Origin of the sequence: Burkholderia sp. BCC0097 (assembly GCF_902832985.1) — a bacterium.
GTDB lineage: Bacteria > Pseudomonadota > Gammaproteobacteria > Burkholderiales > Burkholderiaceae > Burkholderia > Burkholderia orbicola.
Map to the genome: position 1 here is coordinate 455458 of NZ_CADFDM010000002.1, position 114909 is coordinate 570366.

Here is a 114909-nt window from a genome sequence, read left to right on the forward strand (position 1 = left end):
GCGACGCGCTGCTGCACGCGCATCACGGCGCGCTGGCATTCAACTATCGCGACAGCGAGGACATGCTGCGCGCGAACTGGACCCGTGACGCGGCCTGAGCGGTCACGGGTCCGGCGCACAGCCTCGACGTGATGAAAAAAGCATTCGACTACTCCGGGTTGATGATCCCGATCGCGTTCGCGGTCCTGGTCGCCTATCAATTGCTGTCGGCCCAGCCGGCGACGACATCGATTTCGTACAGCGATTTTCATCGGCTGGTCGACGCGCGGCTCGTCGACGAGCTCGACATCGGTCAGTCGTCGATCTCGGGCGCGCTGCGCATGCCGGGAGCCGGCGCGATGCTGCCGGCCTCAGACGCGGTCGCCGTCAAGAAGGCGGGACCGCCGTGGCGCTTCACGACGAACCGCGTCGGCGACGATCATCTGGTCGCCGCGCTGACGGCCGCCGGCATCCGCTATCGCGGCGTGCCGGATTCGGGCTGGATCGCGATGCTCGCGACGTGGCTGCTGCCGATGATCGTCCTCGTGCTGGCCTGGAACTTCATGATGCGTCGGCCGGGCGGGATGAGGGACCTGAGCGGCATGGGCAAGAGCCAGGCGCGTGTGTATGTGCAGCAGGAAACCGGCATCACGTTCGACGACATCGCGGGGATCGACGAGGCGAAGGCCGAGTTGCAGCAGATCGTCGCGTTCCTGCGCAGCCCCGAACGCTATCAGCGGCTCGGCGGCAAGATCCCGAAGGGCGTGCTGATCGTCGGCGCGCCGGGCACCGGCAAGACGCTGCTGGCACGCGCCGTCGCCGGCGAGGCCGGCGTGCCGTTCTTCACGATCAGCGGGTCGGCATTCGTCGAGATGTTCGTCGGCGTGGGTGCGGCCCGCGTGCGTGACCTGTTCGAGCAGGCGCAGCAGAAGGCGCCCTGCATCGTGTTCATCGACGAACTCGATGCGCTCGGCAAGGCGCGCGGCGTCGGGTTGATGTCCGGCAACGACGAGCGCGAACAGACGCTCAATCAGCTGCTGGTCGAGATGGACGGCTTCCAGGCGAATTCGGGTGTCATCATCATGGCCGCGACCAACCGGCCGGAAATCCTGGATCCCGCGCTGCTGCGCCCCGGACGGTTCGACCGGCACATCGCGATCGACCGGCCGGACCTGACCGGCCGCAAGCAGATCCTGGCCGTCCATACGAAGCGCGTGAAGCTCGCGCCGGAAGTCGACCTCGCGGAACTGGCGCAACGCACGCCGGGCTTCGTCGGCGCCGATCTCGCGAACGTCGTCAACGAAGCCGCGCTGCATGCGGCCGAACTCGGCAAGCCGGCGATCGCGATGGCCGATTTCGACGAGGCGATCGATCGCGCGCTGACGGGCATGGAGCGCAAGAGCCGCGTGATGAACGAGCAGGAGAAGCGGACCATCGCTTACCACGAAGCGGGCCATGCGCTCGTCGCGCAGAGTCGTACGCACTGCGATCCGGTGAAGAAGGTGTCGATCATCCCGCGCGGGATCGCGGCGCTCGGCTATACGCAGCAGGTGCCGACCGAGGATCGCTACGTGTTGCGCCGGAGCGAACTGCTCGACCGGCTCGATGTGCTGCTCGGCGGGCGGGTGGCCGAGGAAATCGCGTTCGGCGACGTATCGACCGGGGCGCAGAACGATCTCGAACGCGCGACCGCGCTCGCGCGGCACATGGTCATGCAGTACGGGATGAGCGACCGGATCGGGCTGATGACGCTCGACGATGCGGTCTCGCAGGGCGGCGTGCCGGCCGTGTGGACGCCGGGCGACGGCCATTGCAGCGAGCACACCGCGCAGCTGATCGACGAAGAGGTGCGCGCGCTGCTCGACGATGCGCACGCGCGGGTCGCGGCCACGCTCGGCGGGCATCGCGATGCGCTGGAGCGGATCGCGCGCAGCCTGCTGCAGCACGAATCGATCGATCACGACGGGCTGATGGCGCTCATCACGCCGGCGGGCAATATCGACGATACCGGCGATACCGGCGATGCGTGCCGGCCCGCGCGGGCCGACACGGAAACGACCACGGGCGCCTCCGCCTGAACGAACGAGCGCCGGGCCGGGCCTCGCATAGCGTTCGGCGAACACGGCGGTGCAAGGCGGCTGCTCGCCCATGGCGGGGCTCGGCAACGATGAATGACTCACTGTAGGCGTCCGCCCGGACGCGTCGTCGATCGAGCGCAAGCGGACGCGTCCGCGGCGAGGCTTGACGGCGGTCAACGCGGTGGCCGGCATCGAACGTAAGGTGGAGCCACGGCCGGCATGCATCGGTTGTCGGGCATCGCCGCGCCTGCGTCCGTCGCGAGAAGCCGGCGGGGCGTCCAGCCATCGACCGAGAGCCACGAACCATGACCGACATCGTTACCGTCACATTGAATCCCGCCGTCGATGTTTCTACGTCGGTCGAGCGCATCGTCGACACGCACAAGCTGCGCTGCGCGCGGCCGCGGCGCGACCCCGGCGGCGGCGGGATCAACGTCGCCCGGGCCGTTCACCGGCTCGGCGGCGATTGCGTCGCGCTGTACCTGGCCGGCGGCCCGACCGGCGACGTCCTGACGCGGCTGCTCGAATCCGAGCATCTGCCGAGCGAGCGCATCCGGATCGCCGGCGAGACCCGCGAGAATGTGTGCGTGACCGAGACCGCGACCGGGCGTGAATACCGTTTCCTGATGCCGGGGCCGCCGGTCACGGGGGCGGAGTGGCGCGCCTGCGCGGCGCGCATCGATGCGATGCAACCGGCGCCGCGCTATCTCGTCCTGAGCGGAAGCCTGCCGCCCGGCGCGCCCGACGATCTCTACGCGACGCTCGCGCGCGCGGCGAAGGCAACGGGCAGCCGAGTGGTCGTCGACGCGGCGGGCCGGGCGCTACAGGCGGCGCTCGAGGCCGGCGTCCATCTCGTCAAGCCCAGTATCGGCGAACTGAGCGCGCTGGCCGGCGAGCCGCTCGACGACACGTCGGCATGCCGGAAGGCGAGCGAACTCGTGGCGCGCGGCCACGCCGACATCGTCGCGTTGACGCTCGGCGCCCGCGGCGCATGGGTCGTCACGCGCGATTGCACGCTGCGCCTGCCCGGCAGGCCGGCAGCGGTATGCAGCACGGTCGGCGCCGGCGACAGCTTCGTCGGCGGCATGGTGTGGGCACTGGCGCGCGGCGTGCCGTTCGACGATGCGTGCCGCTATGCGCTGGCGGCATCGGCGGCGTCGGTCGAACGACCCGGAACGGCGCTGTGCACGCGCGACGACGTCGAGCGGATTCATGCCGAACTGGTTGCGCAGGCAAGTTGAATAGCAGGCGCGCAGCAGATGCGCGCTTGCCTGAATCTGCACGACGAAAGCCGGATCACGCGGCGACGGTCGATGCCGGCGCGGCCGCCGGTATCGACGCCGCCCGCCTACCCGCCCGCGCTATGCGTGAACCGCGACCCGATACCGCGTGGTCTGCCGATAGACGTCGCCCGGCCGCACGATCACGTCGTCGCGCAGGCCGTCCATGTTCACCTGATCCGGAAACCCGCCCGCCTCGACGCACAGCGCCGCGTGTGGCACGCAGCGCGTGCCGCCGCTCACGCGCAGGCCGTCGAGATAGTTGCCCGTATAGAGCTGCAGGCCGCGCTGATCGGTCGACACGATCAACTCGCGGCCGCTCTCCGGATCGTAGATCCGCGCGACGGGCCGGACTTCCCGCGCGCCGTTGCCGACGACGTAGCAGTGATCGAAGCCGCGCGCCCGCGCCAGTTGCGCATGCGGCCAGTCGAGACGCGCGCCGAGCGGCGCGCTCTGCCGGAAATCGAAGGCCGTGCCCGTCACGTCGGCCGTGCCGGTCGGGATCAGCGCGTCGTCCACCTCGAGGAACGCGTCGGCGTCGATGTGCAGCAGATGGCCGCGCACGTCGCTGCCCGCGCGCCCGTTCAGGTTGAAGTAGCTGTGATTCGTCAGGTTCAGCGGCGTCGGCGCGTCGGTCCACCCCGAATAGTCGATCGTCAGCGTGCCGTCGTCGTCGAGCGTGTAACGCACCTGCACGCGCACGTTGCCGGGGAATCCCGCGTCGCCTTCCGGCGAATCGAGCCGCAGCGTCAGCCCGCCGCCATCGTCGACCACGTCCCACCGCGCGCGATGAAAACCGTTCGCGCCGCCATGCAGCAGGTTGCCGTTCTCGTTGCGATCGAGCAGGTAGTCGACGCCGTCGAGGGTGAAGCGCGCGCCGGCGATCCGGTTTGCCCAGCGGCCGACCGTCGCGCCGAGATAGGCGCCGGATTCGAGGTACTCGGCCGGCGTGTCGTGCGCGAGCACGATATCGGCGAAGCGCCCGGTGCGATCGGGTGCGAGCCACGACACGACGGTCGCGCCGAGGTCGCTGACGACGACGCGCATCCCGTGCGCGTTGCGCAGCGTATAGCGCCGCACGGGCTCGCCGTCGGGCAGCGTGCCCCACGGCTCCGAAAGCACGCGTGCCACGCCGGGTGTCAGATGGGAGGAATCGGTATCGATGTGCATGAGTGGAGGTCGAATGGGGCGGCGGCGTCAGTTCGTGGCGGCCGCGCGTTCCTGGTATTCGCGCGGCGTGCAGCCGAGTTCGCGCCGGAACACGGCGTACATGTATTGAAGCGACGTGAACCCGCAACGGATCGCGACTTCCGCGCTGGATGCCTGGCGGCTGGCGAGCAACGCCTGCGCGGCTTCGAGTTTGTGACGCAGGATCTCCTGGTGCACGGTGCGCTGCAGTTCGCGCCGGAAGTGTTCCTCGAGCAGCGAGCGCGACACGCCGACATAGTCGGCGACCTGTTCGGTCTTGATGCCCTGGCACGCGTACTGGCGGATGAAATGCCGGGCGCGCATCACGTGCGGGCTCGCCAGCGGCTGGTGGCGCGTCGATTCGAGCACGTTGATGCCGACCGGCGGCACGAGAATGCGCTGCCCGGGAAAGCGCGCCCCCAGCAGCATCCGGTGCAGCAGGTGCGCGGCGGTGCGGCCCATTTCCTCGGTGCCCTGGATCACCGACGACAGCGGAATGCGCGTCAGCGTGCGCGTGAGCGGATCGTTGTCGATGCCGATGATCGCGACCTGTTCCGGCACCGCGATGCCGGCGATCAGGCACGCCTGCAGCAGATGCCGCGCACGCGCATCGGTCACCGCGATCACGCCGACCGGCTTCGGCAGCGCATGCAGCCAGTCGATCAGTTGCTCGATCGCGTGATTCCAGCCCGACGCGCTCGTCGACAGCCCGCGGTAGATCGGCGCGTCGAGGCCGTCCGCGCGCGCGAGCCGGTCGAACGCCAGCTCGCGCTGCTGCGCCCAGCGGTTCTCCTGCGCGACCGGCAGGCTGTACATCGCGAAGTGCGCGAGGCCGGCGCCGATCAGGTGCGTATACGCGAGCGACACGAGCTTCGGGTTGTCCGTCGCAATATATGGGACATCGTCCGGGTACTGGGCCGGATCCTCGTACGACGATCCGATCGCCACGATCGGCAGCGGCGAACCGGCGAGCGCGTCGGCCACGGCCGGGTCGTCGAAGTCCGCGATGATGCCGTCGCCGTCGAAACGCTCGATCCCGGTGAGCCGGCAGCGGAAATCGTCTTCGAGGAACAGGTCCCACACGACGCGCGTCGTGTGCAGGTACTGGCCGATGCCGCTGATGATCTCGCGGTCGTAGACCTTGTTCGCGTTGAACAGCAGCGCGATGCGGTGCGGTGTCTGGGCGGAAGGGGCGCGTGTCATCTCGGTGTGGGGGCGTGCGCCTGGCGGGCGCGATGCCGTTGTCTCCGGGGCGCGCTCGACGGCGGCGCGCGGTGTCTGGTGTACGGCGATTGTAGGACGGAACGCAGGCCGCACGCATACGACTGGCAAGAAACATCAAGCACGCTGCGCAATTTCGCAATTGCCGGGCGGCAGGCGCGCGGGCACGATCCAGCCAACGAATTCAGCCGCGTGCGTCGTCGTGATGCGCGTTGCGCTGCAACAAAGAACCTGCCCGGAGACGCCATGTCGTATTTCGAACACATTCCCGCAATTCGCTACGAAGGCCCGCAGTCGGACAACCCGCTTGCGTATCACCATTACGACCCCGAGAAGCGCGTGCTCGGCAAGACGCTCGCCGAGCATCTGCGGATCGCGGTGTGCTACTGGCACACGTTCGTGTGGCCGGGCAACGACATCTTCGGGCAGGCCGCATTCGAGCGGCCGTGGCACCAGCCGGGCGACGCGCTCGAACGCGCGCGGATGAAGGCCGATGCCGCATTCGAATTCTTCACGAAGCTCGGCACGCCGTTCTATACGTTCCATGACACCGACGTCGCGCCGGAAGGCGACAGCCTGCGCGAATACGCGGCCAATTTCGCGCGGATGGTCGACTATCTCGGCGAGCGTCAGCAGGCAAGCGGCGTGCGGCTCCTGTGGGGCACGGCGAACCTGTTCTCGCACCCGCGCTTCGCGGCCGGCGCCGCGACGAACCCGAACCCCGACGTGTTCGCGTGGGCCGCGACCCAGGTGCGCCATGCGCTCGACGCGACCCATCGGCTCGGCGGCGAGAACTACGTGCTGTGGGGCGGCCGCGAAGGCTACGAGACGCTGCTCAATACCGACCTGAAGCGCGAGCGCGACCAGTTCGCCCGCTTCCTGTCGATGGTGGTCGAGCACAAGCACCGGATCGGTTTCAACGGCGCGCTGCTGATCGAGCCGAAGCCGCAGGAGCCCACCAAGCATCAGTACGACTACGACGTCGCGACCGTGCACGGTTTCCTCGTGCAGTACGGGCTGCAGAACGAGATCCGCGTGAACATCGAGGCGAATCACGCGACGCTCGCCGGCCATTCGTTCCATCACGAGATCGCGAACGCGTTCGCGCTCGGCGTGTTCGGCAGCGTCGACGCGAACCGCGGCGATCCGCAGAACGGTTGGGACACCGACCAGTTTCCGAACAGCGTCGAGGAGCTGACGCTCGCGTTCTACGAGATCCTGCGCCACGGCGGCTTCACGACCGGCGGGATGAACTTCGACGCGAAGGTGCGCCGTCAGAGCATCGATCCGGAGGATCTGTTCTACGGCCACGTCGGCGCGATCGACGTGCTCGCGCTCGCGCTCGAACGCGCGGCGGTGCTGGTCGAGAACGACCGGCTCGACGCGCTGCGCCGGCAGCGTTATGCGCAATGGGACGATGAATTCGGCCGCAAGATCCTGTCGGGCGGCTATACGCTCGAGTCGCTGGCGGCCGACGCGCTCGCGCGGGGCGTGAACCCGCGGCATGCGAGCGGCGCGCAGGAGCGGCTGGAGAACATCGTGAACCAGGCGATCTACGGTCTGCGCTGACGCCATGTACATCGGACTCGATCTCGGCACGTCGGGCGTGAAGGCGGTGCTGCTCGACCGCGACGGCGCGGTGCGCGCGAGCGCGACCCGCCCGCTCGCGGTGAGCCGGCCGCAGCCGCGCTGGTCCGAACAGGCACCGCGCGACTGGTGGGAGGCCGCGTGCGGCGCGCTCGCCGCGCTCGTGTCGGAGGCACGCGCGGCCGGCATCGATCCACGAGACATCGACGCACTCGGATTGACCGGCCAGATGCACGGCGCGACGCTGCTCGATGCGCATGGCGACGTGCTGCGTCCCGCGATCCTGTGGAACGACGGCCGCGCGGACGCGGAGTGCACCGAACTCGAACATCTCGCGCCGTCGCTGCGCACGGTGGCCGGCAACGTCGCGATGCCGGGCTTCACCGCGCCGAAGCTGCTGTGGGTGCGCCGTCACGAGCCCGACGTGTTCGCGCGCATCGCTTACATACTGCTGCCGAAGGATTATCTGCGCTACCGGCTGACCGGCGCGTTCGCGACCGATCCGTCGGATGCCGCGGGCACGCTGTGGCTCGACGTCGCGAAGCGCGATTACGACGACACGTTGCTCGCCGCGTGCGGGCTGTCGCGCACGCAAATGCCGGCCGTTTTCGAGGGCAACCGCATCACCGGCACGCTGCTGCCGGCCGTCGCACGGGCGCTCGGCCTGCGCGAGATCCCGGTGGTGGCCGGCGGCGGCGACAACGCGGCCGGCGCGGTCGGCGTCGGGATCGTGCGGCCCGGCGACGCGCTGCTGTCGCTCGGCACGTCGGGTGTGTATTTCGCGGTGTCGGACGGGTTTCGCGCGAATCCCGAATCGGCGGTGCACAGCTTCTGTCATGCGCTGCCCGATACATGGCACCTGATGTCGGTGATGCTGAACGCGGCCGGCTGCCTCGACTTCACCGCGCAACTGGCCGGCTACGACGGCGTCGCGGCGCTGCTAGACGATGCGCAAACGCACGCACGCGCGAGCCGCCCGTGGTTCCTGCCGTATCTGAGCGGCGAGCGCACGCCGCACAACGACGTGAACGCGAAGGGCGTGTTCTACGGGCTCACGCCCGACACGCGGCGCGCCGATCTCGCGAACGCGACGCTCGAAGGCGTCGGCTTCGCGCTGCTCGACGGCATCGACGCGCTGCATGCGGCCGGGCTCGCCCCCGACAGCATCACGGTGATCGGCGGCGGCTCGCGCAGTGCGTATTGGACGCAGATGCTCGCCGACCTGAGCGGCCGCGCGCTGACGCTGCGCGAGGGCGGCGAAGTGGGGCCGGCGCTCGGCGCCGCGCGCCTCGCGCATCTCGCGGTCGAACCGCATGCGCGGCTCGCCGACGTGTGCCCGCAGCCGCCCGTCGTCGCGGTGCGCGAGCCCGATCCCGAGCGCCACGCGTGGTATCGCGACGTGCGCCGGCCGACGTTTCGCGCGCTGTACCGTGCGCTCGAACCGGTGTTCGCGACGGGCGCTTGACGCGCATTGCAGTGACTCGATGCGGGCGGTGCATTCCGGCGGCCGTCCGCGGTTCGTGAGGTGGTTCCATAACAAGGAGTTTGGAGACATGAAAACCGTGACGCGTCGTACCGTATTGAGTTCGCTTGCCGGCGCCGCCGCGCTGGCGATCCTCGCGCTGGGCTCGCCGCTCGCCCATGCGAGCAAGGACAAGCCCGAGATCGGCTTCTGCATCGACGACCTGCGCGTCGAGCGCTGGTCGCGCGATCGCGACTATTTCGTCGCGGCCGCGACGAAGCTCGGCGCGAAGGTGTCGGTGCAGTCGGCCGACGCGAGCGAGGAGCGGCAGATTTCCCAGATCGAGAACCTGATCTCGCGCGGCGTCGACGTGATCGTGATCGTGCCGTTCAACTCGAAGACGCTCGGCAACGTCGTCGCCGAGGCGAAGAAGGCCGGCATCAAGGTCGTGTCGTACGACCGCCTGATTCTCGACGCGGACGTCGACGCGTACATCTCGTTCGACAACGAGAAGGTCGGCGAGCTGCAGGCGCAGGGCGTGTTCGACGCGAAGCCGAAGGGCAACTATTTCCTGCTGGGCGGCGCGCCGACCGACAACAACGCGAAGATGCTGCGCGAAGGACAACTGAAGGTGCTCAAGCCGGCGATCGACCGCGGTGACATCAAGGTCGTCGGTCAGCAGTGGGTGCCGGAATGGAGCGCGTCGACCGCGCTGCGGATCGTCGAGGACGCGCTGACCGCGAACAACAACAAGATCGACGCGATCGTCGCGTCGAACGACGGCACGGCCGGCGGCGCGATCCAGGCGCTCGCCGCGCAGCATCTGGCCGGCAAGGTGCCGGTGTCCGGGCAGGACGCGGATCTCGCGGCGGTCAAGCGCGTGATCGCCGGCACGCAGACGATGACCGTCTACAAGCCGCTGAAGCTGATCGCGAGCGAAGCCGCGAAGCTCGCGGTCGATCTCGCGAAGGGCACGAAGCCCGCGTTCAACGCGCAGTACGACAACGGCAAGAAGAAGGTCGACACGGTGCTGCTGCAGCCGACGCTGCTGACCAAGCGCAACGTCGACGTCGTCGTGAAGGACGGCTTCTATACTCAGGCCCAACTGGCAAGCCAGTAAGCGTACGACGGACGCGACGCGCGGCCGCCGCGATGGCGGCCGCGCTTACTGCGAGGCATGAACGAATGACGGAACCCTTGCTGACGATGCGCGGCATCGTCAAGGCATTCGACGGCGTGAAGGCGCTCGACGGCATCGACCTGACCGTGCGCCCCGGCGAATGCGTCGGGCTGTGCGGCGAGAACGGCGCCGGCAAGTCGACGCTGATGAAGGTGCTGTCGGGTGTGTACCCGCACGGCACGTGGGACGGCGAAATCCGCTGGGAAGGCGCGCCGCTCGTGGCGTCCGGCGTGCGCGACACCGAGCGCGCGGGCATCGCGATCATCCATCAGGAGCTGATGCTCGTGCCCGAACTGTCGGTGGCCGAGAACATTTTCCTCGGCAACGAGATCACGCTGCCGGGCGGGCGCATGCACTTCGCGGCAATGGTCCAGCGCGCGGAGGAACTGCTGCACGAACTGCGGATCGACACGATCAACGTCGCGCAGCCGGTGATGAACTACGGCGGCGGCCACCAGCAGTTGATCGAGATCGCGAAGGCGCTGAACAAGCAGGCGAAGCTGCTGATCCTCGACGAGCCGTCGTCGTCGCTGAGCGCGTCGGAAACGCGGATCCTGCTCGACATCGTGCGCGACCTGAAGCGGCGCGGTGTGGCCTGCGTGTACATCTCGCACAAGCTCGACGAGGTGGCGGCCGTGTGCGACACGGTCACCGTGATCCGCGACGGACGCCACGTCGCGACCGAGCCGATGGCCGCGCTGACCACCGACCGGATCATCGCAATGATGGTGGGCCGCGAGATCCACGACCTGTATCCGCGCGAGCCGCACGAGATCGGCGACGTCGTGCTCGACGTGCGCCACGTGACGTGCCGCGACGTGACGAACGCGCGCCGCAAGCGCGTCGACGACGTGTCGTTCAGCGTGCGGCGCGGCGAGATCGTCGGCGTCGCCGGGCTGGTGGGCGCGGGCCGAACCGAGTTGATGCAGGCGATCTTCGGCGCGTATCCGGGCGCGTGCACGGCGAGTGTGACGATGAACGGCCGGCCGCTCGCGATCCGCTCGCCCGCCGATGCGATCCGCGCCGGCATCGCTATGGTGCCGGAGGACCGCAAGCGCCACGGCATCGTGCCGCAGCTCGGCGTGGGCCACAACATCACGCTTGCGGTGCTGCGGCGCTTCGCGGCGCGCGGGCGGATCGACGCGGCCGCCGAGCTCGATACGATCCGCACCGAGATGCAGCGGCTGTCGGTGCGCGCGGCTCACCCGTTCCTCTCGATCGCGAGCCTGTCGGGCGGCAATCAGCAGAAGGCGGTGCTCGCGAAGATGCTGCTGACCGAGCCGCAGGTGCTGATCCTCGACGAACCGACGCGCGGCGTCGACGTGGGCGCGAAGGCGGAGATCTACCGGCTGATCTTCGCGCTGGCCAGGCGCGGCGTCGCGCTGATCGTCGTGTCGTCGGAACTGCCGGAGGTGCTCGGCCTGGCCGATCGCGTGCTGGTGATCGGCGAGGGTGAGCTGCGCGGCGATTTCGTCAACGAGGGCCTTACGCAGGAACAGATTCTCGGCGCCGCGCTGAAGCCCGCGCGGCTGCCCGCCGAACCCACCGCAGCGAGTGCAATATGAATTCCGAACTTTCTTCCTCGACCCCGGCGACGCCGGATGCAGGCTCCGGCCGCGCGCCGCGGCTGCCATTGCGCCACGTCTTCACGCGCTACAAGGTGCTTGCGCTGCTGTTCGCGGTCGTCGCGATCTGGGCGTTCTTCTCGGTGCTGACGGACGGCGCGTTCGTCACGCCGCGCAACGTATCGAACCTGCTGCGGCAGATGTCGATCACCGGCATGCTCGCGTGCGGGATGGTGTTCGTCATCATCGCGGGCGAGATCGACCTGTCGGTCGGCTCGCTGCTCGGGCTGCTCGGCGGCGTCGCCGCGATCCTCGACGTCAACCGCCACTGGCCAGTCGCCGCGACGGTCCCGGCCGTGCTCGCGCTCGGCGTGCTGATCGGGCTCTTCAACGGCTGGTGGTCGACCTATCGGCGCGTGCCGTCGTTCATCGTCGGGCTCGGCGGGATGCTCGCGTTTCGCGGCATTCTGCTCGGCGTGACGGGCGGCTCGACGATCGCGCCCGTGTCGGACGGCTTCGTGTTCATCGGGCAGGGCTATCTGCCGCGCGTGGCCGGCGACGGCCTCGCGGTGCTGCTGTTCGCGGTTGCGACGCTGCTGGTGGTGCGGCAGCGCGGCACGCGGCGGCGCTACCGGCTCGCGGTCGCGCCGCTGTGGCAGGACGTCGCGAAGATCGTCGGCGCGGGCGCGGTGCTGTTCGCGTTCGTCGCGACGCTCGACCGTTACGGCGGTATCCCGGTGCCCGTGCTGCTGCTGCTCGTGCTGCTCGGCGTGTTCTCGTGGATCGCGACGCAGACGGTATTCGGCCGGCGCATCTATGCGGTGGGGTCGAACCTGGAGGCGACGCGGCTGTCGGGCGTGGACACCGATCGCGTGAAGCTCGCGATCTTCGCGCTGATGGGGCTGATGTGCGCGTTCGCCGGCCTCGTCAACACGGCGCGGCTCGCGGCCGGGTCGCCGTCCGCCGGCTCGATGGGCGAGCTCGACGCGATCGCCGCGTGTTTCATCGGCGGCACGTCGATGCGCGGCGGGTCGGGCACCGTCTACGGCGCGCTGATCGGCGCGCTCGTGATGGCAAGCCTCGACAACGGGATGTCGATGCTCGACGTCGACGCGTACTGGCAGATGATCGTCAAGGGCGCGGTGCTGGTGCTCGCGGTGTGGATCGACGTGGTGTCGCGCTCGAACCGGCGCTGACGTGCCGGTCGGTCGCGCGTCGACAAAGAGGAAGACCATGGAACGAAACACGATGCGCGTGCCGGATGTTGCCGTGCGGGCGGCCGGGCCGTTCGCGATGCCGGCTGCCGGTTCCGTGCTGGGCCTGGATGACCCGCGCGACCGGCAGGTGATCGCGGATGCATTGCGCGCGCTGCTGCGCGAGCGTTCCGAAGCGCTCGCGTTCGCGATGCGCATGGCCGACCAGTGCGGCCGGCCCCGGCCCGACGCGGCCGATTTCGCGCTGACCGACATCATTCGGCTGGCGCGCATCGTCGAGCGAGTTGAGCGGGACGGCGCGTCGAAGCGCGTGGCCGTTGCCGCGGAGGCACGCTGAAAGGGGAGGCGGCCGATCCTGCCTCCGACGGCCTCGTGAGTGATTTCCGCGAGTGCCAGGTGCGCTGACGGCGGAAGTCGCTGCGCTTGCGCGTTAGGTGCGCCGTACACCGTAATTGGCCGAAACGCCCGACGCCGGAATTCCGGCGTCGGGCGTTTTTGCTTCGTGGGAGCGCGCGCATCAGCGTATTGCCGACCCAAGGGTTAACCCATATTCGACATTATTTCTGGCGTCGTATAGTGCAGCCGTAGATACAAATATCCACTATTACTAATGCCTTTCAATCGAGATAGAACGCAAGTCCACGAGCCTGCCACCCGCGTCCGGCGGGCGGGCGCTTCGCGGCGATGCCCAGGGCTCGCGAAAGAGGTCATTGCATGAACATGGACACACGTACGCCGCCGCTGCATCCGCAATTTCCCGCCACGGCCGAGGAAGAGGCCTACGCACACGTGCTCTACCGCATCCGGATGGGCACGTACAAGGCCGGCGATCGCCTGATTCCCGAGGACATCGCCGCCGAGATCAATACGAGCCGCATGCCGGTGAGGGAGGCGTTCCGTCGGCTCGCCAGCGAAGGGCTGGTCGCGATCCGTCCGAATCGCGGCGCGATCGTGCGGGGGCTCGACGTCGACGAGATGGAGGTGGTGTTCGGCATGCGCGGCGTGCTGGAAGGGCTGGCCGCGCGCATGGCGCTGCCGAACATCACGCCGCGGCATCTCGACGAACTGACGCGCCTGATCGACGTGATGGAGCGCGCCGAGCCGGACGGCCAGCAGTGGGTGACCGCGCATCGCAGCTTTCACGAGTATCTGTGCCAGCTGTGCGGCCGTCAGCGCCTGATTACGCAGGTTGCCGGGCTGCATACGGTGGTGGAGCCGCACATGCGCTTGTGGCTCGAGCGGGCCTACAAGCCGAAGACGTCGCGCGACGACCACATGGGGCTGATCGATGCGATCCGGGGCGGCGATCCTGCCGCGCTCGAGGCAGCGGTACGGGAGCACATCGAAGCGACCGTCCCGGCGGTGCGCGACTGGATGACGGGCGGCAACTGACGGAATAGGTCGGGGCGGTGGCGACCGCCTCGTACATATCGATAAGTCATCCAAATCAATTGTCGGACAAGAACGCTGCAACACGATCACGCAGTCATTTCCAACGAACCACGTTACGGAGTATCGAAATGAAGCGACCCATGATGAGATTCCTGCTGCTCGTCACCGTCCTGCTGGCGGCCGCGCAGGCCCACGCGAAAGAGTGGAAGGACATCCGGATCGGCTATGAAGGCGCGTACCCGCCGTTCTCGTCGATGCAGCCCGACGGTACGCCGGTGGGCTTCGACATCGACGTAATCCATGCACTGTGCGCCCAGATGCACGCGAACTGCACGCTGGTGCAGATCGGCTGGGACGGCTTGCTGCCCGCGCTGATGGCCGACAAGGTCGACGCGATCGTCGCGTCGGTCGCGATCACCGCCGAGCGCAAGCACAAGGTCGCGTTCACCGACAAGTACTACAACACGCCGCGCCGGCTGGTCGTCGCCAAAAACAGTCCGATCAAGGACGCGACGCCGTCGGAACTCAAGGGCAAGCGGGTCGGCGTTCAGCGCGGCACGCTGGCCGACAAGTACGCGAGTGCGTACTGGGTGCCGAACGGCGTGCAGCTGGTGCGCTACCCGACCCAGGATGAGGTCTACCTCGACCTGCGCTCGGGACGCATCGATGCCGCGTTGCAGGACGCGACGGCCGCGTATTCGGCGTTCCTGACGAAACCGGAAGGCGCGAACTTCAAGTTCGTCGGCACGCCGATCGTCGGTACGACGCCTGAGCAGAAGACACTGCTCGGCGAGGGTTACGGCATTCCGGTGCGCAAGACCGACGACGATCTCCGCCAGCAGCTGAACCAGGCGATCACGGCCATTCGCGCCAACGGCGTGTATCAGTCCATCGAGAAGAAGTACTTCGATTTCGACATCTACTGATCGTTTGTCGATCGGCATCGCACCGGCGCGCAGGCAGGCGTCGGCGCAGCCGGAACGAATCCCGAGCGTGCTGGAAAGGAGCGTCATGTCCGAATTGCAGCAATACCTGCCGGCGCTGTTGCGCGGCGCCGAGGTGACGATCGTGCTCGCCGTGCTGTCCGTCGCGCTCGCCGTATGCATCGGCATGGCGGGCGCGATGGCCAAGCTGTCGGGCTCGCGCGTGCTGGTGTCCGCCGCCACCGCCTATACCACGCTGATTCGCGGCGTACCGGAGTTCGTGATGATGCTGCTGGTGTTCTACGGCGGCCAGATTCTGCTGAACGGGCTGTCGGCCGTGTTCGGCCTGCATGCGCCCGACGTCGACGCGTTCGCGACCGCGGTGCTGACGATCGGCTTCATATTCGGCGCGTACTACACGGAGACGTTCCGTGGCGCGATCCTCGGCGTGCCGCGCGGCCAGATGGAGGCGGCGCGCGCATACGGATTCTCGGGCTGGCTCGCGTTTCGCCGCATCCTGTTTCCGCAGATGGCGCGGCTCGCGTTGCCCGCCGCCGTGAACAACTGGCTGGTGCTGCTCAAGACCACGGCGATCGCGTCGCTGATCGGCCTGCACGACGTGATGTTCATCTCCGATCAGGCCGGCCGAACGACCCAGGCGCCGATGACGTTCTATCTGGCCGCCTGCGCGGTGTATCTGCTGGTGACGTCGGGATCGACCGCGTGCCTGGCGCGCGCCCGCGTCCGCCTGAACCGCGGCATGCGCGAAGGGAGGCTGCACGGATGAGCCACGAACAATGGATCTCGCTGCTCGGCGCATACGCCGGCGGGCTGTGGGTGACGGTGCAGCTCACTGTGGGCTCGCTGGCCCTCGGATTGCTGCTCGCGATTCCGCTGGCCGTGCTGCGCGTGTCGCCGAGCCGCTTCGTGCACGGCCCGGTGGCGGCGTACACTTGGTTCATGCGCGGCACGCCGTTGCTCGCGCAACTGATGATCGTGTATTACGGCTTCGGCCAGTTCCAGTGGGTGCAGGACGCGTGGCAGCGCGGCAATCCGCTGTTGCTGGTGCTGCGCGATCCGTTCGGGTGCGCGATGATCGCGCTGACCGCGAACACCTGTGCATATACCGTCGAAATCCTGGCCGGCGCGATCCGTGCCACCGCATACGGCGAGATCGAAGCGGCGCAGGCGTACGGGATGTCGCGCGCGACCGCCTGGCGCCGCATCGTGTTGCCGTCGGCGCTGCGCCGGTTCCTGCCCGCGTACAGCAACGAAATCATCCTGATGCTGCACGGCACGTCGCTCGTCAGCGCGATCACGCTGATCGACCTGACAGGCGCCGCGCGGGATTTCTACGCGAACTACTACGCACCGTTCGAGGCGTTCATTTCCGTCGGCACCGTCTATTTCGCGTTGACGGGGCTCGTCGCGCTGTCGATCCGGGCAACCGAGCGGCGCTTGCTCGTCCACTTGAGGCCGTTGCCGCTCTCCACGCTCGTTCAATCGCGGAGCCACGCCACATGAGTGCACTGTCCGTCGAAAATCTTCACAAGCGCTACGGCGACAACGAGGTGCTGAAAGGTGTCTCGCTGGCGGCCAACCCGGGCGACGTGATCAGCGTGATCGGTTCGTCGGGGTCGGGCAAGAGCACGCTGCTTCGTTGCATCAATTTCCTGGAATCGCCTTCGTCGGGCCGCGTGTCGCTCGGTGGCGGCGAGGTGAGAACGTCGGTCGACCGCAACGGCCGGATCAGGATTTCGGATCCCGTCCAGTTGCGCCGGATGCGCACGCGGCTTGCGATGGTGTTTCAGCATTTCAATCTGTGGGCACACATGACGGTGCGGCAGAACGTCGTCGAGGCGCCGCTGCACGTGCTGAAGCTCGGCCGCGCGGAGGCGCGCGAGCGGGCGGAGCGCTATCTCGAGCAGGTCGGCATGACGCGCTTCGCCGACGCGTATCCGGCGCACCTGTCCGGCGGCCAGCAGCAGCGTGTCGCGATCGCACGGGCGCTCGCGATGGAGCCCGACGCGCTACTGTTCGACGAGCCGACGTCGGCGCTCGATCCGGAGCTGGTCGGGGACGTGCTCAAGGTGATGCGCGATCTCGCGCGCGAAGGCCGGACGATGATCGTCGTCACGCACGAGATGGGCTTCGCGCGCGAGGTGTCGAACCACGTGATGTTCCTGCATCAAGGCGTGGTGGAGGAGGAGGGCCACCCGCGCGACATATTGAAAACGCCGAAAAGCGGACGGTTGCAGAAGTTCCTGTCCGGCGGGCTCAAATAGCCGGAACCGGCGGCCTGTTCGGGCCGGTGCCGCGCAGGCAAGACACGATCATGGAAGAGACGAAACCGGGAAGGTACCCATGCATACTCTGAAGCAGAATGACATCGATCACGTCCTTCATCCGTATACGAACCTGAGCCGCCATCGCGAAGTCGGGCCGATGGTGATCGAGCGCGGCGAGGGCGTCTACGTATACGACACGGAAGGCAACCGCTACATCGAGGCGCTGAGCGGCCTGTTCTGCGCGTCGCTGGGGTTCAGCGAATCGCGGCTGGCCGACGCGGCGGACCGGCAGATGCGCAAGCTGCCGTTTTATCACGCGTTCGGTCATAAGTCGTCCGAACCGTCTATCCTGCTGGCCGAGAAGCTGATTTCGATGGCGCCCGTGCCGATGTCGAAAGTGTTCTTCGCGAACTCCGGCTCAGAAGCCAACGACACCGCAGTGAAGCTGATCTGGTATCACAACAACGCGCTCGGGCGGCCGTTGAAGAAGAAGATCATCGCACGCACGCGGGCATACCACGGCGTGACGATCGCCTCCGCGAGCCTGACCGGCCTGCCGAACAACCATCGCGACTTCGACCTCCCGATCGACCGCATCCTGCATACGGATTGCCCGCACTACTATCGTCATGGGCTGCCGGGCGAATCGGAGGAGCAGTTCGCGACCCGCTGCGCCGAGTCGCTCGAGCAACTGATTCTTCGCGAAGGGCCCGACACGATCGCCGCGTTCTTTGCCGAGCCGATCATGGCGTCGGGCGGCGTGATCGTGCCGCCCGCCACCTATATGGACAAGATCCAGCGCGTGCTGAAGCGGCACGACATCCTGCTCGTGGCCGACGAGGTCATCTGCAGTTTTGGCCGCACCGGCAACATGTTCGGCTCGGAAACCTTCGGCATGCAACCCGACATGATCGTCGTCGCGAAGCAGTTGTCGGCCGGCTACCTGCCGATCTCGGCGCTGATGGTCAACGATGCGATCTATCGCACGCTCGTGGCCGAAAGCGAGAAGATCGGCACCTTCGGCCACGGCTTCACGTACAGCGGCCATCCGGTTTGCGCGGCCGTCGCGCTCGAGACGCTTCGCATCTACGACGAAGACGGCGTGCTCGACCACGTGCGCAGCGTGATCCCGCATTTCCAGCAGCGCGTGGCCGATCTCGCCGCGCATCCGCTCGTGGGCGAGGCGCGCGGGGCCGGGCTGCTCGCGGCCGTCGAACTGGTGGCCGACAAGGCGACGAAAACGCCGTTTCCGCCGTCCGAAGGCGTGGCCGCCCATGCCGGCGAGCGCGCGCTGACGTACGGCGTGATCACCCGCGCGCTGGGCGATGCGTTCAATTTCTGCCCGCCGCTGATCATCACGCACGACGAAATCGACCAGTTGTTCGATGCGTCGAAACGGGCGCTCGACGACACGCTCGCGTGGCGCCGGTCGCTGTCCGCACGCTGAATCGGGAGAACACCATGAGGAATTTCGAACAACCGGGTCGCTCGCTCGTGATGTCGACCGGCGCAATGGCCGCGACGTCGCATCCCGCGTCGACGCTGGCGGCCATCCGCATCCTGGAAGCCGGCGGCAACGCGATGGACGCCGCGATTGCCGCGTGCGCGGTGCAATGCGTCGTCGAGCCCGGCTCGACAGGCATCGGCGGCGACTGCTTCGCGCTCTATTCGCGCGGCGGCGGCGACGACATCGTCGGCTTCAACGGCTCGGGGTGGGCGCCGGCCGCCGCCAGCGTCGAGCGGCTGAGCGCACTCGGCGTCACGTCGATCGAGCGCCACTCGCCGCACGCGGTGACGGTGCCCGGCGCGGTCGACGCATGGGCGACGCTCGCGCGCGACCACGGCTCGCTGCCGCTTTCCGCGTTGCTTGCGCCGGCGATCCGGCTCGCGCGCGACGGCTATGCGGTCGCGCCGCGCGCGGCGGCGGACTGGGCGCATCAGGCGCAACTGCTGTCGCTGGACGCCACGAGCCGCGCGCAGATGCTGGTGGCCGGCCACGCGCCGCGGGCGGGCACCGTGCATCGGCAGCCGCTGCTCGCGCACACTCTCGAGACGATCGCGCAAGCGGGCCCGCGCGTGTTCTACGAAGGCGCGGTCGCGGAGGACATCGTCGCGCGCCTGCGCAGCATGGGCGGCCTGCATACGATGGACGACTTCGCGGCGTTCCATGGCGAATACGTGACGCCGATCACCGCGCGCTTTCGCGGCTACGACGTGCACGAGTGCCCGCCGAACGGGCAGGGCGTCATCGCGCTGCTGTTGCTGAAGCTGCTCGAAGGATGCGACGCGAACGACGATCCGCTCGGTGCCGAGCGCCTGCACCGGGAGATCGATGCCGCACGCGTCGCGTATGCGCTTCGCGACGTGCTGCTCGCGGACCCGCGCCTTCGGCCGATGGATGTCGAGACGCTGTTGTCGGAGGCGTCCGTCGAATCGCTGCGCACGCGCATCGCGGCGCTGCACGCGATCGGCGCGCCGGTCGCGGCCCCGGTGGAGCACAAGGACACGGTCTATATCTGCGTGGTGGACAAGGATCGCAACTGCGCGAGCTTCATCAATTCGCTGTTTCATCCGTTCGGCAGCGGCATCATGTCCGCGCAAACGGGCGTGATGCTGCACAACCGCGGCCAGAGCTTCACGCTCGAAGCCGGCCACCCGAATGCGATCGTGTCGCACGCAAGGCCGATGCACACGATCATTCCCGGCATGGTGACGCGCGACGGCAAGGTGCAGATCACGTTCGGCGTGATGGGCGGTCATTATCAGGCGATGGGGCATGCGCACTTCCTGTCGAAGGTGCTCGACTACGACCTCGACCTGCAGACGGCGATCGACCTGCCGCGCATCTTTCCGCGGCCGGGCACCGATCAGGTGGAGGTCGAATGCACGATGCCCGCGGCGGTGCGCGAAGCGCTCGCGCGACGCGGCTTCAATCTCGTCGCCCCGAACTCGGCGATCGGCGGCGCGCAGGCGATCCGGATCGACTGGGAGGCCGGCACGCTGATGGGCGCGTCCGACCACCGCAAGGACGGCTGCGCGCTGGGTATCTGACACGGGCGTTCGCGTTATCGGCAGACAAAAGAGGGGTGACGCATCATGCAGAAGCAGTCGATCGTGCGCGGCGACGGTGCGATCCGCCGCGAATCGCCATATGGTTCGTCGAAGGAGAACACCTATGCGGGCGTGGTGTCGTTCATGCGGCGCCTGTATACGAAGGAGCTGGCCGGCGTCGATCTCGCGGTGACCGGCGTGCCGCTCGATATCGCGACGACCAACCGCCCGGGCGCGCGGCTCGGCCCGCGCGCGATTCGCGCGGCGAGCAGCCAGCTCGGCGTGCTGCTGCCGTATCCGTGGGGGATCAATCCGTTCGACGACTACGCGGTGATCGACTACGGCGACTGCTGGCTCGACGTGCACAATCCGTCGACCGTCAAGGAGACGATCGTCGCGCATGCGCGAACGATCCTCGATGCCGGTGCAAGGATGCTGACGCTCGGCGGCGATCACTACATCAGTTACCCGCTGCTCGTGGCCCATGCGGAAAAGTACGGCAGGCCGCTGTCGCTGATCCATTTCGATGCGCACTGCGACACCTGGCCCGACGATCAACCGGACAGCCTCAATCACGGATCGATGTTCTACAAGGCGATCAAGGACGGGCTGATCGACCCTGCCCACTCGGTGCAGGTGGGCATCCGGACGTGGAACGACGATTTCATGGGTGTGTCGGTGCTCGATGCGGCATGGGTGCATGAGCACGGCGTGAACGCGACCATTGCGCGCATCGTCGAGATCGTCGGCGCGCGGCCGACTTATTTCACCTTCGACGTCGACGGGCTCGATCCGGCGTTCGCGCCGGGCACCGGCACGCCCGTGCCGGGCGGCCTGTCGAGCGCGCAGGCGCTGTCGATCATTCGCGGGCTCACGTCGGTCGACCTGGTCGGCGCGGACGTGGTCGAGGTCGCGCCCGCCTACGATCACGCGGACATTACCGCGCTTGCCGCCGCGCACGTAGCGAGCGAGCTGGTCTGCCTGTTCAGGCATCGCGCTCGCGCGGCGCGGTAAGCCCGGGGCCCGCCGGCGATTCGCGTCGCCGGCGGGCCCCGGTAAAAGGTCGAATCGATATCGTTCATATCGATTCGTTATACGAATGAAAAGAAGAATGAAGCCGCAAGTGCATCAAACAGATGGATCAACCCGCAACGACAGGAGAGCACGGCAATGAAATGGATCGCATCGACCACCCTTGCGTGCGCGGCCGGCATGTGCGGAAACGCATTCGCGCAAAGCTCGGTCACGCTTTACGGCGTCATCGACGAATCGATTCAGTACACGCACAACACCGGCGGCGCCAGCAACCAGGTCAAGCTGCAGTCGGGGCAGATGTCCGTGAGCCAGTGGGGACTGAAAGGCACGGAGGATCTCGGCGGCGGCCTCAGCGCGCTATTCAACCTGCAGAACGGTTTCAACGTGAACAGCGGCAAGATGAGCGGCGGCCTGCTGTTCGGACGCAAGGCGTTCGTCGGGCTGTCGGGCGGCTTCGGCACGGTGACGGCCGGCCGTCAGCAGGACACGTTGCAGGACCTGGTGCTGCCGGTGCAGGGGAACAATTTCCTCGAGTATTTCACGGCGCCCGGGGACATCGACAACGCCGACGGCTCGGTCCGCAACAGCAATGCGGTCAAATGGGTGAGCCCGTCGTGGGGCGGCCTGCAGGTGGCCGCGATGTACGGGTTCGGCGGCGTGGCCGGCTCGGTCGGCTCGGGTCAGGCGTACAACGCGGCGATGTCGTACACGGCCGGGCCGTTGACCGTCGCGGCTGGTTACGCGCATCTGGACAACGGTAACGCGGTGCTGTCGACGCGCGGTGCAAGCAGCGCCGATACGATCTTCCTGTCGCCGGTCAACAATGCCTACGCGACCGCGAGTGCGGTGAATATCGCGCGCGCCGGCGTCAGCTACGTACTCGGTGCATTCACGCTGGGTGGCCACTACAGCTATGCCGAGTACCTGCGCGACGGCAATTCGACGTTCGGCGCGACCGAGCGCTACAACAACGGCTCGGTGTTTGTCGCGTGGCAGGCTTCGCCGGCGCTGCTGTTCGAGACGGGTTACAACTACCTGAAATCGCACGGCGATTCGTCGGCCACGTACCAGCAGGTCACGCTCGCGGCCGACTATGCGCTCAGCAAGCGCACCGATCTCTACGCGACGATGAGCTACGGGCACGCGTCGGGCAGCAACGGCGCGGGCCCCGCGCAGGCAGTGATTGCGGACGCGTATGTCGACGGCGGCAAGGCGACCCAGGAACTCGCGATCGTCGGCATTCGCCACCGCTTCTGATCGCGAGCGCCGCGCATCATGGCAGCGGCGCGCCCCACGCCGCCGTCACGTCGCCGCCGAGCCGCCATTCGCTGAACGGGCGGCGCGGCGCGATGATCGCCGGCAGGCGGCGATCGTGAAAGCGTGCGTAGTACGGCTCGACCCAGCTCAGTTCGTCGCGGAACGTCCACGGAAACAGGTCCTGCCTGATCGGCGTGATCTTCCTGAAACTCGCGGGATCTTCCACCGCGTCGATCACGAGATTCGCGAGGCGGCCGATCGCACCGTCGTTCTCGCGGTAGAGATCGATGTTGCGCCGCTGAACGAGTTCGGCCGCGAACACGAGCGGCAGCAGCGCGAAGGTGTGATAGTGGAGCGCGCGGTCGCCGCGCTTCACCTCGCGCGCGAGCGAACCGTCCGGGCCGATGTCGCGAATGCCTTCGCGTACCCGCAGCAAGCCGGAATCGATCAGGCTTGCATTGTCGATGACGACGCCGATCGCGATCAGGTCGAGTCCGGCCCAGTACACGAGATTGTTGTGCAGATGGTTGATTGCTTCCGCATTGCGGGTCGCGATCGCGATGCGTTCGAGCCACGGGTCGATCGCATTGAATTTCCCGCGGTTCGCGTCGCGCAACCCGCGCGGCATGCGCAGGATCACCATCGCGAAATCGGTGCCGGCCCACGAGCGTTCGTAGTAGCCCTGATAACCGGATAGGCGGCCCATCAACGCGTCCGATTGCGCCCAGTTGTCGAGCAGTGTCAATGCGCACGACCAGTCGCCGCGATCCGCCGCCGCGTTCAGCTTCGCGACGAAGTCGCGCATCGGCTTCACGTCGCGCGCATAACCGGTGGGGTCGTCGTAGTAGCCGGGCGGATCGATCGTCCGCACGGGGGCAGGGACTTCGCACGCGCGGCTGGCGGTGGCCGTGCCGACGAGCGTGCCGACGGTGAAGAGGACAGCGAACAAGGTTCGAACGGAGACGGTGCGCATGGGGGCTCGACGGGGAAGTTTCGGGCTGAACGCTGGAGCGAAGGCAGTCTAGCGCCCGGGACTTTCGCCAGGCTTTCCACGGCGAGCCGTTGCCGTTCCGATCCGCCGGCCGCCGGTGCGACGCATGGCGGTCGTGACGGCCTCGCATGGCATGCAATGCGCTATTCTGTCGTCCTCAACCGCCAGCCCGATCCGATGAAGCGTCCGTCGTTCTCCACCCAACTCGTCATGCTCTGGGCACTCGTCGCGGCGCTGTGCGCGACGCTGGTCGCGGTCGTCTGGGTCACGGCGAGTTCCGCCGAAAGTCAGCAAGTGGCCAGCGCGAAGGCCGCCGGCGCGTCGGCCTGCGAAGCGGTCGCGTCGCGTTACGGCGCGTCTTCCGCGTCGGCGGGCGCCGGGCCTGCCCCGGATCTGATGCACGCGATCCTCGACATCGTGCTCTCGCGTGCGCCGGACATGGAAGGCGGGTTCTGGATGCCCGGCGCCGCGCCCGAGGCGAGCGGCTTTCTCGCGTATTCGTTTCCCACTTATCAGGGCAGCGGCGTCAAACGCGACGTTCCGGAAGCGGAAACGCCGCTGATCCTCCGCACGCTGCATGCCGCGGCCGCGACGCATGCGGCGACGGCGAACGTCGTCGAAGGCGCGCAGGATGCCGTGATCGCGGCGGCCTGTCCGGTACGCGGCGGCGCGGGGCTGTACGTGTGGATGCTGACGCGGGCGCGCCCGCCGCTGGGCCGGCACGGGGAATTGCTGGCCACAGGGCTCGCGGCCGTGCTCGCGGTGATTCTGGCGATCGCGGCGGCGCTGGCCGTGGCGCTGCGCCGCTGGAAGCGCAATCTCGCCCGGATCGAGAGCGGGCTGGGGCCCGACGGTCGCGAGCATCACCTGCCGTACGTCGGCGAACCCGATCTCGACCGCGTCATCGATGCGTTCAACGAGCGGGCGCGCCGCGCCGACCGGCTGCAACAGCAGGCCGACGAGCTCCGTACGCGGCTCGCGCAGGCCGAACGCTTCGGCATGCTGGGCAAGCTTGCCGCGCAGGTCGCGCACGAGATTCGCAATCCGATGGGCGCGATGCGGCTGAAGGCGGAAAACGCGCTGGCCGGCGACGGCCGGCGGCAGCAGGACGCATTGCGTGTGATCCTCGCGCAGATCGAGCGCATCGATGCGCAATTGTCGAGCCTGCTCGCGCTGACGCAGCCGGTGCGCCCGCATGCGACACGGGTCGACGTCGACGCGTGGCTCGCGCAGGTCGTCGACGCGCACCGCGAGCTGGCGCAGCGGCAAGCGATCGACCTGACGGTGTCGCTCGCGGGGCAGGGCGAACGGCTCGCGTGGCCGTCGGATCGTCCCGCCTTCGATCCCGACCAGATGCGGCGGGCGCTCGACAACCTGCTGCTCAACGCGCTGCACCACGCGGGCGACGGCGGCGCGGTCACGCTCACCGCCGAGCGGCGCGCGTTCGCCGGGCGCGACTGGTTGTGCATCACCGTGTCGGACAGCGGCCCCGGGGTGCCGGCCGCGCAGCGCGAGCGGATCTTCGAGCCGTTCGTGACGGGGCGTGCGGACGGCACGGGCCTCGGTCTTGCCGTGGTCCGCGAAGTGGCGGCGGCGCACGGCGGGCAGGCGCGCCTCGACGGGGGCGCCGCATTCGTGATTGAAATTCCATGGCAAACATCCTCATAGTCGACGACGACGCGGCCTTTCGCGACGGCCTCGCCGAAACGCTGGCCGATCTCGGTCATCGGGCCGTCGAGGCCGCATCCGGCCGGGCCGCGCTGAGCGCGCTGCGCGACGGCGGCGGCATCGAATGCATCTTTCTGGATTTCCGCCTGCCGGATCTGGACGGGCTGGCCGTGCTGGCGCAACTGCGTGACGATCCCGCGCTGGCCGCGATTCCGGTCGTCATGCTGACGGCCCATGCGACCAGCGACAACACGATCGAAGCGATGCGGCTCGGCGCATTCGATCACCTGACGAAGCCGATCGGGCGTCGGGACATCGCGCAACTGCTCGAACGCATCGTGTCGGCGAATCAGCCGCCCGCGCCGGCGCCCTCCGACAGCGGTTTCGCGGGCGAACCTTCGGCGGACCGACCGCGATTGCTGGGCGTGAGCGCCGCGATGCGCGACGTGCAAAAGCAGATCGGCCGGGCCGCGATGAGCGATGCGACCGTGCTCCTGACCGGCGAGACGGGCACGGGCAAGGAGGTCGCGGCCCGCGTGCTGCATGCCGCATCGGCCCGCCACGCGGGGCCGTTCGTCGCCGTCAACTGCGCGGCCATCCCGGCCGATCTGCTCGAAAGCGAGTTGTTCGGGCATCGTCGCGGTGCGTTCACCGGGGCGCATGCCGATCGCGCGGGGCGCCTCGTCGAGGCCGACGGCGGGACGCTCTTTCTCGACGAGATCGGCGACATGCCCGCCGCGATGCAGGCCAAGCTGCTGCGCGCGCTGCAGGAGCGCCAGGTGATGCCGCTCGGCGCGGACCGCGCGACGGCGATCGACATTCGCGTCGTGGCCGCGACGCACCGCGACCTCGCCGCGGCCGTCGCGGACGGCACGTTCCGCGAAGATCTCTTCTATCGGCTGAACGTCATTCCGCTGCACCTGCCGCCGCTCGCGGAGCGTGTGGCCGACATCCTGCCGCTGGCCGCGCATTTCCTGGGCAACGCCGCAGGCATGCGCGCGCTGCATCTGACGAACGACGCTCAGCGCGCGCTGCTCGATCACCGCTGGCCGGGCAACGTCCGCGAACTGCGCAACGTGATGGAGCGGGCGGCCGCGCTCGCCCCCGGGCCGGCCGTCAGCGCGGCGGACCTCGGCCTGGCCGCCGTGCCCGCGCGCGAATCGGACGCCGATGCGGTGCCGGCGCACCTGCTCGACATGCCGCTGCCCGATGCGCTGGCGACGGTCGAGCGCGCGGCAATCCTGCACGCGCTCGAGCGCGCGAACGGCAATCGTGCGGAAGCCGCGAGGCAGCTCGGGATCGGCCGCCAGTCGCTCTATGCGCGCATGGCGAATCTCGGGATCGAGCGGGACGACTAACCACCCCGCTGCAACTGTCGGGATCGACGACATTCGTTGAAGCAACGTGTCGGGAAATCCGACAGGTTTGGCGCGCGTCGTCGTTCGGCGCACGGCCACGCGGGGCGTCGCGGGTTGGCACGGGTATTGCGGATATCGGTGCATCGCAACCCGTCGCCGGAGTCCGTCATGAAGTCGTACCTGCCTGTCGTTCGATCGCGGCCGCGGCGCCGTGTCGCCGTTCACCGGTCGTATCGCATGCTCTTCGCTGCCGCACTCGTTGCCGTCGCAACGGTCAGCGTGGCGCAGGTGCCGCCGCCACCGCGCGCGGAAGACCCGGCCGGCGCCGTGCCGCCTCCGCCGCCTCCTCCTCCTCGGCCTCGTGCGCTTGTGCCTGCCATGCCCGGAAACGACACCGCCTCCGACGCGCTGGTGTCCGGCACGCTGTCGCGCCTGACGATCAATCCGGAAGGCGCGGTCGACGGCTTCCTGCTCACCGACGGCACGCTCGTCCGCCTGCCGCCGCATCTTGGTTCGCAACTGACGGCGCTCGTGCGGTCGGGTCAGCGTGTCACGGTAGCCGGCGAGCGACGCGGCGACGATGAAATCCATGCACGCGTGGTCCGCAACGACGGCACCGGTGCGTCGTTGTCCGATCAGCCGCCCGCGCCCGCCGCACCCGTGCCGCCGATGCTGCGCGGCGTCAACCTCGCCCGCCTGAGCGTATCCGGCGTCGTGCGCCGCGTGACGCGTGCCCCGCGCGGCGAGCCGGACGGCGTGATGCTCGACAGCGGTGCGATCGTCAAGCTGACCGTGCCGGCCGCCCAGCAATTCGGCGCGCTGCTCGCCCCTGGCGAGCGCGTGGCCGCGATCGGCTACGGCACGCGCAACGCCTACGGCGAAGCGCTGCAGGCGACGGCGTTCGGCGCGCCGGGCCATGTCGTGAATCTTTACGACGACGCCGCGCGCTGATCGCGCGACGCTATTCCTCCATCCATCGAAAGGAGTTCTGCCATGCATTGGATCGATCCCGCCTGCCTGCCCGAAACGCGCGGCCGCGTCACGCAATTCCTGCTCAATCCGCACGGAGAAATCGACGGCCTGATCCTGAACGGCGACCTGCAAGTTCACGTACCGCCGCATCTGGGCCGCGAACTGATGCGCCGTGTCGCGGTCGGCGACCGCATCCGCGTGCGGGGCGTCAAGCCGCGTCGCGCGGCAATGATCTCGGCCGTGCAACTGACCGGCCGCGACGGCGTCGACATCGTCGACGACGGGCCCGCGCACGCTGCACCGCCGAAGCCGACGCACGCTGCTCGACAGCCGATGGAATCGAGCGGCGAAGTCGCGTTCGGGCTGCATGGGCCGAAAGGCGAGTTGAACGGCGCGTTGCTGACGAGCGGCGTCGCGCTGCGGGTGCCGCCGCATGCGGCTGAAGCCCTCCACGATTATCTGCGTCCCGGCGTTCATGTGCAGGCGTGGGGACACGGCGTCGCCACGCCGCACGGCACGACGCTCGACGTGAGCGAGATCGCCGAGCTGGTCGATGCGGACGCCGAATGATCGTGCGACGGTGAGACGACCATGAGGCCGGCACGCGCGCTCGAAGCGCTCAACTTCTTCCTGGCCGACGTGCAGGCCGGCATCGGCCCGTTCATCGGCGTCATCCTGCTGTCGCGCGGCTGGGGCGCCGATGCGATCGGCTCGGTCATGACGCTGGCCGGGCTCGCCGCGATGGCCGCGACGCCGTTGGCCGGCGCGCTCGTCGACGCGGTGCGCGCGAAGCGGGCGCTGATCGTCGTGGCGGCCGCCGCGACGGCACTCGCGTCGCTCGCGCTGATGTTCGTCCACGGTTATCCGGCGGTGGCGGCGTCGCAGATCCTGGCGGCGGTCAGCGGCGCGGCGCTCGCGCCGGCCGTCGCGGGCGTGACGCTCGGCATCGTGCGCCGGCAGGGTTTCGACCGGCAGTTCGGGCGCAACCAGATGGCGAACCACGCCGGCAACGTCGCCGGGGCGGCGCTCGCCGGGTGGCTCGGCTGGCATGTCGGATTCGATGCGGTGTTCGCGCTCGTCGGCGTGTTTACGGCCCTCGCCATCGTGAGCACGCTGGCGATTCCCGGGCAGGCGATCGACCATGCGTCCGCCCGTGGTCTCGATCCTGCCAGTACCGCACCGGGAACGGATGCTGCGCATCCCGATGCGGTCGGCGCGGTGTCGACGTCGCACGTCGACGGTCTGCGCACGCTCGCCGAAAACCGGCCGCTGGTGCTGCTCGGGGCGTCGCTCGCGCTGTTTCATCTCGGCAACGCCGCGATGCTGCCGCTCTACGGGATGGGCGTCGTCGTCACGCATCGCAGCGACCCGAGCGCGTTCACCGCACAGACCATCGTCATCGCGCAGTGCGTGATGGTCGCGGCGGCGTGGCTCGCGCCCCGGCTGATTCGCTCGCACGGTTACTGGCGCGTGCTGCTGTTCTCGTACCTCGTGCTGCCGGTGCGCGGGGTGGTCGCCGCGGCGTGGATGAGCGAGGCGGGCGTGTGGCCGGTGCAGGTGCTCGACGGCATCGGCGCAGGCCTGCAAAGCGTGGTCGTGCCCGCGCTCGTGGTTCGTTTGCTGCATGGCTCCGGCCGCGTGAATGCCGGGCAGGGCGCCGTCGCGACCGCGCAGGGCATCGGCGCGGCGCTCAGCCCCGTGCTGGGCGGCGTGCTCGCGCAGCACTTCGGTTATCCGGCCGCGTTCGTCGTGCTGGGCGCCGTGTCCACGGGCTCGCTCGCGCTATGGCTCGGTCATGCGCGCTCGCTGAGCAGCGTGTGCGGCAAGCCCGCCGATCTATCGGCGACATCGTCGTGAAAGCGATATCGATTCCCCATGCCTCCATCCACCTGCCCATGAATCCTGTTTCGCTTGCCTGGCTGATTTCCGCACTCGCCACCGCGGGCGTCATCACGCGCCCGTTCGGCTGGCCCGAGGCCATCTGGGCCGTGAGCGGCGCGCTGCTGCTGGTCGTGTTGAACCTGTTGCCCGTCGCGCAGGCGCTGGACGCCGTCGCGAAAGGCGGCGACGTGTACCTCTTTCTGACGGGCATGATGCTGCTGTCCGAGGCGGCTCGTCGCGAGGGGCTCTTCGACTGGGTCGCGACGCACGTCGTCAATCTCGCACAGGGCTCGCCGCGGCGGTTGTTCGCGCTGATCTACGCGGTCGGTGTCGTTACCACGGTGTTCCTGTCGAACGATGCGACCGCCGTCGTGCTGACGCCCGCGGTTCTTGCCGCCGCGCGGCGCGCGAAGGCCGATCCGATGCCGCTGCTGTACAGCTGCGCGCTCGTCGCCAATGCCGCGAGTTTCGTGCTGCCGATTTCGAATCCGGCGAACCTGGTGCTGTACGGCGCGCACATGCCGGCGCTCGGCGCATGGCTTGCGCACTTCGCGGCGCCGTCCGTCGCGTCGATCGCATGCACGTTCGTCATGCTGAGGATCGTGCAGCGACGGGCGCTTGCCGGCCGTTGCGAGTCGGGGCTGCCGGTGCAGCCGCTGACGAGCGGCGGACGCATCGCGCTCGCGGGCATCGCCGCAACGGCCGTCGCACTGATGGCGGTGTCCGTGTTCGATCGCCCGCTCGGGTTGCCGACCGCGCTGGCGGGTGTCGTCACGGTCGCATGCGTGGTGATGCGGGATCGCGCGGCCGGCGTGCCGATCGTTCGCGCGATTTCATGGAGCGTGCTGCCGCTCGTCGCGGGATTATTCGTCGTCGTCGAGACGCTCGACCGGACCGGCGCGGTGCGCGTACTCGCGGGGCTGCTGCATACGCTGATGCAAAGCGGTGAGCACATCGCGGCGGCGGCGGCCGGCGTCGCGGTCGCACTGGTGTCGAACGCGGTCAACAACCTGCCTGCCGGGCTGATCGCAAGCTCGACGATCCAGGCCGCGCACAGTCCGCAAACGGTGGTCGACGCGATTCTGATCGGCGTCGATCTGGGCCCGAACCTGTCCGTCACCGGTTCGCTCGCGACGATTCTGTGGCTCGCGGCGATCCGGCGCGAAGGGCTGCAGGTCGGTTTCCGCGCATTCCTCGCGGTCGGGGCGTGCGTGATGCCGCCCGCGTTGCTGCTCGCGCTGGGCGCGCGGTTCGTGGTCGGCGGATGACGCGCGATGCGTGTCGCGTCAGCCGTCCCGGCCGACCTAGAACGAGTAGGCGAGCGACGCGAACAGGCTGCGCGGCGCGCCTGGCGTGACCCACAGGCTGTTGTACGAACTGACGTAGGTGGTGCGGTTGAACAGGTTGTTCAGCACGACCGATGCACGCAGGTGCTTGTTGACCTGAAGGTAGCCGTTGAGCTGCACGGTCGCGTAGGCCGGCAACTCGAAGCCGTCCTGCGTGTTGGCCGTGTTGCCGGCGCGGCGGCCGACATAGATCACGCCGGCTCCCGCGCCGGCCTTGTCCGCGAACGGCAGGGTCGTCTCGTACATCAGCAGCGCGCTGCCGCTCAACCGCGGTACGTCGACGAGGCGTGAGCCCGGCGCCAGCACCGAATCGCGCGTGACCTCGGCGTCGACGTACGCGAAGTTTGCGATGCCGCGAAGGCCGTGACCGAGGTCGCCGCTCCATTCGAATTCGACGCCGCGGCTGCGCACTTCGCCGGCCGCGCGCGAGAAGCCGGCATTCGCCGGATCGGCGGTGAGCACGTTGCGCTTGGTCACGTAGAACGCCGAGACGGTCGTGAGCGAGCGCGCGCCCGCCCATTTCGCACCGGCTTCGTAGCCGTGGCCCTTTTCGGGATCGAACGCGCGGCCGTTGATGTCGGCACCGTTGTTCGGCCGGAACGAATACGCGGTGTTCGCATAGAACGACCACGCGGGGCTCATTTCATACACGACGCCGATACGCGGGCTCAGCGCGGTCTGCAACTGGCTCGTCGTCACGCCCTTCAGGCGGTTGTCGATCGACTGGTGGAAGCGATCCCAGCGCAGCCCCGCCAGGATCTTCCAGTGCGGCCCGAACGCGAGCGTGTCCTGCGCGTAGATGCCTTGTCCGTCGTCGCGTTCGAGCAGGTTGGTCGCGGTGCGCGGCGTCGGCGCGGGCTGGCCGTAGACCGGATCGAAGATGTCGATCGCGTACGGCGCCGCGGCGCTCGGCGTGGAGCGCGTGACGAACTGGTCGTAGTTGAAGCGGTACGCATCGACGCCCATCACGAGCGTATGGCCGATGCTGCCCGTGCGGAACGCGCCGGTGGTTTCGAGGCGGCCTTGCAGGTCGTTCGAGTGAAACGCGACTTGCCGGTAGCGGCGCCAAAGCGTGCGGCCGTCCGGTTGCAACGAGAAGGCTTCGGACGAGCGCCCCGACAGGTCGGTGTTGCGTTGCGCGACGCCGGCGTTGATCGACCAGCTGGAATCGATGCGATGCTCGAGCGTGAACTGGTGGCCCGTGTTGCGCACGTCGTAGTCGCCGTCGCGCGGCTCGCCGAGAAAGCGCGACGCGGGGATCACGCCGAGCTGCCCGTTGACCGCCAGCACGCCGCGATCGAGCGGCGCGCGCTGACGCGCGCTCTCGAACTCGTAGTGGAGCGTCGTGTCCGCGCCGATGTCCCACGTGAACGACGGCGAGAACAGGTAGCGTTTGCTCGACACCGTGTCGCGAAAGCTGCCGTTGTTCTCGTTCATCGCGACGAAGCGGTACGCCAGCGATTTCGTGACGGGGCCGGTCGAATCGAGTGTCTGGCGCAACGCGCCGTAGCTGCCGGCCGATACGCCGATGGTGTTCGCGCGGGCGAACTGCGGCTGCTTCGTCGTATAGCTGATGATCCCGCCCGGATCGCCGCGGCCATACAGCGCGGACGCCGGCCCCTTGAGCACTTCCATGCGCTCGAGGTTGACGGTGTCGCGCGGCACGCTCATGCCGCGATTCCACGAGAAGCCATTGACCAGGTAGTCGGTGCCGGACGTGTTGCCGTCGCCGGCGAAGCCGCGCACCGCGTAGTTGTCCCACAGGCCGCCGAAGTTGTTCTGGCGCGAGACGCCCGCGACCCAGTCGTAAAGATCGTCGCCGCGCGTGGCGGCCACGGTCTGGATCAGCTTCGTACCGACGCTGCTGACCGCGAACGGAATCTCCATCACGTCCGCCTCGCTGCGCGTCGCACTCGTCGATTCGCGCGTGCGAAACGGCGCCGTCGCGCGTTGCGCGGACACCTCGATGGTGGGCAGCGCCGTTTCCTGCGCGTCGGCGGCGCCCATGCCGGTCGTGCCGACGACGATGGCCATCGGTGCGGCCGCCCAGTTCCTCCTGCTCATACCTCTCCCTTTCGTGTCGCTCGCGTTCGGGCACGGCGGGCGGCCTCGCGCCGACATCTGTGTTCCAAACAGTACATTTGCGCGGCAATTTAATGCAAATGAGAGGCATTTGCAATCGTAATTTTGAGAATTGATGGGGAGGGGAACGGTGCACGGCACGGAGGCGGTCGATCTGGTGTGCGGGTTTTGCAAAATACCGAATTGTGGGAAATTAATCGTTTCATGGAGAGGGTCGGATAGTGCCTCCATCTCGTTCGTACGGTGAAATTGCGAGAAATGTCGGGTAAACGTGATCCGTTGTGGATCGGAAAAACGGAGTGGGTTGTTTGACAAATCCCGTAATTCGGGATTACAGTAAAACCACTTCAGCCAAACCCGTCGAGCAGCCGCATGAACATCCCACAGTTGGACAGCGATACCGAAGCAAGAAGCGGGGCGAGCGTCGTGCTCGCCACCGCGCGAGACGCCGGCGTCGACGTCTGTTTCGCCAATCCCGGCACGACCGAAATGCCGTTCGTCGGTGCGCTCGACACCGTGGCCGGCGTGCGGTCGATCCTCGGGCTGTTCGAGGGCGTGTGCACGGGCGCCGCCGACGGCTATGGCCGCATGACCGGCAAGCCGGCGATGACGCTGCTGCACCTCGGGCCCGGCCATGCGAACGGCATTGCCAACCTGCACAATGCGCGCCGCGCCCGCACGCCGATCCTGAACATCGTCGGCGACCACACGCGTGAGCATCTGAAGTACGACGCACCGCTGACGTCCGACATCGAGTCGCTCGCCCGTCCAGTGTCGGTGTGGTATCGCAGCGTGGCGCGCGACACGGATCTCGCGACCGATACGGCCGATGCGATTTCCGCCGCGATGGGCGCGCAGCGCGGCGTCGCGACGCTCGTGCTGCCGGTGGATCTGCAGTCGGCCACGGTGCGCGGTGCGGCGTCGCCCGCCGTCGTGCGCCCGGCCGCGGTGTCGTTCGATGCCGCTCGCGTCGAACGGGTGGCCGATCTGCTGCTCAGCGGCCATCGCGCCGTCCTGCTGATGGGCGCGCGCGCGCTGTCGGCCCGCGGGCAGCGGGCGGCGGCGCGCATCGCCGCGGCAACCGGCGCGACCTGCTTCAGCGAGACTTTTCCGGCGCGGGCGGAGCGCGGCGGCGGCCTGCCCGACATCGACCGCCTGCCTTATTTCCCCGAGCCGGCGCTCGCGGCGCTGGCCGGCCGGCGCGTGGTGCTGGCCGGCGCGCTCGCGCCCGTCACCTACTTCGGCTACGAAGGTATTCCGGGCGAACTCGCGCGGCCCGAGGACATCGTGACGCTGGCTGAGCCGGGCGACGCAGCGGACGACGCGTTGGAAGCGCTGGCCGAGCGCGTCGGTGCGCCGGAGGGCGCCGCTGGCTTGCCCGTCGAGCGCTGGCAGGTGGACGGCGGGCCGCTGACGCCGCAGGCCGTCGGCCGCGTGCTGGCGAATGCGTTGCCCGACGATGCGATCGTGTCGATCGAAGGCGGCACGTGTGGTTACCCGTTCGTGACCGCATCGGCGCGTGCACGCCGCCACACCATTCTCACGAACACGGGCGGCGCGATCGGCCAGGGGTTGCCGGTGGCGCTCGGTGCGGCCGTCGCGTGCCCGGACCGCCGCGTGTTCGCGCTGCAGTCCGACGGCAGTGCGCAGTACACGATCCAGTCGCTGTGGACGATGGCGCGCGAGCGTTTGCCGATCGTGATGCTGATCGCCTCGAACCGGCGCTACGGCATCCTGCAGACCGAACTCGCGCGCAGCGGCCTGCCGGCGGATACGCCGCATGCCAGCCGCCTCACCCAACTGGACGACCCGCCGATCGACTGGCTCGCGCTGTCACACGGCTACGGCGTGCCGGCTCAACGCGCGAGCGACACCCGTGCACTGGTGCAAGCGCTCGACGATGCGCTTGCGCGCACCGACGGGCCGACGCTCATCGAAATGCAGTTGTCCTGATCGCGCAACCCGCTCCTTTCCTCAATCCCGACTCTCACCTTTCATCGACATGGATCTGCAACTGCACGGAAAAGCCGCGTTCATCACCGGCGGCAGCATGGGCATCGGCAAGGCGGTCGCGCTCGAACTGGCGCGCGAAGGCGTCAACGTCGCGATCGCCGCGCGACGCATCGAACATCTGGAAGCGGCGGCCGCCGAGATTCGCACGGCGCTCGCGCCGCTCGGCGACGCGGCCGGCGAGATCCTGCCCGTCACGGTGGACACGACCGACATGGTGTCGATCGAAGCGGCGATGGCCGCGAGCGTCGAGCGTTTCGGCCGGCTCGACGTCCTGCTGAACGGCGCCGCGCATCCGGGCGGGCTCGTACGGGCGGAGTTGGAGCACGCCGATCCGCAGGGGCTGCTGCAGGACATCGACATCAAGGTGGTCGGCTACCTGCGTTGCGCGAAGGCGGCCGCGCCGTATATGCGGCGCAACGGCTTCGGCCGGATCGTCAATATCGGTGGCCTGACCGGCCGCGGCAGCAAACAGCTGTCCGGCATGCGCAACGTGGCGATCGTGCACCTGACCAAGACGCTGTCCGACCAGCTCGGTCCGTTCGGCATCACGGTCAACACGATTCACCCGGGCGTCGTCGAGACGCCGCACATCCACGAGCTCTACGAGAAGGAAGCGCAGAAGCAGGGGCTCACGGCCGCGGAGGTCGAGGCCAACTACGTGAAGGTCACGCCGATCCGTCGCGTGCTGCAGCCGGAAGAAATGGGGTGGATCGTCGCGTTTCTCGCGTCGCCGAAGTCCGGCTCGATCACCGGCGAGTCGATCGGCTGCGACGGCGGGCTCACGCGCGGCATTTTTCTCTGACACAAGGAGCATTTCATGACCGCAACCGTACTGGTCGCCACCGCCGGGCAAGGCATCCTGCGCTCGAACGACGACGGCAAGACCTGGCATCGCCTCGGGCTCGCCGAACCGATCGAGTTCGACGGCATCGTGCGCGCGCTCGCGGTGTGCCCCGCGACGCCGTCGCGCGTCTATGCCGGCGCCGATTCGGGCCTGTGCATCAGCGAGGATGGCGGCGCGCACTGGTTCCGGCCCGACAACCTGCTGAACGGGCAGACGGTCTGGTCGATCGCGATCGATCCGGCGAACCCGGCGGTGCTCTACGCGGGCACCGGCGCGCCGTCGCGCGCCGCGCTTTACAAGTCGAGCGACGCGGGCGTGACCTGGGAGAGAGCGGCGCCCGAGTTTCCGGAGTTTTGCTCGGGCGTCAATCGTCCGCGGCTGCTGACGATCTGCGTGGATCCGGACGACAGCCGCAACGTCTGGTACGGCGTGGAGGAGGGCGGCGCGTGGCGCAGCCGCGATGCCGGTGCGAGCTGGACGCGCGTGGACGGCCCCGGCACCGCGATCCGCAACAGCGACATTCACGCGATCGCCATCCTGCCCGCCATGCAAGGCCGCCCGAAGACCACGGTGCTGCTGACGGTCAACGCGGTGTACGTGAGCGAGGACGACGGCCTGACGTGGGACGGCAAGCTGTCGCGCGACCGCTTCGACGGGCTGTACTACACGCGCACCGTCGTGCAACTGCCGGAACCGGAAGGCGACCTGCTGATGGCGATCGGTGACGGTACGCCCGGCACCCGCAGCCGCATCTATCGCTCGACCGACCGCGGCCGTGCGTGGCACGAGACGGATCTGCACACGCCGCCGAACTCCACGTTCTGGGCGTTCGGCGCGCATGCGGCCCGGCCGGCGCTCGTTTATGCGGGCACCAAGTACGGGCACCTGTTCCGCTCGCGCGACGGCGGCCGGAACTGGACCAAGGAATGGCGCGAGTTCAGCGAGATCACGGCGGTCGCGTGGACGCCGTTCGAGGCGCCGCTGGCCGCCCACGCGCAGTCGACCCACTGAGCGGAGCGAACGATGACACCGTCCGATATCCGGCAATGCGCCGAGCGTGCGAACGCGAGCGGCCTGCCGCTGCCGACGCCGCGCGTGCAGCGCACCCACCTGTCGCTGTTCGTGCGCGACCCCGTCCGCTCGAGCATCTGGTACGCCGACGTGCTCGGCATGACGGAAACCGCGCGCGACGCGCAGTGGGTGTTCATGTCGTTCGGCCAGAAGCACCACGACATCGCGCTGATTCGCGCGGCGTCCGATGCGGAGCTCGGCACGATCGGCCTGCAGCACTACGGCCTCGAAATCGCCGGCGGGCTGACCGAATTGCGCCGCCTGTACGGGATGCTGATTCGCCGCGACGTGCCGATCGTCAAGATCACCGACCACAAGGTCGGGATCGGCGTGTATTTCACGGACCCTGACGGCAACCGGCTCGAATTCTTCTGCGAAATGGTCACGGACGATGAAGAGGGCAAGCGCGTGCTGCATCGATACAACGCGCCGAGCGATCCCGTCCAGCTCGAACCGCTGTTCGACTGAAACGCCGCCTTTCAATCCGCATCATCGACGTCTTATATAGGAATGCAAATGAGCAAGACCGCCAATTTCGAAGGCTTTCACATCCGCAAGTGGTACACGCAGATCGAGGATTCGCTCGCGAACGAAACCGGCCAGCTCGCGGATGGCGAGCCGCTGCGCAAGATCGTGATCGCCGCGGCCGTTCACAACCCGTATGCAGGGCGATTCAGCGAAAACCTCGACGATCTCGTGCGCCCGTCGCCCGCGCTCGGCAAGGAGTTTGCGCGACGCATCGAGTCGCTCGCGGACGGCCGCGCGATCGAGAGCTACGGCAAGGCGTGCCTGGTCGGCTCGGCCGGCGAATACGAACACGGCAACGCGTTCCTCACGTCGATCTTCGCGGAGCCGATCCGCGCGGCGCTGGGCGGCGGCAAATCGTGGGTGCCGTCGAGCGGCAAGCGCGGCCCGATCAATACCGTGATCGACGTGCCGCTCGCGCACAAGGATGCACTCTACGTGCGCTCGCACTACGACACGGTGACGTGCCTGTTTCCCGACGCGCCGAACGACGACGAAGTGCTGGTGATCTTCGCGTTCGCGACCCGCGGGCGGCTGCATGCACGGCTCGGCGGCCTGAAGGCGAGCGAGATCGTCGGTCGCGACGGTCTGGTCTGAGCGCGCATGCCGATCGGGGAGCACATCATGAACACGGTATCCGTCAAGGATGGATGGGTCGACAGCGATGGACTGCGGCTGCACTACGTGAGCTGGGGGCGCGACGATGCGCCGGCCGTGGTGATGCTGCACGGCTTGCGCAGTTACGCGCATACCTGGGCGCCCGTCGCCGATGCGCTGGTCGACCGCTACCGGGTCGTCGCGCTCGATCAGCGCGGGCGCGGGCTGAGTGACTGGGATCCGCGGCGGGACTACTACGCGGCAGCCTACGTGCGCGATCTCGACGCATTGGTGCGCGCACTGGGCCTGCGACGATTCGTGCTGGTCGGGCACTCGATGGGCGGCGCCAATGCGTTCGTCTACGCAGCGTCGCAACCGGAACGGCACGCAGAAAGGCTCGCCGGCCTCGTGATCGAGGACATGGGCCCCGGTGCGTCGGCCGGCTCGCCGGGTTCCGAGCGCATCAAGCGCGAGCTGCAGGAAACTCCGGACGCGTTCGCGTCGTGGGACGACGCGCGCGCGTTCTGGCGACGCCAGCGGCCGAACATCACGGAATCCGCGCTCGATTCGCGCCTCGCGCATTCGCTGAAAGAGGGCGAGCAAGGCCGGATCGTCTGGCGTCACGATGCGCAAGGGATCGCGGCGGCACGGCTGGCCGCGACGCCGGAGCAGCTCGTCCATCTGTGGCCGCTGATCCTCAACCTGCACGTGCCCACGCTGTTGTTGCGCGGCGGCGACTCGGATTTCCTGTCCGCGGACGTGGCGGCCGAAATGGCGGCCGCCCATGCGGAAATCGAGCGGATCGACATTCCCGGCGCGACGCATTACGTGCACGACGATCAGCCCGATGCGTTCAATCGCGCGCTGCGCACCTGGCTCGATCGTCTCGAAGACCCTGCATGGCGCGGGGGAGGCGTGGGCGAATGAAAGCGAATAACCGGAACCGGACCTCGGTCGCCATCGTCGGCGCGGGGCCGAACGGCGCGGCCATGGCGAACCTGCTCGGCCTGTATGGCGTCGATACGATCGTCGTCGAACGGGCGCCGCGGATCGTCGAATTCCCGCGCGCGGTCGGCATCGACGACGAGGCGCTGCGGCTGTTTCAGACGGCCGGCCTGGCCGACGAACTGAGCCGCGACATCATCCAGAACGTGCCGCTGCGCATGTTCAAGGCGAACGGCGAATGTTTCGCCGACATCCGTCCGTCGATGCGCGAGTTCGGCTGGTGGCGCCGCAACATCTTCATGCAGCACCTGGCCGAACGCACGCTGCGCGATGCACTGGCACGCTATCCGCACGTGTCGCTGCGTACGGGCGAAGAGGTCGTCGGTCTGGAGCAGGACGACGAATGCGTGACGCTTCAGGTACGCGCCGCCGACGGGCAGCAATACGAACTCGATGCCGACTACGTGGTGGCGGCCGACGGCGGGCGCAGCCCCGTCCGCGAGATGCTCGGCATCAGGCTGGCCGGTACGACGCATCCGATGAAGTGGGTCGTGGTCGACGTGAAGAACGCGCGGCTCGACCAGCCGTGTACCGCGCTGAACTGCGATCCGCGCCGCCCGAACGTCTGCATTTATCTGCCGTTCAACTATCGACGCTGGGAATTTCTCGTGTTTCCGCACGAGGACGAGGAGGCGATCGCGCAACCGGAGTCGATCCGCGCGCTGATCGCGCCGTACGTCGACGACGTCGATCGCATCGAGATCGTGCGTGCGCGGACCTACACGCATCACTCTCGTGTGGCCGAACGTTTCGTCGCCTGCCGGGTGGCGCTCATCGGCGATGCCGCGCACCTGAGTCCGCCGTGGATCGGCCAGGGGCTGAACGCGGGACTGCGCGACGTGGGCAATCTGGCCTGGAAGCTGGCGGGGGTCGTGAACGGCACGTTGCACCGGAGCGTGATCTCGACGTACGAATCGGAGCGGCGCGACCATGCGAAAGCGATGATCGATCTCGCGGACACGTTCGGCGCGATGCTGATGCCGACCAGCCGTCTGGTCGCGTTCCTGCGCGACCGGTTCCTCGGGCTCGCGCGGTATGCGCCGGGTCTGAAGGACTACGTGCTGCAGATGCGCTTCAAGCCGATGCCCAGCTATACGCACGGGGTCGTGGTCACGGGCACGTCGGACGCCGTCGGGCGCATGATCGTCCAACCCGACGTCGAAACGGCCGACGGTGCACGTCGCAAGCTCGACGACGTGCTCGGCCCGTGGTTTGCGATCATCGGCTGGCGATGCGATCCACAGGCATGCCTGAGCGACGACGATCGCGCGTTCTGGACCGCGCTGGGCGCGAAATTCGTGCAGATCGTACGGTCGCGCAGCGGAACGTGCCGTGAGCAGCGCATCGCGAGCGCGCACGACAGCGTGTGCGTCGAGGACGTCGACAACGCGATGGCCGAATGGTTCGACCGGCACGCGGCGCCGCTCGTCGTCGTCCGTCCGGACCGCTATGTGGCGGCGCAGACGGACACCGCCGGCATGGCCGGCGTGACCGCGGCGTTCCAGGCGTTTGCAGCGCGACAACGGGAGACCGCGGATGTTTGTTGAGCAACGCACCTACACGCTGGTGCCGGGCGGCGTCGCCGAGTATCTGCGGCTGTATGCGGAATGCGGTCGCGCGCCGCAGGAGCACGCACTCGGCACGATGGTCGGCTGTTTTGCGACGGAGATCGGGCCGCTGAACCAGCTCGTCTATCTGTGGGCGTTCGAGTCGCTGGACGATCGCGCCCGGCGTCGCGCGGTGCTGATGGCCGATCCCGAATTCAGGACGTTTCGCGGCAAGGTCCGGCATCTGCTCGTCCGGCAAAACAACCAGATCCTCCGACAGGAAATCGGCGGCCTGCTGCGTGCACCGCCATCGGTCGCGTGATGCGACCGTCACCCTGTCCATCACGCATCGCGCCGTCTCTACCGAGGTATCCGTCTTGATCCCGTTTACGCCCCTGACTTCCCGCATGACGCCCGACGCGCAACGCGATTACGCGTCGCTCCATCTATATATCGACGGCCGGTTCCTTCAGGCCGACGGCCGGCGCACGCAGCCCGTGCTCGATCCGGGCACCGGCGGCGTGCTCGGCGACCTGCCGCATGCGACATCGGACGATATCGATGCAGCGGTGCGCGCCGCGCATCGCGCGTTCGCGACGTGGCGCCGCGAGTCGCCGCTCGCGCGCTCGGACATCCTGCGTCGCGCGGCCGCACTGGTGCGCGAGCGGGCCGAGGCGATCGGCCGCCACATCACGATGGACCAGGGCAAGCCGCTTCGCGAGGCGATCGCCGAGGTCGTGTCGTCCGCCGAACAGCTCGAATGGCATGCGGAGGAAGGGCGTCGCACGTACGGCCGCGTCGTGCCGTCGCGCTCCCCGGATGTTACCCAGACGGTGCTGCGGGAACCGATCGGCGTGTGCGCGGCGTTCTCGCCATGGAATTTTCCGTTCAGCCAGGCGATGCACAAGATCGCGGCCGCGCTTGCGTCGGGGTGCACGCTGGTGCTGAAAGGGCCGGAGGAATCGCCGAGCGCGATCGTCGCGCTCGCGCGCATCTTTCACGATGCCGGCTTGCCCGCGGGCTGCCTGAACATCGTCTGGGGCGTGCCTGCCGACGTGTCCAGGCAACTGATCGAGTCGCCGCTGGTGCGCAAGATCTCGTTCACGGGTTCGGTGCCGGTCGGCAAGCAACTGGCGGCGCTTGCCGCGTCGCACATGAAGCGCATGACCATGGAGCTCGGCGGGCATGCGCCGGTGCTGGTCTGCGCGGACGCGGAAATCGAACGCGCGGCGACGATGCTGGCCGCGTACAAGTTTCGCAACGCCGGGCAGGTTTGCGTATCGCCGACGCGTTTCTTCGTGCAACGCCCGGTGTTCGACCGGTTCGTCGCCGCGTATCTCGACGCGGTCGGCAAGATTCGCGTCGGCTACGGGCTGGAGGCGACGACCACGATGGGGCCGCTCGCGCATGCACGACGCGTATCCGAGATCGACGCGTTCGTCGCCGACGCGAAGGCAAAAGGGGCAGAGATTGCCGCGGGTGGGGCGCGCTTGGCGGGCGCGGGGCCGGGGCACTACTTCGCGCCGACGGTCGTGCTGGGCCCGGCGCGCGACACGCGGCTGATGAACGAGGAGCCGTTCGGCCCGATCGTCGGGATCGTGCCGTTCGATGCGCTCGACGATGCGCTCGACGAAGCCAACCGCTTGCCGTTCGGCCTCGCGTCGTACGCGTTCACGACGTCGTCGCGCCATGCGCACCGGATCGGCCGTGCGCTCGAGGCCGGCATGGTCAACATCAATCACTTCGGCATGGGGCCGGCGGAGATCCCGTTCGGCGGCGTGAAGGACAGCGGTTTCGGCAGCGAGGGCGGCACGGAGACGTTCGACGGCTATCTGGTCACCAAATTCATCACGCAGATGAACTGACCGGGCGCCGGTAGACGATCGGGCGCGGCATCGTTCGCGACGCCGCGCGAATGCTCAGGTGGCGTTGCCGATCTGGGCGGTGGCGTCGATCAGGAGCTTGCCGAGTACGTGTTCGTCGAACAGTGCGAAGTGTTCGGCGCGAAAGATCAGCGACAGGCTGCTGTTGACATCGCCGCTGCTGGCGGTGCGAATCGGTGCGGCGATGCCGACGAACCCGGCGTCGAGCTCGCCGCGCGAGATCCAGTAGCCCGCGTCGACGATCTGCTGGCAGGCGCGCCAGAACTGCGTCCAGTCGGCGGCGAATTCGCCCAGGTCGGCGTTGTGCCGCTCATGCAGGCGTTTCAGCCGCGCGCGCGACATCGCGGCCACGATCACTTTCGACGAAGCGCCCTGGAACAGCGGCATGATGCGGCCGCGGCCGAAACCCAGTTGCAGGTTCTCGGCGCCGGTTTCGTGCATCACGTTGATGATCTGCTCGTCGAACAGCGTCGAGACGAGCGCATCGCCGCCGGTGACCTGAACCAGCTTCTGGATCACGGGCTTCGCGGCGGTGAGCGTCGGGTCCGACTGCCGCATGTTGTAGTCGAGATGGATGATGCGCGGGCCCAGCGTATAGCGGCCGTTGGTGCCGACGAGCAGGCCGACGGAAGCCAGTTCCTTCACGTAGCGATAGCACGTGGTGCGCGAAAAGCCCATGTGTTCGGCGATTTCCTCGGCGGTCATCGACGTCGCGGACGAAGAGAAGACGTCGAGGATGGACAGCATTTTGGTGAGGCTCGACATGACGTGATCCGGGATCAGGCGGCTTACGGCTATGGAACGGGAAGGACGAACGCGGCTCGGCCCGCCGGGCTGCGGCACGGCATGCGCCGCCGCGGGCGACAGGCCGTAGTCTAACGTAAGTCGTGCGGGCGGCAACCGGAACCGCATTGGCGAATGGGCGGGAAGCGGGCCGGCCGTGTCGGGTTGGATCACTTCACTGTAAATCATACGGATTCCTATTTTAAGCGATGAAATCAAGCTGGATCGATGTTGCTGCCGCGCCGGTCGGTTCACGGACGCATCGGCCGGGAAAATTCGATGAGGAGAAGCAGATGAAAGGGTGGTTCCGGATGGTGGCATGGTGCGGCTGCAGTGCCGTCGCACCGGCGTTCGCGCAATCGAGCGTGACGCTCTATGGGTCGCTGGACACGGGCGTGACCTATACGAGCGGCGTGGCGTCCGCTCCGCGTGGCGGGCGTCAGCTCGCGTTGCAGGCCGGCGTGTCGCGCAACGACGTGTGGGGCCTGACGGGCAGGGAGGATCTCGGCGGCGCCAACTTCGCGGTGTTCCGGCTGGAGAGCCAGTTCCAGACGTCGGACGGCGCGCTGACCGTACCGGGCTCCGCGTTCAGTTCACAAGCGTACGTCGGGCTCGGCGGTGACTGGGGGACCGTGACGCTCGGGCGCCAGTTCGATTTCGTCGGCGATCTGCTGCCGGCCTTCGCGATTGGCGCAAACACGCCGGCCGGCCTGCTCGCGTGGGGCTTGCCGACGAACGTGTCGGCGGGCGGTGCGCTCGACAACCGCGTGTGGGGCGTCCAGGTGAACAATGCGGTGAAGTACGTGAGCCCGACATTCGGCGGGGTCGCGTTCGGCGGCATGTGGGGATTCGGCAACGTGCCCGGCACGGTCGCACGCAGCAGCGTGCAAAGCGCGATGCTGTCCTACACGCAAGGCGCGTTCAGCGCCGCGCTCGCGTATTTCGGCCAGCATGACGTGACCGCCGGCGGCAATCTGCGCAACTTTTCGGGCGGCGCCGGCTACAACGTCGGGCCGTTTCGTGTCTTCGGCATGGTGTCGGACGTCCGGATCAGCGCCGCCGCGCCGTTGCGGGCCACCACCTATGACACCGGGTTGACCTATGCCGTCACGCCGTCGTTGCAGCTGGGCGGCGGTTTCCAGTACCAGCAGCGCGGCGGCGATATCGGCTCCGCCAACCAGGTCACGTTGAGCGCCGACTATTCGCTGTCGAAACGTACCGGCCTTTACGCGGTATTCGCACGCGGGCACGACAGCGCGTATGGCGCGCAGGTCGAAGCGGCGCTCGGCGGGGCGGCGTCCGGCTCGACGCAGACCGCCGTTCGGCTCGGGCTGCGGCATCAGTTCTGACGACGCGGGAACACACGGGCTCGCGCGTGCGCCACGCGCGAGCCCGTGTTTTTCCACCGGATTCAGAAACGATGCATCATCCCGACGCGCAACGCCAGCTGGTTGCGGCCCGACGACTGCCCGGCCGTGCCCAGCACGTGCGCGTAGTCGAAGTCGGTGCTGGTATGGCCGGTCGTATGCTGGTACGCGCCCTGGATGTACGTCGAGGTCCGCTTGCTGAGGTCGTAGTCGAGCATCATCGACAGCTGGTGCCAGCTCGGCGACGCATCGCCCGCCGCCGTCGCGACATGCGCATGCGTGTAGGTATAGGCGGCGCCGAGCCAGAGGTCCGGCCAGAAGAAGTACTGGCCGTTGACCTCGAAGTTGTCGAATTTCCACGCGTTCTGCGAGCCTGCCGCCGGCTGGTTCGTGAAGTAGAGATTCGACTCGGGGTTGGTCACGTCGACGTGAGAATACGCGGCGGACAGCGTCAGCTTGTCGCTGAGCTTGTACGATGCGCCGGCATCGATGTTCTGCTGCGAGCGGCCGCTGAAGACCGTGTCGTCGCTCGACAATGCGCCGCCCGCGGTTGCGCCGCCGTTGTTGGCCTTCAGGTACGCGACGGCGGCGGAAAATGCGCCGGCCTGGTACTGCACGGCGGCGCTGTAGACCCGGTTCCGGGCAAAACCGCCCGCCTGATTCGCGAGCCCGTAGAGCACTTCGCCCTTGAAGCCGCCATATGTGGGCGACACGTACTTGACGCTGTTCTGGATGCGGTAGTCCCAGTCGGCGTTGTCGTTGTCGTACGGGTGGGCGCCGAAGTCGCCGAGCCAGTTGCCGGTGGCCGTGAAGGTACTCCACATGTCGAGCGTGGGGTCGTACTGGCGGCCGAACGTGAGCGTGCCGAACCGGTCGGAATCGAGGCCGACGTAGGCCTGCCTGCCGAACATCCGCGACGTCACGCCGAGCGCGCCGGTGCTCGCGTTGAAGCCGTTCTCGAGCTGGAACAGCGCTCTCAGCCCGCCGCCGAGGTCCTCGGTGCCTTTCAGCCCCCAGTTGCTGCCCACGGTATCGCCGCTGACCATCTGGTACGCCTTGCTGCCGCCCGCGTTGCTCGTGAAATTGACGCCTTCGTCGATCAGGCCGTATAGCGTCACGGTGCTTTGCGCATGGGCCGTCAGGCCGAATCCCATGGCGCTCGCGGCCGATACGGCCGCCATCATCTTCTTCATCGTCGATCTCCAGGTGGGGACGGCCCACGCGGCGTGGTTTCCGACGGCATGCGGCGGCACCGGACACGTGTGGAAAGTCCGTTTGTCGTTAGTAAAACGAAATATAAAATGCGAAGAAGATCGGCCCGCCGCGATCGCGGCGGACCGAATGACGAACCTCGCCGGGCGCGAGGTTCCGCGTGGCGGCGGCGTTACAGCATCCGCCGCAGCACGTCGTTTTCCGGATTGCGATCGAAGAACCGGTGTTTCAGCGCGCCGAGTACATGCAGCACGATGAGTGCGAGCAACGTGTAGGCGAGCGTCCGGTGCAGCCACTGAAACGCCTCGAACCAGTGGTCGTTCTTCGGCAGCAACTCGGGTACGCGGAAAAAGAAGAACGGCACGCCGTCGCTCTGCGTAAACGTGCTGGACATCGAGTAACCCATCAGCGGCACGATAATCGCGAGCGCGTACAGCAGGTAGTGGCCGATCTTGGCAAGCTTTCGGTCGAGCGTCGGCAGCGTGGAAGGCAGCGGCGGCAACGGCTTCATCGAGCGAATCGCCAGTTGCGTGACGACCACCAGCAGCGTGAGCACGCCGAACTCCTTGTGGGTCGGGTAGTACCAGTCGAACTTGGCCGGCAGGTTGTCGTCGAGCCGGACCATCGTCCAGCCGGTCCAGAGCTGCGCGCCGATCAGGATCGCCCTGAACCAGTGCAGCAGCCGAAGCGCGAGCGGGTATTTCTCCGCGGGGAATGCAATGGCCTGGTTGTCCATTTGACTTGTCTTCCTTTGAAACGACATTGCGACAGGCGGGATGCCGATCGTCGACTTCGACGTCCCGTGGCGATCTTCGTCGAACCGAGGCCGGATGGCGAGGCGCACGAACCTTCGACGAAAAGTCCGTGCGCCGGGCTGCTTCCTGCGGTCAGGCGATCGCCCGCGAATCCGCACAGCACTCCTGCAATGCCTCGCGCAGCGTCACGGCCATGAAGTCGGCTTCGCCTTGCTGCAACGTCAGCGGCGGCGACATCACCACCTTGTTGGCGATCGCCCGCACCAGCACGCCGCGCCGGCGCGCGGCATCGGCCACGCGGGCGGCGAACCCCAGGCCCGGATCGAGCGGCGTGCGGCTGGCCTTGTCGGTCACCAGGTCGAGCGCCAGCATCAGCCCCTTGCCGCGCACGTCGCCGACCGTCTCGAAGTCGGCCTTCAGCGGCAGCAATTGCTCGAGCAGGCGCTGGCCCACCCGCGCCGCGTTGCCCGGCAGATCCTCGGCCTCGACGATGTCGAGCACGGCGAGCGACGCGGCGCAGGCGAGCGGATGCCCGCTGTACGTATAGCCGTGCATGACCACGTGCGAGAAACCCGCGCCATGTTCGATCGCGTCGGCGATCCGCCCGTTGTACAGCGTCGCGCCGAGCGGCACGTAGCCGGCGGAAATGCCCTTGGCGACGCACAGGATGTCGGCGGCGACGCCCCAGCCGCGGCTGCCGAGCAGGCTGCCGGTGCGGCCGAAGCCGGTGACCACCTCGTCGGCGATCAGCAGGATGCCGTTGCGGTCGCACACGGCGCGCACGCGCGCCCAGTAATCGGCCGGCGGGACGATCAGGCCGCCGGCGCCCTGCACCGGTTCGGCGACGAACGCGGCGATGGTCTGCGGGCCGTGGAACGCGATCGTTTCCTCGAGCTGCCGGATGCAGTGCTCGACGAGTTGTTGCGGGTCGTCGCAGTTCCACGGATTGCGATAGAGCCACGGCGTGTCGAGCAGCACGCAGCCGGGCAGCAGCGGGCCGTGATTGTAATGGTAGACGCCGTTGCCGCCGATCGACGTGCCGCCCATGTGCACGCCGTGATAGCCGTTGCGCAGCGACAGGAATTTCGTGCGCGACGGCTCGCCCGCGGCGACCCAGTACTGGCGCGCCATCTTGAGCGCGGTCTCGATCGCGTCGGACCCGCCGCTGCCGAACATCACCCGTTGCATGTCCTCCTGCGCGAACATCGCGCACAGGCGGTCGGCCAGATCGTAGACGCGCGGATGGGCGACGCCGTCGAAGGTCTGGTAGTACGACAGCTCGTCCATCTGCCGGGCGATCGCGCTTTTCACTTCCGGCCGGTTGTGGCCGACGTTGACGTTCCACAGGCCGCCCACCCCGTCGAGCATGCGGTGGCCGTCGACGTCGTACACGTAGTTGCCGTCGCCGCGCTCGATGATCACGGTGGGGGTCGTATGTCCGGCGGCCGCCGAGCTCATCGGATGCCAGAATCGTTTTTGACGCTTTTGATAGTCCATGGTGTCTCTCGTCTCTCTTGCGAAGTGCTTGAACAGGTTGCGGCGCGGTGCGCGCCGCGGGGTCACAGGGCTGCGGTGACGATCTTTTCCTCGAGGTACGAATCGAGCGCGGCCTTCGACAGGTCGCGCCCGATCCCGCTTTGCTTGGTGCCGCCCCACGGCAGGCGTGCGTCGATCGGACTCCACGCATTGATCGCGACCGCGCCGACGTCGAGCCGCTCGGCGACGCGGTGCGCGGTGCCGACGTCCTGCGTCCACACGGAAGCGGACAGGCCGAACGGCGTGTCGTTGGCGATGCGAACGGCGTCGTCCTCGGTCTCGAACGGCATGACCATGCCGACCGGGCCGAACACCTCGTCGCGGGCGATCCGCATGCCCGGATGGACGCCGCCCAGGATCGTGGGGCGCATGAAGCAGCCGCGCGGCGGCACCTGTTCGTCGCCGGCGAGCATGACCGCTCCTTCGGCGAGCGCGCCGTCGACGAGCGCACGCACGCGCGCGAGGTGACGCGGGTTGATCAGCGCACCCATCTGCACGCCGGGCTCCGATGGCGCACCGATGCGCATCGCCCGGGCCGCGTCGGCAAGCCGTTCCTCGAGTGCCTGGGCGATCGAGCGGTGCGCGAGCACGCGCGAGCCGGCCGCGCACGTCTGCCCCTGGTTCGCGAACATGCCGGCCATCAGCGACGGAATCGCACGGTCGAGATCGGCATCCGCGAACACGATCTGCGCGGCCTTGCCGCCCAGTTCGAGCGTGACGCGCTTGAAGGTCTTGGCAGCCACGCCCGCGATCGTGCGGCCGACTTCGGTGCTGCCGGTGAAGCTGATCTTGTTCACGAGCGGGTGCGCGACCAGCGCGGCGCCGACTTCCGCGCCCACGCCGTGGACGATGTTGACGACCCCGGCGGGAAGGCCGGCTTCGCAGACGAGCTCACCGAGCCGGGCGATCGCCAGCGGCGCGTCTTCCGACGGCTTGATGACCACCGGGCAGCCGGCCGCCAGCGCCGGCGCGAGCTTCCATACCGCGATCATCAACGGCGCGTTCCACGGGATGATCTGGCCGGCGACGCCCACCGGCGCACGCCGCGTGTAGCTGAGCGTCGGGCGGCCCATGAAGCCGTCGGTCGGAATCGTGCGGCCCTCGAGCTTGTCGGCCCAGCCGGCGAAGTAGCGCAGCGTGTCGATGCACATCGGGAGGTCCATCATGCGCATCTCGGCAAGCGGACGTCCCTGTTCGACGGCCAGCAATTCCGTCAGCGCATTGCCGTCGCGCTCGACGAGGTCCGCCAGCCGAAGCAGCCAGCGCGCGCGGGCCGGGCCGCCGGCGCGGGCCCAGGCGTCGGCGTGCAGCGCGGCGTGCGCGGCGCGCACCGCGCGATCGACGTCTTCGGCGGTCGATGCGGGCACGGCGGCCACGTAGTCGCCGGTCGCCGGCGCCAGTTTTTCGAAGGTGCGGCCGGCCGCTGCGTCGCAAAGCCTGCCGCCGATCAGATTCTGAATTTTCATCATGGTGTCCGTGTTTCCCAGGGGCGAATCGTCGGGCCGAACGGTGCGGCGGCGAGGGCGGCCGCCACCGTGCTGCTTCGACGTCGCATTCACTGTATGTCGATGAAATCGGGAGCCTTGTCCGCTATCGGCAATCGTTGCCGCGCGATCGGGCTAGGGAATACCCGTGCCGGCGCGACGCATCGCGCGTCGCGTCGGCAGCGGGAAATGCTCGGGGAGTGAGCAACGAGACGACGGTGCGGCGCGGCACCGTCCGGGCAGCGGCTATTGGGCAGCGCGCCCGAGTTCGCGATACAGGTCGGGGTCGCTGCGCTTCAACCGTAGCGCGGCGCGGATGCCGAGCGCGCCGACGGCGACGAGGAAATACGGAAACATCGCGACGAAGGTCGAATCCGATCCGCTCAGCACGGACAGGTTGCGCACGACCAGCACGAGGCACGCGCCGAGCGCGATCACGCTGACGAGCGGCGCGATCAGGCGGTGCACGACGCCGGCGTCCCGATGGTCGCGCGCGAAGAACGCGATCACCGAGGCTGCCACGAGGATCTGCACCGCGATGATGCCGATCGTGGCCAGCGCGCTCATCCACGAGAACACGACCGCGAACGGGTCGAGGCGAAAGGCCGCCGATCCGGCGATGGCCGCGAGCGCGATCAGCGTCTGCACCTTGCCGGCGACGTCCGGGCAACGGTGCACGGGGCACGTATGGCCGAGCTTGCGCCACAGCACGTGTTCGCGGCCCATCGCGTAGAAATAGCGCGTGATCGTGTTGTGGAACGACAGGATGGCCGCGAACAGGCTCGTGACGAGCAGCACGTTCATCGCGTCCGTCGCGATGCCGCCGAGCAGCCGGCCGCTGACGGCAAACCAGAGATTGGCCGGATCGCGCGCGGCCTGCGCGGCGATCGCGTGCTCGCCCCACGCCTCGACGATCGCCCACGACGACAGCGCGTAGAACGCCATGATGAGGATCACGGCCAGGTAGGTGGCGCGCGGAATCGTGCGCTTCGGGTCGCGCGCCTCCTCGGAGAAGATCGCCGTCGCCTCGAAGCCCATGTACGAGCCGAGCACGAACACGAGCGCGGTGCCGAGCCCGGGCGCGAACACCATCGTGGGGCTGAACGGTTTCGCGCTGAAGCCGCCGGTGCTCGCGCCGTGCACGACGATCGCGAGATCGAGCAGCATCACGATCGCGATTTCACCGATCATCAGCATGCCGAGCAGCCGGCCGCTGAACTCGATGCGCCGCGCGCCGCAGAAGTGGACCGCGACGACGCACGCGAGCGCGAACGCCCACCACGGCACGTCGACGCCGTAGTGCCGCTGGATGCTGTCGTTCAGGAAGAAGCCGAACATGCAGTAGATCGCGATCTGCACCGCGTTGTACGCGACGATCGCGACGAACGCGCCGCCCACGCCGGCAGGGCGCCCGAGCCCGTTCGCGATGTATGCGTAGAACGCGCCCGCATTGGAGATGTGCCGGCTCATCGCGGCATAGCCGATGCTGAAAATCAGGTACATCACGCCCGCCAGCACGAATACGCCCGGCACGCCGGGGCCGTTGCCGAGCGAGAACGCCGCGGGTGTCGCGCCGACCATCGCGGTGAGCGGCGCGGCCGCGGCGACGACGAAGAAGACGATGTGTGAGAGTCCGACGGCGTTCTTGCTGAGCCCCGCTTCGGACCGGGGTGACGATTCGTTCATGAGTAGTCCCGCTGGCCGGATCGTGCGTCAGGAGTCGACACCGGCATGCCTGATCGATAGCCCCGTGCCGCGCGCCGATCCTGACGAGCCGGCAAGCGATGCCGACGTTCGCCGACGCCACGGGTGTGCGCTTGGACGGCCGCTCGATGCGGTGCACCGCATGCGAGCCGGCCGACGACAAAATTTACGGTGCCGAAAAAACGGGCGTTGTCCGTTATCGGCAATCCGCATGTGTCGGCCGGCCGGGGGATTACCCGGATGCGGCGCCGCCATGCGTCTGCCGCAGGCTCAGTTCAGGCGCGGTGTGTGCGACGGCAGCTCGTGGAAATGCTGCTGGTAGTACGCGGAGAAGCGTCCGAAGTGGCAAAAGCCGAATTGCGCTGCCGCGTCGCCGATCCGTATCGTCTCGGGTGTCGTCATCAGGAAGCGGCGCACGGCGTTCAGCCGGATCGAGCGCAGATAGGCGGTCGGCGTGGTGCCGACCACGTTCTGGAAGCTGTATTGCAGCGTGCGGCGGCTGATGCGGAGGTGGTGACAGAGATCGAGGACCGTCGGTACGTCGTCGGATTCCAGCGCGATTTCCTGGCTGCGGCGCACGATGTAGCTCTGCGTCGATGCCGACGGCAGCGCCCCCGCTTCCGGGTCGTCGGACTGTACGAGATCGAGCAGGATGCCGACCACACTGTGCGCGAGCACGCGTTCGTCGAACGCATCGCGTGCGGTGAGCGAACCGCTGTCGAGCGCCTGGCAAAGCACGCGCTCGAGGCCGTTCAGTGCATTGCCGTAGCGTGCGGGCGAGATCGGCAGCACCGGCTGCCTCAGGATGCGGGCGGGGAGGTTCGCGAGTTCGTCCAGTTCGCGGTCGGCCGTGAGCGTGCGGTCGATCGTGAACGCGAGCACCTCGGTGTCGCACGGCAGGTGGGCGACGAACTCCTCGCCGCCGCGCAGGGTCAGCAGGCTCGGACGCTCGACGGCGCGCCCCTGGACCACGGGCGCGACCGCACTGGCGATCGGCAGCGCGAAGCAGAGCCGGTTGCGCGGCGCGAGGCCGTGCTGCATCACGCGCTGGTTGATGCGTTCGCGAAAGACGTGAAAACGCTGGCCGGCGACCTGGCGCAGCGTGGTCGTGGCGGTGCCCGGACTGATCTGGTCGTAGTGCTGCGACCAGTTCACGATCGCCTGGGAATGGAGGAACACATCCGAGAAGCACAGTGTTTCAGCGCGCAGGTTCATGGCGTGGCGAATGCATCCCGTTTCAAATTCGATCCCGGCCGAAGCCGGCTCATGCTGCCCGGGTGCGGGCAGCGCGGCTCGTCCTGCAGACGATCATATCCAGAAAAAAACACCGGGTGACCCGATCGAAAACCCGTTGACCCTCGTCGAGCGAGCACGTCGCGGAGGGCGACGGAGCGTAACCGAACCGAAAGAAATGCGGGGGTGCCGGACAATATCGACAAGCGACCGTCGTTGGCGATCGTGTTTTGTAAAATCTCATTATAAGGGATTGCATTTATTTATAAGGTCGGGTTTACACATGGTGTTGCGCGAGGTCTTGCAACGAGGGGAAAACGGCCAATAAGATCGTAATATGTTGCTGTTTTCTTACAAAACTGACGAATGCGGATTTGGCGACGTGGTGCCTCACGGGTCAACGTCCTCTCTCGTGTTAACTACCAATAAATCCCGAAATACGGGATTCGTATAATTGCCTCGCAACGCCTCGCTTGCTCGTGATGCATGTCCACATACCGGGAGCGGTCCATGTCCGAGTCACCCCCTGCCGTCTTGTATCGTCGGATCGCGCTGCGCGTGATTCCGTTTCTGTTCGTCTGTTACGTGATCAACTTCGTCGATCGCGTCAACATCGGGTTCGCCAAACTGCAGTTCCTGCAGGACCTCGGCTTGAGCGAAGCCGTATTCGGCTCCGCGACGGCCATCTTCTTCATCAGTTACGCCGCATTCGAGGTGCCGAGCAATCTGGTGCTGGCGCGCATCGGCGCGAGCCGCACGCTCATGCGAATCATGGTGCTGTGGGGCCTCTGCACGGTGGCGCAGATGTTCGTGACCGGGAGCGTGTCGCTGTACGTGGTGCGCTTTCTGCTCGGCGCCGCCGAGGCCGGCTTCTTTCCGGGCCTGATCCTGTACCTGTCGTACTGGTTTCCGGATACGGTGCGCGCCCGTGTCAACAGCGTGCTGCTGCTCGCCGTTCCTGTAGCCGGGATGATCGGCGGACCGCTGTCCGGCTGGATCATGGCGCACCTGCAGGACACGATGGGGTTGCGCGGATGGCAATGGCTGTTCCTGATCGAGGGATTGCCGGCCATCGCGCTCGGACTGGTCGCGCCGCGGATGCTGAGCGACCGGCCGGAGCAGGCGGCATGGCTGTCGCCGCCGGAGCGGCAGGCGCTCTTGCGCGATCTGGACGCGGAGCGGGCCTCGGCCGTGGTCGGCCATGGCCGGGTGGGCGTGCTCGACATCGTTCGCAACGGTCGGGTGCTGGGCCTTGCTGCGATCTATTTCTGCGTCTACGTCGGCATGGGTACGGTGACGTTCTGGTCGCCCACGGTGCTGAAGGCGGCCGGGGTGTCGAGCATCTCGGGAATCGGTTGGTTGTCCGGACTGATTTCCGTGTTCACGATGATCGGCAACGTGGCGATCGCATGGAGTTCCGACCGATACGGCGAGCGCCGGTGGCATACGGTGGTGTGCATGCTCGTCACCGCCTGCAGTCTGCTGCTCCTGCGCTTCTCGGTCGGTCACGTATGGATCACCGTGGCCTTGCTTGCGATCGCGCAACTGTGCGCGTTCACCGTGCCGATCGTGTTCTGGACGATTCCGGCTGCCCAACTGACCGGCCGGGCGGCGGCGGCGGGCATCGCGGTGATCAGCATGCTGGGTTCGCTCGGCGGGGCGTTCAGTTCGTGGCTGGTCGGCGTCCTGTTTGCGCGGACCGGCGCGCCGTATGCCGGGTTCGGGGTGGTCGCAGGGCTGCTGGTGGTCGGCGCGGTGCTGGTGACGAGCCTGGTGCCGCGCACGCTGCCGGCGCGCCGCACGGCCAGCGAACGGGCGGCGTTGCAGGGCGTTGAATAGCGCGTTACCGGCGCCCGTGCTCGCCAACGCGTGCCGGCGCCGGCACGCGATCAATCCGGATCGGCTTTCAGGCCACCCTCGATCCAGCGCGCTTCGGACGCACGAAGATGCGCGCGGATGGCCGTCTGGGCCGCGATCGGGTCGCCGGCCTGCAGCGCGAGCAGCACGTCCTCGTGCTCGCGCACCGCGGCGGTCCAGGTCTGCGGATTTTCCGCGTGACCGCGCATGGCGGCCGCGATCGGGTCGTGGCGGCTGTCGAACAGCTCGCCGACGAAGCGGGTGAGCACCGAATTGCCGGCGGCTTCCGCGATCAGCATGTGGAACTGCCGGTCGGCTTCGACCGGCGATTTGCCGGCCTCCGCGAGCCGCTTCATGCGCTGAACGGTGCGGCGCAGGCGCTCGAGCATCGCGGCTGTCATCCGCGCCGCGGCCAGCGCGGCGACGCTGCCTTCAACGGCCGCGCGGGCCTGCATCAATTCCGACGGACTGTCGCCGAGCGTGGCCATCGGGCCGACGTCGTCGGCCGCCGTGTCGCGCACATAGACACCGGAGCCCATCCGGATCTCGATCTGGCCGCCGATTTCCAGCGCGATCAGCGCCTCGCGCAGCGACGGACGCGATACGCCGAGCGTCAGCGCCAGCTCGCGCTCCGGCGGCAGCCGCTCGCCGATCGCGAATTCGCCCTGACGAATCAGCGCGACGATCTGGGCCGCGACCGATTGGTAAAGCCGCTTGGGTTCTGTCGATTTCATTCGATGGATCGGGATCAAGGCGCTTGGGGCGCAAGCGCGTGTCGCGGAGTCTATCACGCCTGCTGCATCGCCCCGTGCGGCGGTGCATTCATCCGGATGTCCGGGTTTTCACCATTGGTAAGATCGGATGTGAATAATTAAATTGGCTTGACCAAAATTGGTTTGATTGCTGTAATTCATCCAAATTGGACTGACCAGATGGTGTCGAGGTCGATCCATTCCAAGGAGACGCAATGGCAATGCCTCGCAATCTGCCCAGTCAGGCCGCTCACGACGACGCCGACCGGGAGATCCTGCGCCTGGACGGGATTCGCAAGCGCTTCCCCGGCGTGCTCGCGCTCGACGGGATTCGCCTCGACCTGCGACGCGGCGAGGTGCATGCGGTGTGCGGCGAAAACGGCGCGGGCAAATCCACGCTGATGAAAATCATCAGCGGTCAGTACCTGCCCGACGAGGGTGTCGTCCACTATCGCGGTGCGCCGGTGCGGTTTCGTTCGGCTTCCGAAGCGCAGGCGGCCGGCATCTCGATCATCCACCAGGAACTCAATCTCGTCCCGCACCTGAGCGTGGCGGAAAACCTGTTCCTCGCGCGCGAGCCGCGGCGCGGCCCGTTCGTCGATACGAAACGCATGAATGCGGAGGCGGCGCGCTGCATCGCGCGCATCGGCCTGAACGTCGCGCCGACGACGAAGGTCGGCGTGCTGTCCATCGCGCAACAGCAGATGGTCGAGATCGCGAAGGCGCTGTCGCACGATGCGCGCGTGCTCATCATGGACGAGCCCACGTCGTCGCTGACGGAAGCGGAGACGGTGCAGCTCTTTCGCATCATCGAGGAACTGCGCGCCGACGGCGTCGCGATCCTGTACATCTCGCATCGGCTCGACGAAATGGCGCAGATCGTCGATCGCGTGACGGTGCTGCGCGACGGGCGCCACATTTCGACGGACGATTTCGCCGACGTGAGCATCGACGACATCGTCGCGCGCATGGTCGGGCGGACGCTCGACGACGCGTACCCGACCCGGCAATCGGTGCCGACGGACGACGTGCTGCTCGACGTGCGGGACCTGCGCCGCGACGGCGTGTTCGGGCCGGTGTCGTTCGCGCTGCGCCGCGGCGAGATCCTCGGTTTCGCGGGACTGATGGGCGCCGGGCGCACCGAGATCGCGCGCGCGATCTTCGGCGCGGACCGCCCCGACGGCGGCACGATCGCGCTGCACGGCCGGCCCGTGACGATCCGCTCGCCTCGCGAGGCGATCCGGCACGGCATCGCGTATCTGTCGGAGGACCGCAAGAAGGAGGGGCTCGCGCTGCCGATGCCGGTCGCGGCGAATCTCACGCTCGCGAACGTGCGCGGCATCGCATCGCGCTTCGGATTCCTGCGTTTCGACGACGAGATCGACGTGGCGCGCCGCTACGTGCAGGACCTGGCGATTCGCACGCCGTCCGTGCACCAGCGCGTGCGCAACCTGTCCGGCGGCAACCAGCAGAAGGTCGTCATCGGCAAATGGCTGTACCGCGGCTCGAAGATCCTGTTCTTCGACGAGCCGACACGCGGGATCGACGTCGGCGCCAAATTCGCGATCTACGGGCTGATGGACCGGCTCGCCGCCGACGGCGTCGGCGTCGTGCTGATCAGTTCGGAACTGCCGGAGCTGCTCGGCATGACCGACCGGATCGCTGTTTTTCACGAAGGTCGAATGACCGCCATTCTCGATACGAAACACACCAGTCAGGAGGAGATCATGCACTACGCGTCGGGGCGTTCCCATGCTTGAAATGACATCCGATCGAAGCCAGGCCGACGAACGGGCGGCGCGACAGCGGCGGCGCGACCTGATCCAGAAGTTCGCGGCGCTGGGCAGTCTCGTCGTGCTCGTGTTCGCGTTCTCGATATCGAGCCCGGCGTTCTTCTCGGTCGACAACCTGATGACCGTCGGCCTGCAGGTCACCTCCATCGCCTATCTGGGCGTGGCCGCCACCTGCGTGATCATCACCGGCGGCATCGACCTGTCGGTCGGCTCGGTGCTCGCGCTGGCCGGCGTGTGCGCGGCGCTGCTGGTCAAGGCCGGCGTGCCGGTGCCCGCCGCGATGGCGGCCGGCATCCTGGTCGGCGCGCTGTGCGGACTCGTCAACGGCATCTGCGTGACGCAGATGGGCCTGCCGCCGTTCATCGCGACGCTCGGCATGATGCTCGTCGCGCGCGGTATCGCGCTGCAGATCACGGGCGCCCGGCCGGTATCGGATCTCGGCGACGCGTTCGGCGCGCTCGGCAACGGCGCGCTGCTGAGGATCTCGCGCATCGGCGCGGACGGGTTCCCCGACACGACATTTCCCGGCATTCCGTATCCGGTCGTGATCATGGTCGTGCTGTTCGTCGTGGTGTCCGTGCTGCTGTCGAGAACGTCGCTCGGCCGTCATATCTATGCGGTCGGGTCGAACGCGGAAGCCGCGCGGCTGTCGGGGGTGAACGTGCAGGGCGTGAAGCTGTTCACCTACGTGCTGTCCGGCGCGCTCGCGGGCGTGACCGGCTGCGTGCTGATGTCGCGGCTCGTCACCGGGCAGCCGAACGAAGGCGTGATGTACGAGCTCGACGCGATCGCCAGCTCGGTCATCGGCGGCACGTCGCTGATGGGCGGCGTCGGCACGATTTCCGGCACGGCGATCGGCGCGTTCGTGATCGGCGTGCTGCGCAACGGCCTGAACATGAACGGCGTGTCGAGCTTCATCCAGCAGATCATCATCGGCGTCGTGATCCTCGGCACGGTGTGGATCGACCAGTTGCGCAACCGCCGGCCCTGACCGGCAGCAAGCAGTCCCTACCAACGAGAAGCGGAGCGAGACATGAACAAATCCATCCTGCTGGCGGCATCGGCGTGCGTGTTCGCGGTGTGCGGCAGCGGCGCGTATGCGGCGGGCGGCGAGATCGCCGTGATCGTCAAGACGGTCAATTCGAACTACTGGCAGAACGTGCAGAAGGGCGCGAAGGCCGCGCTCGACGGCGCCAAGGGCTACACGATGACGTTCCAGGGGCCGGCGGCCGAGTCGGACATCAGCGGACAGGTCAACATGGTCGACAACGCGGTCACGCGTCACGTGGCGGCCATCGTGCTCGCACCGTCCGATCCCGATGCGCTCGTGCCCGCGATCAAGAAGGCGTGGGAAGCGCACATTCCGGTGGTGCTGATCGACTCGGCCATCGCCGACGCCGGCAAGCCGTACTACCAGGCGTTCCTGTCGACCGACAACGAGAAGGCGGGCGCGCTGTGCGCGAAGGCGCTGATCGACCGCGTCGGGCAGTCGGGCAAGATCGCGATCATGTCGTACGTGCCGGGCGCGGGGTCCGAGGTCAGCCGCGTCGGCGGGTTCCGCAAGTACATCGAGAGCCATTCGAAGCTGCAGGTCGTCGGTCCGTACTACTCGCAATCGCAAATGGCGACCGCGCTGAACCAGACGACCGACGTGCTGTCGGCGAACCCGGACCTGAAGGGCATCTTCGGCGCGAACGAGCCGACCGCGGTCGGCATGGGCCGTGCGCTGAAGCAGTCGGGCAAGGCGGGCAAGGTGGTGGCGATCGGGTTCGACGGCAACGAGGACCTGCAGGGCTTCGTGCGCGACGGCACCGTGCAGGCGATCGCCGTGCAGGGCTCGTGGCAGATGGGCAATCAGGGCGTGCGCACGGCGCTCGACGTGATCGAGCGCAAGCCCGCGCCGAAGCTGATCGATACCGGTGTCGTGATGGTCGACAAGCAGAACCTCGATTCTCAGGCGGCGAAAAACGTCCTGTACTGATCGCCGTGTCTTCTTCCCGTAACCCGTCACGCCTCATGAACGCAAACGATACGCGTATCTTGCCGCGCAGCGGGCTGACGATGTCCGTGCTCGGCCTCGGCTGCTCGCAGCTCGGCGGCCTTTATCGGCCGATGTCGGCCGCCGATGCCGCAGCCCTCGTCGACGCCGCGTGGGCGGCCGGCCTGCGCTATTTCGACACCGCGCCGTATTACGGCTACACGCTGTCCGAGCGGCGCGTGGGGGCGGCGCTCGCCGCGCGCGAGCGCGGCGCCTTCACGCTCAGCACGAAGGTCGGGCGGCTGATGCGCGCCGACGCCAGCGTGCGGCCGGGCGACGACGGCTGGGCCGAGCCGCTGCCGTTCCGGCCGGTCTACGACTACAGCTACGACGGCATCATGCGCTCGCACGACGACAGCCGGCAACGGCTCGGGCTCGCGCGCGTCGACATGCTTTACGTGCACGACATCGGCGCGATGACGCATGGCGAGCGTCACGCGCACTACTGGGCGCAGTTGACCCGCGGCGGCGGGTTTCGCGCGCTGGATGCGCTGCGCTCGGGCGGCGAGATCGGCGGGTTCGGTCTGGGCGTGAACGAATGGGAAGTCGCGGCCGACGCGTTGAACGAAGCGGCGCTCGACGCCGTGCTGCTGGCCGGCCGCTACACGCTGCTCGAACAGACGGCGCTCGAACCGCTGCTCGACGCGTGCGCCCGGGAAGGGACGGCGATCGTGATCGGCGGCGTGTTCAATTCCGGCCTGCTCGCCGGCAATGGCAAGTTCAACTATGCGGACGCGAGCGCCGACGTGATCGACAAGGCGACGCGGCTCGGCGCGCTGTGCAAGCGCTTCGACGTGCCGCTTCCCGCCGCTGCGTTGCAGTTCCCGTTCGGGCATCCGGCCGTCGTGTCGTGCGTGATCGGCGCGCGCAGCGTGGCGCAGTTGCAGCAGAACATCGACTGGTTCGAGCGCCCCGCGCCGGCCGAGCTGTGGGATGCATTGCGGGACGAAGGGTTGATCGCGGCGCACGCGCCGGTTCCGGGAGCACACGCATGACCACGCGCATCGACGCCCATCAGCACTACTGGCGAATCGGCGCGCGGGTCGGCTGCTGGCCGCCAGCCGAACTCGACGCGATTCATCGCGATTTCGGTCCCGCCGATCTGGCGCCGCTGCTCGACGCCGCGCGCATCGATACCACCGTCGTCGTGCAATCGCTGCCGAGCGAAGCGGACACGCGCTTTCTGCTCGATCTCGCGGCTGACACGCCGAGCGTCGGCGCCGTGGTCGGCTGGGTCGACCTGAAGGCCGACGACGCACCGGCGCGGATCGCGACGTTCGCATCGGCACCGAAAGCGCGCGGCTTGCGGCCGATGCTGCAGGATCTGCCCGACGACGCGTGGATCGACGATCCGCGGCTGGATCACGCGGTCGCCGCGATGCTCGAGCATGGGCTGCGTTTCGATGCACTGGTGATGCCGAGCCATCTCGATGCGCTGCATGCGTTTGCGCGACGCCATCCTGATTTGCCGATCGTGATCGACCACGGCGCGAAGCCGTTCATCGAACGCGGCGAATTGCAGCCGTGGCTGTCCGCGATGAGCCGGCTCGCGCACCTGCCGAACCTTCACTGCAAGCTGTCCGGCCTCTGGACCGAAGCGGGGCCGTCGGCCGGCCCGGATGCCGTCCGCACGCGCACCCGGCCGTATGTCCACGCGCTGGCCGAACTGTTCGGGCCGACGCGCCTGATGTGGGGCAGCGACTGGCCGGTGCTGCGGCTGGCATCGGCATGCGGCGGCTACGGTGAATGGCTGGCCGCGTGCGAGGACGACTGCGCGCGGTTGCTCGGCTCCGCGGCGCTGACCGACATCTTCGGCGGCAACGCACGCCGTTTCTACCGGATCGACACCGCACGCCACGACGAATGAACCCGAACGAAAGGAAAACCGACATGCTCAGCGTGATTTGCGAATCCCCAGGCGTGCTGCGCGTGCAGCAGCGCGAACTGCCCGTGCGCGGCAGCGGCGAAGTGCTGTTGCGCGTGCAACGGGTCGGCATCTGCGGCACCGACCTGCACATCTTCACCGGCAACCAGCCGTACCTCGACTATCCGCGCGTGATGGGTCACGAGCTTTCCGCGGTCGTCGTCGAAGCGGAACCGGAGGCGGGTCTCGGCGCGGGCGACGCGGTGTACGTGATGCCGTATCTGTCGTGCGGACACTGCGTCGCCTGCCGTCACGGCAACACGAACTGCTGCGTCAACATCAAGGTGCTCGGCGTGCATCGCGACGGCGCACTCGCAGAATACCTAAGCGTGCCCGCGCAGTTCGTCCACAAGGCCGACGGCATTTCGCTCGACCAGGCGGCGATGCTGGAATTCCTTGCGATCGGCGCGCATGCGGTGCGCCGCGCCGATGTGCGTGCCGGACAGCGGGCGCTGATTGTCGGCGCCGGGCCGATCGGCATGGCCGCGATGATCTTCGCGAAGCTGCGCGGCGCCGACGTCACGTGCCTCGATACGCGGGCGGATCGGCTCGCGTTTTGCCGGCAGCATCTCACGGTCGATGCGACGGTGGAGGTTGGGGAAGACGACGCGGCGCGTCTCGCAGCGTTGACGAACGGCGAGTATTTCGATGCGGTATTCGACGCGACGGGCAATCTCGATGCGATGAATCGCGGCTTCGAGTTCGTCGCGCACGGCGGCAAGTACACGTTGATCTCGATCGTGCGCGGGCATGTCGCGTTTTCGGATCCTGAATTCCACAAGCGGGAAACCACGTTGCTCGCGAGCCGCAATGCGACGGCCGAGGATTTCGCGACGGTGCTCGACGCAATGCGTGCGGGGCGCATTCCGGACCGCGCGCTGAACACGCACCGGATGCGGCTCGAGGAGGTGCCGGATGCGCTGCCGCGCTTGCTGGATGCGGGGCAGACCGTCGTGAAGGCGCTCGTCGAATGCTGAACGATCGAATCCGGCACGCGGAGCGCACGCAATGACGCCGCCGATCCTGCAGTTCGGCACGAGCCGCTTCTTGCTCGCGCACGTCGACTTGTTCGTCTCGCAGGCGCTGGACGACGGCAACGCGATGGGCGGCATCGGCATCGTGCAGACGACCGGCAATCCGGCCAGCCGCGCCCGCATCGATGCGCTGCGCGCCACCGGTCGTTATCCGGTGCGGATTCGCGGGCGCGAGCGCGGCGGCGTGGTCGACGAAGTCGTCGAGTGCCGCGCCGTGCAGCGCGCGTGGGACGCCGAGCGGGACTGGGCGGAGATCCGCGCTGCTACGATCGAGACGGTGCGCGTCATCGTGTCGAACACCGGCGATGCTGGGTATCGCCCCGATCCGCGCGATGCCGTGGACCTGCTGGCCCAGCCGGAGCACGCACCGCACGGCTTTCCGGCGAAGCTGCTCGCGCTGCTGCACGCGCGCTGGCAGGTGCGGCCCGGCGATGGCGTCACCGTGCTGCCTTGCGAACTGGTGACGAACAACGGCGACACGCTGCGCGACATCGTGCTGGGCCTCGCGCGCCAGTGGCGGCTGCCCGACGCGTTCACCGACTATCTGTGCAGCCGCTGCGTATGGGTCAACTCGCTCGTCGACCGCATCGTGTCCGAGCCGCTGCATCCGGTCGGCGCGATTGCGGAGCCCTACGCGCTATGGGCGATCGAACGGCGTGCCGATATGGCGCTGCCGTGCACGCATGCGCAGATCGTCGTCACCGACGATTTGCGCGGCCACGAGCGCCTGAAGCTGTTCTTCCTCAATCTCGGGCACAGCTGGCTCGCGGAACAGTGGCTCGCGGCAGGGCGCGACGCATCGGAAACGGTGCTGGACGCGATGAGCGATGCGCGGCTGCGCGACGGTCTCGAAGCCGTGTGGCGCGATGAGGTCACGCCAGTATTCGTCGCGCTGGGCTTGCGCGACACGGCGGAACGCTACGTCGACAGCGTGCGCGAGCGCTTTCTCAACCCGTTTCTCGCGCATCGCATCGCCGATATCGCGGTCAACCATCGCGAGAAGGTCGCGCGGCGGATCGAGCCGCTGCTCGCGCTCGGGGATTCGCTGGCGGTGCCGGTCGAACAAGCGCGATTGCGGCAACTCGCCGCCCGCTACGAACCGGCGGCCGCAACGACAGGGAGAAGTCCATCGTGAAGCAACCGACCATCGTGATCCTTCACGGCAACGACAACGTCGCCGTCGCGCTCGACGCGCTCGCGCCGGACGTGCCGGTCGACGTGCACGGCGCACCGCTGCGGCCGGCGGCCGCGATACCGGCCGGCCACAAGATCGCCACCGCGCCGATCGCGCGCGGCGACGCGATCGTCAAATGCGGGCAGCCGATCGGCGTCGCGTTGCGCGACATCGCAGCCGGCGAGCACGTGCACGTGCACAACGTCGGGATGCCCGAGCGGCATGCGCACGACGACGGGCCTGCGGGCGACACACACGACGTTGCAACGGATCGCCGCGACACCTTCGACGGATTCGTGCGGCCCGACGGCAGCGTGGGGACCCGCAACTACGTCGGCGTGATCGCGAGCGTCAACTGTTCGGCGAGCGTCTGTCACGCGATCGCCGATGCATACCGGCACGGCGCGCTCGATGCGTTCGGTCACGTCGACGGCGTCGTCGCGATCACTCATCAGAGCGGCTGCGGCATGTCGGCGACCGGTGACGGCATCGAACTGCTGCGGCGCACGCTCGTCGGTTACGCGCGCAACCCGAATTTCGCCGGCGTGCTGCTCGTCGGCCTCGGGTGCGAGGTCAACCAGGTCGGCGCGCTCGCGCAACGGCTCGACGCGGCAGCGCCGGGCACCGTGCGCACGCTGGTCATCCAGGACGAGGGCGGGGTGCGCGACACCGTTGCCAAAGGCGTGTCGATCGTGCGCGAGTTGCTGGAGCGGGCCGACGGCGCGCGTCGCAGCGCCGTGCCGGCCTCGCGGCTGACGGTCGGCCTGCAGTGCGGCGGGTCCGACGGCTACTCGGGCATCACCGCGAATCCGGCGCTCGGCGCGGCCGTCGATCTGCTGGTCCGCAACGGCGGCACCGCGATTCTGTCCGAGACGCCCGAGATCTACGGCGCGGAGCATTTGCTGATCGCGCGGGCGGCCTCGCGCGACGTGGCCGAGCGTTTGCTCGGCAGGTTGCAGTGGTGGGAGCGCTACGTCGCAGACAACGGCGGCGAAATGAACAACAACCCGTCGCCCGGCAACCTCGCCGGCGGCATCACGACGATTCTCGAGAAGTCGCTCGGCGCGGTGTCGAAGGGCGGCCGCTCGCCGCTGCGCGCGGTCTACGACTATGCGGAGCCGGTGCGGCAAGCCGGGCTCGTGTTCATGGATACGCCCGGTTACGACCCGGTGTCGGCCACCGGGCAGATCGCCGGCGGCGCGAATCTCGTGTGCTTCACCACGGGACGAGGCTCGGTGTTCGGCTCGAAGCCGGTGCCGACGATCAAGATCGCGACGACGAGCGGCCTGTACGAGCGGATGCAATCGGACATGGATTTCGACAGCGGCGGGATCGTCGCCGGTTCGCTCTCGGTCGACGAAGCGGGCGCGCGGCTGTTTCGGCTGATGCTCGACGTCGCCTCCGGGCGGCGATCGCGCAGCGAGGACAACGGCATCGGTGAACGCGAGTTCGTGCCGTGGCTGCGCGGCGCGGTCATGTGACGCGCAAGGCGGCGTGCGGCCGCGTGGGCAATCGGACAGCGAAGGAGAAGCCGCGATGGAAACCAGCATGAGCGAGCCGGCAATCGGCGAAACCGGTCACGACGGCTCATTGTCGGAACTGGAGAAGGGCTTGCTCGGCGAGGCGCTGCGCTTGCTCGCCGAAACCCGCGCGCGTGCGCTGGAACTCTGTGTCGAGGTGAGCCGGCGGCAGGGCGGCGCCACGCCGGACGTCCACGATTTCAACCTGCCGACGATCATCGAGCTGCAACGGCGCTTCGGTACGCGGTCTTGCCCGGACGACGCCGGCATGGCGGCCTCCGGTCGCTTCGCGTAGCTGTAGCCGAAGCCGCCCATGAGCGGCGCCGTTGCAGGAACGATCTTCGCTGCCGGTTACGCCGCCGACAGCGTGATCGACACGCCCGTCGCCGTGTAGACCGGCGTGGCCTTGAACCCGTCGACCGTCACCGTCGCGAACTTCGCGGCCGCCGCCGCACCGTCGATCAGCGCGATGGTGTCGCCGGCCTTCGGTGCGTAGCCGTTCACGAATTTCACGTGCAGCGTGCCGCCCGTGACGGTGAGCGGGCCGCCCACGCGCAGACGCCCACCGCCGTTGCCGTCGATGTCGAGTTCGAGCGTCGTGTTGTCGAGCTGCGTGTAGCGGGTGGCGATCGTCACCGGCGCGGCGGCCGCGATCCGTACGCTGCCGCCCGAGCCGACGTACACGTCGCCCGTGCCGAACGCCGTCGGCGACGCCGCCGCGAGCGTGCCGCCGCTCACCTGCGTGCCGCCCGTGTAGGCGTTGTTGCCCGCCAGCGTCAGCGTGCCGCTGCCTTGCAGCGTCAGCTTGCCGGCGCCCGCGACGTCGTTGCGCCACAGGTCGGCGGCATTGAGCCCGCCCTGCGACGCATCCATCGACACGATCACGTTGCCGTTGAACGCGCCGTAGCCGTCGGCCGCCGCGAACAGGTTCAGGCGCCCCCAGCCTTCCGCGTCGTCCATGACCGGATAGCCGGACGGCAGCTCGGTCGTCTTCAGCACGACGCGCCGCTGGTCGGCGCTCAGGTACGGAAAGCGCGTCTGCAGCAGGATCTCCGCGCCCTTCGGCACGACCGGCGGTGCGTTCGTCGATTCGATCGCACCGAAGCCGAAGGTCATGCGGCGCAGGAACGCGGCCCGGTTCGTCGTGTAGTCGGCGAACCGGTCGGTGGCCGTCGTGCCCGAGTGCGCGAATGCGGAGAAGGTCGTGGCGCTCGTTCCGGTCAGTTGCTGCAGCGTCTGATGCGCTTGCGTGTAGGCGGCCTGCGCGTCGCTGGCGTACGCGGTCAGGTTCGCCGCGCTGATGGCCAGCGCGAGCGTGCGGCCGCCGATCACGTCGAGCGGCGAATGCATGCCGGCGAGAATCCGGTTCTCGCCCAGTTCGAGGCCGCGGCTGACCATTTCCTGGAAGCGTTCCGGCACGAGCCACGCCATCGTCGTCGCATCGCGCACGGCCTCGGCCGTGTGGCCGCTGACGAAGCCGCCGTCGGTCGCGGGCGTGGTGCTTTCGGCCGGCACGAGCGTCGGCGCGACGACCACGCTGGTGCTCCAGCGGTACGGGCGCGCGTATTTGAAGAAGCGTTTCGACGGTTCGGTCGACGCGTTGTTGCCCATTTCGTTGAGCAGGTCGACGACCTTGCCGAAGCTGGCGTTGCCGCCGCTGCTGCCGACGCCGACGTTGTTGCCGGAATCGTTGTACAGCACGGTCGTCGCATCGGCGGGCACGCTGGTGATGCTGGTCGTCTGCTGGGCCGCGGTGCGCCACGCGGCGGTGAGCGGACCCATGCCGTCGGTCACGCTGTATCCCTTGCCGCGCCGGTCGTCGTAGTACGCGGCATCGGCCTGTTGCGGCGTCCGGGCGGTCGTCGCGTTGATCACGTACTGCACGTTGGCCGACAGCACCGCATCGTTCAGGATCGTGCCGCAGGGCACGCCGCTGTTCGGCAGCCCGGAGCAGGTCGACGGCGAGATGGCCGGGAACGCGCCGTTCGCCGGCGCGCTCACGCCCGCGTCGACCAGCATCGTCGCCGGCTGCCACAGATCGAGGAAACGGCTCAACACGCGCACCGCGGCGTTGGTCGACAGCGTCGCATAGCGCGCATCGCCGCGCTGGTTGGTCGCGACGTTGTCGACGAACGCGGGCGCGCTCGGGATCGGCGCGCTGTCGACGAAGCCGGGGTCGGCGGGCGGCGCGGGAACGGCCGCGGCGATCGTGCCGGTCGACGTGACGTCGTCGCCGCCGCCGCAGGCAGCCAGTACGATCGCACTCGACAATGCTGCGACGTGCAGCGGGAAACGGCTTCGTGACGCAAACATGCAAGACTCCATCCTGATGGTAGAAGATGGAGGATTGTGGTGAGCGATCGTTACGCGGTCGTTACGGAATTGTTTCGCGTTGCACGCGGCAGGCGAAAATTCCCACTATCTGGTTAATTTCCGGTACTTAACATGACGGACGCCGGAATCCATGGCGTCCGTCACCGACACAGGGCGGCGGGCGCCGGCCTACGCACCGGCCGTGCGCGTGTCCAGCCGGAACAGCGAGACGGCCTCGGCAAGCCGGCTGCCCTGTTCCTCGAGCGACTTCGACGCGGCGGCGGCCTGTTCGACGAGCGCCGCATTCTGCTGCGTGACTTCGTCCATTTGCGTGATGGCCAGATTGACCTGCTCGATGCCGCGGCTTTGCTCGCTCGACGCCGCGGCGATCTCGCCCATGATGTCGGTCACGCGCGAGATCGCATGCGTGACCTGGCTCATCGTGTCGCCCGCGTTGTTCGCGATATGCGAGCCATCCTGGATTTTCTGGACCGATTGCGAGATCAGCTCGCGAATTTCCTTCGCGGCGCTCGACGAACGCTGCGCCAGACTCCTGACTTCGCTGGCCACCACCGCGAAGCCGCGGCCCTGCTCGCCGGCGCGGGCGGCCTCCACGGCCGCGTTGAGCGCGAGAATGTTGGTCTGGAACGCGATTCCCTCGATGATCCCGGTGATCTCGGCGATCTTGGCGGAGCTCGCGCTGATGTCCGTCATCGTGTCGACCATCAGGCCGACCGCCGAGCTGCCGCGCTGGGCGACCTCCGATGCATTGTTGGCCAAGCCGCTCGCCTGCTGCGCGTTGTCGGCGTTCAGGCGCACGGTGGATGTCAGTTGCTCCATGCTTGATGCGGTCTCCTGCAACGAGGCGGCCTGCTGTTCGGTGCGGGAGGAGAGATCCTGGTTGCCGGACGCGATTTCGCCGGCCCCTGTCGCGACGTTGCCCGATGCGGTACGGACTTCCGAGATCAGGCGGATCAGGTTCGCCTGCATGTCCCGCATGGAAGCCAGCACGCTGCCGGCCGGCGCGGCGCCGGTCGTGGATTCGGCGGCGAGATTGCCGGCGGCGATATGGCCGGCGATCTCGCTGAGCGCGGCGGGCTCCGTGCCCAGCGCGCGCAGCAGGCCGCGCGTGATGAAGAGGCCCGAGATCGCGGCCGCGGCGGCGGCGGCGATGCAGATGGCGATCAGCATCAGTCGGCGCGAGGTATAACGGTCGTCCGATTCCTTCACCAGGTGGTCGGCCCGCGAGCGCGAGTACTTCGCATACGTGTCGGTGGCCGCCACAAGCTGCGCCAGCAGCGGTCGACACTGTTCGTTGATCATCGTGATCGCCTGGTCGCGCCGGTTGTTCGCCGCCGCGTCGACGATGGCGCGCGCCACGGGGCCGTACTGCGTCTCGATCGCCCCGATTTGCCGAACCAGTTCGCGAGACTTGTCGGACGCGCCGCTTCCGTCGCGAACCGCATTCGTCAGTTCGCTCATCAGCATGCCGACTTCGCGGTCGGCCTGCAGCGCCGCTTCCTTCTCGAGGTCCGCATCGCGCGGGCTAGCCGCGAGGACCTGGTTGCGGGCGGCGATCGCGCGCCGGTCGACGGCGAAGCGAATCTTGTCCGCCAGGTTCGCGCGGGCGTTGGTGCCGTTGACGTAGTCCTCGAAGGCGTCGTTTGCGTTGCCGAGCGAGATGATGCCGAGGAGCGAGACGAGCACGACCAGGCATGTAAGAAGTCCGAAAGCCATGATCAGCTTCATGCGAACCGTCAATCGTCGATCATTCATAGGAGGAATCCAGTTTGGAGTATCAAATAGATTTCCTGATTAACGGAATGGAGAACGAACAGTTTAGGACGGGCTCTCCGGGCAATCGTTTGCGTGTTGCCTGACGTCAAAAAAAATTCGACCGCGGTCCGCGTTCGTCACGCCGAGCGCGCGAACGGCTCCGGATCCGCACGCTACAACCGGTATCCATGTTCGCGCTTCGCGCGATAGCGCGTCTTGCGGCCTCCTGCGTGCCGCCGTCCTGCCCGCATCGCTCAACTTCCCGCCCCCGGTGCCGTTAAATGGATCAGGATCAGCCTGTTCGCCGATCCTGTTCAATCACGCGGCAACGGAGACCGAAGTCATCATGCTGTCATCAATTCGCGCACGGATACTGGCGACGTGCGTCGCCATCGTCGTGACGGCGCTGGCCGTAACCGGGGGGCTGGTCTATTACGTCGTCAAGACCCACAACGACGAGGCCATCGACCAGAATCACAAGTCCATCCTCGCCGGCCATGCGCTGGCGATCGACGAATGGGTGGCCAGCCGTTCGCGCGAAACCCAGGCGCTGGCGGACACGATCGCGATCGGCGAGGGCGATCCGGTGCCGGCGTTGAAGCTGCTCGGCAAGTCGGGCGGCTTCGAGGTACTGACGCTCGGCCTGCCGGACAAGACGGCGTTCTCCAACGTGCCGCTCTCGCCCGGCTACGATCCGACCGCGCGGCCCTGGTACAAGCAGGCTGTCGGCGCGGGCCGTCTGGTCGTGACGGCGCTCTACCGCGATGCGACGAGCGGCAAGCCGGCCGTCGCGTTCGCGGTGCCGGTGGTGCGCGACGGCGCGGTAAAGGGCGTGCTGGCAGCCAGCCTGTTCATGGAGAACGTGAGCTCGATCGTGACTTCCGTTCACCCGACCCCGGCGAGCTTTGCATTCCTGGTGGACAAGGGAGGCCGCGTGATCGCGTCGGCCCAGACCGACCTGATCATGAAGCCGGCCACCGGCCTCTCGCCGGAACTCGATGCCGACCGCCTCGGCGCGCTGCAGACGGCATCCGCGCCCGTTGCGGTCGACATCGACGGCGCCGCCAAATTGATGCGCGCACAACCGATCGTCGGCACCGACTGGTCGCTGGTACTCGCGCTCGACAAGGGCGACGTGACGGCCGGCATGCGAGCCGTCGCGACGACGACGCTGTTGGCGATCGTGATCGTCGCCATCATCGCGGCCGCGCTCGTCGGCGCGATGACGAACGCGGCCTTCAAGCGCATCCTGATGGTGCGCGATGCGCTCACGGACGTATCGAGCGGCAGCGGCGACCTGACGAAGCGCCTGCCCGCCGACGGCGCGGACGAAGCCGCGCAGATCGCGCGGGCGTTCAACGCATTCGCCGAGAAGATCAGCGCGATCCTGCTGCAGATCCGCGCGTTCAGCACGTCCGTCAACCTCGCGAGCGCCGAGATCGCCCAGGGCAACCAGGATCTGTCGGCCCGTACCGAACACGCGGCGTCGAGCCTGCAGGAAACGGCCGCCGCGCTCGAGGAGATCGCCGGCACGGCCCGCAACTCGGCCGATGCCGCGAGCCAGGTGAACCGTCTGGCGGAATCGGCGTCGGATGTCGCGCTGCGGGGCGGCACGGTCGTGCGCGAAGTCGTCTCGACGATGAGCGACATCACGCAGGCGTCGGCAGAGATCGCCAACATCGTCGGCGTGATCGACGGCATCGCGTTCCAGACCAACATTCTCGCGTTGAACGCCGCCGTCGAGGCGGCCCGCGCGAACGAGCACGGCCGCGGTTTCGCGGTCGTCGCCGGGGAGGTGCGTGCGCTCGCGCAGCGCAGTGCGCAGGCCGCGCGGGAAATCAAGCAGTTGATCCATTCGTCGGTCGAGAAGATCGAGGGCGGCTCCGGGCTGGTCCAGACGGCCGGGGCGACGATGGACGAAATCGTCGACGGCGTGCGCAACATCACGAGCGTGATCGCCGAAATCAGCGTCGCCGCGAAGGAGCAGAGCACGGGGCTCGAGCAGGTGAATCAGGCGGTGTCGCAGCTCGACGATACGACGCAGCAGAACGCGGCGCTCGTCGAGCAATCGGCGGCTGCCGCGACGTCGCTGCGCGAGCAGGCGGCCCGGCTCGCGCAGACGGTCGGGGAGTTCAAGCTGGCGGAGCGTGCGGTGCCGGCGTGATGGTCGCCCTGGCGCGAGCGGCGAGCGCCGCGCTGCAGGCGCCGCACCGCCGTTCCGTTCAGGCAAGCACCGCTTGTCACGCAGGCGACGCCGAACGCCGCGCCGTCCCGCCTTTGCGATACAACGACAGTGTCGCGAGCAACCCGCAGCACGCGGCGAAGCTGAGCCAGTAGCCGGGCGCGGCCTTGTCGCCCGTCACCTCGATCAGATAGGTCGACACCGCCGGCGTGAAGCCGCCGAAGACCGCGGTCGCGAGGCTGAATGCAAGCGAGAAACCGGCCACGCGGACGCTGGCGGGCATGATTTCGGTCAGCGCCGCGACCATCGCGCCGTTGTACATGCCGAAGAAGAACGAGAGCCACAACAGCACGGCCAGCATGCGGCCGAAGCTGGGCGCGGATGAAAGCCAGGCAAGCGCGGGATACGACGTCACGATGGCCGCGACCGCGATGGCCACGAGAATCGGCTTGCGTCCGATGCGGTCCGACAGCGCACCGCCGACAGGCAGCCAGAAGAAATTCGACACGCCTACGCACAGCGTGACGATCAGGCTGTCCGCCGTGGACAGTTTCAGGACGGCCCTGCCGAACGTCGGCGTGTAGACCGTGATGAGGTAGAACGTCGTCGTGGTCATGGCGACGAGCAGCATGCCGGCAAACACGGTGCGCCAATTCCGCAGCATTGTCGCGAACACCTCGCGTGCTCGCGGATGATGGGTGCGCGCCCTGAATTCGTCCGTTTCCTGCAGCGTTCGGCGAAGCACGAAAATGACCGGCACGATCGCGCAACCGATGAAGAACGGGATGCGCCAGCCCCACGCACCGATTTCCTGGCTCGTCAGCAGATGATTCAGCAGATAGCCCACGGCCGCCGCGACGACGATCGCGACCTGCTGGCTCGCCGACTGCCAGCTCGTATAGAAGCCCTTGTGCCCGGGCGTGGCCATTTCCGCGAGATAGACCGACACGCCGCCCAACTCGGTCCCGGCGGAGAAGCCCTGCAGCAGGCGTCCCAGCAACACCAGCGCCGGCGCGGCGAGCCCGATCGTCGCGTACCCCGGCACGCACGCGATCAGGATCGTTCCGCTCGCCATGATCGAGAGCGTGACGATCAGCCCTTTGCGTCTTCCCACTTCGTCGATGTAGGCGCCGAGCACGATCGCACCGAGCGGACGCATCAGGAAACCGGCGCCGAACACGGCAAACGTCAGCAGCAGCGACGCGAACTCGCTTGCCGCCGGAAAGAAGACCCGCGAGATGCTGGTCGCATAGAAGCCGAACAGGAAAAAGTCGAACTGCTCGAGAAAATTGCCGCTGGTCACGCGCAGGACCGCGCCGAGCTTCGACGTGCCTGCGGCCGTGCCGTCCGGCGCGATCGACGGTGAGGGATGCATGGGGTGTCTCCGTTGGATGTATGGTGCGAAGCGGCCCGAAAGCCGGACCGCTTCGATTGGCTCGATTCAGTCCGAGCCGAGTTGCAGGCGGTCGGCCTGGCGTTTTTCGATCGACGACTTGAGCAGCGCCGCGCAGCGAAAGATGCCGTGCGCGAATTTCCCGTACGGCAACGTTGCGAAGAGGGCCATCACGATGCCGAGATGAACGGCGAGCAGCGTCGCCATCGCGCTCGTGTCGCGCCAAACGAGCAGCGCCAGTCCCGATCCGCTCACGAGCATCAGCAGCGCAATGAAGCCGCGGTCCATCGGGCGCTGTGCCGGATCGGTCCGCGCGGGGTCGCGCCGCAGGTTGAGCCATAAGAGGCCGGCAGGCCCGATCAGCAGGCCGATTCCGCCGGCGGTGCCGAGCAGCACGGGCAGGCTCAGGAACGCGTAAGGCGCGTGCAGGTCCAGCGCGTAGTGATAGAAGGTCGCCACGAGCGTGGCGGCAAAGCACAGCATGAAACCGTAGAACGTGAAGTGGTGAAACCGGCGCCGCGCGAGCGTGAACGCATCGTCCGATTCATTGCAGCCATCACCGTGGCCGCCGTCGAGATAGGTGAGCGCGAGCGCGTGCTTCGCCGCCTCGGCAACCGCCGGCATGCTTGCCGTGCCCGACGACACGTCGCGCCAGAAGCGCGTCACGCCCACCCCGAGCGCCAGAATGGCGAGCCCGAACACCGAGCCGAACATCGCCGCGAGCAGGTTGTGCGGAAAGATCGCATAGAAACGCCCGCCCGACGAGCCGTTCGGCAGCGAGCCGTGCATCGCGACGCCGAGCATCAGGAAAAGCGCCAGCCCGATCGCGAGCGCGAGCGCGACGGTCAGGCCGTTGCGCCGGTAGAGCTTGCCCAGCGCGGCGGGCCACGCATATTCGACATACGTATCGAGCCGGACCTGCGCCATCGCCTTCGGCACGTTCACCGCGAACTCGTGCGGCGGCGCATATTGGCATGCGTGATAGCACGCGCCGCAGTTGTGGCACAGGTTGGCCAGGTAGTTGACGTCCGCCTTCGCGAACTCGAGCCGGCGCGTCATCGCCGGAAAGACCGCGCAAAATCCTTCGCAGTAGCGGCACGCATTGCAGATCTGCATCTGGCGCGCGACTTCCGCTTCGTGGTCGGTGACGGGCACGATACGGATCACGGCGGCGCCGCTCGCGCGTGTCGACGGCCGGCCGGCGGGGGCGAGCGCGTGGGCGTCGCGGACTGGTTCTTCAATATTGTTCACGTTGAACTCCGGTCGTTTGCGCGGCCTTCGCCGCCTCGGTGCCCGCGATACGGCCGAACGCGGTGCCGATCGACATCCCGACGCCCGCCGTGTAACCCTTGCCCAGTACGTTGCCGGCCATCATCTCGCCGGCCACGAACAGGTTGCCGCTCGGCCGTCCGCCGAAGTGAACCTGCGCGCGCTCGTTGACCTTGAGCCCGAGATACGTAAACGTGATGCCGGGACGCAGCGCGTAGCCGAAGAAGGGCGGCGTATCGATCGGGCGTGCCCAGTGGGTTTTCGCGGGGCTGACGCCTTCGGTGCGACAGTCGTCGAGCACGGTGTGATCGAACGTGCCTGCCTGGCATGCGGCGTTGTACGTGCGTAGCGTCTCCACGAATGCGCGTTCGGGCAGGTTCAGCCGGCGTGCGAGTTCCGGCAACGAATCGGCGCGGACACCCGGAAATACCGGTGGCATGAAGCGTCCGACGGCCTTGGCGTCGATGATCGAGTAGGCGGTCTGCCCCGGCTGCTGCGCAACGAGGCGGCCCCAGATCGCATAACGCTTCGGCCAGAAGTCCTCGCCTTCGTCGTAGAAGCGCCGCGCATCGCGGTTGACGACGATACCGAGCGATACGCAATCGATCCGCGTGCAGATGCCGCCGTCGTAGAGCGGCGCGCGTGCGTCGATCGCGACGCAATGCGACTGCGACGGGTCGCCGATCGCATCGGCGCCGGCGTCGAGCATCGCCTTGAGCAGGACACCTTGGTTGAACCGCGTGCCGCGGATGAGGAAATTGTCGGCGGGCCACTCGCCACGCTCGTTTTGTCCCCATGCTTCACGCAGCCATTCGCGGTTGGATTCGAAGCCGCCCGCCGCGAGCACGCAACTGCGCGCCTCGAAGCGCCGGTTTCCGCTATGCGCGGCGACGAAGCGATCGCCGTCGAGTTCGACGGCGTCGACGGGCGTGTCGTAGCGAATCCGTACGCCCAGCGCTTCGGCGCTGCGGTAATACGCGTTCACCAGCGCCTTGCCGCCGCCCATGAAGAATGCATTGGTCCGCGCCACGTGCAGTGCGCCGGACAACGGCGGCTGAAACCGCACGCCATGTGCGCGCATCCACGGGCGACAGTTCGCCGACGCGCGGATCGCGAGCCGGGCCAACGCCTCGTTCGTGATGCCGCCCGTGACCTTCAGCAGGTCTTGCCAGTACTCTTCTTCCGGATAGGCGCCGACCAGCACGTCCTGCGGGCCGTCGTGCATGCAACGCAGGTTGCGGGTGTGCTGGGAGTTTCCGCCGCGCCATGCCCGCGGCGCCGCTTCGAGCAGCAGCACCGACGCGCCGGCTTCGCGCGCCATCAAGGCGGCGCACAGCGCCGCGTTGCCGCCGCCGATTACGAGAACATCGATCATCTGAGTTGTCTCCTTTGAGACGCACTCTACGGATCGGCCTCGCCTGCCGCCATCAGCGGAGCGGCAACACGTCTTCAGTTTTTGTGAAGAGGCGGCTCGCGCAGCGTGGCGCCGGGCCACCCGCCTGCCGCGACGATCTCGCGCGCCACGTCGGCGAGGACGACCCGCGCGGCGAGCCCGGCGGGCGACAACTCGTCGTCGGAGACGCTCGCGATCAGGTTCGGCCGCGTCGCGTGGGCGTCCGCGACCGGGATGCTCGTAAGCGCGGCGTTCTCGAGCCGCGCAAGCGCCGCGCCCGGTTGAATGGTTGCCCCGAGCCCGCCGCGCACCGCATCCATCAACATCGCGAGGCCGTCGACTTCGGCGGCGATGTGCGGGGTGAAGCCGGTGCGGGCGAATGCGGCATCCAGCAAGGCGCGCAGGCCATGCGGGCCGCTCGGCAGGATCAGCGGCACGGCGCCGAGGTCCGCCAGACGGACGTGCGGCCCGTCGGGCATCCCCGGCAGGCCGGGCGCGCCGATCACGAACAGATGTTCGTCGAGCAACGGCATCACGCTCCAGCGCTGCGCGGGTTCTTCACGAAACAGGATCGCCAGGTCGATTTGGCGCGCACTCAGCATCGCGCCGAGATAGCCCGACAGACTCTCGACCATGCGCAAGCGGACATCCGGATAGCGCTGTCGCATCGCCCGCATGAACGCGAGGCCGAGTACGCCGGTCGTACTGGGCGCAAGCCCGACGCTGACGTGCCCCGACAGGCGCGCCTGACGCGCGGCCAGCGCAGCATCGTCGACGTGGCGCAACGCGAGTTGCGCCTGTCTCCAGAATGCAAGACCGGCGTCCGTCGGCACGACGCCCGTGGAGGTGCGTTGCAGCAGGCGCGTGGACAGCTCGCTCTCGAGCCGGCTGATCTGCTGGCTCAGTGCGGACGTCACCACGCCCAGTTCGAGCGCGGCCTTGCCCATGCTGCCGTGTTCCACGACGCAGACGAAATAGCGCAGTTGCCTCAGTTCCATCGACACCTCGAATTGACTCAGCCGCGGTATTGTCGCAGCCGACGAGGCGCCGGTGGGGCGAATCGCGTCCGCCGAGGCCGTGGAGCGACGCCGGAAAGGCTACGGGATGGCGGGATCGGCTGGCGGCGCCGCTCGCGGCGGCCGTTCCGGCTCGGCGAGTGTTCAGGTCGCGCAGTGAAGGCCGGCCTACGTGCGTGCCGGCGCGAACGGCCGTTTCATACCGCTTCGCTTACTGTCCGTCGACGTCGTTCGCGCAGGACTTCATGTCGCCGCGTGTCCCGCTTTCATTCGGAAAGCAGCCCGCGCGCGGCCAGATTCGCATACAGCGCGCGCACGCCGAAGGTCCACGGCGCGATCTCCGTGCAAAGCCGCACGGTATTGACGAGCGCGCCGAGCGCGGGCGTGGAGATCGTGACGCGATCGCCCAGGTGATGCGTGAATCCGCCGCCGGGCGCGTCGCGATCCTGGATCGGCGAGAACATCGTGCCGAGGAACAACATGAAGCCGTCCGGATACTGGTGATGCGCGCCGCAGGTCTGCGCGACGAGGTCGGCCGGGTCGCGGCTGATCTCGCGCATGTGGCTGATGCCGTCGAGCACGAAGCCGTCGTCCGCGCCTTCGACGCGCAGCGACACGCTGCATGCCCGCACGCTGTCGAGCGTGAAGCCGTCGTCGAACAGCCGCACGAACGGGCCGATCGCGCACGAGCCGTTGTTGTCCTTGCATTTGCCGAGCAGCAGCGCCGAGCGGCCTTCGATGTCGCGCAGGTTCACGTCGTTGCCGAGCGTCGCGCCCACCGGCCTGCCGTCGCTGGCGACCGCGAGCACGATTTCCGGTTCGGGGTTGTTCCACACCGACACGGGCAGCAGCCCGACGTCCGCGCCGAAACCGACCGCGGACATCGGCTGCGCCTTGGAGAACACCTCGGCATCCGGGCCGATGCCGACTTCCATGTATTGCGACCACGCGCCGCGGCGCTCGAGTTCCGCCTTCAGGCGCAGCGCGGCTTCCGAGCCGGGCGCGATCTTCGACAGATCGGTGCCGATGGTCGCGGCGATGGTGTCGCGTACCTCCCGCGCTTTGGCCGGATCGCCGCCGGCCTGTTCCTCGATCACGCGCTCGATCAGGCTGACCGCAAAGGTCACGCCGCACGCCTTGACGGCCTGCACGTCGCACGGCGCGAGCAGGTGCGTGGCGCCGGGCGTGCCGTCGAGCGCCGCCTGCAGCAGCGGCTCGACGCGGCCGAGCGGTTCCCCGGAAGCGGTGCGCGCGAGGGCGACTGCATCGGGCCGGTCGAACAGGTCCGCGGTGGTCGGCACGGTGCGCGTGATGTCGAACACTTCGCCGCCGCGCACGGCGACGACGCTCGGGCCCGCGTGGGCACCGTCGTGCCGCCAGACGCGGCCGATCAGCAGCGCGTGGGCGAGGTCGTGCGGCAGGCAGTCGGAAACGGAAGGAGTACGCATGGTCAGCTCGGCAAGAGTCGGGGGCGGTGGGATCAGTGCGAATGGCGCGGGTTGCCGCGCTGCTCGATCACCTTCAGGTACAGCGTGGCCGGTTCGAGGCAGCCGCCGGTGGAAAGCTGGCCGACGAAGCGGCGATAGAGTTCCTGCCACGGCGTTTGCGCCTGCGGCACGGTGAAGCTGGCGCTCTCGCGGCGGCGCGCGAGTTCGTCTTCGTCGACGAGCACGTCGACGCTGCGGCGATTCAGGTCCACGCGCACGCGGTCGTTCGTGCGCAGCAGCGCGAGGCCGCCTCCCACTGCCGCTTCCGGCGACACGTTGAGGATCGACGGGCTGGCCGACGTGCCGCTCTGGCGGCCGTCGCCCAGGCACGGCAGCGACGTCACGCCGCGCTTCACCAGCTCGGCGGGCGGCGCCATGTTCACGACTTCCGAGCTGCCCGGGTAGCCGACCGTGCCGCAGCCGCGGATCACGAGGATGCAGCGCTCGTCGATGTTCAGCGCGGGATCGTTGATACGGGCGTGGTAATCCTCGGGGCCGTCGAACACGATCGCGCGCGCCTCGAACGTGTTTTCCGCGCCCGGCTCGGAAAGGTAGGTCCGGCGGAACGCGTCGCCCACCACCGACATCTTCATGATCGCGCTATCGAAGAAGTTGCCCGACAGCACCATGAAGCCGGCGCCATGCTTGAGCGGCGCGTCGGGCGTGCGGATCACGTCGCGGTCGGCGTCCTGCGCGGTGTCGGCGATCTCGCCGATCGCGCGGCCCGACACGGTCAGGCAGTCGCGTCGCAGCAGCCCCGCCGCATCGAGCTGGCGCAGCACGGCGGGCACGCCGCCGGCCCGGTGGAAGCTCTCGCCGAGGTATTCGCCGGCCGGCATGCAGTTGACGAGCAGCGGCACGGCTTCACCGAAACGCTGCCAGTCTTCCAGGCTCAGCTCGACGCCCATGTGGCGCGCAATCGCGATCAGGTGCGGCGGGCAGTTGGTCGATGCGCCGAGCGCGGACGCGACGACGATCGCATTCTCGAACGCCGCGCGCGTCATGATCGTCGACGGGCGCAGGTCTTCGCGAACGAGCTCGACCGCGCGCTTGCCGGTCGCGTAAGCCATCTGCCCGCGCTCGCGGTAGGCGGCGGGAATGCTCGCGCAGCCCGGCAGCGACATGCCCAGCGCCTCGGCCAGGCTGTTCATCGACAGCGCGGTGCCCATGGTGTTGCAGTGGCCGATCGACGGCGACGAAGCCGTGGTCAGCTGCATGAAGCCTTCGTAGTCGATCTCGCCGGCGGCGAGCAGGTTGCGCGCATGCCAGATCACCGTGCCCGATCCGACGCGCTTGCCGTCGTGCCAGCCGTCGAGCATCGGCCCGCCCGACAGCACGATCGCGGGCAGGTCGACGGTGGCGGCCGCCATCAGACAGGCCGGCGTGGTCTTGTCGCAGCCGGTCGTCAGCACCACGCCGTCCAGCGGAAAGCCGTGCAGCACTTCCACCAGCCCGAGGTAGGCGAGGTTGCGGTCGAGCGCCGCGGTGGGCCGGCGGCTTTGCTCGGCCAGCGGATGCACGGGGAACTCCATCGGAATGCCGCCCGCGTCGCGGATGCCGGCCTTGGTGCGCTCGGCCAGCTCGATGTGATGGCGGTTGCACGGCGCCAGGTCGCTGCCCGTCTGCGCGATGCCGATGACGGGGCGGCCAGATTGCAGTTCCTCGCGCGTCAACCCGTAGTTCATGAAGCGCTCGACATAGAGCGCGGTCATGTCCGCGTGCGCGGGATCGTCGAACCATTCCTGGCTGCGCAGACGGCGAGGGGTGTGTGACATGGCAGGCTGTCTCCGAAGGGCCTTCTTGATTTTGCGTGCCGGATGGTACCGGTAACATCGATTGGATGTTAGCACGGGTTTTTTGCGTAGCGGAAGGGATTTCGTGCGCGCGTGGCGCAGATGCGGGGCCGGGGGCCGGTGCGAGGCCGCGCACGTCGCGCGTCGGCGCGCGCCCGGCCGTCGGCCCGTCAGGCGCTTTCCCGCGCGATGATCGTGTAGTCGATCCGGATGCTTTTCGACTCGCTCGGCTCGCCGCCGTCGCGCGCTTGCAGCGCCGCCAGCAACGCTTCGCCCGTGCGCAGCCCGATGCCGTACGCGTCGACCGACACGGTCGTGATGGTCGGGTGGCAGCATGTCGCGACTTCGAAGTTCCCGAAGCCGGCCACGGCGATGTCGGCGGGCACGGCGAGCCCGCGCCGGTGACACTCCATGATCGCTCCGAACGCCGACATGTCGCTCACGCACATCACCGCGTCGGTATCCGGCCATCGCTCCAGCAGCGCCGCCATCGCCGGCCCGCCGTGGCTCATCGTGATCGGCGATTCGCCGAGCCGCACGACGCGCGGTTCGCCCAGCCCGAGCGCCTTGATCTCCGCCTGGTAGCCCTTGAGCCGGTCGAGGCCGCGGCGATCCAGCTCGCTCGCGCCGACCAGAAAGCCGATGCGCCGATACCCACGCTCAGCCAGGTGACGCACCATCGCACGGGCGGCGCGCACGTTCGAGAAGCCCACGGCGGTGTCGATCGGGCGCGTGGGCAGGTCCCACATCTCGACCACCGGAATTGCCGAGCGCTCCAATACCTTGCGCGTCGCGTCGGTGTGCTGCGAGCCCGTCAGCGCGATGCAGCGCGGCTGGTGCCGCAGCATCGAACGGACCAGCCGTTCTTCACGTTCGAGGTCGTAGTCGGTGTCGCCGAGCAGCAACTGCAGGCCATGCGGTTCGAGCGCATCGGTCAGGCCGCGCACGGTGTCCGAGAAGTTGGAACTCGACAGCGACGGCACCAGCACCGCAACGAATTCCGAGCGCCCCGACGACAGCGCGCCGGCGGCGGCATCCGCCACGTAGCCGAGCTGGTCGATGGCCTCGCAGACCCGTGCGCGCGTCTCGGCGGCCACGCTGTGGCCCGCGAGCACGCGTGACACCGTCATCTTCGATACGCCGGCGAGGCGCGCTACGTCGGACATGCGGGGCGGCCCGGCGGGCCGGACGGCGGTGGGGCTGGGCATCGGAATCGCGATCGGGAGAGAGCCGGAAAGGCTACATCATACCGGTGCCGCATACCGTGCAGGCACGGTCGCGGCGTGCCCGGCGCAGCGAGGGCCGTACTAGGGAAACCACGCGTTCGACGGCACTTGTACGCGCCTGTCGCGGCGTGCTACCTTCGAATTTGTTACCGGTATCAACGTGCTGATCGCTCCAGTCGCCTCGCCGGCTTTTTTTTGCCACCGGATGTTATCGGTAACATCGATGCGTCAAACGCACTCGCCGGTACGAAAAAGATCGACATAAACAGGAGACAGACCGATGCCATCCATCACGCAGGCCGCTGCCGCACCGGCCGCGGCCGACTCGTCCGAAGACGCCCTTTATCGCAAGGTCATGCGGCGCATCCTGCCGTTGCTGCTGCTCTGCTACGTCGTGGCCTACCTGGACCGCGTCAACGTGGGCTTCGCCAAGCTGCAGATGCTCGACGACCTGAGCCTGAGCGACGGCGTCTATGCGCTCGGCGCCAGCATCTTCTTCTGGGGCTATTTCCTGTTCGAAATGCCCAGCAACCTGTTGCTGCACCGCTACGGCGCACGCTTCTGGATCGCGCGGATCATGATCACGTGGGGCATCGTGTCGTCGTCGATGGCGTTCATCGTGCCGCTCGCGCAGTTCTTCCACGTGCAGACGACCACGATGTTCTACACGCTGCGCTTCCTGCTGGGGCTGTGCGAAGCCGGGTTTTTCCCGGGCGTCATCCTGTACATGAACTACTGGTTCCCTGCGCGGCGCCAGAGCGTGGCGATGTCGGGCTTCCTGGTCGCGATCCCGCTGAGCCTGACGCTGGGCAGCGTGGTGTCTGGCTGGCTGATGGAGCAGACGCACGGCTTGTCGGGCATGAGCGGCTGGCAATGGATGCTGCTGCTCGAAGGGCTGCCGTCGATCGTGGTGGCGTTCATCGTGCTGGCGTGCCTGGGCGACGGCCCGCAGTCGGCGAAGTGGCTGTCCGCCGACGAAAAGGCGGTGCTGTCGCGCAACCTCGAATCCGAGGCCGCGCACAAGTCGCACAGCATCGGCGCAGCGCTGCGCAGCCCGCGCGTCTGGCTGCTCACCTTCATCCTGCTGACCTTCAATACCGGCTTCTACGGGCTGGCCTTCTGGTTGCCGTCGATCATCCGCGCGTCGGGCGTGCAGAGCCCGCTGCACATCGGTGTGCTGACGGCCATTCCGTACCTGACCGCCATCTTCGCGATGGTGTGGAACGCGTCGCATTCGCGCAGGACCGGCGAGCGCCGCCTGCATGCGGCGATTCCCGCGCTGATCGGCGGCGTCTTCCTGATCCTGAGCGCGGCGTTCGCGCACAACGTGGCGCTGTCGATCGTATTCCTGACCATCGCCACGTGCGGCATCCTCGCGCTGATGCCGATCTACTGGACCTTTCCGGGGCAGATCCTGTCCGGTACGGCCGCGGCGGCCGGCATTGCGCTGATCAACTCGGTGGGTAACCTGTCCGGCTTCACGGGCTCGATGATCACCGGCGTCGCCAAGCAGATGACCGGCAACATCAACAACGGTACCTACGCGCTCGGCGCTTGCCTGCTGGTCAGCTGCGTGCTGATCGCGGCGATTCCGCGCGATATCCTGCAGCCGCCGGCGGGGCGGTAGGGCGTCGCCCGACGTTACGTCCGGCCGGGGGCGGTGACATCGCGCCGCTCCGGCGCCGGATGCATCACATCATGTGGATTGATCTCGTGTAGGTTCGCTCCGCCATCACACACGGAATTCCGGATACCGCCTGCGCGGTCGCTCGCGCGAGTTGGCCGAGTGACCGCTTCCGTCCGCTTAACCGCCATCGGCCTGCTTTATGCACAGGCACACGACGTGAGTAAGCGTGACTTCAGGTGCCTTCGTTCATCGTCAGGATGATCTTTCCTACGTTCACGGCCGACTCCATCCGTCGATGAGCAGCCGCGGCATTTGCAAGAGGAAACACGCTGTCGACGACCGGCTCGAGGCCCGCGCCTCCCGCAAAGCGATCCAGCCAATGTTCGCGAAACCGTCGAACCATCGCGTGTTTCTCGCGCGGGTCGCGCGACTTCATCACCGTGCCGATGATTTGCAGATGACGGTACAGGATCTGTTCGAGCGCAACGCTCACGTCACCGCCGCCGCCGAGTATGCCGACCTGCACCAGCCGCCCGCCGTTTGCCAATGACGCGACGTTCCGCGAAAAATACGGCGCGCCCACGAAGTCGATGACCACATCGACACCGCGTTTGCCTGTCCTGCTTGCGACGATTTCCGAAAAATCCTGTGTCTTGTAGTCGATCGCATGGTCCACGCCGAGTTGAACGATCCGTTCCAGTTTCGACGCTTCTGCGGTCGCGAATATCGTCGCGCCGGTTGCGTAGGCCAGTTGGACCGCCGCGGAACCCACCCCGCCCGCCGCTGCATGAATGAGCACCGAATCGCCACGCTGCAAGCGGCCCAGATACAACAACGCTTCGTGTGCAGTGACGAAGACTTCCGGTATTGCAGCCGCGTGCACATAGTCGATCGTTGCCGGAATGGGCATCGCCATTCTCCAGTCAATGCGCGCCAGTTCCGCATAGGCCCCGCCGCCCACGACGCCCATTACACGATCACCCACGGTGTAACCCTGCACGGCGCTTCCAGTCTCGATCACCTCGCCGGCGATTTCGAGCCCCATGATCGTCGAGTCGCCGAAGTTCGGCCGGCCGTACCCGCCGCGCCGATGTGTCAGATCCGCGCGATTCACGCCCGCGGCATGGACGCGTATCAGTAGATCGTCGGGGCGAACCTCGGGTGCCTGGACCTCGGCCAGTTGGAGAACCTCGGCCTCGCCGAATTCCTTGAATGTGATGGCTTTCATTTCCTACCTTCCTGCGTCGTAGCTGAATTACCGGCGAGATCGTCGGATCGAGGTTGTGCGCCAAGCGTTGCCTGCGCCGCGGCGGATGCGGAGATTGCCGCGGGAAACCCGGCATAGAACGCGAGGTGAGTAATTGCCGCGGAGAGCTCTTCGCGGGTTACGCCGTTCGTCAACGCGCGGCGCAGGTGAGCGGGCAACTCGTCGAGATGGCCCCCCGCGATCAGTGCGGCGACGGTCACGAGGCTGCGGTCGCGCGGTGAGAGCGCCGGATCGCTCCAGATGCGCGGATAGAGCGTGTCGTCGACGAATGCCGAAAGCGTCGGCGTGAAGGCCCGCGCGGCCTCGCGCGGACTGTCGAAATGCGTATGAGACATGGCGATACTCCTTCAAGCCTGGCTGATGAACTTGTGCGTGAGGTAGTACTCGATGCCCTCGGTGCCGCCTTCCGAGCCGTGGCCGCTTTCCTTCATGCCGCCAAACGGCAGTTCGGTCGAGACGATGCGGTACTGGTTGATGCCGATCATGCCGGCCTCGAGACCGTCTGCGACATCGATGGCCGTGCGCGCATTGCGGGTGAACGCATAGGCGGAGAGCCCGTACGGCAACCGGTTTGCTTCGGCGAGCCCGTCGGCGAGGGCATCGAAGCGCATCAGCACCGCGATCGGGCCGAACGGTTCTTCGTGCATCACACGTGCGTCCTTCGGTACGTCGGCGAGGACCGTGGGCTCGAAGAAATACCCATCGCCGTCGATGCGCTTTCCGCCGGCGAGGACCTTTGCGCCACGTTCCACCGCATCGGCGATGAGTTCCTCCATCTTGGCAAGCTGGCGCGGATTGGCCAGCGGCCCGACCTGCGTGCCGGCATCCATGCCGTTCCCGACCTTGAGGGCCGTGGCGGCACGCACGAAATGCCCGACGAACTCGTCGTAGACTTCGCGCTGGATCAAGAAACGCGTCGACGAGATGCAGATCTGGCCCGTACCGCGAAAGCGATTCGCCGCACCGTCGACCGCGGCCTTTTCGACATCCGCATCGTTGAATACGAGGACAGGCCCGTGGCCGCCCAGTTCCAGCGTGATGGGTTTGACGCCTTCGGCGGCACGCGCCGACAGCAGGCGGCCGATCGGCACCGAGCCCGTGAACGTCACCTTCCGGATTACCGGGGAAGCGATCAGATGCTTCGACACCTGGTCGGGCACGCCGAATACGACTTGAAGCACGCCCTTCGGCAACCCGGCGTCGTCCAGGGCACGTGCCAGCGCGAGCGCCGTTGCGGGGCTTTCCTCGCCGGGTTTGATGATGACGCTGCATCCGGCGGCGAGTGCGGCGGAGAGCTTGCGCGCCGGGGTGATCGCAGGAAAATTCCACGGCGTGAATGCGGCTACGGGCCCGATCGCCTGTTTCTTCACGAGCTGTTGCACGCCCGGCCGGTTGGACGGCACCACGCGGCCGTCGATACGGCGCGCCTCTTCGGCGAACCATTCGAAATAGTCGGCGGCACGCAGGACTTCGTCGCGGCTTTCTGTCAGTGGCTTGCCTTCCTCGAGCGTCATGACGGTAGCCATGTGCTCGGCGCGCTCGCGCATCAGTTCCGCTCCGCGCTTCAGAATGCGTGCACGTTCGCCTGGCACGGTGTTGCGCCAGAGGTCGAACGCCCGCGCAGCGGCCTGCAGGGCGTGATCCAGATCGGCTGCCGTCGCCAGCGGGACGCGCCCGATCTCGATTTGCGTGGCGGGGTTGATCACCGGCGCCGTTTCGCGTTCGCCCGCGCCGATCCATTCGCCGTTGATGAAAAGATGAAGTGTGTCGTAAGTGATGTCCATGGTAGTAACCTGTGTGATTAGGATTGCGATTCAATATGTGTTCGCCGCGAGCCGGATAGGGAAACCTGGGCCACACCGTGTCTGGATGGTCCGCCGTGGCGGGCCGGGCTCGGGTTTGATACGTCCGCGTTCTGATTTCCTGACTTCGGGACCAAGTCTAGGTGTGAAGCGGGCGGCAACTTAGAGGGGCCGGAAAGAATGAATCTTGTCGCTGGAGAGAAAATCCCCAGTCGAAATGAAAGCATATTGAAAGGACGCGCAAAAACGACACGAGGTCCCGCGCTGACTGCACGAAACAGGCGCGGGCCCTATGATCACAGGCTCGCGCGGGCCGGAACGCAGCGATTCGACGAAAAATTCAAAACTAGGGTGGCTAATGGACAAGGTGCACACCATGTCGGTGTTTGCGAAAGTGGTCGAGATGGGCAGTTTCACGGCTGTCGCAAACCACCTCGATACGACGGTCGGTAACATTTCCCGAGCGGTCTCGGTGCTGGAAGACAATCTCAACACCCGGTTGCTGCAGCGTTCGACGCGACGGCTTGTAGTAACCGATGCGGGTCGACGTTTTTACGAGCGCAGCGTTGCGATCCTCTCGGACATCGAACGGGCAGAAGCGGAGGCCCGCGATGCACTGCTGGAGCCGCGTGGTGTATTACGCGTGCATGCGGTGCCGGGATTAGGCCGTCGACTTGTTTCGCAGGCCGTGCTTGCCTATCGGAGCGCATACCCCGAAGTATCGGTCGATCTTATGCTGTCACAGAGGATGCCGAATCTGCTCGAAGAGCAGCTCGACGTGGCGATCGTGATTGCACGCACACTGCCGGACTCGGCGTATGTGAGCCAAAAGATCGGCGCGAGCCATTGCATTCTGGCGGCATCACCCGACTATCTGGCACGACATCCGGCCCCCGAATGCGTGGAAGATCTTGCCGATCACAGCTGTGTGCTCCTCAGCACGGTCGATTACGCACCGGACGAGTGGCATCTGCAAGGCAGGGCCGGCGAGGCGGTGTATCGTCCAACGGGATCCCACTTCAGTGTCAATGACATGGATGCGATGTCCACGGTACTGCACGAGGGCGCGGGGATTGGGCTGATCGCCGCCTTCTCCGCAATCGATGATTTGCGTAAAGGATCGCTCGTTCGCGTTCTGCCTGAATTCCACACCGCTCAGCGCAACGTATATGCGGTGTATTCGTCCCGTCAGTTCGTCGACGCGAAGATCAAGCGGTTCGTCGATGTACTGAAGTTGCGGGTGGGTGACCGGCTGGATGCGTATGCGGAGGAACTCGCTATCACGGTCGTATGATCCCGGTCACGTTCGGCATGGTCGGGTAGGCATCCGATTTCCCGGCGGCCACCCTCGTATTGGGTGTATGTGGTTGTGATGTTGCAAGTACGCCGGGCCGACGAATTCGCATACGTTGCACGCTCGCGCTGGACTAAATGCTCCGCGACCGGTTCCCGGCTACAGCCGACCCCGTCGGACAACATCCGGCGTTTCCTGCACTGAGCGAATAGCCTGCCAAGCGTTGCCGAATGGACGCCCGCTTCGGGTCGTTCAGACCCGTTCGCGTCGCGCCACAACTGCCATTCGCGGCCGCGTGCAGGTCCTGACTATCGATCGCCGGTTCACGACACGCCGCGCCGCATCCGCCGCACCTGCAACCAAATCGCGGATATCAGGAAATAAAGCGCACCGACTCCCGCGTAGCCCGCGATCTTGACGATCGCGGGCGGCATCGGCACATGGCTTTGGACGATGAAGAACAGGCCGGCCAGTGCCGATTGCGCACCGCTCAGGATCATCACCCACTGTGCGCCGGCAAGCTTCCAGCGTCGCACTGCGGTGCCGAGCTGCATCGCGCCGGAGAGAATCGCCCAGACGCCGAACACCGTGAGCACCGCATGCATGCCCGCATTCAGCGCCGGAAATACCGCCAGCGTCGTGACGGCGCTGATCGCGACGTTGACCGCCTGCGTGCGGTTTGCCGCCATTCCGCCGCTACGGGACAGGTCGACGAAATTGGCGAGCGCATCCCAGGCCGGATAAACGACCAGCAGGATCGCCGCGCCGGCCGCGCTCTGCCGGCCGACGGAAAACGCCAGCGCGACCCAGATCAGCGAGAACGCCGCTCGGCAAAAGTAGTACCGTTTCAGCCATTGTTCGTCGGCAGGGGGGCGAAATTCGGGGTAGCGGTCAGCCATTTGCATTCCTTCGTATATTGAGTCGTCGTTCCGGCCGATATGCAGCTTTCCGCCACGCGGATGCGCCGCCGACCGGAACTCCAGTGCGCCGAGTATCGCAATCGTCCGGGCCTCCCGCTATCGGTCAGATGTCCGATGGCGCAGCCGGCTGCCGGCGCCGATGCGGGCAAACACCGCGCCGGAGTGGCCGCGGCGGGCGCGCCGCCGGCGCGCATGCTCATGCACGGCGCGACGCCGTCGCGTATGATCGTTTTCCCGTTCTCGCGAATGTCTCCGCCCACCCGATGTCCGACGCCGAAGCCCATCTCGCCCCGCTGCGCATAGTCGACGCCGTACGCGCGCTGGCCTTCATCGGCGATCTCAGCATGGGCCAGCCGACCGACCATTCGCCGCGCACCGGCTGGCTGGCGTCACGGCTCGCGCACGCGGCACGATTCGACGCATCGGTGTGCGACACGGCCCGCGAAGTGGCGCTGTTGCGTTGGTCGGGCTGCACGGCGAACGCGGCGGGTTTCGCGCAGGTATTCGGTGACGACGTCGCGAGCCGCGCCGCGATGCTCGAGGGCCGGCCCGGCATGGCCGAAGCGATCGGCGGCGCGGGCGCCGCGATGATCCCGCTTGCACAAATCCATTGCGAAGTCTCGGGCGAGGTGGCGCGAATCCTCGGTCTGTCCCACGCGACGGAAACCGCGCTGCGGCATATCTTCGAAACCTGGGACGGCAACGGGCTGCCCGCACGGCTCGCACACGAACAGGTGCCCCCCGCCGTGTCGATCGTCGCGCTTGCGGGCGACCTCGACGTGCTCAGCCGCACGTACGGCATCGAGCGGGCCCTCGAATTGATCGGGCAACGCGCGGAGTCACGCTACCCGGCCATGCTCGTCGAGAAGGCTGCGCGTGAGGCGCCGCGCTGGCTGGCGGCGCTCGAGCACATGGCGCCTGCCGACCTGGACGCCGCATTGGCCACACCGGACATGCAGGGCGCGACGTCCGCGGAATTGATTGCGGACGTCATCGATCTGAAACTGCCGTGGATGACGGGTTTTTCGCGTTCGGTCGCCGCGACGGCGGCCGCGTGTTACGGCCGTCTCTCGCCGGACGAGGCGGCGCGCGAACGCGTGTACCGCGCCGGACTGATTCATGGCATCGGCAGGGCCGCGGTGCCGAACGACGTGTGGAATCTGCCGACGCGGCTGTCCGCGAGCGCGTGGGAAAAGGTGCGGCTCGTGCCGTACTGGACCGAGCGCGCCGGCAGGCAGACCGGCGCGCTCGGCGAAGCCGCGGTGCTTGCGTCGTATGCCTATGAACGGCAGGACGGCTCGGGCTATTTTCGCGGCGCGCGCGAGGCGGTGCTGACGCTGGAGGCACGCGTGCTGGCGGCGTCGCTGGCGTGGGTCGCGTTGCGCTCGGCGCGTCCGTGGCGCGCGGCGCTGAGCGATGCGGCGGCCGCTGGCCAGTTGCAGGAAGAAGCGGCGTGCGGCCGGCTGTGCGGCGAAGTCGTCGCCGCGCTCGTGACGGGCGGCGCGCCGGTGCTCCGGCGCACCGCCACGCGCCCGTCGCCCTCTGGCCCGCGCCTGTCCGCACGGGAAGTCGACGTCCTGCGGGCGATTTCCCGCGGCGCGAGCAACAAGCAGGTCGCGCAGGCGCTCGCGATGAGTCCGAGCACGGTACGAACCCATGTCGAGAAGGCGTTCCGCAAACTCGAATGTTCGACGCGTGCCGCGGCGACCCTCAAGGCATCGGCGCTGGGGTTGCTGTGAGGCGCTCCGTGCTGCGGATTCGCCTTCGTGCGCGGAAGGACGGCCCGGCCTGCGCGGCCTTTCACGCTCCGCCCGTGCAGTGGTTTGTCCCGCTTGTCGGAAATGGCGGCCGTGCCGTTCAAGACGGCCAGTCGCTCACCCGTTTCCGGCGATCCGGGGCCGTTGTGTCGGTGTCAGCCCAGCCGTACCCCAACGCCGCGATCGCGAAGTAGACGGCGCCGACGGCTTCGCAGGAAAGCAGCGCGCCGGCCAGCGCCGTTCGCGCCCCATCCGGGATCGTTCGCGACGGCGTGCCGGCGTGCTTGCCGCGACGCACCGCGATGCCGATCCGAAACAGGCCCGACAGGATAGCGAGCACGCCGAACGCGCGGGGCAGGCCGCTCGCCAGTTCGACGATGAACGGCTGACGTACCGACATTGCAGTCATCCTCCCGGTTCGGGTAGTCGCGTGACGTTGCCTATCCTGACACCCGATCGCTCGCGGCGCCATCGGACAAGTGACCGATGGCGCTGGCCGGAACCGATGCGTGGCGGCGCGCGATCGCCGTTACCGCGTGATCGCCGCTACGACATGCGCGAGAACACATCCGCGATGTGCCGATCGGGTTCGATATCGGTGAACGCATCGATATCGGCCATGACGTGAGCGGTCTCCGCGGACGCGAACGCGGCGTCCAATGCCGCGCCGTCCTTGAAGCGGCACATCGCCACGACGATCAGTTCGCTATCCTCACGTGCCGGGAAGAAAGCGTCGACATATTCGAGTCCGTACGGTTTCCAGGATCTTTCCACCAGCGGAATGTGCTGCTCGACGTAGTAACGGGAATCGAACCGCGTGCCCGCGGCTCGGCGATAGGAAACGACGAAAAACATGAAGGACCTCCAGGTCGGACTGCTACGGCGGCGAATGTCGATACGGGCGATGACGGGCGATCACGGCCGTTTGCGCGCCGGGCCGAAGCCCGGCCGGGCGGCGGCCGGCAGCGAGGTGTGCGCGGCGGGTGCGCGAGCGAGCGAGAGGCCCAGCGCGGCACCGATGGCGAGGAACGACGAGATCGACAGGAGTGCGACGATGAACGCGTGCGCGATGGCCGCCGGGTCCTGGCGCGTGCCGAGCACCGTATAGAAAATTCCGCCGATGATCGCCACGCTGAGCGACGTGCTGACCTGCAGCGTCGAGCTGACGATGCCGGCGATCATGCCGGACAGCGCCGGTGCGACGCGTCCCGTCACCATGCGCATCAGGGTCGGCAGCGCGAGGCCTTGTCCGAAACCGATGACGAAGAGCACGACGGCGAGCGGCGCGGCAGCGAGCGGCATCCCGACCGGCGTGGCGTCGATCAGCCACGCGAGGCCGACGAGCCCGACGATCTCCAGGCTCATGCCGAACGGATTGACGTAAGCGCCGATGACACGCGAGCAGACAGGCGTCGACAGCGGGCCGAGCAGGAACCCCACGCCGAACGGCAGGAACACGAGGCCCGCGCTCAGCGCGTCGACGTGCAATGCATTCTGCAGATACACGGAGAACAGCAGGAAGAACGTGCCGATCGAGTACAGCAGCAGCGCGATCAGCAACGCCCGGCCCAGCCCCGGGGCTCGGAGCGCGGTCGGGTCGAGCAGCGGTGCGCCGCCGCGGCCGCCCAGCCGGCGCTCGTAGCGCCAGAAGCACCACGCGAGGGCCGGCACCGCGAGCAGCGACACCCATGCCCATGCCGGCCAGCCCGCTTCGCGCCCCTCGATCAGCGGCACGATCAGCGCGCCCAGCGTCAGCATCGACAGCGCGGTGCCGCCGAGGTCGAGCTTGCGCGCATGCTGCGCCCGCGTTTCCTTCAGCAGCGGAATCCCGAACAGCACGACCAGAATCGCGAGCGGCAGGTTGACGAGGAAGATCGTGCGCCAACCCAGGTTCAAAAGATTCAGCGAGATCAGGATCCCGCCCAGTGCCTGCCCGACCACGGCGGCGAGGCCGAACACCGCGCCGTACAGGCTGAGCGCGAGCGGCTTTTCCGATTCGGGGAAGATCGCCTGGATCGACGCGAGCGCCTGCGGCGCCATGATCGCGGCCGTCACGCCCTGCAACGCACGGCCGACGATGAGCGTCCACGGCGAACCCGCGAGGCCGCACAGCGTCGAGGCGATCGCAAAGCCGATCAACCCGAGGAAAAACACGCGGCCGCGGCCGAACAGATCACCCAATCGTCCGCCCGTGATCAGCGTTACCGCGTACAGGCCCGCATACGACGAAATGACGAGTTGCTCGGCCGACGACGACGCGCCCAGTTCCGCGCGAATCGACGGCAGCGCGACGTTGACGATGAAGAAATCCAGCGGCGGCAGGAACGCGCCGACGAGCAGGACCGAAAACATGGCCCAGCGACGCGGGTCGGGTGATACGGGGTCATTCCGTGACATGGATGTCTCTCTATACGGAACCAATCGGTTCCAAATTGGGTAAAAAAATATCAGTCGAGGATGCGCATCGTGCGGTCGACCAGCGCGAGCATGTCGTGCTCGGGCACGCCGGTTTTCCCCAGCACGCGCATGCCCTCGACCTGGCAGACGAGCAAACGCGCCAGCACCTGTTCGTCCTGCTCGGGGATTTCCCCGCTCGCCTGGCCGCGGACGATCGCGCCCGCATAGAGCTGCTGCAGGCGCCGGAACATGCGCCCGGTGCGTTCCGCGACATCGGCGTCGCGCGCGGCCAGCTCGGTGGTCATCGCGACCGCGAGACAGCCGCGCCGGCCGGCCTCGCCAACGGACAGCCGGGCGTAGCGCAGCAGCGAGTCGCGAATCGCGTCCTTCACGGGGCCGGGTTGCGACAGGATGTCGGCGGTCGCCTTGAGCCCGTCGGCCATATACAGGTCGAGCGCCGCCAGCAGCAGCGCCTTCTTGTCGCCGAATGCCTTATACAGGCTGCCGCGCGACAAGCCGGTGCCCGCGATCAGGTCGGGCAGGGACGCGCCTTCGTAGCCGCGATCCCAGAAAACGTCCATCGCGTCGCGCGCGGCATCGCCCAGTTCGAATTCGCGCGGACGGCCCACGCCAGCCGGATTTGCCATTGATTCGTTTCGCAAACGATGCGGTGCCTGAAGTTGGATTCATTATATGGACCGATCGGTTCCGATGTCAACGTGCATACCTTGACCGGACACGGCGACGGCCGTCCTCGCGGACGGCCCGGATTCATCCGTTCAGTCGAGCCCGCCCTGGCACAGGTACTTGATCGACAGGTAATCGTCGAGCCCATAGCGCGAGCCTTCGCGACCGTAGCCCGATTCCTTCACGCCGCCGAACGGCGCGGCCTCGCTCGCGAGCGCGCCTTCGTTGATGCCGACGATGCCCGTTTCGAGCCGCGCCGACACGCGCGCGATGCGCCGCACGTCCTGCGTGTAGAAATAGGCAGCGAGCCCGAACGGCGTGTCGTTCGCGGCGTCGACCGCTTCGTCCTCGGACTCGAACCGGAACAGCGCGGCGACCGGGCCGAAGGTTTCCTCGCAGGTGAGCTGCATGTCGGCGGTGGCGTCGGCGAGCACCGTCGGCGCGTAGTAGTTCGCGCCGAGCTCGGTCAGGCGCTTGCCGCCCGCGAGCACGCGTGCGCCGCGTTCGACGGCATCGCCGACGTGGCGCGCGATCTTGTCGACCGCGCGCGCGTTGATCATCGGGCCGATCTGCGCGGCCGGGTCGGTCGCCGGCGCGACCTTCAACGCGGCGACGCGTGCGGCGAGCTTCGCGGCGAACGCGTCGTAGACGCCGGCCTGCACGTACACGCGGTTCGGCGATACGCAGGTCTGCCCGCCGTTGCGGAACTTGGCGGCCATCAGCCCGTCGACCGCGGCATCGAGCTCGGCGTCGTCGAACACGATGAACGGCGCATTGCCGCCGAGCTCCAGCGACAGCTTCTTCAACGTCGCCGCCGATTCGCGCGCGAGCAGCTTGCCGACGGGCGTCGAGCCGGTGAACGTGATCTTGCGCACGCGGCCGTCGGCGAGCCAGTCGGCCGCCGCGTCGATGCCGCGTTCGCGCGACGCGGTGATCAGGTTCAGCACACCGGCCGGCACGCCGGCTTCCTGCGCGAGAAACGCGAGCGCGAGCGCGGTCAGCGGCGTGTCCTCCGCCGGCTTCGCGACCACCGTGCAGCCGGCCGCGAGCGCGGGTGCGATCTTGCGCGCGATCATCGCGAGCGGGAAATTCCACGGCGTGATTGCCGCGACGACGCCGATCGGCTCCTTCACCGCGCTCAACCGCTTGCCGCGTTGCTGCTGCGGGATCAGGTCGCCGTACGTGCGGGTCGCTTCCTCGGCGAACCACAGCACGTACGACGCACCGTACGCGACTTCGCCGCGCGCTTCGGCAAGCGGCTTGCCCTGTTCGCGCGACATCAGCTTCGCGAGATCGTCGGTGTGCGCGACGATCGCCGCGTGCCAGACGCGCAGGATCGCGGCGCGTTCGCGCGCGGGCGTCGCGCGCCACGCGGGCAGCGCGCGGGCCGCCGCGTCGGTCGCCGCGCGCGCGTCGGCGGCGCCGCTGTCGGGTGCGTGGGCAACGGTCTCGAGCGTGGCGGGATCGGTGACGGCGAAGCGGCGGCCGTCGAGCGCATCGCGCCAGGCGCCGTCGATCAGGTTGGCGGTGCGAACGAGTTCGGTACGGGACAGCGTAAGCGGCATGACAGGTCCTTGAATGAAGCGGTTCGACAACAACGACGACGACGGCGGAGCAGGCGCGACTCCCCCGCGCGGGCAGCGGGCTGCCGCGTGACGGGATGACGCACACCGGGTGTCAGTGACGTTCGCCGAACAGCGATTCGAGCGGGTAGTGCCGTTTGACGAACGGCGACTTGATGATCACGTAACTGAAATACTTCTCGATGCCGATGTTCTGCTCGAGCAGCCCTTCGACGATCGTCTGGTAATGGCTCACGCTGCGCGTGATGAACTTCAGCAGGTAGTCGTAGCCGCCGCTCGCGAGGTGGCATTCGACGATCTCGTCGACGTTGCGGATCGCCGCGACGAAGCGGTCGAAATCCTCGCGCCGGTGGTCGGCCAGCGTGACCTCGGTAAACACGACCTGCACGTCGCCGAGTTTCTCGAGCTGGATGTGCGCGCCGTAGCCGCCGATGTAACCGGCCTTCTCGAGCCGCTTCACGCGGATCAGGCATGGACTGGGCGACAGCCCGACCGCATCGGCCAGCTCGACGTTGGTCATGCGGCCGCGCTTCTGCAACTGGGAGAGGATGCGCAGGTCGATGCGATCCAGCTTGCTGTCCGTCATGTTCACGTGAGAAGGCAAAAATGGAATGTCCGGTTACTTTAGAGTCGAACGATGGCGGCCACAAGCCCGGCTTTCCCTCGAGCGGTCAGGCCGGCTGCGCGTGCGCGGCGTCGAGCGCGCGCTGCACGCCCGTGTCGGCGAGCACGTCGTCGAGCGTCTTGCGCACGCGTTCGAACAGCAGGTCGAACTCGCCCGCGGTGAAACTCAGCGCCGGCGCGAAGCCGAGCACGCCGTCGCCGAACGCGCGGAATACCACGCCGTTCGCGTACGCGGCGGCCGCGATCTTGTCCGGCACGTTCAGCGCCGCGTCGAAGCGCGTCTTGTGCGCCTTGTCGGCCACCAGTTCGAGCGCGCCGAGCAGGCCGACCGAGCGGGCGTCGCCGACGAGCGGATGCGCGCGCAGCGCATCGAGCCCCGCGGCGAAGCGCGGCGCGAGCGCCTGGCCGTTCGCGAGCAGCCCGCCTTCGTGATAGAGCTTCAGTACCTCGAGGCCGATCGCGGCGCTGACCGGATGCGCGGAATACGTATGGCCGTGGCCGACCACCGGCGAATCGGCGCGCTCGCCCGCGATCCCCTCGTAGATTTCGTCGGACATCAGCACCGCGCCCATCGGCGCATAGCCGGCGGTCAATCCCTTCGCGACGGTCATCAGGTCCGGATCGACCTGTTCGGCCTCGCAGGCGAACAGCGGGCCCGTGCGGCCGAAGCCGGTGATCACCTCGTCGGCGACGAACAGGATGCCGAGGCGCCGGCACGCGTCGCGCATCGCCTTCAGCCAGCCGGCCGGCGGCACGATCACGCCGCCCGAGCCTTGCACCGGCTCGCAGAAAAATGCGGCGACGTTGTCCGCGCCGAGTTCGGCGACCTTCGCTTCGAGCGCGGCGACCGACGCGGCGATCAGCGCCTGCGGATCGTCGCCGAGCGGATGGCGGTACGGGTAGGGCGACGGAATATGGTGCTGGTCCGCGCGCGGCAGGTCGAAATGGCGGTGGAACGCCGGCAGCGCGGTGAGGCCGGCGCCGAACGACGACGAGCCGTGATAGCCGCGCTCCAGCGCGATCATCTGCTTTTTCGACGGGCGGCCGGTCGCGTTGAAATAGTGCGTGATGAAGCGCACCGCGGAATCGACCGCGTCCGAGCCGCCGAGCGTGAAGTACACGCGGTTCAGCGACGGCGGCGCGAGCGCGGCGAGTCGTTCGGCGAGTTCGATCGCCGGCTGCGAGCCGAAATGGAAGTAACCGGTCGCGTAGGGCAGCTTCGCCATCTGGTCGGCGGCGGCCTTCACGATGCTGTCGCGGCCGTAGCCGACGTTCACGCACCACAGGCCCGAGAACGCGTCGAGCAGCGTGTGGCCGGCGGCGTCGCGCAGGAACACGCCGTCCGCGGATTCCAGCACGGTGACGCCGCGCGCTTCGTGCGCACGGTAATTGACGACGGGATGGATCAGGTGTTGACGATCGGCTTCGATCAGCGCGGCTTGGTTCATGGGGGGCGGGACTCTCGTCAGGTGTCAGCGGTGAGTTCATGCTAACGGGCGAGAAATCCGCATGCGTCTTCAATTTGCGGCCCGAAACGTATGCGCGCGGCGTTTGCACGGGGCGCTTCGGCATTTTCTGCTGCGCGCCCGGCAAGCCGGGCGCGCGTCGGGTCAGTAGCCGCGCGTGCGGTCGACGACGCCGATCATCGGCTGGCCAGCGCGATGGCGCGCGAGGTTCGCGAGCACCGCGTCGACCGCGGTGTCGGGCCGCGTCGCGCTGGCGATGTGCGGCGTGATGCGAATGCGCGGGTGCGTCCAGAACGGATGGCCGGGCGGCAGCGGTTCGGGGTCCGTCACGTCGAGGATCGCGCTGTCGAGGCGCCCGCTTGCGAGCGCCGCGAGCAGCGCCGCCGAATCCAGCTGCGGGCCGCGCCCGACCTGCACCAGCGATGCGCCGGCCGGCAGCGCATCGAACACGCGCGCGCCGAGCAGGCCGCGCGTGCTGTCGGTGAGCGGCAGCAGGCAGATCAGGATGTCGGTGCGGGCGAGGAACGCGTCGAGCGCCGCGTCGCCCGCGTAGCAGTCGACGCCGTCGAGCGTGCGCGGCGTGCGGCTCCAGCCGGCGCACGGGAAACCGAAGCGCCGCAGCGTGTCGAGCACGGCCTGGCCGAGCGTGCCGAGCCCGAGCACGCCGACGCGCCGCGACGCGGCCGCGCGCACGGGATGCTCGCGCCACACCTGGTCGCGCTGCTGCGCCGCATAGTCGAACAGGTCGCGATGAATCGTCAGCACGGCCTGCGTCACGTATTCGACCATCCCTTCGACGATGCCCGGCTCGATCATCCGCACGACGGGGATGTGCGAAGGCACGCGCGACAGGTCGAACTGGTCGATGCCGGCGCCCACCGAGAACACGACTTCGAGATTCGGCAGCAGCGCGACCGGATCGTCCGGCGGCTGCCATGCGGCGAGATAGCGGACGGCTGCGGCGTCGCCGAGGTCCGGCCAGATCCGGAACGGCAGATCGGGCGCCTGTTGCGCGAAGCGCGCCGCCCACTGCGCGCCGCGCACCGGGTCGGCCTTGTAGAGGAAGCTCATCGTGCGCGCCCCTTCAACCGAGCGCCTGGTTCACGATCGCGAACGGGCGCAGCGCCGGGTCGCGGGCCGGCGGCGTGCCGCGCGCCATCGCGACGACGGTGTCGACGCGCGGCAGCCCGAGCCCCTGCAGCCAGTCGGACAGCCCGCTGTCGCCCGGCACGTCCAGCCGCACGAACATGCCCTCGTGCAGCGCGAGCCAGTGGCTGATCAGCGCCTGCGCGCGCAGCGCATCGGGCGCGACCACCGGGCCGATCACGTGGCCGCGGCCGAAGCGGCGGAACAGCGCGAAGCCGAGCAGCTCGCCGTCGCGATCGAGCGCGATGCCGTTCGCGACGTCGAGCAGCGCTTCGATCACCGCGCCGCGTTCGTAGCCGGCCGCGCGCGATGCGAGCGCGGCGAGGCGCGGCCCGTCGTTGGTGCCGAGCGGGCGCAGCCGCTCGCCGGGCGGCAGCGAGATCAGCGGCGGCTGGAACGCGGCGCCCTGGTGCTGATCGACCGTGCCGATCGCTGCGAAGCCGAACTTCACGTAGAGCGGTTCGCCGGACGGCGTCGCATGCAAAAACACGGTCCGCTCGCCGAAGCTTTCGACCACGCGGGTCATCAGCTCGCGGCCGATGCCGCAACCCTGGCGCTCGGGCGACACGATCACCATGCCGAGGGACGCATGCGCGTCGTCGAAGCGCCAGCCGAGCGCGGTGCCGACGACGCCGGATTCATCCTCGGCGACGAAGCCGCCGCCGAGCTGGAACGCGAAGCGCCAGTCATCGATGCGGTGCGGCCACTTGACGGCTTCCGACAGGCGATGCGCGGCGGGCAGGTCCGTTTCGGTGAACGGGCGATAGGTAAGCGTGCGGGAAGGATTGAGATCGGACACGCCGGACTCCGGATGGGTGGAAATGACAGGTCGACTCTGCCAGCGCGGGTGCGGCGCGGATAGGACGATTCGCCTGTTTTCGGGGCGCGCCGGCCGCTCGCGCACGATCGATGCAAACCCGCATGATCGGTGCGCACGAACGCGCGGATCGTGCCGGCGCGGCCGGCCAATCCGGCCACTCCTGCTGTGGGAATGCCTCTACGATGCATGCACGGCGGCGCTGCCGCCGGCCGAAGGGCCGCACCGGCAGGCGCGCCCGCCGCGGTGGCGCGCGCTCATCGGCCGGCGCCGCGGCGCCACGCCCGATCGCACCGCAGATCGTGCTGCATGCGCCAGGCAACACGCGGCGATTCTGCGTTTTGAGCGGCGCCGAACGATGCGCGAACGACTTTTTGCCCTGATTCAATTTCGTTGAACCCAGCCCATCCCCGGCCCTGCCGGGGCTTCACACCGACAGGACCCGACCATGATCCAGTTTGAACCGAAGTACATCACCTTCGACTGCTACGGCACGCTGACCCATTTCCGGATGGCCGAGACGGCGCGCGAAATCTATGCGGACCGGCTGTCGCCGGCCACGATGGAGGCCTTCGTGCGCGCGTTCGCCGCCTATCGGCTCGACGAGGTGCTCGGCGCGTGGAAGCCGTACCGCGACGTCGTCGTCAACTCGGTCCGCCGCACCTGTGCGCGGCTCGGCGTGACGTTCGACGAAGCCGAGGCCGAGCTTTTCTATCATGCGGTGCCGACCTGGGGCCCGCACCCGGACGTGCCGGCCGGGCTGTCGCGGCTGGCGTCGAAGTACAAGCTGGTGATCCTGTCGAACGCGATGGACGAGCAGATCATGAGCAACGTCGACAAGCTCGGCGCGCCGTTCCATGCGGTGTTCACCGCGCAGCAGGCGCAATCGTACAAGCCGCGGATGCAGGGCTTCGAATACATGTTCGACAAGCTCGGCTGCAAGCCCGAGGACGTACTGCACGTATCGTCGAGCCTGCGCTACGACCTGATGACGGCCGAGGATCTGGGAATCAAGCACAAGGCGTTCGTGAACCGCGGCCACGAGCCGGGCACGCCGTTCTACAACTATTACGAAGTGTCGGACATCGGCCAGCTCGCGACGCAGCTCGGGCTGTAAGCCGATTCGTCGATCGCCATGACGTGACGGGACGCGGCCGCGATGCCGCCGGGGCCCGTCGCGTCCCGGCACGCGTTCGATCAGCGCACGGAGCGAGGGTAATTACCGATATTGAATCGTTCAAGGCCGGGCCGCCCGGGCCGATATATGTACCGAACGGTTAATATTGCGAGGCCCCCGCATGAAGTTGTCCACCAAACTGCTGATGCTCGTCGTCGCGGCGCTGCTCGGTATCGTCCTGCTCGCCGCGTTGTCGCTGCATACGCTGCGCGACGCGCTGATCGACAGCCGCCGCGAAGAGATCGTCATTCTGCTGACCAAGGCCGAGCATCTGGTCGATTCGTATCGCGCGATGCAGACGAGCGGCACGCTCACGCAGGAGCAGGCGCAGCAGCAGGCCAAGGCCGCGCTGGCGGCGCTCAACGCGAATTCGAAGAGCTACTTCTGGGTCACGACGTCCGACGGCGTCAACCTCGTCCATCCGAACGCGAAGTTCATCGGCACGCGCGCGAAGGGCAACCGCACGACCAGCGGCATGACCGACAGCGAGGCGTACCGTGCGGGCATGGCGCAGGCGCATTTCGCGCTCGTCGACGTGCTGATCAAGCGCAGCCCCGACGCGGACCTCGAGCCGAAGCTCCAGGGCGTGGTCGCGATTCCGGACTGGGACTGGTGGATCGGCACGGGATTCTTCTACGACGACATCAATGCGGCGTTTACCCGGCTCGCGACGGTGCTGGGCGTCGTCACGCTCGTCATTGCCGCGGCGCTCGCGGCGATTGCGTGGGGTGTGCTGCGCAGCGTCAGGCGCACGCTCGGCGGGGAGCCCGCGCATGCGGCGCAGATCGCGGCCCGCATCGCCGCCGGCGAACTGGACGTGCAGTTCGATACGGCGCATGCCGCGCCCGGCAGCCTGCTCGTCGCGCTGGGCGACATGAAGGCGCGGCTGACCGACACCATCGCCGAGATCCAGACCACGACTCACTCGATCGCCACCGGCACCGGCGAGATCGCGCAAGGCAACCTGGATCTGTCGCAGCGCACGGAGCAGCAGGCCGCGTCGCTGCAGGAAACGGCCGCCAGCATGGAGCAGATGACGTCCACGGTCAAACAGAACGCCGACAATGCGCGCCAGGCGAATGCGCTCGTGACCCAGGCGAAGGATGCGACCGAACTGGGCGGCGCCGCCGTGCAGGCGGTCGTCGAAACGATGCGGCAGATCTCGGACGGATCGGTGCGGATCGCCGACATTACCGTCGTCATCGAAAGCATCGCATTCCAGACCAACATCCTGGCGCTCAACGCCGCGGTGGAAGCGGCGCGGGCCGGCGAGGAGGGGCGCGGGTTCGCCGTCGTCGCATCGGAAGTCCGCTCGCTCGCGCAGCGCAGCGCCGCGGCCGCGAAGGACATCAAGGGATTGATCGACGCGTCGGTCGAGCGGGCCGGCAGCGGCAGCCGGCTCGTCGAGACGGCCGGCGAGCGGATGACCGAGATCGTCCGGTCGATCGACCGGGTGGCCGACATCATGGGCGAGATTTCGGCGGCATCGGTCGAGCAAAGCACCGGCATCGAACAGATCGGGCTGGCGGTCGCGCAAATGGACGAAGTCACCCAGCAGAACGCCGCGCTCGTCGAGCAGGCGGCTGCCGCCGCATCGTCGCTGGACGAGCAGGCGGCGCGCCTGCGGGCCGCCGTGTCGGTATTCCGGCTCGCTGCGTGACGGCTTCGTGCTGTCCGCGGACAGCCGGTACATCACTCCACCTCCTTCACGCCGCGCGGGCGCACGCCCGGCGTGTGCACCGGCACGCCGGTAACGGACGCGTCGCCGCACGGGATCACCACAGTTCCTGACGGCTGCACGGCACGCGTGCGCCCGCTCGCCGGGCAGTGCCGTCCTCTTCCCGCCTTCTCGCCAAGCCGCTCCGATTGAGTGGCATTCTTCTGAACTTTCATCCGCGACGTGCCGTCGCTGACGCCCGTGCATGCGGCGATCTGCCGCACCGCGCGGCGCGTTTCAGCCGTCGTCGGCATGCAAGCCCCCATTCGATACAAACGTGCGGTTTGCGCGAGTCAAACGCGCGCCGGATGCCGAACGGGCAATTTTGTCGACGCAATCTGCGGCGGCTGCGGCCTTACGATTTCCTGCATCGACACGGGTTCGGCAGCCGCCGCGACACAGCGCCGGGCACACGGCGACACGGATGCGCATGCAGCAATTCATGCTGCGCGGGCGGCTCAAAACGGTCGATTCGTATCGTGCGGGCCGCCCGAATCGCGACAAACCGCATTTTGGCGATGCTTAAATGAATTGCATGTGTACGACGTCGCGCCCGCCACCAGCAAGCGGACGCAGCGGGATTGAACAACCACGCTGGACCCTTGGACCCACTTTCCACAGTCAGGAGCAGTTCGGATGAGCGACGATATCGACAACGGCGGCAAGGGCGGCTTCACGCGCCGCGACATGATGAAGGTCATGGCGGCGGGCGGCATGATGGCCGCCGGCGCCGGCGGACTGCTGATGACCCCCGACTCCGCCTTCGCCGCGCCCGCGCCGAAGCGCGGCGGCAAGATCCGGGTCGCGAACGAAGCCGGCTCGACGGCCGATACGCTCGACCCGGCCAAGGGCTCGACGGGCGCGGACTACACGCGCTTCTTCATGTTCTACAGCGGCCTCACGCAGCTCGACGCGAGCCTGACGCCGCAGATGAACCTCGCCGAGTCGCTCCAGACGACCGATGCGAAGACCTGGATCATCAAGCTGCGCAAGGGCGTCACGTTCCACGACGGCAAGCCGGTCGGCCCGGCCGACGTGGTGTATTCGCTGATGCGCCACAAGAACCCGGCCACCGCGTCGAAGGTCAAGCCGCTCGCCGAACAGTTCGCCGACGCGAAGGCGACCGGCCCCGACGAAGTCACGTTGACGCTCGCCAGCCCGAACGCGGACCTGCCGGTGATCCTCGCGACGCCGCAGCTCGTGATCGTCAAGGACGGCACGACCGACTTCAGCACCGGCATCGGCTGCGGCCCGTACAAGCTCAAGTCGTTCAAGCCGGGCGTGTCGACCGTGGGCGTGCGCAACGACAGCTACTTCAAGCCGGGCAAGCCGTATCTCGACGAGATCGAGCTGATCGGCATCAGCGACAGCGCCGCGCGCCTGAATGCGCTGCTGTCGGGCGACGTGCACCTGATCAACGCGATCGATCCGCGCTCGACGCAGCGGGTCTCGTCGACGCCGGGCTACGCGCTGAAGGAAACCAAGTCGGGCCTCTATACCGACCTGATCATGCGCAGCGACAACCCGATCGTCGCGAACCCCGATTTCGTCGAAGGCATGAAGTACCTGTTCGATCGTGAGCAGCTTCGCACGGCGGTGTTCCGAGGCTATTCGGTGATCGGCAACGACCAGCCGATTCCGCCGGGGCATCGCTACTTCAACGCGTCGCTGCCGCAGCGCGCGCACGATCCGGACAAGGCGAAATTCCTGCTCCAGAAGGCGGGAGCGCTCGGCGCCACGCTGCCGCCGATCTATGCGACGTCCGACGCGAACGGGTCGATCGAAATGGCCGTGCTGCTGCAGCAGGCCGGCCAGAAGATCGGGCTGAACCTGCAGGTCAACCGCGCGTCGCCCGACGGCTACTGGTCGAACCACTGGATGAAGCACCCGCTCACGTTCGGCAACATCAACCCGCGCTCCAGCGCCGACGTGCTGTTCACGCAGTTCTTCAAGTCGGATGCACCGTGGAACGAATCGGGCTGGAAGAACGCGAAGTTCGACCAGCTGCTGCTCGCCGCGCGCTCGGAAACCGACGACGCGAAGCGCAAGCAGATGTACGGCGACATGCAGGTGATCGTGTCGCAGCAGGGCCGGGTCGGCATTCCGGCGTTCATCAGCTTCCTCGACGGGTACGACAAGCGGCTCGCGGGCCTCGGTTCGATCCCGACCGGCGGGATGATGGGCTTCATGTTCGCCGAGAACGTGTGGTGGAACGCATGACGTTGTGGTTGGCCGCCGCCGCGCGGCCGGTGCGGACCCCCGCGCCGGCCACGCGCGGTTTTTTCGGGAGTACCGCTCCATGAACCGAATTCTCATCGGGCTGATCTGCCGGCGCGTCGCGGTCACCGCGCTGACGCTGCTGATCGTGTCCGCGATCATCTTCACGATCACGAACCTGCTGCCGGGCGACGCCGCGCAGGCCGCGCTCGGCCAGTCGGCGACGCCGGAGACGGTCGCCGCGCTGCGCCAGCAGTTCGGTCTCGACATGCCGGCGCACGTGCGCTACCTGCACTGGCTCGCCGGGCTGCTGCACGGCGACTTCGGCCGGTCGTTTTCCGGCGACATGCCGGTATCGGAGCTGATCGGCGGGCGCCTGCCGAAGTCGCTCGCGCTGGCGGCGATCACGACCGCCGTGTCGGTGCCCATCGCGCTGCTGCTCGGGATTCTCGCGGCGGTCAAGCGCGAGTCGATGGTCGACCGCGTGATCAGCCTCGGCACGCTGTCGCTCGTCGCGACGCCGGAATTCCTGATCGCGACGGTCGCCGTGCTCGTGTTCGCGGTGAAGCTGCACTGGTTGTCCGCGCTGTCGTACAGCGGCCCGATCGAAAGCCTGCACGATTTCCTGCGTGCGTATGCGATGCCGGTGCTGACGCTGTGCGCGGTCGTGATCGCGCAGATGGCGCGGATGACGCGCGCCGCGGTGATCGAGCAATTGAGCGCGTCGTACGTCGAGATGGCCACGTTGAAGGGCGCGAGCCCCGCGCGCGTCGTGCTGCGCCATGCGTTGCCCAACGCGATCGGCCCGATCGCCAATGCGATCGCGCTGAGCCTGTCGTATCTGCTCGGCGGCGTGATCGTCGTCGAGACGATCTTCAACTATCCGGGCCTCGCGAGCCTGATGGTCGACGCCGTCAGCAACCGCGATTTCCCGCTGGTCCAGGCGTGCACGCTGATCTTCTGCGTCGCTTACCTGACGCTCGTGCTGTTCGCCGACCTGTGCTCGATCGTGTCGAACCCGCGACTGCGCACCTGAGTGTTTCGTCTTCCTTCCGAGATGCCGCCCATGCAACCGATCGAACCCGTACAACGCAGCAGCGCGCTGCCGCCCTCCGGCGACCCGCATCTGGGCCGGGACGGCCTGCCGCCTGCCGCGCCTGCTCCCGACCAGCCCCGCAAGCGCCGCGGCGCGCGCATCGCGTTGACGACCGGCGGCCGCGTCGGCCTGTCGATGGTCGGCCTGATGCTGTTCGTCGCGGTGTTCGCACCGCTGATCGCGCCGCATGACGTCGGCGCGATCGTCACGCCGGACGTGTTCGCTCCGTTCAGCGCGAAGCTGCCGTTCGGCTCCGACTTCCTCGGCCGCGACATGCTGAGCCGAATCCTGTACGGCGCGCGGCTGACCGTGCTGCTCGCGCTGGCCGCGGTGCTGCTCGCCGCGGTGACCGGCACGACGCTCGGGCTGCTCGCGACCGTGTCGGGCCGCGCGGTCGACGAGACGATGAGCCGGCTGCTCGACGCGCTCACGTCGATTCCGTCGAAGATGTTCGCGCTGATGCTCGTCGCCGCGTTCGGCTCGTCGCTGCCGCTGCTGGTGCTCACCGCCGCGATCAGCTACATGCCCGGCTCGTACCGGATCGCGCGGGCGCTGGCGGTCAACATCAGCACACTCGAATTCGTGCAGGTGGCCAGGGCGCGCGGCGAAAGCGCGCTGTACATCGCGTGCGTCGAGATGCTGCCGAACATGATCCACCCGATGCTGGCGGACACCGGGCTGCGCTTCACGTTCGTCGTGCTGCTGCTGAGCGGCCTGAGCTTTCTCGGGCTCGGCGTGCAGCCGCCGTATGCGGACCTCGGTTCGCTCGTGCGCGAGAACATCGCGAGCCTCGGCGACGGCTCGGCCGTCGCGATCATTCCCGCGGTCGCGATCGCGATCCTGACGGTGGGCGTCAACCTGATGATCGACGGCCTGCCGCATCGCGGCCGCCGCAAGGGCGCGGCCGGCGCCGCCGGAGGACACTGATGCGACACGAATCGAACCCGCTCGTCGAAGTGCGCGGGCTGCGCGTGGTCGGCGGCCGGCCGGGCGGCGAGGAAACGACGATCGTCCACGGCGTCGACTTCGACATCGGGCGCGGCGAGGTGCTCGCGCTGATCGGCGAATCGGGCTCCGGCAAGACGACGATCGCGTTGTCGCTGATGGGCCATGCGCGTACCGGATGCCGGATCGCCGGCGGCTCGGTGAAGCTCGACGGCACCGACGTGTGCACGCTTTCGGCTGCGGCGCTGACCGCGCTGCGCGGCCGCAAGGTCGCGTATATCGCGCAGAGCGCCGCCGCCGCGTTCAACCCGTCGCGCACGATTCTCGACCAGGTGATCGAGGCCGCGCTGATCCACAAGACGATGACGAAGCGCGACGCGCAGGCGAAGGCGATCGAGCTGTTTCGCGCGCTCGCGCTGCCGGAGCCGGAGACGATCGGCAAGCGCTATCCGCACCAGGTGTCGGGCGGTCAGCTGCAGCGGCTGATGGCCGCGATGGCGCTGATCACCGATCCGGAGCTGGTGATTCTCGACGAGCCGACCACCGCGCTCGACGTGACCACGCAGATCGACGTGCTGCAGGCGTTCAAGAGCGTGATCCAGCGCTACGGGATGAGTGCGGTGTACGTGTCGCACGATCTGGCCGTGGTCGCGCAGATGGCCGACCGGATCGTCGTGCTGAGCGACGGCGTGATCCGCGAGGCGGGCGCGACCGAACAGATCCTGCATGCGCCGACGCACCCGTACACGCAGAGCCTGATCGCGGCGGTCACGCCGAACGATGTCGAACGCGACACGCAAGCGCAGGCACGCGAGCCGGCCGCGCCGGCGCCGCTGCTCGACGTGCGCGGCGCGATCGCGGGCTACGGTGGCCGCGCCGCGAACGGCTGGCCCGCGAAAGTGATCCTGCATGAAGTCGACCTGCGCATCGGGCGCGGGCAGACGGTCGGCGTGATCGGCGAATCGGGCTCCGGCAAGACGACGCTCGCGAAGGTGATCGCGGGCCTCGTGCCGGCGACCGGCGGCGCGATCCTGCTCGACGGCGAGCCGCTCGCGCGCGATATCGGCAAACGGACGAAGGAGCAGCATCGCCGCGTGCAGATCGTGTTCCAGAACGCCGATACCGCGCTCAACCCGGTGCATACCGTCGAGCGCACGCTCGCGCGGCCGCTGGCGTTCTATCACGGGATCAAGGGCGCGCGTGCACGCCAGCGCGTCGCGGAACTGCTCGAGCTCGTGCGGCTGCCGCCGGCGGTGGCGTCGCGGCGTACCGGCGAACTGTCGGGCGGGCAGAAGCAGCGCGTGAACCTCGCCCGCGCGCTCGCGGCCGAGCCCGACCTGATCCTGTGCGACGAGGTCACGTCGGCGCTCGACACTGTCGTCGGCGCCGCGATCATCGAGCTGCTGCGCGACCTGCAGGCGAAGCTCGGCGTGTCGTACGTGTTCATCACGCACGACATCGCGAAGGTACGCGCGATCAGCGACGACATCGTCGTGCTGTATGCGGGCCGCCGCGTGGAGACGGGCAGCCGCGACGCGCTGTGCGCGCCGCCTTATCACCCGTATTCGCATCTGCTGGTGTCGTCCGCGCCGGAACTGCGCGCGGGCTGGCTCGACGATGCGGCCGAGCGTTGCCACCGGCCGCTGGTGCCGATCGGCGAGCGCGAGCACGAGGACGAGCTGTGCCCGTTCCTGTCGCGCTGCGCGATGCGGGTGGATGGCGTGTGCAACCGGACGGCCCCGTCGCTGCGCACGCTCGGCAACGGCGCGCAGGTGCTGTGCCACCGCAGCGAGGAGGATCTCGCGAGCTTCCAGGCGGAGCCGGTGCCGGCCGGTGTCACGCCGGTGCAACTGTAATGCGTGGCGCGCGAACCGTTCATCGCGCGGCGTGATGGACGGGCCGCCGCATAGTCTGCTGCGGCGGTCGCGCAAAACGGCGATTTGTACGCGTGCCGCGCGCGAATACGCGGCAACTGCGGTTTTTGACGGTGATTAAATGATTCTCATTGAACGGTCGCCGATCGTCGTTGCCGGAATGCTCGAGAAGGATCCGATGAAACTGGAATCGTACTGGCTGGATACCCGCCCCGCGTTTCGCGACGGCAGCGTGGGGCCCGTCGAGGGGCGGGCCGATGTGGTCGTGATCGGTGGCGGCTTCACCGGCTTGTCGGCGGCGCTCGCGCTCGCGCAGCGCGGCGTCTCGGTGGTCGTGCTCGAAGCCGCGCAGGTCGCCGGCGAAGCGTCCGGGCGCAACGGCGGCCAGTGCAATACGGGCGTCGCGCAGGACTACGCGTCGCTGGCCGCGCGCATCGGCGCCGCACAGGCGAAGCAGTTTTATCTCGCGTACGAAAGCGCGGTGAAGAGCGTCGAGACGATCGTCACCGAACAGGCGATCGATTGCGATTTCCGGCGAGCGGGCAAGCTGAAGCTCGCCGCGAAACCGCAGCATTTCGCAGGGCTCGAAAAGACCTTCAACGTGCTGCGGCGCGATGTCGACCCCGACATCGAACTGATCGAGCCGTCGCGAATCCGCGATGAAATCGCGTCAGACGGTTTCTACGGCGGGCTCCTGCAGCGCAACGGCGCGCAGATGCACATGGGCAAGTTCGGCGTCGGCCTCGCGCAAGCGGCCGTGCGTGCCGGCGCACGTGTGTACGAGCACGCGGCCGTCACGCAGCTCGACCGGCTCGACGGCGAGCGCCACCGAATTACCTGCGCCCGTGGCACGATCGTCGCCGACCGCGTGCTGGTCGCGACCGGCGCGTCGCAGCACGGGCCGTTCGCTTGGTTCCGGCGACGCATCGCGCCGGTCGGCAGCTTCATCGTCGTGACCGAGCCGCTGCCCGACGCGCAGTTGAACCGGCTGTTTCCGCATCGCCGCGCGTATGTCACGTCGCGCCAGATCGGCAACTACTTCCGCGTGACGCCCGACAACCGGCTGCTGTTCGGCGGACGCGCGCGTTTCGCGATGTCGAGCCCGCGCTCCGATGCGAAGAGCGGCGACATCCTGCGCGCCGGGATGGCCGGCTATTTCCCCGAGCTGGCCAACGTGCGCCTCGACTACTGCTGGGGCGGGCTGGTCGATATCACCGCCGACCGGCTGCCGCGCGCGGGCCAGCACGACGGACTCTACTACTCGATGGGCTACAGCGGCCACGGCGTGCAGATGTCGGTGCACATGGGCCGCGTGATGGCCGACGTGCTGTATGGCGCGGCCGCGTCGAACCCGTGGCGCGAGCTCGAATGGCCGGCGATACCGGGCCATTTCGGACACGCGTGGTTCTTGCCGCTCGTCGGCGCGTATTACCGGATGCAGGATTTCCTGCATTGAAGCGAGCGCGGGGAGAACTCGATATGACAGTGCAATTCGTTGGTTCGCCGCGTGTCGCGCGGCCCGTCTCGCCGGCGATCGGCGACGTGCTGCGCACGATCGACGCGTCGTTCGCGCAGCCGCTGAACCTCGACACGCTCGCGGCGGTGGCCGGCTTGAGCGTGTCGCGTTTCACCGCGCGCTTTCGCAGCGAAACCGGGCTGTCGCCGCACCGGTATCTGTGTCTCGTGCGGATACGGCGGGCGCAGGATCTGTTGCGCGCCGGCCTCGCGCCGTCGGTCGTCGCGACCGACGTCGGCTTCTTCGATCAGAGCCATCTGTGCCGGCATTTCCGGCGCGTGCTCGGGATCACGCCGCGCGATTACGTGGTTGCCCGAACCGGCGGCGCACCGGAACGAACGCCGTCGACGCGCCTGCGCACCGAACGCCGCGAAGCGTCGTGTCACGCGGCGTAAGCGCACGCATGGACGACATGCCCCGCTGAGGATTTTCCGGCCGGAGAGCCGGCGAACGACGATTTCAGATATCGCGTGACGGCGTTGAACCAGGCCGCCACGCACCGCACAGGAGCAGAAATGACCGCAGTTTTCGTGTTGCACCGGGCCGACGGCGCACCTTCTTCCACCGCATTCCGCCAGCAGGCGTTCGGCGCGAGCGATCCGTTCGCAGCGCATCGCGAGGTGGCGTGGGAAGGCCCCGACGCGATGGCCGCGGGGCGTATCCGCTTCGCCGGCGAGCTGGACGTGTCCAGCTTTCCGCACATCGAAACCCTCGTCGTCGTCCAGGGCGAGCTGACGCTCGAAGCGGCCGGGGCCGCACCGCTGGTGGTCGGCCCGGGGCAAGGCGCCGTGATCGGCTGCGGCACCGCGCTGCGCATCGCCGCGCAATCGCCCGTGCTGCTGACGTTCTGCTCGGCAGCGTGCGAGACCCCGACGAAGCAAGGCGTTTTTGCACTGTATGCCGACGCGGATTTCAAGCCGTCCGCCACGCTGCCGGCCGAGGTGCTGCTCGGCCCCGCGCCGCAATGCCGCAGCGACAACGTGTTCACCGACGACGGCGCAGGGTACTGCGCGGGCACGTGGGATTCGACGCCGTATCACCGGATCGTCCGGCCGCATCGCGCGAACGAGTTCATGTTCCTGCTGGACGGCGGCGTCCGCTTCGCGGCGCCCGACGGCAGCGTGCAGTCGGTCGGTGCCGGCGATGCGCTGTTCGTGCCGCGCGGCGCGTCGATCGGGTGGGAAAGCAGCGAACGCGTGGCGAAATTCTACGTGATGCAGAACGTCAAACCTTCCACCACCGAACGAGACTGAGCATGTCCCCTCCGCTGCGCCATATCGAAACCTTGTCCACGCCGCCGGCCGCGGCCGACGTCGTCGTGATCGGCGGCGGCATCATCGGCGTCTTCACCGCCTACTATCTGGCCCGGCGCGGGCTGTCGGTCGCGCTCGTCGAGAAGGGGCGCATCGGCGCCGAACAATCGAGCCGCAACTGGGGCTGGTGCCGGCAGCAGAACCGCGATGCGCGCGAGTTGCCGATGGCGAGCAAGAGCATCGATCTGTGGGAACGATTCGCCGCCGAATCGGGAGAAGACACCGGCTTTCATCGCTGCGGGCTGCTGTATCTCAGCAATGACGAAGCCGAGCTGTCCCGCTGGGCCAGCTGGGGCGAATTCGCAAAGACGGCGGGCGTGACCACGTACATGCTCGACAGCAAGCAGGCCGCCGAGCGCGGACGGGCGACGGGGCGGCAGTGGAAGGGCGGCGTCTTCTCGCCGACCGACGGCACTGCCGACCCAGGCAAGGCCGCGCCGGCCGTGGCCGCCGCGCTGATCAAGCTGGGCGGCAGCGTCCACCAGCACTGCGCGGCGCGCGGTATCGAGCTCGAAGGCGGCCGCGTCGCGGGCGTCGTCACCGAAGCGGGCGTCATCAAGACCCGGACGGCCGTGATGGCCGGCGGCGCATGGGCGTCGTCGTTCTGCCGCCAGCTCGGCATCCGGTTTCCGCAGGCGTCGATCCGTCAGTCGATCCTGAGCGTGTCGCCCGTCGACACGCCGCTGCCGGGTGCGATGTATACGTCAGGCGTGTCCATTACGCGCCGCTGCGACGGACGCTATGCATTGGCGATCAGCGGCCGCGCGCGCGTGGACCCGACGCCGCAGTTCCTGCGCTTCGCGCCGCAATTCGTGCCGATGTTCGCGAAGCGCTGGCGCAACCTGCTGCCGGGCGGTCTCGAAGGCGTACGCGGCGGTCATGAAACGTTGAAGCGCTGGCGCCTCGATGCGCCGACGCCGATGGAAGCGGTGCGCATTCTCGATCCGAAGCCCGACATGCCGACGGTCGCCGAAACGTACCGCCGCGCGTCCGAACTGTTGCCCGAGCTGCGCGAGGCGAGGATCACGCACGCGTGGGCCGGCTTCGTCGACAGCACGCCGGACGGCGTGCCGGGCATCGGCGAAGTGCCGGGCGTGCCGGGGCTGATCCTCGCGGCGGGCTTCTCGGGGCACGGCTTCGGGATCGGCCCGGGCGCCGGGCACCTGATCGCCGATCTCGCGTCCGGTGCGCAGCCGTTCGTGGACCCGACGCCGTACCGGCCCGGCCGGTTCAGCGAGTCCGCGTGGGGCAAGGTCGCGGATTTCTAGCGGGGCGGCAGCGACGCGCTCCGGCCGCTGCCTCGGCCCATCGTGGCTTTCGCCGTGCGTCGGTGCACGGTATCGACTCAAGGACACGCTGCAATGAATTCCCCTGTTGTTCACCTGATGCAAGCCGGCCGGCTGGATCGCTTTTTCATCGACGGCGACTGGGTGCTGCCTGACGGCGGCGACCGGTTCGCGGTCGTCAGCCCGTCCACCGAGGACACGCTGTGCGAGATCCCGCTCGGCAGCGCACGCGATGCCGACCGCGCGGTGCAGGCCGCGCGCCGTGCGTTCGAACGCTGGTCCGCGACGTCGCCGCAGGAACGCGCGGCGCTGCTCGACCGCATCCATGCGTTGATCCTGGAGCGCGCCGAGCTGTTCGCCACGGCGCTCGCGCTGGAGATGGGCGCGCCGATCGGTTATGCCCGCGGCGCGCACGTGCCGCTCGCGGCCGAACACATCCGCGTCGCACGCGACAACCTCGCGCGCTACCCGTTCGTCGAGCGGCGCGGGACGACCGCGGTCGTGCGCGAGCCGATCGGCGTATGCGCGCTGATCACGCCGTGGAACTGGCCGATCTATCAGATCACCGCGAAGGTCGGGCCGGCGCTCGCGGCAGGCTGCACGGTCGTGCTGAAGCCGAGCGAGCTGTCGCCGCTCAGCGCGTTGCTGTTCGCTGAAGTGGTCGCCGACGCGGGCGTGCCCGCCGGCGTATTCAATCTCGTGAGCGGCAGTGGCGAAACGGTGGGGGCCGCGCTGTCGTCGCACCCGGAGGTCGACATGGTGTCGATCACCGGCTCGACGCGGGCCGGCGTGCTCGTCGCGCAGGCGGCGGCAACGACCGTCAAGCGCGTCGCGCAGGAACTGGGCGGCAAGTCGCCTAACGTCGTGTTGCCGGATGCGGATCTGTCGCGCGCGATCCCGCCGGGCGTCGCCGCCGCGTTCCGCAACATGGGGCAATCGTGCAGCGCGCCGACCCGCATGATCGTGCCGCGCGCCGTGCTCGGCGCGGTCGAGGAACTGGCCGTCGCGGCGATGCAAACGCTCGTCGTCGGCGATCCGTTCGACGAAGCCACCACGCACGGGCCGCTCGCCAATCGCGCGCAGTTCGGCCGGGTCGCGCAGATGATCGACGTGGGCATCGGCGAGCGCGCGAAGCTGATCGCCGGCGGCCCCGGCCGGCCGGCGGGCCTCGACAAGGGTTTTTATGCGCGGCCGACGATCTTCTCCGAGGTGCGCACCGACATGGCGATCGCGCAGCAGGAGATCTTCGGCCCGGTCCTTGCGATCCTGCCTTACGACACCGTGGAAGAAGCGGTCGCGATCGCGAACGACACGGTGTACGGGCTCGGCGCGCACGTGCAGGGCACCGACATGGCGCGCGTGCGGGCGGTGGCCGCGCGTATCCAGGCCGGGCAGGTGCATCTGAACTACCCGGCATGGGACCCTCAGGCGCCGTTCGGCGGATACAAGCAGTCGGGCAACGGCCGCGAGTACGGGATCGAAGGAATGGCGGAGTATATGGAGGTCAAGTCTGTCCTGGGCTTTTATGATTGAGGCGGCTGTCGCGCGCGATGCGGCAGTCGTGATTTGAACCGGTTGGCTTTGCAAGGGTGCCGAGATTGGAAAACGCCATCATCCCCGACACGTCGTTGAACGCGCACCGTGCGCACTGGGCGAAGCTGCGCCGCGACCTGCATGCGCATCCCGAGTTGCGATTCGAGGAACACCGGACGGCCGACGTCGTGGCCCGCGAGCTTGAAGCGCTCGGTTACGCGGTGTCGCGCGGGCTGGGCGGCACGGGCGTGGTCGCGAGCCTGCCCGGCGCGGAGCCGGGCCGCGGCATCGTGCTGCGCGCCGATCTGGACGCGTTGCCGATCCAGGAAGCCAATGACTTCGCGCATGCATCGTGCTCGCACGGGATCATGCATGCGTGCGGCCATGACGGCCATACCGTGATGTTGCTCGGCGCCGCACGCGTGCTCAAGGAGTTGCCGCAATTGCCCGGCACCGTCCATTTCGTGTTTCAGCCGGGCGAAGAGGGCGGCGCGGGCGCGCGCAGGATGATCGACGACGGGCTGTTCGAGCAATTCCCGACGGAAGCGGTATTCGGCATGCACAACTGGCCCGGGTTGCCGGCCGGGCATTTCGGGTTGCGCACCGGCGCGATCATGGCCGCCGGCTCGCGCTTCAGGATCACGGTGACGGGCAAGGGCGCGCACGCGGCGCAGCCGCATCTGGGCATCGATCCGGTGCCGCTCGCATGCTCGATGGTGCTGCAGTGTCAGACCATCGCCGCACGGCACAAGGACCCCGTCGACCCGGCGGTCATTTCCGTGTGCATGTTCCATGCGGGCACGACGGACAACGTGATTCCCGACACCGCCGAGCTGCGCGGCACGATCCGCACGCTGTCCTCGACCTTGCAGCAGAAGCTGCAGCGCGACGTCCGGCTCGCGTGCGAAGGGCTCGCGGGGGCCTATGGCGCGCAGGTCGACGTGGAGTTTTTCCAGTACTACCCGGCGACGGTGAACACGCCGGCCGAGACGGCGCTGTGCGAAGCGGTGATCCGCGATACGTTCGGCGACGCGCGCCTGTCTCCCAACGTGCCGCCGAACATGACGTCCGAGGACTTCGGCTTCATGCTGGAGGAGCGGCCGGGTGCTTACGTGCTGATCGGCAATGCTCAGGATGGCGCGAGCGCACCGGCGCTGCATCACCCGAAATACGATTTCAACGACGACATCATTCCGGCCGGCGTCCGCTATTGGGTCGCGCTGGCGCAGCGTTACTTCACGCGATCGGCGTGATGCGTCGGGGCGGCGTGGAAACCGGCTGACGTCTGGTTGGTCGGGCGTCAGGCCCGGGAACGGCGTGCTTGCCGATCGTCGGGCATTCGTGCCAGCCGGGGAGCGCCGTGCAATTTTCAGCCGCTTCGATGTGGTCACTGCGCATTTTTCTGACGTGCCGTGTCGCACGAAAACACCATTTAGAAGGACTGCTTGATGAACCAGGAACATGAAGTGAAGGAGCGCGACGCGACGTCGGCGCTTCACTACCGCAGATTCACCGCAGAGGACGTCCCCGCTGCCCATGCGCTTTCCATGGCGCTTCGCTGGCCGTTCCGGGCGGAAGACTGGCAGTTTTCCGCCGACACGTCGACCGCGTTCGCGGCCGAGGAAAACGGCGTGGTCATCGGCACGGCGATGTGCTGGAAGTACGGTGCGGATCGCGCGGCGATCGGGCACGTGATCGTCTCCGACGCGCATCAGGGGCGGGGAATCGGCCGCAAACTGATGGAGACGCTCCTCGATGAGCTGGGGCCGCGCATCACGTTTCTGCACGCGACGCCGGCCGGTCGACCGCTCTACGAGAAACTCGGATTCAACGTATGCGGATCGCTGAGCCAGTATCAGGGGAACGTGGATCGGCCCGCCGCGGTGGCCGTGCCCGATGGCGAGCGGCTGCGTGCCGGATCGCCGGCCGACTGGCCGCGTCTCGTCGAACTCGACGCGCGTGCGTCGGGCCTCCAGCGCGAAGCGCTGTTGTCCGCGTTGCAGGCCCGGGGGGAAAGCGTCGTGCTCGAACGCGACGGTGAGGTCGTCGGGTTTTCGGTGCTGCGGCGCTTCGGCCGCGGTTACGTGGTCGGCCCGGTGGTTGCGCCGCGTTCGAGCGACGATGCGCATGCGAAGGCGCTGATCGGCTATTGGCTGACGAAACGGGACGGCGAATTCGTGCGGATCGATGTGCCTGACGGCAGCAGTTTGCCGGCGTGGCTGAGCGAACAGGGCCTGAAACAGGTGGATACCTGTTCGAAGATGGTTCGCAATGCGCCGGCCGCGGCACACGAGGGCGCGGCCGACCCGGTAGTCGGGCTGTACGGGCTGGTCAGTCAGGCCATGTTGTAG

At 67.9% G+C, this 114909-nt stretch carries 96 protein-coding genes (1 of these 96 only partly in view); 61 read left to right on the forward strand and 35 right to left on the reverse strand.

All coding sequences use genetic code 11. From position 1 onward, the window contains the following. From HWX07_RS07285 to HWX07_RS07295, 3 genes are all read left to right on the forward strand, one after another. Positions 1-98, forward strand: partial view of a BCAM0308 family protein gene (locus HWX07_RS07285; protein ID WP_175875773.1) — the final stretch only. 412 nt of this gene lie to the left of the window's left edge; the window shows 98 of its 510 coding nt (coding positions 413-510); its start codon lies beyond the left edge, outside the window; the stop codon is at positions 96-98. Between the two features lie 33 nt (positions 99-131). Further along, entirely contained in the window at positions 132-2057 is a 1926-nt protein-coding gene (ftsH, locus tag HWX07_RS07290) for an ATP-dependent zinc metalloprotease FtsH (RefSeq protein ID WP_175875774.1), read from the forward strand. 305 nt (positions 2058-2362) lie between these two features. Continuing rightward, positions 2363-3298 carry a 1-phosphofructokinase family hexose kinase gene (locus HWX07_RS07295; RefSeq protein WP_175875775.1) on the forward strand — a complete coding sequence of 312 codons (936 nt, stop codon included), beginning with the start codon at positions 2363-2365 and terminating at the stop codon, positions 3296-3298. Positions 3299-3418: 120 nt separating this feature from the next. Here the strand turns inward: HWX07_RS07295 and HWX07_RS07300 are convergent, their stop codons facing one another. Both HWX07_RS07300 and HWX07_RS07305 read right to left on the reverse strand, forming a co-directional pair. Next, positions 3419-4507, reverse strand: coding sequence for an aldose epimerase family protein (locus tag HWX07_RS07300; RefSeq protein ID WP_175875776.1), 1089 nt, complete (start codon positions 4505-4507; stop codon positions 3419-3421). Positions 4508-4534: 27 nt separating this feature from the next. Then, positions 4535-5728 carry a DNA-binding transcriptional regulator gene (locus HWX07_RS07305; protein WP_175875777.1) on the reverse strand — a complete coding sequence of 398 codons (1194 nt, stop codon included), beginning with the start codon at positions 5726-5728 and terminating at the stop codon, positions 4535-4537. A gap of 264 nt (positions 5729-5992) precedes the next feature. Here HWX07_RS07305 and xylA point away from each other — a divergent pair, with 264 nt between their 5' ends. The 15 genes from xylA to HWX07_RS07380 all read left to right on the forward strand — a co-directional run bounded on the left by xylA (position 5993) and on the right by HWX07_RS07380 (position 22700). Beyond that, positions 5993-7315 (forward strand): xylose isomerase, encoded by a 1323-nt coding sequence (gene xylA / locus HWX07_RS07310; RefSeq protein WP_175875778.1) that lies wholly within the window; start codon positions 5993-5995, stop codon positions 7313-7315. A gap of 4 nt (positions 7316-7319) precedes the next feature. Further along, positions 7320-8798 (forward strand): xylulokinase, encoded by a 1479-nt coding sequence (xylB, locus tag HWX07_RS07315; protein WP_175875779.1) that lies wholly within the window; start codon positions 7320-7322, stop codon positions 8796-8798. A gap of 88 nt (positions 8799-8886) precedes the next feature. Further along, entirely contained in the window at positions 8887-9915 is a 1029-nt protein-coding gene (xylF, locus tag HWX07_RS07320; protein WP_175875780.1) for a D-xylose ABC transporter substrate-binding protein, read from the forward strand. 65 nt (positions 9916-9980) lie between these two features. Beyond that, positions 9981-11540: a D-xylose ABC transporter ATP-binding protein gene (gene xylG, locus HWX07_RS07325; RefSeq protein WP_175875781.1), complete on the forward strand. Its 1560-nt coding sequence runs from the start codon at positions 9981-9983 to the stop codon at positions 11538-11540. After that, a complete protein-coding gene (locus HWX07_RS07330; protein WP_175875782.1) occupies positions 11537-12736 on the forward strand; it encodes a sugar ABC transporter permease in 1200 nt (399 codons plus the stop codon). The genes xylG and HWX07_RS07330 overlap by 4 nt, the downstream gene beginning before the upstream one ends. Before the next feature lie 97 nt (positions 12737-12833). Continuing rightward, positions 12834-13091, forward strand: coding sequence for a hypothetical protein (locus tag HWX07_RS07335; protein WP_347879186.1), 258 nt, complete (start codon positions 12834-12836; stop codon positions 13089-13091). Positions 13092-13468: 377 nt separating this feature from the next. Next, positions 13469-14146, forward strand: coding sequence for a GntR family transcriptional regulator (locus HWX07_RS07340; RefSeq protein WP_124701898.1), 678 nt, complete (start codon positions 13469-13471; stop codon positions 14144-14146). Positions 14147-14286: 140 nt separating this feature from the next. Then, positions 14287-15072 carry an ABC transporter substrate-binding protein gene (locus tag HWX07_RS07345; protein ID WP_244129945.1) on the forward strand — a complete coding sequence of 262 codons (786 nt, stop codon included), beginning with the start codon at positions 14287-14289 and terminating at the stop codon, positions 15070-15072. An 85-nt stretch (positions 15073-15157) separates the two neighbouring features. Further along, positions 15158-15856, forward strand: coding sequence for an ABC transporter permease subunit (locus HWX07_RS07350; RefSeq protein ID WP_175875784.1), 699 nt, complete (start codon positions 15158-15160; stop codon positions 15854-15856). Beyond that, positions 15853-16593, forward strand: a complete 741-nt coding sequence (locus tag HWX07_RS07355) for an ABC transporter permease subunit (protein WP_175875785.1) — start codon at positions 15853-15855, stop codon at positions 16591-16593. The genes HWX07_RS07350 and HWX07_RS07355 overlap by 4 nt, the downstream gene beginning before the upstream one ends. Beyond that, complete coding sequence (locus HWX07_RS07360; RefSeq protein ID WP_124701902.1) at positions 16590-17354, forward strand: ATP-binding cassette domain-containing protein; 765 nt, start codon at positions 16590-16592, stop codon at positions 17352-17354. Before HWX07_RS07355 ends, HWX07_RS07360 begins: the two co-directional genes overlap by 4 nt. A 79-nt stretch (positions 17355-17433) precedes the next feature. Further along, complete coding sequence (locus HWX07_RS07365; protein WP_175875786.1) at positions 17434-18804, forward strand: aspartate aminotransferase family protein; 1371 nt, start codon at positions 17434-17436, stop codon at positions 18802-18804. Positions 18805-18818: 14 nt separating this feature from the next. Beyond that, on the forward strand, positions 18819-20408 hold the full coding sequence (locus HWX07_RS07370) for a gamma-glutamyltransferase family protein (protein ID WP_175875787.1): 1590 nt from the start codon (positions 18819-18821) through the stop codon (positions 20406-20408). Positions 20409-20453: 45 nt separating this feature from the next. Continuing rightward, positions 20454-21422 carry an agmatinase gene (gene speB / locus HWX07_RS07375; RefSeq protein WP_175875788.1) on the forward strand — a complete coding sequence of 323 codons (969 nt, stop codon included), beginning with the start codon at positions 20454-20456 and terminating at the stop codon, positions 21420-21422. Positions 21423-21578: 156 nt separating this feature from the next. Then, positions 21579-22700 carry a porin gene (locus HWX07_RS07380; RefSeq protein WP_175875789.1) on the forward strand — a complete coding sequence of 374 codons (1122 nt, stop codon included), beginning with the start codon at positions 21579-21581 and terminating at the stop codon, positions 22698-22700. Between the two features lie 16 nt (positions 22701-22716). On the opposite strand, the gene HWX07_RS07385 is transcribed toward HWX07_RS07380, so the two are convergent. Beyond that, complete coding sequence (locus HWX07_RS07385) at positions 22717-23673, reverse strand: mannuronate-specific alginate lyase (RefSeq protein WP_175875790.1); 957 nt, start codon at positions 23671-23673, stop codon at positions 22717-22719. A 195-nt stretch (positions 23674-23868) separates the two neighbouring features. Here HWX07_RS07385 and HWX07_RS07390 point away from each other — a divergent pair, with 195 nt between their 5' ends. The 6 genes from HWX07_RS07390 (at position 23869) to HWX07_RS07415 (ending at position 30838) form a co-directional block, all read left to right on the forward strand. Further along, a complete protein-coding gene (locus HWX07_RS07390) occupies positions 23869-25359 on the forward strand; it encodes a HAMP domain-containing sensor histidine kinase (RefSeq protein ID WP_175876153.1) in 1491 nt (496 codons plus the stop codon). Next, positions 25341-26717, forward strand: coding sequence for a sigma-54 dependent transcriptional regulator (locus HWX07_RS07395; protein WP_175875791.1), 1377 nt, complete (start codon positions 25341-25343; stop codon positions 26715-26717). Before HWX07_RS07390 ends, HWX07_RS07395 begins: the two co-directional genes overlap by 19 nt. A 378-nt stretch (positions 26718-27095) precedes the next feature. Then, positions 27096-27668: a hypothetical protein gene (locus tag HWX07_RS07400; protein WP_244129946.1), complete on the forward strand. Its 573-nt coding sequence runs from the start codon at positions 27096-27098 to the stop codon at positions 27666-27668. Between the two features lie 42 nt (positions 27669-27710). Beyond that, positions 27711-28259, forward strand: coding sequence for a hypothetical protein (locus tag HWX07_RS07405; RefSeq protein WP_175875793.1), 549 nt, complete (start codon positions 27711-27713; stop codon positions 28257-28259). A 21-nt stretch (positions 28260-28280) separates the two neighbouring features. Next, positions 28281-29546 carry an MFS transporter gene (locus tag HWX07_RS07410; RefSeq protein WP_175875794.1) on the forward strand — a complete coding sequence of 422 codons (1266 nt, stop codon included), beginning with the start codon at positions 28281-28283 and terminating at the stop codon, positions 29544-29546. A gap of 38 nt (positions 29547-29584) precedes the next feature. Further along, positions 29585-30838, forward strand: coding sequence for an arsenic transporter (locus HWX07_RS07415; RefSeq protein ID WP_175875795.1), 1254 nt, complete (start codon positions 29585-29587; stop codon positions 30836-30838). Positions 30839-30874: 36 nt separating this feature from the next. Here HWX07_RS07415 and HWX07_RS07420 read toward each other — a convergent pair whose 3' ends face one another. Further along, positions 30875-32980, reverse strand: a complete 2106-nt coding sequence (locus HWX07_RS07420; protein ID WP_175875796.1) for a TonB-dependent receptor — start codon at positions 32978-32980, stop codon at positions 30875-30877. A gap of 390 nt (positions 32981-33370) precedes the next feature. Here HWX07_RS07420 and HWX07_RS07425 point away from each other — a divergent pair, with 390 nt between their 5' ends. The 9 genes from HWX07_RS07425 to HWX07_RS07465 all read left to right on the forward strand — a co-directional run bounded on the left by HWX07_RS07425 (position 33371) and on the right by HWX07_RS07465 (position 42465). Further along, on the forward strand, positions 33371-34951 hold the full coding sequence (locus tag HWX07_RS07425) for an acetolactate synthase large subunit (RefSeq protein WP_175875797.1): 1581 nt from the start codon (positions 33371-33373) through the stop codon (positions 34949-34951). 49 nt (positions 34952-35000) lie between these two features. After that, positions 35001-35813 carry an SDR family oxidoreductase gene (locus HWX07_RS07430; protein ID WP_175875798.1) on the forward strand — a complete coding sequence of 271 codons (813 nt, stop codon included), beginning with the start codon at positions 35001-35003 and terminating at the stop codon, positions 35811-35813. 15 nt (positions 35814-35828) lie between these two features. Beyond that, positions 35829-36866, forward strand: a complete 1038-nt coding sequence (locus HWX07_RS07435) for a sialidase family protein (protein ID WP_175875799.1) — start codon at positions 35829-35831, stop codon at positions 36864-36866. Positions 36867-36878: 12 nt separating this feature from the next. Further along, on the forward strand, positions 36879-37394 hold the full coding sequence (locus HWX07_RS07440) for a VOC family protein (protein WP_074807686.1): 516 nt from the start codon (positions 36879-36881) through the stop codon (positions 37392-37394). Positions 37395-37442: 48 nt separating this feature from the next. Then, positions 37443-38048: an amino acid synthesis family protein gene (locus HWX07_RS07445; protein ID WP_027809147.1), complete on the forward strand. Its 606-nt coding sequence runs from the start codon at positions 37443-37445 to the stop codon at positions 38046-38048. A 27-nt stretch (positions 38049-38075) separates the two neighbouring features. After that, complete coding sequence (locus tag HWX07_RS07450) at positions 38076-38975, forward strand: alpha/beta hydrolase (RefSeq protein WP_244129947.1); 900 nt, start codon at positions 38076-38078, stop codon at positions 38973-38975. Then, positions 38972-40600 (forward strand): bifunctional 3-(3-hydroxy-phenyl)propionate/3-hydroxycinnamic acid hydroxylase, encoded by a 1629-nt coding sequence (locus HWX07_RS07455; protein ID WP_175875801.1) that lies wholly within the window; start codon positions 38972-38974, stop codon positions 40598-40600. The genes HWX07_RS07450 and HWX07_RS07455 overlap by 4 nt, the downstream gene beginning before the upstream one ends. After that, on the forward strand, positions 40590-40922 hold the full coding sequence (locus HWX07_RS07460) for an NIPSNAP family protein (protein WP_175875802.1): 333 nt from the start codon (positions 40590-40592) through the stop codon (positions 40920-40922). Before HWX07_RS07455 ends, HWX07_RS07460 begins: the two co-directional genes overlap by 11 nt. A gap of 85 nt (positions 40923-41007) precedes the next feature. Then, the gene (locus HWX07_RS07465; RefSeq protein ID WP_175781827.1) at positions 41008-42465 is read left to right on the forward strand and encodes an NAD-dependent succinate-semialdehyde dehydrogenase; all 1458 of its coding nucleotides are present in this window, start codon (positions 41008-41010) and stop codon (positions 42463-42465) included. Between the two features lie 54 nt (positions 42466-42519). Here the strand turns inward: HWX07_RS07465 and HWX07_RS07470 are convergent, their stop codons facing one another. Next, on the reverse strand, positions 42520-43521 hold the full coding sequence (locus HWX07_RS07470; protein WP_244129948.1) for an IclR family transcriptional regulator: 1002 nt from the start codon (positions 43519-43521) through the stop codon (positions 42520-42522). 38 nt (positions 43522-43559) lie between these two features. Here HWX07_RS07470 and HWX07_RS07475 point away from each other — a divergent pair, with 38 nt between their 5' ends. Next, a complete protein-coding gene (locus tag HWX07_RS07475) occupies positions 43560-44615 on the forward strand; it encodes a porin (protein WP_175875803.1) in 1056 nt (351 codons plus the stop codon). Positions 44616-44677: 62 nt separating this feature from the next. Here the strand turns inward: HWX07_RS07475 and HWX07_RS07480 are convergent, their stop codons facing one another. The 6 genes from HWX07_RS07480 to HWX07_RS07505 all read right to left on the reverse strand — a co-directional run bounded on the left by HWX07_RS07480 (position 44678) and on the right by HWX07_RS07505 (position 52539). Next, positions 44678-45826 carry a porin gene (locus HWX07_RS07480; RefSeq protein WP_175875804.1) on the reverse strand — a complete coding sequence of 383 codons (1149 nt, stop codon included), beginning with the start codon at positions 45824-45826 and terminating at the stop codon, positions 44678-44680. Between the two features lie 191 nt (positions 45827-46017). Further along, entirely contained in the window at positions 46018-46581 is a 564-nt protein-coding gene (locus tag HWX07_RS07485) for a cytochrome b/b6 domain-containing protein (protein ID WP_053524768.1), read from the reverse strand. A gap of 151 nt (positions 46582-46732) precedes the next feature. Then, positions 46733-48097: an aspartate aminotransferase family protein gene (locus HWX07_RS07490; protein WP_011695045.1), complete on the reverse strand. Its 1365-nt coding sequence runs from the start codon at positions 48095-48097 to the stop codon at positions 46733-46735. 62 nt (positions 48098-48159) lie between these two features. After that, positions 48160-49605, reverse strand: coding sequence for an aldehyde dehydrogenase family protein (locus HWX07_RS07495; RefSeq protein ID WP_175875805.1), 1446 nt, complete (start codon positions 49603-49605; stop codon positions 48160-48162). A gap of 261 nt (positions 49606-49866) precedes the next feature. After that, positions 49867-51306 (reverse strand): APC family permease, encoded by a 1440-nt coding sequence (locus HWX07_RS07500; protein WP_175875806.1) that lies wholly within the window; start codon positions 51304-51306, stop codon positions 49867-49869. Between the two features lie 288 nt (positions 51307-51594). Further along, positions 51595-52539, reverse strand: a complete 945-nt coding sequence (locus HWX07_RS07505) for a helix-turn-helix domain-containing protein (RefSeq protein WP_175875807.1) — start codon at positions 52537-52539, stop codon at positions 51595-51597. Between the two features lie 528 nt (positions 52540-53067). Here HWX07_RS07505 and HWX07_RS07510 point away from each other — a divergent pair. Further along, on the forward strand, positions 53068-54396 hold the full coding sequence (locus HWX07_RS07510; RefSeq protein ID WP_124620747.1) for an MFS transporter: 1329 nt from the start codon (positions 53068-53070) through the stop codon (positions 54394-54396). A 50-nt stretch (positions 54397-54446) separates the two neighbouring features. Here the strand turns inward: HWX07_RS07510 and HWX07_RS07515 are convergent, their stop codons facing one another. Beyond that, on the reverse strand, positions 54447-55148 hold the full coding sequence (locus HWX07_RS07515; protein ID WP_011549869.1) for a FadR/GntR family transcriptional regulator: 702 nt from the start codon (positions 55146-55148) through the stop codon (positions 54447-54449). Between the two features lie 233 nt (positions 55149-55381). On the opposite strand from HWX07_RS07515, the gene HWX07_RS07520 reads away from it, so the two are divergent. The 9 genes from HWX07_RS07520 to HWX07_RS07560 are packed head-to-tail and all read left to right on the forward strand — an operon-like array spanning position 55382 to position 64944. Then, complete coding sequence (locus HWX07_RS07520; protein ID WP_175875808.1) at positions 55382-56926, forward strand: sugar ABC transporter ATP-binding protein; 1545 nt, start codon at positions 55382-55384, stop codon at positions 56924-56926. After that, complete coding sequence (locus tag HWX07_RS07525; RefSeq protein ID WP_175875809.1) at positions 56919-57950, forward strand: ABC transporter permease; 1032 nt, start codon at positions 56919-56921, stop codon at positions 57948-57950. The genes HWX07_RS07520 and HWX07_RS07525 overlap by 8 nt, the downstream gene beginning before the upstream one ends. 42 nt (positions 57951-57992) lie before the next feature. Next, entirely contained in the window at positions 57993-58940 is a 948-nt protein-coding gene (locus HWX07_RS07530) for an ABC transporter substrate-binding protein (RefSeq protein ID WP_175875810.1), read from the forward strand. 35 nt (positions 58941-58975) lie between these two features. Next, a complete protein-coding gene (locus tag HWX07_RS07535; RefSeq protein WP_175875811.1) occupies positions 58976-59992 on the forward strand; it encodes an aldo/keto reductase in 1017 nt (338 codons plus the stop codon). Further along, positions 59989-60864, forward strand: a complete 876-nt coding sequence (locus tag HWX07_RS07540) for an amidohydrolase family protein (protein ID WP_175875812.1) — start codon at positions 59989-59991, stop codon at positions 60862-60864. The genes HWX07_RS07535 and HWX07_RS07540 overlap by 4 nt, the downstream gene beginning before the upstream one ends. Positions 60865-60887: 23 nt before the next feature. Then, positions 60888-61898: a zinc-binding alcohol dehydrogenase family protein gene (locus tag HWX07_RS07545; protein ID WP_175875813.1), complete on the forward strand. Its 1011-nt coding sequence runs from the start codon at positions 60888-60890 to the stop codon at positions 61896-61898. Positions 61899-61929: 31 nt separating this feature from the next. Continuing rightward, positions 61930-63090, forward strand: coding sequence for a mannitol dehydrogenase family protein (locus HWX07_RS07550; protein ID WP_175875814.1), 1161 nt, complete (start codon positions 61930-61932; stop codon positions 63088-63090). Continuing rightward, a complete protein-coding gene (locus tag HWX07_RS07555; protein WP_175875815.1) occupies positions 63087-64610 on the forward strand; it encodes an altronate dehydratase family protein in 1524 nt (507 codons plus the stop codon). The genes HWX07_RS07550 and HWX07_RS07555 overlap by 4 nt, the downstream gene beginning before the upstream one ends. Before the next feature lie 55 nt (positions 64611-64665). Beyond that, positions 64666-64944 (forward strand): hypothetical protein, encoded by a 279-nt coding sequence (locus HWX07_RS07560; RefSeq protein ID WP_175875816.1) that lies wholly within the window; start codon positions 64666-64668, stop codon positions 64942-64944. A 56-nt stretch (positions 64945-65000) separates the two neighbouring features. Here the strand turns inward: HWX07_RS07560 and HWX07_RS07565 are convergent, their stop codons facing one another. Then, positions 65001-66962, reverse strand: coding sequence for a phosphatase PAP2 family protein (locus HWX07_RS07565; protein ID WP_175875817.1), 1962 nt, complete (start codon positions 66960-66962; stop codon positions 65001-65003). Between the two features lie 189 nt (positions 66963-67151). Beyond that, positions 67152-68738 (reverse strand): methyl-accepting chemotaxis protein, encoded by a 1587-nt coding sequence (locus HWX07_RS07570; RefSeq protein ID WP_175875818.1) that lies wholly within the window; start codon positions 68736-68738, stop codon positions 67152-67154. A 346-nt stretch (positions 68739-69084) separates the two neighbouring features. Here HWX07_RS07570 and HWX07_RS07575 point away from each other — a divergent pair, with 346 nt between their 5' ends. Next, a complete protein-coding gene (locus HWX07_RS07575; protein ID WP_175875819.1) occupies positions 69085-70902 on the forward strand; it encodes a methyl-accepting chemotaxis protein in 1818 nt (605 codons plus the stop codon). 76 nt (positions 70903-70978) lie between these two features. On the opposite strand, the gene HWX07_RS07580 is transcribed toward HWX07_RS07575, so the two are convergent. From HWX07_RS07580 to HWX07_RS07610, 7 genes are all read right to left on the reverse strand, one after another. Next, entirely contained in the window at positions 70979-72295 is a 1317-nt protein-coding gene (locus HWX07_RS07580) for an MFS transporter (RefSeq protein ID WP_175875820.1), read from the reverse strand. A gap of 66 nt (positions 72296-72361) precedes the next feature. Further along, on the reverse strand, positions 72362-73555 hold the full coding sequence (gene tcuB, locus HWX07_RS07585) for a tricarballylate utilization 4Fe-4S protein TcuB (RefSeq protein ID WP_279612748.1): 1194 nt from the start codon (positions 73553-73555) through the stop codon (positions 72362-72364). Then, entirely contained in the window at positions 73551-74957 is a 1407-nt protein-coding gene (gene tcuA, locus HWX07_RS07590; protein ID WP_175875821.1) for an FAD-dependent tricarballylate dehydrogenase TcuA, read from the reverse strand. Before tcuA ends, tcuB begins: the two co-directional genes overlap by 5 nt. A 74-nt stretch (positions 74958-75031) precedes the next feature. Continuing rightward, complete coding sequence (locus tag HWX07_RS07595; protein ID WP_124676847.1) at positions 75032-75973, reverse strand: LysR substrate-binding domain-containing protein; 942 nt, start codon at positions 75971-75973, stop codon at positions 75032-75034. A gap of 284 nt (positions 75974-76257) precedes the next feature. Beyond that, positions 76258-77439: a fumarylacetoacetate hydrolase family protein gene (locus HWX07_RS07600; RefSeq protein WP_175875822.1), complete on the reverse strand. Its 1182-nt coding sequence runs from the start codon at positions 77437-77439 to the stop codon at positions 76258-76260. Between the two features lie 32 nt (positions 77440-77471). Continuing rightward, positions 77472-79253 carry an IlvD/Edd family dehydratase gene (locus HWX07_RS07605; RefSeq protein WP_175875823.1) on the reverse strand — a complete coding sequence of 594 codons (1782 nt, stop codon included), beginning with the start codon at positions 79251-79253 and terminating at the stop codon, positions 77472-77474. A 188-nt stretch (positions 79254-79441) separates the two neighbouring features. Beyond that, positions 79442-80479 carry a LacI family DNA-binding transcriptional regulator gene (locus tag HWX07_RS07610; RefSeq protein ID WP_175875824.1) on the reverse strand — a complete coding sequence of 346 codons (1038 nt, stop codon included), beginning with the start codon at positions 80477-80479 and terminating at the stop codon, positions 79442-79444. 298 nt (positions 80480-80777) lie between these two features. Here HWX07_RS07610 and HWX07_RS07615 point away from each other — a divergent pair, with 298 nt between their 5' ends. After that, positions 80778-82124, forward strand: a complete 1347-nt coding sequence (locus HWX07_RS07615; protein ID WP_175875825.1) for an MFS transporter — start codon at positions 80778-80780, stop codon at positions 82122-82124. A gap of 232 nt (positions 82125-82356) precedes the next feature. Here the strand turns inward: HWX07_RS07615 and HWX07_RS07620 are convergent, their stop codons facing one another. Genes HWX07_RS07620 through HWX07_RS07630 form a run of 3 tightly spaced genes read right to left on the reverse strand, consistent with a single transcriptional unit; the run spans position 82357 to position 85175 of the window. Next, positions 82357-83352 (reverse strand): NAD(P)H-quinone oxidoreductase, encoded by a 996-nt coding sequence (locus HWX07_RS07620; protein ID WP_175875826.1) that lies wholly within the window; start codon positions 83350-83352, stop codon positions 82357-82359. Beyond that, positions 83349-83726, reverse strand: coding sequence for a carboxymuconolactone decarboxylase family protein (locus HWX07_RS07625; protein ID WP_175875827.1), 378 nt, complete (start codon positions 83724-83726; stop codon positions 83349-83351). The genes HWX07_RS07620 and HWX07_RS07625 overlap by 4 nt, the downstream gene beginning before the upstream one ends. Positions 83727-83738: 12 nt before the next feature. Beyond that, entirely contained in the window at positions 83739-85175 is a 1437-nt protein-coding gene (locus HWX07_RS07630; protein WP_175875828.1) for an NAD-dependent succinate-semialdehyde dehydrogenase, read from the reverse strand. Positions 85176-85551: 376 nt separating this feature from the next. On the opposite strand from HWX07_RS07630, the gene HWX07_RS07635 reads away from it, so the two are divergent. Beyond that, positions 85552-86487 carry a LysR family transcriptional regulator gene (locus HWX07_RS07635; RefSeq protein ID WP_175876156.1) on the forward strand — a complete coding sequence of 312 codons (936 nt, stop codon included), beginning with the start codon at positions 85552-85554 and terminating at the stop codon, positions 86485-86487. Positions 86488-86810: 323 nt separating this feature from the next. Here HWX07_RS07635 and HWX07_RS07640 read toward each other — a convergent pair whose 3' ends face one another. After that, positions 86811-87386 carry a DUF308 domain-containing protein gene (locus HWX07_RS07640; protein ID WP_175875829.1) on the reverse strand — a complete coding sequence of 192 codons (576 nt, stop codon included), beginning with the start codon at positions 87384-87386 and terminating at the stop codon, positions 86811-86813. Positions 87387-87670: 284 nt separating this feature from the next. On the opposite strand from HWX07_RS07640, the gene HWX07_RS07645 reads away from it, so the two are divergent. Then, positions 87671-89146: an HD domain-containing phosphohydrolase gene (locus HWX07_RS07645; protein WP_175875830.1), complete on the forward strand. Its 1476-nt coding sequence runs from the start codon at positions 87671-87673 to the stop codon at positions 89144-89146. A 118-nt stretch (positions 89147-89264) separates the two neighbouring features. On the opposite strand, the gene HWX07_RS07650 is transcribed toward HWX07_RS07645, so the two are convergent. The 9 genes from HWX07_RS07650 to HWX07_RS07690 form a co-directional block, all read right to left on the reverse strand. Continuing rightward, positions 89265-89564 carry a hypothetical protein gene (locus HWX07_RS07650; RefSeq protein WP_244129949.1) on the reverse strand — a complete coding sequence of 100 codons (300 nt, stop codon included), beginning with the start codon at positions 89562-89564 and terminating at the stop codon, positions 89265-89267. Positions 89565-89710: 146 nt separating this feature from the next. Continuing rightward, positions 89711-90019 carry an EthD family reductase gene (locus HWX07_RS07655; protein WP_175875832.1) on the reverse strand — a complete coding sequence of 103 codons (309 nt, stop codon included), beginning with the start codon at positions 90017-90019 and terminating at the stop codon, positions 89711-89713. Between the two features lie 60 nt (positions 90020-90079). Then, positions 90080-91561, reverse strand: a complete 1482-nt coding sequence (locus HWX07_RS07660) for an MFS transporter (RefSeq protein WP_175875833.1) — start codon at positions 91559-91561, stop codon at positions 90080-90082. Positions 91562-91611: 50 nt separating this feature from the next. Then, entirely contained in the window at positions 91612-92208 is a 597-nt protein-coding gene (locus HWX07_RS07665; protein ID WP_012336811.1) for a TetR/AcrR family transcriptional regulator, read from the reverse strand. A 132-nt stretch (positions 92209-92340) separates the two neighbouring features. After that, complete coding sequence (locus HWX07_RS07670) at positions 92341-93813, reverse strand: NAD-dependent succinate-semialdehyde dehydrogenase (protein ID WP_175875834.1); 1473 nt, start codon at positions 93811-93813, stop codon at positions 92341-92343. Between the two features lie 112 nt (positions 93814-93925). Then, entirely contained in the window at positions 93926-94417 is a 492-nt protein-coding gene (locus tag HWX07_RS07675) for a winged helix-turn-helix transcriptional regulator (RefSeq protein ID WP_006749694.1), read from the reverse strand. Between the two features lie 85 nt (positions 94418-94502). Next, positions 94503-95903, reverse strand: a complete 1401-nt coding sequence (locus HWX07_RS07680; RefSeq protein WP_175875835.1) for an aspartate aminotransferase family protein — start codon at positions 95901-95903, stop codon at positions 94503-94505. Positions 95904-96065: 162 nt separating this feature from the next. Next, entirely contained in the window at positions 96066-96992 is a 927-nt protein-coding gene (locus HWX07_RS07685; RefSeq protein ID WP_011695041.1) for a glyoxylate/hydroxypyruvate reductase A, read from the reverse strand. A gap of 13 nt (positions 96993-97005) precedes the next feature. Continuing rightward, positions 97006-97866 carry a GNAT family N-acetyltransferase gene (locus HWX07_RS07690; protein ID WP_175875836.1) on the reverse strand — a complete coding sequence of 287 codons (861 nt, stop codon included), beginning with the start codon at positions 97864-97866 and terminating at the stop codon, positions 97006-97008. A gap of 466 nt (positions 97867-98332) precedes the next feature. On the opposite strand from HWX07_RS07690, the gene HWX07_RS07695 reads away from it, so the two are divergent. Together HWX07_RS07695 and HWX07_RS07700 are read left to right on the forward strand one after the other, a co-directional pair. Beyond that, positions 98333-99001: a haloacid dehalogenase type II gene (locus tag HWX07_RS07695; protein WP_011549842.1), complete on the forward strand. Its 669-nt coding sequence runs from the start codon at positions 98333-98335 to the stop codon at positions 98999-99001. 181 nt (positions 99002-99182) lie between these two features. Then, complete coding sequence (locus tag HWX07_RS07700; protein ID WP_175875837.1) at positions 99183-100721, forward strand: methyl-accepting chemotaxis protein; 1539 nt, start codon at positions 99183-99185, stop codon at positions 100719-100721. Between the two features lie 32 nt (positions 100722-100753). On the opposite strand, the gene HWX07_RS07705 is transcribed toward HWX07_RS07700, so the two are convergent. Further along, positions 100754-101032: a hypothetical protein gene (locus tag HWX07_RS07705; RefSeq protein ID WP_175875838.1), complete on the reverse strand. Its 279-nt coding sequence runs from the start codon at positions 101030-101032 to the stop codon at positions 100754-100756. A gap of 382 nt (positions 101033-101414) precedes the next feature. Here HWX07_RS07705 and HWX07_RS07710 point away from each other — a divergent pair, with 382 nt between their 5' ends. From HWX07_RS07710 to HWX07_RS07760, 11 genes are all read left to right on the forward strand, one after another. Continuing rightward, positions 101415-102998 carry an ABC transporter substrate-binding protein gene (locus HWX07_RS07710; RefSeq protein ID WP_175875839.1) on the forward strand — a complete coding sequence of 528 codons (1584 nt, stop codon included), beginning with the start codon at positions 101415-101417 and terminating at the stop codon, positions 102996-102998. A gap of 79 nt (positions 102999-103077) precedes the next feature. Continuing rightward, entirely contained in the window at positions 103078-104031 is a 954-nt protein-coding gene (locus tag HWX07_RS07715; protein ID WP_175875840.1) for an ABC transporter permease, read from the forward strand. A gap of 30 nt (positions 104032-104061) precedes the next feature. After that, positions 104062-105018, forward strand: a complete 957-nt coding sequence (locus tag HWX07_RS07720; RefSeq protein ID WP_175875841.1) for an ABC transporter permease — start codon at positions 104062-104064, stop codon at positions 105016-105018. Further along, positions 105018-106892, forward strand: coding sequence for an ABC transporter ATP-binding protein (locus HWX07_RS07725; protein ID WP_175875842.1), 1875 nt, complete (start codon positions 105018-105020; stop codon positions 106890-106892). Before HWX07_RS07720 ends, HWX07_RS07725 begins: the two co-directional genes overlap by 1 nt. Before the next feature lie 139 nt (positions 106893-107031). Then, positions 107032-108366, forward strand: a complete 1335-nt coding sequence (locus HWX07_RS07730; RefSeq protein ID WP_175875843.1) for an FAD-binding oxidoreductase — start codon at positions 107032-107034, stop codon at positions 108364-108366. Between the two features lie 23 nt (positions 108367-108389). Next, a complete protein-coding gene (locus HWX07_RS07735; protein WP_175875844.1) occupies positions 108390-108821 on the forward strand; it encodes an AraC family transcriptional regulator in 432 nt (143 codons plus the stop codon). Positions 108822-108941: 120 nt separating this feature from the next. Beyond that, on the forward strand, positions 108942-109679 hold the full coding sequence (locus HWX07_RS07740; RefSeq protein WP_175875845.1) for a cupin domain-containing protein: 738 nt from the start codon (positions 108942-108944) through the stop codon (positions 109677-109679). Positions 109680-109681: 2 nt separating this feature from the next. Then, a complete protein-coding gene (locus HWX07_RS07745) occupies positions 109682-111007 on the forward strand; it encodes an FAD-binding oxidoreductase (protein WP_175875846.1) in 1326 nt (441 codons plus the stop codon). Positions 111008-111100: 93 nt separating this feature from the next. Continuing rightward, positions 111101-112558, forward strand: coding sequence for an aldehyde dehydrogenase family protein (locus HWX07_RS07750; RefSeq protein ID WP_175875847.1), 1458 nt, complete (start codon positions 111101-111103; stop codon positions 112556-112558). A 65-nt stretch (positions 112559-112623) separates the two neighbouring features. Then, entirely contained in the window at positions 112624-113811 is a 1188-nt protein-coding gene (locus HWX07_RS07755; RefSeq protein ID WP_175875848.1) for a M20 aminoacylase family protein, read from the forward strand. Positions 113812-114006: 195 nt separating this feature from the next. Then, positions 114007-114909: a GNAT family N-acetyltransferase gene (locus HWX07_RS07760; RefSeq protein WP_175875849.1), complete on the forward strand. Its 903-nt coding sequence runs from the start codon at positions 114007-114009 to the stop codon at positions 114907-114909.

What these genes read in the sequence shown, in the direction of transcription:
- HWX07_RS07390 (WP_175876153.1), top strand. Translation starts at nt 23,869, where the DNA reads ATGAAGCGTCCGTCGTTCTCCACCCAACTCGTCATGCTCTGGGCACTC.
- HWX07_RS07580 (WP_175875820.1), bottom strand. Translation starts at nt 72,295, where the DNA reads ATGCATCCCTCACCGTCGATCGCGCCGGACGGCACGGCCGCAGGCACG.
- HWX07_RS07595 (WP_124676847.1), bottom strand. Translation starts at nt 75,973, where the DNA reads ATGGAACTGAGGCAACTGCGCTATTTCGTCTGCGTCGTGGAACACGGC.
- HWX07_RS07465 (WP_175781827.1), top strand. Translation starts at nt 41,008, where the DNA reads ATGACGCCCGACGCGCAACGCGATTACGCGTCGCTCCATCTATATATC.
- HWX07_RS07615 (WP_175875825.1), top strand. Translation starts at nt 80,778, where the DNA reads ATGCCATCCATCACGCAGGCCGCTGCCGCACCGGCCGCGGCCGACTCG.
- HWX07_RS07650 (WP_244129949.1), bottom strand. Translation starts at nt 89,564, where the DNA reads ATGTCGGTACGTCAGCCGTTCATCGTCGAACTGGCGAGCGGCCTGCCC.
- HWX07_RS07360 (WP_124701902.1), top strand. Translation starts at nt 16,590, where the DNA reads ATGAGTGCACTGTCCGTCGAAAATCTTCACAAGCGCTACGGCGACAAC.
- HWX07_RS07335 (WP_347879186.1), top strand. Translation starts at nt 12,834, where the DNA reads ATGCCGGCTGCCGGTTCCGTGCTGGGCCTGGATGACCCGCGCGACCGG.
- HWX07_RS07620 (WP_175875826.1), bottom strand. Translation starts at nt 83,352, where the DNA reads ATGAAAGCCATCACATTCAAGGAATTCGGCGAGGCCGAGGTTCTCCAA.
- HWX07_RS07570 (WP_175875818.1), bottom strand. Translation starts at nt 68,738, where the DNA reads ATGAATGATCGACGATTGACGGTTCGCATGAAGCTGATCATGGCTTTC.
- HWX07_RS07405 (WP_175875793.1), top strand. Translation starts at nt 27,711, where the DNA reads ATGCATTGGATCGATCCCGCCTGCCTGCCCGAAACGCGCGGCCGCGTC.
- HWX07_RS07330 (WP_175875782.1), top strand. Translation starts at nt 11,537, where the DNA reads ATGAATTCCGAACTTTCTTCCTCGACCCCGGCGACGCCGGATGCAGGC.
- xylF (WP_175875780.1), top strand. Translation starts at nt 8,887, where the DNA reads ATGAAAACCGTGACGCGTCGTACCGTATTGAGTTCGCTTGCCGGCGCC.
- HWX07_RS07370 (WP_175875787.1), top strand. Translation starts at nt 18,819, where the DNA reads ATGAGGAATTTCGAACAACCGGGTCGCTCGCTCGTGATGTCGACCGGC.
- HWX07_RS07675 (WP_006749694.1), bottom strand. Translation starts at nt 94,417, where the DNA reads ATGACGGACAGCAAGCTGGATCGCATCGACCTGCGCATCCTCTCCCAG.
- HWX07_RS07505 (WP_175875807.1), bottom strand. Translation starts at nt 52,539, where the DNA reads ATGAACCTGCGCGCTGAAACACTGTGCTTCTCGGATGTGTTCCTCCAT.
- HWX07_RS07625 (WP_175875827.1), bottom strand. Translation starts at nt 83,726, where the DNA reads ATGTCTCATACGCATTTCGACAGTCCGCGCGAGGCCGCGCGGGCCTTC.
- HWX07_RS07395 (WP_175875791.1), top strand. Translation starts at nt 25,341, where the DNA reads ATGGCAAACATCCTCATAGTCGACGACGACGCGGCCTTTCGCGACGGC.
- HWX07_RS07415 (WP_175875795.1), top strand. Translation starts at nt 29,585, where the DNA reads ATGAATCCTGTTTCGCTTGCCTGGCTGATTTCCGCACTCGCCACCGCG.
- speB (WP_175875788.1), top strand. Translation starts at nt 20,454, where the DNA reads ATGCAGAAGCAGTCGATCGTGCGCGGCGACGGTGCGATCCGCCGCGAA.
- HWX07_RS07345 (WP_244129945.1), top strand. Translation starts at nt 14,287, where the DNA reads ATGATGAGATTCCTGCTGCTCGTCACCGTCCTGCTGGCGGCCGCGCAG.
- HWX07_RS07545 (WP_175875813.1), top strand. Translation starts at nt 60,888, where the DNA reads ATGCTCAGCGTGATTTGCGAATCCCCAGGCGTGCTGCGCGTGCAGCAG.
- HWX07_RS07645 (WP_175875830.1), top strand. Translation starts at nt 87,671, where the DNA reads ATGTCCGACGCCGAAGCCCATCTCGCCCCGCTGCGCATAGTCGACGCC.
- HWX07_RS07740 (WP_175875845.1), top strand. Translation starts at nt 108,942, where the DNA reads ATGACCGCAGTTTTCGTGTTGCACCGGGCCGACGGCGCACCTTCTTCC.
- HWX07_RS07435 (WP_175875799.1), top strand. Translation starts at nt 35,829, where the DNA reads ATGACCGCAACCGTACTGGTCGCCACCGCCGGGCAAGGCATCCTGCGC.
- HWX07_RS07475 (WP_175875803.1), top strand. Translation starts at nt 43,560, where the DNA reads ATGAAAGGGTGGTTCCGGATGGTGGCATGGTGCGGCTGCAGTGCCGTC.
- HWX07_RS07680 (WP_175875835.1), bottom strand. Translation starts at nt 95,903, where the DNA reads ATGAACCAAGCCGCGCTGATCGAAGCCGATCGTCAACACCTGATCCAT.
- HWX07_RS07725 (WP_175875842.1), top strand. Translation starts at nt 105,018, where the DNA reads ATGCGACACGAATCGAACCCGCTCGTCGAAGTGCGCGGGCTGCGCGTG.
- HWX07_RS07530 (WP_175875810.1), top strand. Translation starts at nt 57,993, where the DNA reads ATGAACAAATCCATCCTGCTGGCGGCATCGGCGTGCGTGTTCGCGGTG.
- HWX07_RS07630 (WP_175875828.1), bottom strand. Translation starts at nt 85,175, where the DNA reads ATGGACATCACTTACGACACACTTCATCTTTTCATCAACGGCGAATGG.
- HWX07_RS07490 (WP_011695045.1), bottom strand. Translation starts at nt 48,097, where the DNA reads ATGGACTATCAAAAGCGTCAAAAACGATTCTGGCATCCGATGAGCTCG.
- HWX07_RS07400 (WP_244129946.1), top strand. Translation starts at nt 27,096, where the DNA reads ATGCCCGGAAACGACACCGCCTCCGACGCGCTGGTGTCCGGCACGCTG.
- HWX07_RS07735 (WP_175875844.1), top strand. Translation starts at nt 108,390, where the DNA reads ATGACAGTGCAATTCGTTGGTTCGCCGCGTGTCGCGCGGCCCGTCTCG.
- HWX07_RS07300 (WP_175875776.1), bottom strand. Translation starts at nt 4,507, where the DNA reads ATGCACATCGATACCGATTCCTCCCATCTGACACCCGGCGTGGCACGC.
- HWX07_RS07635 (WP_175876156.1), top strand. Translation starts at nt 85,552, where the DNA reads ATGGACAAGGTGCACACCATGTCGGTGTTTGCGAAAGTGGTCGAGATG.
- HWX07_RS07450 (WP_244129947.1), top strand. Translation starts at nt 38,076, where the DNA reads ATGAACACGGTATCCGTCAAGGATGGATGGGTCGACAGCGATGGACTG.
- HWX07_RS07425 (WP_175875797.1), top strand. Translation starts at nt 33,371, where the DNA reads ATGAACATCCCACAGTTGGACAGCGATACCGAAGCAAGAAGCGGGGCG.
- HWX07_RS07385 (WP_175875790.1), bottom strand. Translation starts at nt 23,673, where the DNA reads ATGCGCACCGTCTCCGTTCGAACCTTGTTCGCTGTCCTCTTCACCGTC.
- HWX07_RS07730 (WP_175875843.1), top strand. Translation starts at nt 107,032, where the DNA reads ATGATTCTCATTGAACGGTCGCCGATCGTCGTTGCCGGAATGCTCGAG.
- HWX07_RS07520 (WP_175875808.1), top strand. Translation starts at nt 55,382, where the DNA reads ATGGCAATGCCTCGCAATCTGCCCAGTCAGGCCGCTCACGACGACGCC.
- HWX07_RS07720 (WP_175875841.1), top strand. Translation starts at nt 104,062, where the DNA reads ATGCAACCGATCGAACCCGTACAACGCAGCAGCGCGCTGCCGCCCTCC.
- HWX07_RS07445 (WP_027809147.1), top strand. Translation starts at nt 37,443, where the DNA reads ATGAGCAAGACCGCCAATTTCGAAGGCTTTCACATCCGCAAGTGGTAC.
- HWX07_RS07670 (WP_175875834.1), bottom strand. Translation starts at nt 93,813, where the DNA reads ATGCCGCTTACGCTGTCCCGTACCGAACTCGTTCGCACCGCCAACCTG.
- xylB (WP_175875779.1), top strand. Translation starts at nt 7,320, where the DNA reads ATGTACATCGGACTCGATCTCGGCACGTCGGGCGTGAAGGCGGTGCTG.
- HWX07_RS07710 (WP_175875839.1), top strand. Translation starts at nt 101,415, where the DNA reads ATGAGCGACGATATCGACAACGGCGGCAAGGGCGGCTTCACGCGCCGC.
- HWX07_RS07715 (WP_175875840.1), top strand. Translation starts at nt 103,078, where the DNA reads ATGAACCGAATTCTCATCGGGCTGATCTGCCGGCGCGTCGCGGTCACC.
- HWX07_RS07565 (WP_175875817.1), bottom strand. Translation starts at nt 66,962, where the DNA reads ATGTTTGCGTCACGAAGCCGTTTCCCGCTGCACGTCGCAGCATTGTCG.
- HWX07_RS07440 (WP_074807686.1), top strand. Translation starts at nt 36,879, where the DNA reads ATGACACCGTCCGATATCCGGCAATGCGCCGAGCGTGCGAACGCGAGC.
- HWX07_RS07495 (WP_175875805.1), bottom strand. Translation starts at nt 49,605, where the DNA reads ATGATGAAAATTCAGAATCTGATCGGCGGCAGGCTTTGCGACGCAGCG.
- HWX07_RS07350 (WP_175875784.1), top strand. Translation starts at nt 15,158, where the DNA reads ATGTCCGAATTGCAGCAATACCTGCCGGCGCTGTTGCGCGGCGCCGAG.
- tcuA (WP_175875821.1), bottom strand. Translation starts at nt 74,957, where the DNA reads ATGATCGATGTTCTCGTAATCGGCGGCGGCAACGCGGCGCTGTGCGCC.
- HWX07_RS07575 (WP_175875819.1), top strand. Translation starts at nt 69,085, where the DNA reads ATGCTGTCATCAATTCGCGCACGGATACTGGCGACGTGCGTCGCCATC.
- HWX07_RS07515 (WP_011549869.1), bottom strand. Translation starts at nt 55,148, where the DNA reads ATGAAATCGACAGAACCCAAGCGGCTTTACCAATCGGTCGCGGCCCAG.
- HWX07_RS07355 (WP_175875785.1), top strand. Translation starts at nt 15,853, where the DNA reads ATGAGCCACGAACAATGGATCTCGCTGCTCGGCGCATACGCCGGCGGG.
- HWX07_RS07665 (WP_012336811.1), bottom strand. Translation starts at nt 92,208, where the DNA reads ATGGCAAATCCGGCTGGCGTGGGCCGTCCGCGCGAATTCGAACTGGGC.
- HWX07_RS07700 (WP_175875837.1), top strand. Translation starts at nt 99,183, where the DNA reads ATGAAGTTGTCCACCAAACTGCTGATGCTCGTCGTCGCGGCGCTGCTC.
- ftsH (WP_175875774.1), top strand. Translation starts at nt 132, where the DNA reads ATGAAAAAAGCATTCGACTACTCCGGGTTGATGATCCCGATCGCGTTC.
- HWX07_RS07540 (WP_175875812.1), top strand. Translation starts at nt 59,989, where the DNA reads ATGACCACGCGCATCGACGCCCATCAGCACTACTGGCGAATCGGCGCG.
- HWX07_RS07605 (WP_175875823.1), bottom strand. Translation starts at nt 79,253, where the DNA reads ATGTCACACACCCCTCGCCGTCTGCGCAGCCAGGAATGGTTCGACGAT.
- HWX07_RS07380 (WP_175875789.1), top strand. Translation starts at nt 21,579, where the DNA reads ATGAAATGGATCGCATCGACCACCCTTGCGTGCGCGGCCGGCATGTGC.
- HWX07_RS07600 (WP_175875822.1), bottom strand. Translation starts at nt 77,439, where the DNA reads ATGCGTACTCCTTCCGTTTCCGACTGCCTGCCGCACGACCTCGCCCAC.
- HWX07_RS07750 (WP_175875847.1), top strand. Translation starts at nt 111,101, where the DNA reads ATGAATTCCCCTGTTGTTCACCTGATGCAAGCCGGCCGGCTGGATCGC.
- HWX07_RS07705 (WP_175875838.1), bottom strand. Translation starts at nt 101,032, where the DNA reads ATGCCGACGACGGCTGAAACGCGCCGCGCGGTGCGGCAGATCGCCGCA.
- HWX07_RS07510 (WP_124620747.1), top strand. Translation starts at nt 53,068, where the DNA reads ATGTCCGAGTCACCCCCTGCCGTCTTGTATCGTCGGATCGCGCTGCGC.
- HWX07_RS07525 (WP_175875809.1), top strand. Translation starts at nt 56,919, where the DNA reads ATGCTTGAAATGACATCCGATCGAAGCCAGGCCGACGAACGGGCGGCG.
- HWX07_RS07640 (WP_175875829.1), bottom strand. Translation starts at nt 87,386, where the DNA reads ATGGCTGACCGCTACCCCGAATTTCGCCCCCCTGCCGACGAACAATGG.
- HWX07_RS07685 (WP_011695041.1), bottom strand. Translation starts at nt 96,992, where the DNA reads ATGAGCTTCCTCTACAAGGCCGACCCGGTGCGCGGCGCGCAGTGGGCG.
- HWX07_RS07660 (WP_175875833.1), bottom strand. Translation starts at nt 91,561, where the DNA reads ATGTCACGGAATGACCCCGTATCACCCGACCCGCGTCGCTGGGCCATG.
- HWX07_RS07485 (WP_053524768.1), bottom strand. Translation starts at nt 46,581, where the DNA reads ATGGACAACCAGGCCATTGCATTCCCCGCGGAGAAATACCCGCTCGCG.
- HWX07_RS07695 (WP_011549842.1), top strand. Translation starts at nt 98,333, where the DNA reads ATGATCCAGTTTGAACCGAAGTACATCACCTTCGACTGCTACGGCACG.
- HWX07_RS07550 (WP_175875814.1), top strand. Translation starts at nt 61,930, where the DNA reads ATGACGCCGCCGATCCTGCAGTTCGGCACGAGCCGCTTCTTGCTCGCG.
- HWX07_RS07295 (WP_175875775.1), top strand. Translation starts at nt 2,363, where the DNA reads ATGACCGACATCGTTACCGTCACATTGAATCCCGCCGTCGATGTTTCT.
- HWX07_RS07410 (WP_175875794.1), top strand. Translation starts at nt 28,281, where the DNA reads ATGAGGCCGGCACGCGCGCTCGAAGCGCTCAACTTCTTCCTGGCCGAC.
- HWX07_RS07455 (WP_175875801.1), top strand. Translation starts at nt 38,972, where the DNA reads ATGAAAGCGAATAACCGGAACCGGACCTCGGTCGCCATCGTCGGCGCG.
- xylG (WP_175875781.1), top strand. Translation starts at nt 9,981, where the DNA reads ATGACGGAACCCTTGCTGACGATGCGCGGCATCGTCAAGGCATTCGAC.
- HWX07_RS07500 (WP_175875806.1), bottom strand. Translation starts at nt 51,306, where the DNA reads ATGAACGAATCGTCACCCCGGTCCGAAGCGGGGCTCAGCAAGAACGCC.
- HWX07_RS07745 (WP_175875846.1), top strand. Translation starts at nt 109,682, where the DNA reads ATGTCCCCTCCGCTGCGCCATATCGAAACCTTGTCCACGCCGCCGGCC.
- HWX07_RS07560 (WP_175875816.1), top strand. Translation starts at nt 64,666, where the DNA reads ATGGAAACCAGCATGAGCGAGCCGGCAATCGGCGAAACCGGTCACGAC.
- HWX07_RS07480 (WP_175875804.1), bottom strand. Translation starts at nt 45,826, where the DNA reads ATGAAGAAGATGATGGCGGCCGTATCGGCCGCGAGCGCCATGGGATTC.
- HWX07_RS07610 (WP_175875824.1), bottom strand. Translation starts at nt 80,479, where the DNA reads ATGCCCAGCCCCACCGCCGTCCGGCCCGCCGGGCCGCCCCGCATGTCC.
- HWX07_RS07430 (WP_175875798.1), top strand. Translation starts at nt 35,001, where the DNA reads ATGGATCTGCAACTGCACGGAAAAGCCGCGTTCATCACCGGCGGCAGC.
- HWX07_RS07340 (WP_124701898.1), top strand. Translation starts at nt 13,469, where the DNA reads ATGAACATGGACACACGTACGCCGCCGCTGCATCCGCAATTTCCCGCC.
- HWX07_RS07535 (WP_175875811.1), top strand. Translation starts at nt 58,976, where the DNA reads ATGAACGCAAACGATACGCGTATCTTGCCGCGCAGCGGGCTGACGATG.
- HWX07_RS07305 (WP_175875777.1), bottom strand. Translation starts at nt 5,728, where the DNA reads ATGACACGCGCCCCTTCCGCCCAGACACCGCACCGCATCGCGCTGCTG.
- HWX07_RS07365 (WP_175875786.1), top strand. Translation starts at nt 17,434, where the DNA reads ATGCATACTCTGAAGCAGAATGACATCGATCACGTCCTTCATCCGTAT.
- HWX07_RS07420 (WP_175875796.1), bottom strand. Translation starts at nt 32,980, where the DNA reads ATGAGCAGGAGGAACTGGGCGGCCGCACCGATGGCCATCGTCGTCGGC.
- xylA (WP_175875778.1), top strand. Translation starts at nt 5,993, where the DNA reads ATGTCGTATTTCGAACACATTCCCGCAATTCGCTACGAAGGCCCGCAG.
- HWX07_RS07655 (WP_175875832.1), bottom strand. Translation starts at nt 90,019, where the DNA reads ATGTTTTTCGTCGTTTCCTATCGCCGAGCCGCGGGCACGCGGTTCGAT.
- HWX07_RS07460 (WP_175875802.1), top strand. Translation starts at nt 40,590, where the DNA reads ATGTTTGTTGAGCAACGCACCTACACGCTGGTGCCGGGCGGCGTCGCC.
- HWX07_RS07760 (WP_175875849.1), top strand. Translation starts at nt 114,007, where the DNA reads ATGAACCAGGAACATGAAGTGAAGGAGCGCGACGCGACGTCGGCGCTT.